Genomic DNA, 109,301 nt, shown 5'->3' on the forward strand with positions numbered 1-109,301 from the left:
TGGATCTGCTCGACGGGGTTGTTGCCGAGGGCGTTGCCGCCGAGGGCGACGACAATACGATCGGGCTTGCCAAGAGGCTTAGACATTGCTGGAATCCTTTCTGTAAAAGGCCTACAACCCATTAATAACCCGCGCCCGTGCGATACGCGAGTTTATTAAGGTTTATATTCTCTTTATCGCTCATTTTATTCATTTTGAAAATAGTTGAGCGGTGAACGGTCGTTTTTATCCGCTCAGCGTACAGAAACCCAGATCAGATATGTTTACGCCATTTACGTGCGACTTTATTTAAATGGAGCGAGGATTAAGCTGGATTATGCAAACTATATCTTTGCTAAACACAAAACAGATAGCGCAAAATCTTACTCGCACTATACGAGATTCTATGCAATTATTGGACGAGTATGCAGCCCTGCAATAACATGGCGTTTTTCATCCAACTTAGGGAATAATCAATCGCGTCTCACCCTTCGGCAAACGACTGTGAGTTCGCAGTATGGAACTTTACCGTCGGGTACTGCATGAACGCCGCTGACGCCCTTTCGCTCCTGCGCGCCTAGGCAACCGAGAACGTCAACGGCGACACTGTCGACTTGGCCACCCTCAGCAACAGCGCCGCACGCCTTTTCGTAAAGTACCGTGCCGGTTCGGCGGCTTTGAGACCGAAGCAAGCTTTGCTATCTGCCATTTTTTGTATGATTTGGGGCAAATCTATTCGCAAATTTTTGTATGATTAGGGGCAAATCTATTTGCCAATTTTTGTCATTTAGGGGTTTTAATGCTACGCCGTAAGGTCACTGACAGGCTTTTGAGCTGGAAAATAACTCTAATAAGGCCATGCTTGTTACTGGCGCACGTCAGATAGGCAAGAGCTATGCGATTCGCACGTTTGGAAAAGACAACTACGCATCGTATTATGAGGTCAATTTGCTGCTCGATACCGAGGCAAAGGATGTACTTGCTGGCGCCAAGAACGCCATTGACTTTATCAACCGTGTGGCCCTTCTTGCAGACGCACCGCTTGTTGAGGGAGATACCCTTATCTTTGTCGACGAGATTCAGGAGTATCCGCAGATTGTCACGCTTATGAAGGCATTGGTCGAGGACGGGCGCTTTAGCTATGTCTTCTCGGGGTCTATGCTTGGGACCGAGTTTAGGGGAATCTCTTCTTTTCCGGTAGGGTATGTCGAGCACATTGTTATGCGGCCGATGGATTTTGAAGAGTTTTGTTGGGCAAACAGCGTCAGCGAGAATGTGCTTGCAGGAATTCGCAGCCGCCTTGTCGAAAGGCGACCCGTCGAAAACTATATTCATGAGGCGATGCTCAAGAACTTTAGAGCCTATATCGTTTGCGGCGGCATGCCGGAGGTCGTTCAGAACTATATCGATTCGGGTTATTCGCTCGTGAGAACGCGTGAGCTTCAAATTCAGCTAGTCGATCAGTACAAAAGTGATATCTCTAAATATGCATCGACTCGAGCGTTTAACGTTCGCTCGATTTTCGAGCAAATTCCGGTTCAACTTGAGGCGGAGTCTCATCGCTTTGTTGTTTCGTCTCTGGGAGAGGGGGCTCGTCTTCAAAAATACGAGCGGGATTTCCTATGGCTGGTGAACGCGGGCGTTGGAGTGATGGTCGCCCAGGTGACGGAGGCCCGGAGTCCTCTTAAGAGGACAGAGAAGGCGACCGCCTTTAAACTATACGAGTCTGATACAGGCATGCTCGCATCACGGTATCCCGGCAGCACGGCACGCGCTGTCTATCTTGATATGAAAACCCCCAACCTCGGCGGCCTCTACGAGAACGTGGTCGCGCAGGAGCTTGTTGCTCTCGGGGCGGATGCGTGGTACTACCAGACACGCGAAGTCGGCGAAGTTGACTTTGTGGTCGAGGGCACCAGCGGGCATGTTGTCCCGATCGAGGTCAAATCGGGCAAGAAGGTTCGAGCGCATACGGCGCTCGACCGTCTGATGAGTGTGAGCGAGTACAAAATTCCCGAGGCCGTTGTGTTAAGCCGCGAGAACCTTAGCAAAGAGGGCAAGGTCCTGTACGTCCCAATTTATATGACATTCTGTCTCGATGAGTTTATGGAAAAGGACGACCCCAACAACGATTTCTCGTTTGCGCCCATATCTCTCTAGATCATCCAAATCCACAATCCAGTCCCTTCCACGCCCAAAGTAACGCGCCTTTCGCGGCAAAGTCGCGAAACAGCGACCGGGACGAAAGAACCCCCGCCGCACGTAGTGCGCAGCGGGGGTTCCTTCATGTCCAAGGACGTCCGCGAAGGCCAGCCCTCAGATCCTGCGGTGGGAGACCTAGGCCTCGTTGTACACCGTCTTGAGCTTCAGCAGGTGAGCGTAGCGGTCCATAGCGGCCTGCTCGTTCTCCTTGAAGAGCTCCTCGGCGCGCTCGGGGAAGGAACGCGTCAGCGAAGCGTAACGGGCCTCGTTCATCAGGAACTCCTGATAACCGCCCGCGGGCTCCTTGGAATCGAGCGAGAACTTCTTGCCGGCAGCAGCCTCGGGGTTGAAGCGGAAGAGGTTCCAGTAACCGCACTCGACAGCCTTCTTCATCTCGGCCTGGCAGTTCTGCATGCCACCCTTCTTGATGGAGTGCATCTCGCAGGGGCTGTAGCCGATGATGAGGGACGGGCCGTCGTAGGCCTCGGCCTCGTGAATGGCCTTGAGGGTCTGAGCCGGGTTGGCGCCCATGGCGACCTGCGCCACGTAGACGTAGCCGTAGCTCATGGCGATCTCGGCCAGGGACTTCTTCTTGGTCACCTTACCGGCAGCGGCGAACTGAGCAACCTGGCCCAGGTTCGAGGCCTTGGAGGCCTGACCGCCGGTGTTGGAGTAGACCTCGGTGTCGAAGACGAAGACGTTGACGTTGTGGCCGGAAGCCAGGACGTGGTCCAGGCCACCGAAGCCGATGTCGTAGGCCCAGCCGTCGCCGCCGAAGATCCAGAAGGACTTCTTGGTGAGGTAAGCCTTGTCGGCGAGAATTGCCTTGGAAGCCTCACAGCCGCACTTCTCGAGCTCGGCAACGTAGGCAGCGGCAGCGGCCTTGGAGGCCTCGACATCGTTGATGGAGTCGAGCCAAGCCTGGCCGGCAGCCTTGATCTCATCAGACGGACCATCGGCAGCGATGATGTCCTGGGTAGCGGCAATCAGCTTGTGCTGAACGGCCTCATAGCCGACGGCCATGCCCAGACCGTGCTCGGCATTGTCCTCGAACAAGGAGTTGTTCCACGCCGGGCCGTGACCGTCCTTGTCCTTGCAGTAAGGAGCGGTGGCAGCGGGGTTACCCCAAATGGAGGAGCAGCCGGTGGCGTTGGAAATGAACATGCGGTCGCCGGCGACCTGGGTCACCAGACGTGCATAGGCGGTCTCGGCACAGCCGGCGCAGGAGCCAGAGAACTCCAGGTAGGGCTGCTTAAACTGGCTGCCCTTGACGTTGGCCGCGATGAGCTCCTTCTTCTCGGAGACGTTCTCGACCATGTAGTCCCAAACGGGCTGCTGGTCCATCTCCTGCTCGGTGGGAACCATCTCGAGGGCACCCTTGGGGCAGACCTTGGCGCAGTTGGTGCAGCCCATGCAGTCGAGCGGGGACACGACGATAGCGAACTTCATGCCCTTGGCCTTGGGGCCCATAGCGTCGAGCATGCGGGTAGCCTCGGGCGCGGCGGCAGCCTCGTCCTCGGTCATCGCGAACGGACGGATGGTAGCATGCGGGCACACATAGGCGCACTGGTTGCACTGGATGCACTTGGTCTCGTCCCAGTGGGGAACGACGACGGCGACGCCGCGCTTCTCGTATGCGGAGGCGCCCAGCTCAAACTGGCCGTCGGCGCAACCGACAAAGGCGGAAACAGGCAGGCTGTCGCCATCCATGCGATCGATGGGCTCGAGCAGGTTCTTGACCTGCTGGGCGATGGCGGACTTGGTCTCGTCGGAGAGCTCGACGGGGGCAGCATCCTCGGCGGTTGCCCAGTCGGCCGGAACCTCGAACTTACGGAAGGCGGTAGCGCCGGCATCGATGGCCTTGTGGTTGGCGTCGACGATGGCCTGGCCCTTCTTCATGTAGGACTTGGTGGCCGCGTCCTTCATGTACTGCAGGGCGTCCTCGGCGGGCAGGACCTTGGCCAGTGCGAAGAAGGCGGACTGGAGCACCGTGTTGGTGCGCTTGCCCATGCCGACCTTGGCAGCCAAGTCGATAGCATCGATCAGGTAGACGTTGACGTTGTTGTTCGCGATGTAGCGCTTGGCCACGGCGGGCATGTGCTCGGCGAACTCCTCGTCGCTCCACTGGCAGTTGACCAGGAAGGTGCCGCCCGGCTTGACGTCGCGGACCATCTTGAAGCCCTTGACGATGTAGCTGGGATTGTGGCAGGCGACAAAGTCGGCCTTGGTCACGTAGTACGGCGAACGGATCGGGGAATCACCAAAGCGCAGGTGCGAAACGGTGACGCCGCCGGTCTTCTTGGAGTCGTACTGGAAGTAGGCCTGGACGTACTTGTCGGTGTGATCGCCGATGATCTTGATCGAGTTCTTGTTGGCGCCGACGGTACCATCGCCACCCAGACCCCAGAACTTGCACTCGATGGTGCCGGGGGCGGCGGTGTTGGGCGCATCCTCGGCCTCGGGCAGGCTCAGGTTGGTCACGTCATCGACAATGCCGATGGTGAACTCGCGCTTGGGCTCGTCCTTCTTGAGCTCCTCGAAGACAGCGAACGCGGACGCGGGAGGCGTGTCCTTGCTGCCCAGGCCGTAACGGCCGCCGACGACCTTGATGCCCGTCTTGCCGGCCTCGTAGAGAGCGGAGACGACGTCCTGGTAGAGCGGCTCGCCGATGGAACCTGGCTCCTTGGTGCGGTCCATGACGGCGATCTTCTGGACGGTCTCGGGGAGAACGTCGACAAAGTGCTTGATGGAGAACGGACGGAACAGGCGAACCTTGACCAGGCCGACCTTCTCGCCGTGAGCGTTGAGGTAGTCGATGACTTCCTCGAGCACGTCGCAGAAGGAGCCCATGCACACGACGACGCGGTCGGCATCGGGAGCGCCGTAGTAGTTGAACAGGCCGTAATCGGTGCCGAGCTTCTCGTTGATCTTCTTCATGTAGCCCTCGACGACGGCGGGAAGCTCGTCGTAGACCTTGTTGCAGGCCTCACGGTTCTGGAAGAAGATATCGCCGTTCTCATGGCTGCCGCGGGTGTGCGGGTGCTCAGGGTTGAGCGCGTGGTCGCGGAAAGCCTGGACGGCGTCCATGTCGCACATCTCGGCCAGATCCTTGTAGTCCCACATGGCGACCTTCTGGATCTCGTGGCTGGTGCGGAAGCCGTCGAAGAAGTTAAGGAACGGGGTCTTACCCTCGATGGCGGCAAGGTGAGCCACCGGCGAGAGGTCCATGACCTCCTGGACGTTGCCCTCGGCGAGCATGGCGAAACCGGTCTGGCGGCAGGCCATGACGTCGGAGTGATCGCCAAAGATGTTCAGGGCGTGGGAAGCGACGCAACGCGCGGAGACGTGGAAGACGCCCGGGAGCTGCTCGCCCGCGATCTTGTACATGTTCGGGATCATCAGGAGCAGACCCTGAGAAGCCGTGTAGGTGGTGGTCAGAGCACCGGCGCCCAGCGAACCGTGAACGGTACCGGCTGCACCTGCCTCGGACTCCATCTCGACGACCTTGACCGGGGTGCCGAAGATATTCTTGCGACCCTGGGCCGCCCACTGGTCGACATGGTCGGCCATCGGGCTGGACGGCGTAATGGGATAGATTCCCGCTACCTCGGTGTACGCATACGAAACATATGCGGCCGCCTCGTTGCCGTCCATAGACTTAAACTTACGCGCCATATACCCCTCTCCTCTCATATAGGTATACAGGCCCCGGCGATCGCCGGGATGTTGGCGTGATGGGATTTTCGCTGTTGCTTCCAATCATCTGGCAGGCAGGCTCAGCAGCAGGTACATGGCGTGGAGAGAAGGCATGCCGAGGCGAGGAGGGCTGCACGCGCTCCACAAGCCCAGCTACCCGTCTTGCACATGACCGAGCGCCGCAAAGGCCGCATGCCGGATGCTCCCGGGCACGCCCCGGCGATGGGAAGCGCCCGCAACGGAAATCCGCATGCGGGTTTATTGTACCCCGCCGTCAAGTGTAATTTCGGCAAATATAGGCGGGCGGTAAAGGTTTACCTTGGGTGACCATCAAGGGCAAAATTGATCCTTCCGTCACCGAGGGACCAAATGGCAGCTGCGGTGAAATAGGAACTGTTTTTGCCGGCCGTAGCCTTAAACAGCCCCTATTTCACCGCAACTTATTTAGGAGATGAGTCAGAGGGCGCCGAGGAGGATGGCGTAGGTTGTGGATTCTCCGAGCTTGAGCTCGTCACCGGGGTTGAGCTGGGCGGAGCGGCCGGGCTCGACCTGGGTGCAGACGTTCGTCGCGTCGTTTACCACCACGGTTCCGTTGGTGGACGACAGGTCCTCAACGTACCAGACATTTTGGTCATCGCACCACACGTGGGCATGGCGAGCCGAAACGTCATCGCCCACATCGGTGATGCCGCCCTCCCCCGTTGCCAGCGCGCCGATCTCGACGCCTTCCTCACTCGGCTGAATCCAGCGCGGGACGCTCACCGCGTAGCCGTTTTGCACGCGCAGCAGTCCCAGCGGATGCGCCGGCGCGACCTCGTGCTCGCCCGACTTGGAACCAAGGCGGGCGTGAGAGCAAACGGCATAGGGAACGAATCTTGCGGATGTACTCCTCGACGTCAGGCAGGTAAGCCCCACGAAGTCACCGGGGAGGCCCAAGCGGCCCGGCACCACTTCCAGATTCTGACCAGGGCGAGTCGTTCGCCGGTGGCTGAAGGCTCGCTCCCACCCAAAAGGGGAGATTCGCGTTGTTCCCCAATCGCTCTCGCATCTTTCATTTTGCTCGAGGTGGGCTATAAAAACTTTCCTGGTGAAAGGCGGCGATTGGTTTCCTTTCTTTCTAGAGGAGCGCGCCTGTAATCTGTTTTCATCCTAAATCAAGTTGAGATCGGACCTTCCAGAGGCAAGTCGACTCAAACTGCGAGGCTCCATGTTGGAATAAAGAGCGCTGTCGAAGTGCCAACAACACAAAGCTTGCCAGTCTCAAATAGAACCTTTTGGGAGTCCGATTGGGCCGCACACCGAATCCCCGCTGGTGGTTTTTTATAGCTGCGTAACAATAAACAAGGTTAGTGCCAGTCCAGCATGAAATTGAGGAACGTATGCATTTTTTCTCAGTAAGTGATCGTCGTTACTGCTTCGATGAGGTCACTCGCAATTGCTTTCAGGTTGACCAAGCATCAGAAGATGCGCTTCGCATATTTGAAGCATCGGGAAGAACGGTCAACTCGAAGTTGCTAACAAAGTCACTTGCTGCGAAAGGCTACGACCAAACGACCATAGCAGAACTTGAAGACGACATTGATGAGTATCAACGATTGTCTGAACGGACTTTCTTAACAAAAGACACGCCTCGAAAACTTAGATCCATCGAACTCCACGTTTCACATGCATGCAACCTTGGTTGTAGTTACTGTTTTGCCGGTAAAGGAGATTATGGAACGTCTCCTCTGCTGATGACAGACGAGATAGCCTTCAAGGCGGTCGACTACCTCGTCGCAAGTTCATCGGAAAACGAAACGCTTGCAATCGTCTTTTTTGGTGGGGAACCCATGATTAACGAGCCGCTGATATGGAAAACGGTCGACTATTCAAAAAGAATATACCCCAATAGAAACTTTACCTATTCTATTACGACCAACGGAACGCTTTTGAATGACACTGCTGTGAATTCTTTCAAGGAGCACGGGTTTTCTGTTCTGATTAGTCTCGATGGTACAGGATGCAAGCACGATGCATCGCGCCCGTACAAGACGGGAGGCGGCTCTTTCTCCGATATCGACAAAAACGTTCGTCGTTTTTCCGAGTCGTTCCCCTTCGGCGCAAGAGCGACCTTAACAAATAATAACTGTAACCTTGTTGAAGACTATCTTCAGTTTAAAGAGATGGGCTTCAGAAGGATTTACTTCTCGCCCGTGAGCTCATTCGATGAGAATATCAAACTCGACGAACACTCATTAAACAAAATCAGGGCGGGCCTAATAGATTTGGCGGATCAATATCTCAAACAGATTGATCAAGGGGAAAAGCCCTTGTTTAGAACATTGAAAACTGCAGTTGATTTGATTATGAGCAACAGGATCGCCTTTGTCGGATGCGGGGCTGGCAGGCGTTTTATTTCCGTGACTCCCGAAGGGGACGTATACCCCTGTCACAGGTTTGTCGGGATGATGCGATTCAAAATGGGCAACATCGTCACCGGAATTGACGAAACTAGGTATATTGAAAACTGGAGTCAGGGTGTCGAAAAAAGAATTGACTGTACGGACTGTTGGGCTCGGTCTTTCTGTGGTGGGGGCTGTAGCTGGGAGGCTGCAGACGAGCACGGCTACTTGCCCAAGAGTCTACACCCTGCATCATGTGAATATAGAAAAATGTGCTACGAGATGGCTTTTGACCTTATTTCCCGCCACTCATCTTCGCAGGAGAAAAATCAACGAGAAGCTACTGTATCGGAATAAGCGGTTCAGCGCATTGCTGTCACCATTGTGGAGGTGTTCGTTCTTCTGATTACCGTCTGCGAAGCTTATTGCTACGTTCGCCGAAACCATTCTAGAAATATGGTGAACTAGACATCTTGGTTTGTTATACACAATATTGAGGTTTTTCTGCACTCAAAGGGAGGTAGTCGTGAAGCATATTCATCCGATTAATCCAGGAAGTGGCGACGAGGCAGGCGTGAAGCCGATGTCTTTTGACTGCCTCTTGGGCATTACTGACATCTGTACTGTTTATGATAAAGCAGATGGCTGTGGTGCATACGATTACTGCGACTATGACATGGATGGCGGCAGCATCTGCGTTGTAGATCACTGTGGCATTGATCAAACGTAGTCTCTAATTGGATTAAGGTGAGGAGCTGTTATGAAGCATATCCATCCTGTTGGTTCAAATGAACATACTCCCGTTGAGCCTTGTTGTCTTGGAGTTGATATATGCAATTTTTACGACATCGCCGAGTGCCCTGTTGCGGATTGGTGCTATGTCGATAAAGAATCAAGCTGTGTTTTGCCAGCAGATTGGTGCGATCCAGTTGACGAGTAGTTTTTGTGTCTAGGAACTATTTGGTCCAATTCAAAATAAGATGGGGACAAATACCAAAATCTCGTGTCTGGGAGGAGTTATGCCATTATTGCAAGGTCTCGTTGGATTAACCTTTGTACTTGCTTTATATCTGGCACCTTTTTTATTGTTATTCTTCATTATCCGATTCTTTCTTCGGAAAAAATAGGAGTATCACGCAAACATTAGCGTAGCTTTCTTCCAATATGAGCCGAGCATTGGCAAGTGGAATAAGAAGCCCGACCGTTCGTCACATGAAAGTGATCGGACGGGCCTCTCAATTTAACCCGGGCCGCCACCCATAGCGGCTTTCCGGGCGTATTTTCGGTGCAAAGCAATCGTCAGTTTAATCCTATGCGTCGATACCGCATTTCATTTGTTCGGCTCGTATTCTACGGCCTTGTAACCCTCGCACTCTCCGGCAAACGGATTGAACACGAAGGCAGAGATGATGTGTGCGTGGACATCGAGGCTGCTGTAGGCAACATACTGGGGCATGGACCCCCGCTGCGCGTGGCATGCGGCCCGGCATATTCATTGCCGTCCAACCCCGTGTAGTTGCAGCAAAGGGTGGAACCTCAATGCTCAGCTCATGTTGTCCGTGGGACACGAGAATTGTAAGTACACTTTGGTGTGATTCTCACGATGATACTGAGCCACCTGGAATAAGATACGTCGCGACAACACTTCGCTTCACCTCTGTCTCGACAAGACAACGTAGACTAAAGTTTCCTTTAGTAAGAGAATGAGAACTATATCTGAAAGCGTTGCGATGGCGTGAAGGCACCGAGTCCGAACCGACTGAATGCTACGTGCATCTGCATCGCTTTTTTGTTATCTCTGTCAGTTGGGTAGCACTACACTTGTCAGCATTTACCCCGGTACATGCTGCCTAAATCCACTACCCCTTCTACCGCGCCGACCATCTCGTCATCGTGAGAGACAATGATGATCAGCTGGCTTTGCTTGTTGCGCTTAACATAGGCCGCAAGCTCGGCGCGGCTTACAGCGTCTAACCCAGTCGTGGGCTCGTCGAGTACCAAAACTGACGACTTGCGTGAAATCGCCGACCATAAGTACACTCGGCGCAGCTCACCGCCCGAAAGCGCGGAGCAACGTTTCCCGAGCAACTCCTTCACGCTGTTTTCCAGCGAAAGTAGGCCATCTACACCCCGGTGATAGGAAGAAAAGGGCGTGTCGAAATACTCTAACAGCTCTTTCACCGTTTCGTCCGGCGCGAAGCACGACTGTGGGCAGCACGATATCTCTCTCGCACGTATGTAATCCAAGTCGCATTCTTCGATTGGCACGCCGTTGTATTTTACTTTGCCTTTCGATGAGTATAGCCCGAGCATCAAGTAAAGAAGTGACGTCTTGCCTCTTCCGTTTTCCCCAACTATGCAATATGTACCAGGACCGGAAAACTTGAAAGAAAACCCGCCGAGGACCTCTCGGACAGATCCGTCTGGAAGGGCAACCGAGAATTCCAAATCAGATACCGAAATGTCATTTATTTCATCGAGTTTAGCTAAATCGGTCCGATTCCACCCCGATCTCTCCTTTTCTCTCGTCGCGATAGCCGTCCTATCCCATGATGCTTTGGCATCTTGATAGGATTTGAACAATGACATCATACTTTTCAAAGTCTTAAAGAGAACCGCGAAGTATGTACCGATGATAGTGTACTCGCCTATTGACATAGTTCCGTTAATGATTCGTACTCCGGAAACAACAAGTATCACCGCTTGAAACAACGCTGCGAAAAGACCATCGAGCGATGTCAGAGAATATGATAGCTTTCCGGAGCGCAAAACTTTGGGAAAATAGCTCTTAAACCCAGCGTCGAGCGCTTGTTCGCTCTTGCCGTACGAAGATGTCAGTTGAATGTTGAGAATCTGATTAAGCTGCGATGCAATTGCGGCGTAAAAGGCGCTGTCCGCCTCTTTCTTCTCATACGTGACCCTATACAAAAGTTTCCTCAACCCAGTAATTACACAGAAATACACGATGAGGAGAATGATGGAAAACACCGCGAGAGTTGAATCAATTGACCATATGATAAGCAATACGATGGGAATGGCTACAATGGACAGCGGCGCACTGATAAAATTCGCCAAAACGAAGGATGAGACCACGCTAGAGTCGGAAATAATCCGTTGCGTTGTATAGGCTGGATCGATGGTCCGACTCACCAAGTAATCGTCTCTTTCAAAACGCAAGACGGCCTCCCTGAGAAGATCAAAGGAAAGTCTCGTGGTTATGCGAATGGAAAGTGTTCCTGCAAAATAAGTAAAGAGGGTGGAGAAAACTCCTATTGACGCAACCAGGAGCGCGAAGAGTACGGCGTCTCTTTCGCTGCGGTTACCGAGAAGAAAATCTAAGAATTTCCCGTTCACGTATGGCATGGCATAGGAGAGAGCGGTTCCAATCACCGTGATAGCAATGAAGACGAAAGCCCCTTTTGCTCTGATGAACCTCGAGAGAACGCATCGAATCAAGGAAGGCCCCAATCTACCCGCCACAAAACATCAATCACTGATACCTTACACCTCAACACAACAGGAGCGAAGATTTGCCAATGAGACTGCTTTAAGATTGCCTTGGGCCAATACGATCTCAAGCTCTTCCTACAAGAGAGTCGGAATCGGACATCTCCTCCGACGAACCTGGCAATCGGGCGGTTGAAATATCTTTTTCAACCGCCCGATTGCCACAATAGATTTGAGCATCCGCCCACAAACGTCCGCGTTTTATACCCATCAAATCCTTTGCCTTTTGTCGTCTAGACTAGAAAAATCGCTCGAAATAACGCAACCGGCCTGCTCGCTTGAAGAAACCTAAGCCCGTAACGTAGATGTGCAAACTTCCGAAACGCCTTGCGCGGCATAGTGCGTATAAACTTCGTCAACCGCCTCAGAAATATCTGAGTATCGCGCCGGGTCAAAAGCATACGATGTCGCAGCTATACCCTGCACCCATTCGGAACGCGGATTAATTGAATAGCCACACAGCATCATCATACATGCATCTAGACCTGATTTCCCAAGTATCCGACGTATTGATGAGAGCATCGCGGGTCGCCCCCGCACCATCGTCGTCACCCCTATTAGCAGTATTTACCGTTTTTCTCTAAATGCGTATCGCCACCCTTAAGAATACGAAGTGTTTTATCCAGACCCGATTGTCCTCCATCTCAAACGAAGGGATAAGGAATCTCATCCGGAATCGGCAGTAACGGAGGATTCACAACGACAAGCGAAAAACATGAGTCATCTCTCAGAGGGGAGTAAAGGCTCCCCTCAAGCACCCTAGTTTCGTCATCCAAAGAGTTGATGGCAGTGTTTTTCTTACAAAGGTCGACAACAAAAGGGTTGATTTCTACAGATGTTACATCCATGCCACAGTTGGTAAGTATCAGGCCCTGTATTCTGGGGCCAGAACACAAATCGAGAGCCTTCCGTGCGCTCTGCGGTGTAAGGCGCCAATCTCAGCAAATCTGTCCCACAATACTGCGCTGAAGAACAACACGGAACCCCTGAGCCAAACTCCCCTATACCTTATTAAGGCTAAGACAGGCAAGTTCACGCACCCGGCATATTCCAGAATAACATCCTATTGTTTTAGATGCTCTACAAGCATGAACAGCCGCGAATCGGAAAGATCTTCTAGTTTCGCCCCGACTGACCGCCAAGGGCCAAAATGGCCTCTCCATCCCCAGGCGACCGGCTCTGGCGCGCCGAGGAGTGTCCCCAAGTGCCGGCAGAAAAGGAACGTCCTTAACTGCCGGCTAGAGGGCACCGAAGAGGATGGCATAGGTAGTGGATTCGCCGAGCTTGAGCTCGTCGCCGGGATTGAGCTGGGCGGAACGGCCGGGCTCGACCTGAATGCAAACGCGCGTGGCCCCGTTTACCACCACGGTTCCGTTGGTGGACGACAAGTCCTCGACGTGCCAGATATTTTGAGCATCGCACCAGATATGGGCATGGCGGGCCGAGACATCGTCGCCGACGTCGGTAATATCGCCCTCACCAGTGGCCAGCGCGCCAATCTCAACACCCTGCTCACTCGGCTGAATCCAGCGCGGGGCGCTCACGACAAAACTGTTTTGCACGCGCAGCAAGCCCAAAGGGTGCGCCGGGGCGGGTTCGCGTTCGCCCGCAGTCAGCGACATGCCAAGCGAACGCGGCGTGGATGTGCCTCCGCCGCAGGTCGCGTTCGCGTAGTCGATGGCATAGTTCACCGAGGACCGCACATCCGCCGAACAACCGACGGCGACAAACAGCACCAGCACGACCTCGGCGCGCTCGGCGGGCATGAGTTCCGCCGCCTGGGACAGGCGATCGAGCGCGTTGCGATAGAGATTCGTGTCCTGGTGGCACTCTTCGAGCGCGCGTACCATCGGTTCACCTGCAGGACCGCACACCATATTGATTACAGCCGTGGAGTCCATGGGATTGCGCTGGCGCAGGGCCAGTTGCGACATAATACGCGCAGCCGAGGTACCGTATTCGGCAAAGTAGCGCTGCTGAAGCGTGCCGACCGGCGCGCGAACGATAAAGCGGGAAACCCAAGAGCGATCGGCGGCTCGGCTCTGCGGGCTGCGGCCGTCGGCGAGCGGACGGGACGAAAGCACCAAGCCGCACAGCTCGATATGGCTCAGATGCGCTGCGCGCTTAAAGATGTCAAACATGGCCCCGCATGGGGTGAGCTCAACTTGAGATGCCATGACCTAGGCCTCCTTGGTCGTAGAAATAGAATCGGACGATACTTCGACAGGTCCGCCAAAAGTACGGACAGCTGCGGCTCCACCGGCAAGCGGAGTCGCCATCTGGGCTTTTGTGCGTCGCGGTGCCGAAACGGGAAGTTCAAAGGCAAAGCCCATCGCAAGCAAAAACCACGTAAGCGTATAGGTTGCAACCAGAGCGGCAACAAGGCCGCCCATCACGGCGCGTTGGGAAAATACGCTACATGCAGCCACAACCAGCACCGGAACCTCGCAGGCAGAAAGCGCAAGCACACCCTGCAGGAAGCCCGAGCGCCGATCGCGCGCAAGTGCCCCCGCGGCAACGCCGGCTATGCCTGGCAGCGCCAACGCCAGTGCGGCAATAATACCCGGTAGCGACCCAGACCACACGAGCGATCCCAAAGTCGCCGTCACGCGAGCGCCCGACGCCAGCAGCGCGGCCGAAACCACGACCACAGCCCAAACCACGCCACAGACGACCGTCGCGCCGACCATCAGCGCGCGACGAACCGCGCGGCCAGACGCATCCATGGGGCACGGCGTGAGCGGCTCGCCGCGGAGCGAACGACCGACATTTTGCGCATAGTGGTCACAAAACGCCGAGAGCGCCGCCTCGACCGCCGCCGGCTCGGGACGATCTTTTTGATGGCTGGACAGACAGGCCATCACCACGTCGAACAGCTGGGCATCGACAAACGCCAGCGCATCGCGTAGCTCCTCGGAATCCGGCTCAAGCCCCAGCTGCTGGGCCTGCTCGGCCGCAGCGAGCGCCACATCGGGCTCACGACGAAGCAGCTGAGTCAAATCGCAACCGGGCGCATGGGCACCAATGGGATAGTCGGGCAGCGTGTCCATCTTGAGACGGTAGGGGCTGGCGATGTCGCGCGTCTTTTTGCGCGAACCCGAGGTGCCCGAAGTGCTCGGCGCGGCTTCGTATGGCGCGGCGCCGGCAATGAGCTCGTAAACCGTGCTTGCTGCGGCATAGACGTCGATCGCCGGCGACATACGCAAAGCGCGCAGGTCGGGAATATCGTCGGTGAGCATCTCGGGCGGGGCATAGGCAACCGTCGCGCGACGCAGCGTGGCATAGCGCTCCGTAAACGACGCCTTGCCGCCGGTACCGGCCACGGCCGACGCAGGCTCAAGCGCCAGCGACGAGCCAAAGTCGATCAGGCACAGGTCAAAGGTGCCCTCGGCAAGCTGCCGGTCAAGCGGTAGACGCGCCGTACGCACCATAATATTAGCGGGCGAGATATCGCGATGGACAAAGCCCTCGCCCACCAGGCTCATACGGCAGAGCAGATCGAACAGGTCGCGACCCAGACGCGCCGCCACAAGCGGCGATAGGCGGCCGGCATCGTCCACGGCAAAGCGCGAGCGCAAGCGGGCGAGCGTCTCGCCCTCGACCCATTCCATGACAATTGCAGGCACACCGTCGACCTCGCCCCAGCCATAGAGACGGGGAAAGCCCTTAAGGCCCGAAAGGGCGCGATGGCATTCATATTCCTCGCGAAATGCCGCTTTGAACTTGGCGACCAGCGCCTCATGGGCGGCATCGTCAAACTCATCGCACGTTGGCAAGATGAGCTGTTTGAGTGCTACGGCCTCGCCTTGGGCGTTGACGGCACGCGTCACGCGGCCGATACCGCCACGGCGCATGGTGGCATCGTCGGCAAACAGCATCGTAAAACGACGCAGATAGGCAGGCAGTTCGTCCTGACCGAGCGCAATGGCCGGCTCAAACCCGTCGACACGCGCCAGGCGCAAGCCGACCATGGGATCGCGACCGAGCGATTGTGGTGTGGTGGATGCAAGATCGGTCATCATAGGGCAAGCGCCGCCACGTTATTGTTGAAGTTACCGAGCGCGACGTCATCATCGCCGTAATGGCCGACCCATTGACATAGGTTGGTGTAACAGCCCCACAGATTGGCATACTGCTGATACCACTTTGACCGGGGCGAGAATGTCTGACGACCAAACTCGGCTCGAATGACAAACATCTCCCCGACCAGGCTGTCGCACGGTCTGGGATCTCCCGTAGAGTTATAGGTCGAGACCACGTCATTGGCACGAGAAACATAGCCGTCGAGCATGTTGTACTTGGTCACAAGCCAACTGTGAATGCTCTCTTCCTCAGCAGCGGAAAGGCCACCGGAGTTTGCATCGTTGTCAGTGTTGCCGCCCGTCGAGCCGCCGTTTCCAGACCCTCCGGCAGAGGAACCCGACCCAGAGCCACCGCCCGAACTCGACGAATCCGAGCCGGAGCCAGAAGTATCCGAGCTACCGGGCTTTCCGGACTGCTGGGCGTCCTGCTCCTTCTGCTGCTCGACCTTATTCACCGTTGCCGCCACGCTATTGTTGGACAACCGATCGATGATCTTGGTGTTGGTGAGCACGATGGTTTTGCCATTGGCAAGCGTGACTTCGTTGTCCGGGGCCTCGGCGCCGTCCGCGTCGCCGGTGCCAAACACAATATGCGCGACCACACTTGCCCAAGCATATCCAGTCGTGGTCCCCAGGTCACTTTTGACCTCATGCCCCACGCGCGGTTCGCGTGCGGCATGTGCCTGCATCATGGACGGCACGGTCATGCCATAGGCAGAAACGCCAGCTATGACCAGCACCAGCGAGCAAGACAGCAGTGCGTACGCCCGCGGCGCCAAGCCCAGTCGGCGTCGCATGCGCACCGCGGCGCCGCGCTTTGTCTGAGTGCCACCGGGCCGCATGCGTTCTCCTCCAACAAAAACACGCCGCTCGGGAGCGGCGCATTCATTCGAATCCATATTTGAGTGTATCAGCGAACCCAAAAGGTTGCGCAACGAATGGGCAAATTAAGGATGCGAGTGGAAGCATCCATGCGATAAGCGGATACAAAGCATCTTTGTTGCACAACAAACTTACAGTCGCACGGGGAAATTATGGCTACCCCGTGCGTCGCGATGAAGACATACGGCAGGAGCAGGCTCGCCACCTAAATCGTGCGACGGGCCTCGATGGCGCGCCCAAGCGTAAGCTCGTCGGCATACTCCAGGTCGCCGCCCACGGGAAGGCCGCTCGCCAGACGCGATACCTCAACGCCCAGCGGCTTGATAGTGCGGGCCAGGTAGCTCGCCGTGGTCTCGCCCTCGATATTGGGGTTGGTGGCGATGATGACCTCGTGGATGTCCTCGTGGCCCAAGCGTGCCAGCAGCTCACGAATGTGCAACTGCTCGGGACCAATCTTGTCCATGGGACTGATCACGCCGCCCAATACGTGGTAGAGACCGTGGTAGCTGCCCGTGCGCTCAATCGCCTGGACATCGCGCGGCTCGCCCACCACGCAAATGCGAGTGGTATCGCGCATCGAATCCTGGCAGATGGAGCACTCGTCGGCCGTGGCGTAGTTAAAGCAGCGGCTGCAAAAGTGAACCTCCTGCTTAACCTCCAGGATAGCCTCGGCCAGGCGGCGCGCCTCCTCGGCATCGGCCTCGAGCAGGTAATAGGCGATGCGCTGGGCCGACTTGGGACCAATGCCCGGCAGACGGCCCAGCTCATCGAGCAATTTTTGCAGACTATGGTTGGCACTCATATATATGCGTGTCTTAGAACGGCATGCCCGGGATGTTGAGGCCGCCGGTGATGGCGCCCATCTGCTTGTTGGCGAGCTCGTTGACACCGCGGACGGCCTCGTTGACGGCAGCCATGATCATGTCCTGCAGCATATCGACGTCCTCGGGATCGAGGGCATCGGGGTCGATGGTGAGGTTGACGAGCTCCATCTCGCCGTTAACGGTCACCTTGACCATGCCGCCGCCGGCAGAGGCGTCGACGGTCTGGGACTTAAGGTTTTCCTGCGCGGCGGCAAGCTGCTCCTGCATCTTGCGAGCCTGCTTCATCATTTGCTGCATGTTCATACCGGCCATGATGGCTCCTTTACGTGCGGCCGCGCGACAAGCTGCAAGGGCAGCCGGAGCGCGACGGGACTTTCAAACTCAAAAATCGTACCACGGCGCGGGGCAAGCAAGCGGGGCGGACACGCTACCTCAGTCGATATACATGTCCTTGAGCGTGACGCACGCCCAAGATTATGCAAGGTCGAATTATGCAAGGTTGCATAATTATCTCAAGCTACATCTAGCAGAGCTGGAACCAGGCAGTTTATGCGTAGGGCTACAAGGCTACATGGCAAAATGCCGAGCCGCTGCTCGAGGCGGCACGCATGGCGGCTGGGTATAATTTGATTGTCATAGATGACGATTTGGAGGTGCCCTCGTGAATGTCCCAGCCGTACTCCAAAACATCCGCTCAAAACACCCCGTTGCATATGTGGTTCTCTATCTCTTTGTCGTCTGGGTATTACTGGTTATCATCACCCATGCCATAGCTTTTGGAGCAGAACTGCTGATAGCCAGCTCGGACCAGCCCGTCGTCAAATGGGAGACGACCGATGAATGCACCGACGGAACCCGAACCATTTACTACAACAGCCCGTCCCTCTACCAAGAGTTCAAGGTCAAGATAAAGGACTCCAAGATTGTCGATGCCGAACTGGGCTCTTTATTTACAATCGGAGCAACCGTCAACGCCGAGCAAGTCGAGTACACGGACAGCCATGCGACGTATCGTATCGACCTCAGCATCCTAGGCCGACCGTCACGCGCCTGTCTGCTCGAATGCGATATACGCGGCACCACGTTGCACATGTCCGAAATACAGATGCGCCCGGGCAAGGGGTTCTCTTCTTGAGCAGTATACCCGCCTGCGCAGCTACTCCACCGGCTTGAAGATGGTGGACTGGCCGAAGACGCTGCGGATGAGGGCTTTGGCCTCGTCCTCGGTCTGCGGGATGCTCGGGGCTGCACCCTGATGGCCGAAGGGGCCGCCCGCACCGGAGTTGGACTCCCAGGGAGCTGCAGGAGCGTCCTCCTCTTTGGGGGCAGTTGCAGCGGACTTGGGCGCGGACGCCGCACCCGGCACGTCGAACGGAGGCAGATCGTCCCCACCAGCATCGGCAACAAAACCGCCAACCATGGCATCGTCGTAGGGAACCTGCTCGGATTCCCATGGCGCAGACGGCGCGGCGGGCTGAGCCTTGGGAGCGGACGCGCGCTCGGGCGCTCGGGGCGCGGGCTCGGTCGGGAGCTTGCCCGTGGCAGGAGCGCCGGCGGGGTTGTCGGAGCGCAGCCAGGGGGCTTTGCCCAGGTCAGACGACTTGGGCGCGGGCGAGGCAGGCTTGGGCGCGGGTGTCGGAGCAGCCGGTTTGGCCATGACGGGCTTAGGCGCCGACGGGGTCGGCGCCGCTATCGGTGCTGCTTTTGGCTGCGTCGCGCTGGCGCTCGAGGATGCAGGGGCCGCCGAGGACACGGGTTGCGGGTCCGCAGATACCGCAGCCCGTGCAGATGGAGAATGCTCCTCATGTTGAGGAGCCGGCGTGCCACCCCCATCCAGGACATAGTCGACGGTACGACGACCGAAGACCGCACTGACTGTCGGCAGGACCACCGACTGCGTGTCGGCGCGTCCAAGCATCTTGATGGCAAAGGTCGAGCCCGCGGGGAACGAGACCGTGAGCCTGGAGCCGTCGTCAGCCGTGGCGCGGGCATTGAGCAAAAGCCCCGCGTAGGAAGCCTGACGCGCCTTGACACGCTCGACAACCTCGGCCCATTTGCGCTGCAGCTCTCCGGCATCCTCGACCGCGGGCGTCTCGGCAGTACCGGCGGCGGCAACCTGGGCGGCATTGTTGGACTGGGGCTTAGGTGCCGGAGCGGTGGCAGGCGCGGGAGCCGCAACGGGCTGAGGCGTCGGAGTCGGCGCAGGCTGAGGTGCAGGCGCTGCAGGCTTGGAAGCTGACACGGACGCAGAACGGGACGCAGGCTGGGCAGCCGGAACAGCAGCACCACGGTCCCAAGGCATACCGCCCTGGCGCGCGGACGTAGCAGCGGGGGCAGCGGATGCCGCCGGAGCGGCAGCACGAGCGCCCGAAATTAGCGTCGGCTGTTGGGCAGCAGCGGGTACGGATGCTGCAGGCGCGGCGGCCTGAGCAGCAGCCACGCTCGCCGGCACGGCGCCGTTGGCAACCATGGCCTCCAAGCGGGCCACGCGCTCGGCCAATGCCTCAATCGTTAAATCGGCCTCGGGACGTGCCAGGCGCGTGCAGGCGATCTCGAGCACCAGGCGCACGTCGCTCGCGCCCCTCATCTCCAGTGCGGCATCGTCGAGCACCGTCAGCACACGGGCCAGGCGGTCGGCAGGATGCTCGCCAAAGGCAGCGGCCTCGGCAGCAAGCGCCTCGGCCTGCTCGGAGCCGCCCTCAAACAGCTCGGCACGGGCACCGGCAACGCAGGCAACGTACACGTCACGCACATGCGCCACCAGGTCGCGCGTCAGCTCCAGCAGGTCGTTTCCTTCCTCGACCTGCGCACGGATCAGTCCATAGAGCTCGGCAACATCGCGATCGGCAATGGCGCGGGAAAACTCGCCCAGAATCTGGTCCGAAACCTCGCCTAAAAGCGAGCGGGCGTCGTCCGCATGCACAGAACCGTTGCCAAAGACGCTCAGCTGCTCCAGCGTGGACAGCGCGTCGCGCATACCGCCCTTGGCATGGCGCGCCACGATAGCCAGCGCCTCATCGTCGTAATCGAAGCCCTCCTGCTCGCACACGTATGCCAGGCGACGCTCGATATCCTCGTTGCCGATGCGATGGAAATCGAAACGCTGGCAGCGCGAGAGGATGGTCTCCAGAATCTTTTGCGGGTCGGTGGTGCACAGCACAAAGATCACGTGTGCCGGCGGCTCCTCGAGCGTCTTGAGCAGCGCGTTGAACGCCGCCGTCGTGAGCATGTGGACCTCGTCGATGATATAGATCTTGTACTTGCCGCGCACCGGGGCAAAGTTGACGGAGTTGATGATTTCCTCGCGCACATTGTCCACGCCCGTGCGGGAGGCGGCATCGAGCTCGTAGACATCGGGGTGGTTACCCTCGGCAATGAGCTCGCACTCCTCGCAAGTACCGTCGGGCATGCAGCCGCTTGCACCCTCGGCGCGCGCCGCCTCGGCATTGCGGCACAGCAGCGCCTTGGCCAGAATGCGCGCCATGGTGGTCTTGCCCGTGCCGCGCGGTCCGCAGAACAGGTAGGCGTGGGACAGGCGCCCCTCGGTGATGGCGTGCTCGAGCGTCGAGACGATATGCTGCTGGCCCACCACGGAGTCAAAGGTGAGCGGGCGATACTTTCGGTACAACGATTCCATGGGTGCTCCCCCGGGTATACTGAGTCTTGTTGCCGCGGCGGCCATGCGGTCGCACGGCATACTGCATTCCATAATAACCCGTACGGCGAGCCCGCCGCGATAGGAGTCCAAAGAGCATGGCAGACGCAGAGAGCAACCTCGTTCCCTCCGAAGCAGCCGACCAGGTCGAGGTCGCGCTCGAGGAGCAGGCCGCAGCCGACGACGGCATCCTGTACCTCAACGAGTACCAATACGAAAACGACCTCGTCACCGACTTCGCCCGCCTGGTCGCCTCGCCCAGGCGTCGCGGCTCGCTGTATGTCGCCGCGGCAATTGCCGCGCTCATCGGCATCGGCATGCTGGTGGCCGGCGGCAACTGGATCAAGTTTGGCGTCGTCTTGATCGTATTCGGCGCCTTTTTGGCCTGGTGGAGCAAAAACCTGCACCACACCCTCGCCCGCGACTTTATCGACGCCGTTGAGGCCGACGAGTCCATGGGTGGCCGCTATCGCCGCGTCGCCGCCAACGAGGACGGCCTGATGGTTTGGGGCACGAGCGGCAAGTCGCAGTTCTTCCCGTTTGAAAAGCTCGACCACGTGCTCGACGGCGAGCGCATCTTTGTGGCCATGTTCGCCGACCAGGGCGTGACGATCCCTAAGGACACCTTTGTCCGCGGCGATGCCGAGCAGTTCGGTCCCTTCCTTAAGGCGCGCATCAACAAAAAACTCCGCATCGAGACCAAACGCAAGAAGATGAAGGCAGAAAAGGCCGCTGCCGAAGCAAAACAGGGCGACAAGCCCCAGGAGACCAAGGGCAAGCAGCGCAAGCAGAAGAAGAGCAAGAAGAAGCGGTAGGCCGGCCGACACCGAAGGCGCCTCGTCCCGCGCCCGATTCCGGGCCGGGGCGCCTGGAATCGGGCGCGCGTACCGCCAATGGACCCGTTTTGCCTTGCTCTCGAGCTATTTCACTTCAAACCTTAAGAGCCTCCGCTCCGGCAGATCGGTCATCTTCATCGTGTAAGTCCCGGGAAATGCTTTCTCAAAACGGACGGTCTCGTAACCTTCGAAATAGTCGTTGGTGTTCTGCATCATAAATGGGACGAGCAACTCGTTTTCTGCCCCAACCTCCACGGCAAACGCAGCAGAGCCGCCAAGGACCGGCATGGCTTGCGTTATCAGATCGGTATTGACTACAAAATCATAGTTTGGCGCAGACTCCGGAACCAGATGCCAAACATACGCTTTGATTCCACCGTCGATATTATCCCTATTTCTGACACGCATCTTTACGGCGATAACGCACGTGATGTCGGCATCCTTCAGTCTCGTTTTCGTATCCACGGTGCCATATTTTGAATAATCGTCATGTGCTCGTTTGAGATACTCGCGCGGCGTGAGCAGCTCCGCCCCGTCTATGCAAAACGAATACCCGTCAGTCGCCACATCCTTCGACCCCAGAAACGCCCCATCCATCGAGAGCCATTCGCCCTCCGCATAGTATTTCTCAGGAATGACCGTCCGGTTCCCGTTAACGGCGCTCACCCTCATGCCCGCAAGGCCGGCAGCAGCACAGCCGAAAAGCGCGAGCGCCGACCTTCTTGTCCACAGGGTCTTCTTCATCGCGCTCACGACCTTTCCCGAACTTTCACAACGGCACCGTCGCGCATGCAGTAAACCCGATCGGCCAGCTCCTCGAGCACCTCTCCGTCATGGCTGGACAGAAGGACCTCGCGACCCGTTGATGCCGCCATCGCCACAACGCGCTTGAGCATTTCCACGCCCGCTTCGTCGAGGGCATTTGTTGGCTCATCGAGAACGAGTAGCTTCGGCTTTTCCATAATTGCCGCAGCTATCCCCAGACGTTGCTTCATCCCAAGCGAGTATGCTCGGAACTTCTTTTTTTCGTCTGCATCGAGCCCCACGAGCCGCAGGGCAGAGCGAATGTCCTCGGGGGTGGCAACGCCCTTGATCTGGGCGATGAGCTCCAGATTGTCGTAGCCAGACAGATATCCCAAAAAGGAAGGCGCCTCGATCAACATCCCCAGACTCGGCGGGAACGAGATGTCCGCCCCAAGCCTTTGGCCATCGATAGAGATTTCGCCTTCGGTAGGCTTGATCAATCCGCAGACCGCTCGCATGAGCATGGTCTTGCCCGAACCGTTTATCCCCTGAAGTCCGACCACGGTCCCAGGGTCAACCTCGATGGACACGTTGCGCAGGACATCGTTTTTGCCCATGCGCTTCGATACGTCCCTAACGATCACGCTCATATCTTGTCCCCCTTTTCTAAAAGGTCTGCCCTTCGAAACCACAGTCCGCCCAACGATAGGCATAACGACATAAGCCCAATTGATGACAAGACACTCGAGCCCGCCGCGATTCCCTCTTTGACAATTCCACCCCAGCGCAACAGCATCAAGGCGTTACCCAATAGCGCCCAATGTCGTGCATATGCCGAGCAGATCAGGTAGCTCATTAAAACCACAAACGAGACTGACGACCCAAGCACAAACCCAACCGCTGCCTGCGCAAACGCAAGCGCCTCAAAAGCAAATAAGAGACCTATGAAAAACGGCAGCGCATCTGCCTCGGCAGCTTTGAGAAACCACGGCGCCAAATTAGCCAGTTGAAGCGACTCACCATGAATGACCGCGCTGAACGAGGAGCTCACCACCAAGCTCCAAATCACAACAGAGCAAACCACCACGAGCAGTGAAAATGCCGTTACTGCCGCCACCAAGATAAAACGCGAGACCCACCAAAGGGTTCTTGCCCGGCATCGAACAAGCGCTTGCAAACCAAACCCGTGCAACGATTCGGTCGGATAGTCGAGTGTTGTATAGAGAATAAGCAGAATGAGAAATAGCCATCCTAGCGGAGGCACAAACATGACCCCGGGCCTAGGCTCAAACGGAGCAGATCCGGCAAACACGAGCGCAAGATTATCCGCAAACCCCAAGGTATCCGTTCTAACCCCATACACAGAAGACAATCCGTAGGCGTACACCAAGTTCGCAACGGTCACTGCCGCAATTGCAATAAAAGTGATGATGTTCTTCTTCAAAACGGTCCTCAGGTCCGCGGCGACCAGCCTAAACAGCATCAGACCACCTCGCGTCTTTTCCACGCCCCAGAAAAAGCCAACGAAGCAAGGGTCAATAATATGATTTCCGCAAAACCGGCTCGAATGTCTGGCCAGTTATTCAGCGATTCCGACCTGATGCTGTTGAGGATATTGCAGTTAAACCCCACACAAGCCATTACGCCGAAGATCCAGCCATTTGCAAAATGCCACGCAACCATTAGCAGATACGGGACAATTATCGCTTTGATTCTGCTACGAAACAAAATTGAGAAGCCAGTTACAGCCATGGATAAAGTCCCGAGCGTGACAGCATCGAACAGCGTGTATGCGAGCACATATGACAAAGGATGCGAATAAAATAGACCGGAGAAGTAGCTATGCAGGTAAAGTCCTACGTAAGTCGACTCATCGACCCGAGGAAGATACGCAGGAAAAAGCATCGAGACGATCAGGAAATTGACGAGCAGAGGAATGGCAGTCACTGTAAACGCGGAGAGGAAAGCAGACAGCATCTTTACGTTCACGTACGCCTTTCTGGAAACGCGCGTGCATATCTGCATGTCATAACCACTCAAACGCTCAAAGAGACACGACCAAGATCCAGCCAACATTGCAAGCAGGGGCAGTGCATAGAAAAACACCGACGCAGACAGTGGCGCGTTCGCGCTCACAACAATCCAGTTACCGAAGCTGCTTTCACGTGTTTGACCGAGATAATTTTCGGCTTGCACGCCAACGCCGTAACCAAAAGAAAGAAGGTTGTGGCGCTCTTTTTCCAAATTTGCCCACGGCTCCAGCGCGGCAGCTATTGCAACTGCGACCGCAATCAAGAGAGCAAGGATAAAAGCTGGACGTCTAATCGTTTTCGACAGTTCGTATCTTGCGAGCTTTTGGTTCATACGTCCTCCTCCCCCTTCCGACCCAGAAAGCCGGAAGGGAGCCATTTCAAACAACTATGCGGGAAGCTTGTGGAAATGCCCGACGCAGTCGGGGCTCCATACGCCAATAACAGTGCCGTAGCCAGACTCCGCCCATGCAGTCAGTCGCGCCGCAGATCGCCCGTTCTCACGGACGAGGTTATACATTTCCCACTGTCCCTTGTGATTCGAACGATACGTTCCCTGAGTACAATTCATGCTGCCGCTACCGCTTGTGTTATACGCACCGTCTGTATATAACCGAAGCGGATTTCCCGTATGGCCCTGGATATCCAGATAGAGCGATGAGGAATCATCCTTTTGACGGTAGCCAGTTGCACTCGTCCCGGCACATTGAAAACTAAATGCCTTATCGGCATTGTTCGTACAGGTCGTAATTCCCGTATCGGCGTTTTGAGTAATGCTGGAAACCTGAGAGGTGTCAAACTCCTCTTGTGCAAACGATGCAGCGGGAACCCCTAGGGACAGACCAGCTGCAATCACCAAGCCGACTCCGATTCGAGCAATAGCGCTCCTTGGCTTAATCATGGCCTTCTCCAATCAAAAGCGGTTAACAATGCGTCGACGCACGGCAACCTTCGCATGAATAGAGAAAGATGTCTGTAAACACCCGCTATTGAGTTGATTGCTCAGGCGTTTACACGTTATTTACCTGCGATAACAATAAAATTAGCTCCGCCTTATTCTTGATCTTCAACTGGCGGTAAGATGCAGACCGCAGCGCTTGCACCGTAGATGCAGCGTAACCGACATCCTCCGCAATGGCCTTTGTCGTTGCCCCCTCTGCCGTCATCAGCAAAATTTGCGACTGAACATCAGAAAGGGAGCGCGACGTAAGCAGGGCCAGCTGGCGCACGCGGGCCGTTTCGGTGGACCCGTTCGCCCGGTACTCCAAGACGGCCTTCTCGTCCTCAACCGAGCGGGCGAGCGCGATGTGCGTAACGAACATGGGCACAGACCAGCAAACAATCACCGTTGCCACGACGACATTGACAGCCGAACTTTGCCCCAACAACGACGCGAGGAACAACGGCTCGAAAACCGTCAGATCCTGCACCATATTGAGCAAGACAGCCCAAACAGGAGCCGTCGCCCCGAAGCAAAGCATCCATATCCCAAGCATTTTGCGCTGCGGACAGCTTCGCATCACTATATATGTGAGCAGCACCCCCGTCAGCACCGCAAGTCCATGGATTCGCCCCCTAGCGACCGCATAGATTAAGGCAACCATGCCCATTGACACCAACGGCACGATAGCCCGAGCATGGGCATGCACCTTAAACGGACGCAGCCCAACAGCGAGCGAAGCCGTAGACGCCACGCCGCAAAACAGGACCGGCACAGCCATCAACGGAACGCGTATGCACATCAATGCCGCGATATAGATAAAAGACCATTCCACAGCAGATAGCACCGCCCATACGTACGGGCTTCCGAGCCAAATCGCTTCACCCGCTCTATCCAGCGCAGCGCCACGATTCGCTTTTCCACCCGCGTAGCGTAGCGACAGAAGCAGTCCGAGACCCAATGCGTAGCTTAAGAGGGAAAAGGCGACAGCCCGCGAAACACCGGACCCCCAATCGCTATCCGCCATTACCAAGGGCCCCGCCGCAAGGAGGATAAAGAATAATGTGAGCAGGTATCGAAACAGCCGGCGCGTTCGAGCTGATGCCACTATATCGTCAGCATGCCGCTGCGGTAGCTCATGCCCTACAGTATCGCCCTCACCCGCAAACAGCGCCACGAGCTCGCGTGAGCCCGCAACCGACGCCTTCCCGTATGCTCGGTGAAGCGTTGTTCTCACCGTCGATGGCTTCGTATCCGTCTCCTTGGCAATTTCCGCCGGCGTTTTCCCTTTGAGCAGCAGTCGAACAAACTGCTCTTCTCTAGGCGACAGGGCAGGGGAAAACACCCCCGCATCGAATGTGTCGGACGCACAGGCGATATCCGAATTGTTGTCCCGTTTCCCCCTTAGCAACATGCATACGAAGGCAGCAGCGATAACGGACCCCATCGCCAGCAATGCAATGACCACGGCATCGCTTGCGAAGTATGCCGCCTCAACAGCCGGAATAAGACCAATAGGAACTGCTACGAGCACAGAACAGGCAAACACGTCGCGCCGCCCATGGCCAAAGGCACGAGGGCGGCAAAACGGCGGGGCCACAGTCAATGCGAGATAGACCAACGGAATTAAAAGCGCAAGGCCAATTGACGCGGCCGTTACAGGGGGCATCCCCCATGGCTCGGGAACGACTCTCCATGAAACTCGACAGCAAAACAGCAGGCAAGACATGACGGCTATTGTTTCTGTAAAAATCGCGTCCTGCGGGTGACGAGTTTCCCTTTCGTCAGTCCGTGTCGACCTCTGCGTCAAAGGAGAGTCCGCCGTGCCCCAAATAACATATGAGAGAAGCAGCGACCCAACAAAGCACGAGACACACGAAACGCCATGTAACAACCAAATCGGTGCAAACACGATTGGAATAGAGTCTCCGCGAGCATAGAAAGCCAGGTCGGCCCATTCGGGAACCGTTGCAATAACACCAAGGAAAACACCGATGGCACCGAGATGCCTCGGCCTTCTCATTCCCCCCTTGCATAGCGCAGCACCATGAACAAACGCCGCGAGGCATGCGCCCAGGATAACGAGCCAGGTCATTGCACCTGACGCTAGGCCGATTGAAGATGAAAACCGGTGATAAGGGGTGACCGCCATTACGACAAGCGCAATGGCGCAGGCAAATGTAGCAGAACGGCGGGAAAAGAGCATACGGCCTCCATAGCGTGTCATTATATCGCTCGAGCCGCTCGTTTATCTCTGTTCTCACACCAGCCAGCATCAATGATTCAGGCGAACTCCAATCCGCGCCAGATCACGGTCCGGCTTTTGTTCGCAGTCCCCACATCAAAGCGGGATGCGGTTTCCTTTTGGACGCCGGTTCGGAAAGCGCATCCCGTTCCAGGGCAATATTCTGGGATGCAGTTTCCGCAGCCCACCCCATTTGGAAAGCGCATCCCATAATTTGGCTGAAAACTGAGATGCGCTTTCCAAACGAGCCGAAACGGGCCGAATCGATCGGGCCACCTCGCATCCCGCTATCCTTGCCATCTGCCCGAGCGTGCTACACTAGCAGCATCTATGCCACCGCGAACGGCTCGGCCCCGCGCCCGCCGCTCGCAAACGAACTTTAAACGCACGAGGGTTGGCCATGCCGCTTTTCTCGCAACATACCGCCCGGTTCTCGCCGGACGTTCCTTTGGAGGGCACCAGCTCTCGCGAGCTGCTCAAGCGGTACCAGCCGCTCGAGACACTTGCGACCGGCGGTTTTGGCTCCATCGAGATCTGCCGCGACACGCACCTGCGCCGCCGCGTCGCCATTAAGCGCATCCCCCTTATCAACGGTGCCGGCATGCCCGCCAGCGACATCATGGATGTCCTGCGCGAGGCGCACACTGCCGCCATGCTTCAACATCCCAATATCGTGCAGGTCATCGACTTTACGCATGACACAGCCTATGCCTACCTGGTTATGGAATATGTCGATGGCATGTCGCTGGCCGAGTTTTTGCATCGCGTGGACGGCCACTCACTTACCTTTGACGAGGCCGCGGCCATTGCCGATGCCCTGGGCCAGGCGCTCACCTTCGCCCACAGTAATGGCGTACTCCACCTGGACATTAAGCCCGCCAACGTGCTCATCGACCACTCGGGCAATGTAAAGCTCACCGACTTTGGCATGGCGCGGCTGTCGTCCGCCGGTGGCTTTGGCGGCTCACGCGGCGGCACCATCGGCTACATGCCGCCCGAGCAGCTCGATATCGAGACCGGCACGGTCAACGAGCGCGCCGATGTCTTTGCCCTCGCCTGTGTGATCTACGAGGGCCTGTGCGGCAGCGCTCCTTTTATGGCGGCCACGCCCGCCGACTCGCTCGGCCGCATCATCGGCGGCGCCACCTATCCCAGCGAGCTGATACCACACTTTCCCCCGGGAGCCGAGGCCGCGCTCATGAGCGCGCTCTCCCCCATGCCGCAGGACCGCCCCAACAGCATCGAGGCATTTTGCGACCAACTCCTTGCCGGTCTGGGCAGCGTGCGCGAGGGCCGTCGCAGTCTGGAGCAAATGGTTGGCGAGCTTTCGGATGACGAGCAAGAGCTCGACGATATCGAGCCGTCGTACTACGAGGACGACGCCATCGAGGTCGACCCCGCGCTCGGCTGGGCGGGCACGCGCTGGAGCCATGCGCGCGACTACACCATGCACGCTATCTCGGCGCTAACGTGCGGCACCTTTAGCTTTTTGCTGATGCAAACGGCCGGGGTCGCGGCGCTTCCCGGCCTGGTCATTGCGGCAATCGCGATCGGAGCGGCGGCTGGCCTGGCCCCCCAGATTGGCTCGGCCATCTCGGCTGTTGGCTTTTTGGTGCTCATGGCCAACGCCACCATGCAGGCGCAGGGCATCCTGTCGATGTTGCCCGTCGCGGTGATCTTTGCCGCCGCCATGTCCGGTTGGTGGATCGCCTGGGGTCGCACCGAGGCTGCCGCGAGCGCCGCACTCACCTGCGCGCTTGCGCTTGGCTGTCTGACCGGCAATACCTTCCTGGCAGCTGGGGTCGCCGCCGGCGTCGCGTCATTTTGGCTCGGCCCGGCAAGCGCTGCCGCGGCAACGGGCATGGGCGCGCTTTTTGCCCGTCTGGCCACGGTCGCGCTTTCAGCCGGAGGCGTGCTGGGGCTCGGCAACGTTGCCGCAGCGCTGGAAGACCCGCTCCTTTGGGCTGCCTTTGCGCTGGTCGCGACAACTGCCGCGGCGTCATCTGCGCTGCTCAATGCCCATGCCAAGCGTGCCGATCAGGGCTCAAACCTTGCCGCAATCGCCGCCATCGCTGTCACCGGCATCGGCTGCGCAGCGGCATCCTGTCTTGCACACCATATGGAAATTGCCAGCCTTGCAGCCGCGGTCGCCGCCAAGGCGGCAGTTGCGGGAACCCTATCCTCTATAATCGTTGGGATATGCCTATATTTGCTCGGATACCAAAGAACCTATACGGAGAGTGATCTTTCGTGAACTTCCTGAACATCTTCGAGGACCACGTGGCCGGCATCTTCGGTGCCACCCGTGCCCCGTTCTCCTTTAAGAAGCTTGCCAAGCAGGCCGCTCGCGACATGGAGGATCAGACTCTGGTGATCAATGGCGTCAACACGGCGCCGGCACTCTATACCATCCTGATCGCCGCCGACGACGATCCCATGCTCGCCCCGTTCTACCCCGAGCTTTCGCGCGAGGTCCGCGAGTTTGTGAAGGCGCAGGCCGAAAAGCGCCGCTATGTCTTTGTCGGCGAGCCCCTCGTGCGCTTTATGATCGATCCGCAGCTGCGCGCCGGCAAGTTCTCGGTCTTTGCCGAGAACGTCGATGCCCCCACGCTCGGTCGCCTGTACGAGGAAGAGCGCGCCTATCAAAACGGCCTGGGCCAGAACAACTCCGCGGCAAGCCGTGCCGCCAGCGCCCCGCGCGCCGGCCAGCAGCAGTTTGCTGCCCCGCAGCAGCAGCGCCCCGCCGCCATGCCCCAGCAGCAGCCGACGCCTCGCGCCGCCGCTCCCGACCCGCTTGCCGTGGCAGATCCCTTCGCGCCTAGCGTCCCCGACCCCGCCGCTCCTATCCCGGTGCCGCAGACCGTCTCGCGCGACGCGCTTGCCGGCATGGGCGGAGCCGCCGCGACCGGTGCCGCCGTGGGCCTAGGCGCCGCAGCCGGTATCGCCTCCAACATGGCGAGCACTCGCGCCCCGCAGCGCCCGCTCGCCCAGCTCGTCGACGTCGTGAGCGGCGAGAGCCATAGCATCACCTCCGCACAGGTGACCATCGGTCGCGAGCGCTCAGTTTCCGACATTGCCCTGCGCGACCCCAACGTGTCGCGCCGCCACGCCCAGCTCACCTTTACGGGCTCGGATTGGTCGATCGAGGACCTCAATTCCACCAACGGCACGCTCGTCAACAACCGCCGCATTACGCGCTGCCCGCTGCGCAACGGCGATCTACTGACGTTTGGCCTGAGCACCTTTGAATTTAGGGGATAGTCGCTTATGAACATCGATATCGTCCTTTTTGCAGGCCGCATCGTCCTGGTCGCCCTGCTTTATATCTTCCTGTTCGCCGTCATGAAGACCGGCGTGGGACTTGTGCGCGGACAACGCCGCGACTCGGCTATCTGGACGATCGATGTGGACAAGGGCCCGCGCGGTATCCGCGGCATCCACGTAGACATGCTCGGCCCCGTCATCGTCGGTCGCTCGCCATCTTCGGACATCTGCATCAACGAACCGTTCGTCTCGGCCTCGCATGCGCGCTTTTCGCTGCAGGGCCCGGCGCTCATCATCGAGGACCTCAACTCGCTTAACGGCACGCTCGTCAACGGCCGCCAGCTCGTGGAGCCCGCGACGCTGCGTGAGGGCGACGAAGTCCAGATTGGCGACGTGGTCATGAAGGTGAACCGTCGATGATCGACGAGGAGAACAAGTCCGCAACCATGACCGAGGCACCGGCTGCCGCCACAGCTGCGCCGGCCCACGCCGCTCCGGCGGGCTCCGCACCCGTGGAACCCGAGGACACCGTGTTCTCCCTGCCTCTTTCGCATGTAACGCATGATATTTCGGATCTCGCCGATAACGAGGACGAAGAGAATGCCGTAGCGGCGCCCATCGGCGCACATGCTGCGGAACAGCCCACAGCGTCCGAAGCAACCCCGGCGCCGGCTCACTTTGCAGAGCCCGTCGCCGCGGCAATCAACGAGAGCGCTGCGGTGTTTGCGGCACCCGAGCCCGCCGCGCCGGCGTTTCCCATAGCCCCGGCATCCGAGGTTGCGCCCGTGTCTACGCCGGCGCCCGAGTCTATAGACGTCAGCCCGCAAGACGACGAGTCGACCGCCCGCGTGTCCGAGGAGCCCGACTCCCCGGACACCGGCGATTCCGAATCAAACGCCGAGACCGACACCGTCTCTCCCGGTGACACAGCCGAAATCGACGTTGCCGCCGTTGAGGCCAAGCTCAAAGACCCCGGGTCGACCATGAGCTTTGAGCCCCTGACCGAGGAGCGCATCGAGACCGACTCGACCTATGATGCCGGCACCACCACGCAACTCATGTGGGGCGCCCGCTCCGACGTTGGCTGCGTGCGCCCGCACAATGAGGATTCCTACCTGGTGCAGTCGCCGCTCTTTTGCGTATGCGACGGCATGGGCGGTCACGCTGCCGGCGAGGTAGCCTCTTCCATCGCCGTTGAGACTATTGCCAAGACGGCCCCGCAGTCCGCCGACGCCGCACGCCTGGCGGCAGCCGTCGAGGCCGCTAACGCCGCCGTAATCGAGGCCGCCTTGAATGGCCTGGGCAAGCCCGGCATGGGCTGCACAGCCACTTGCGCCTATATCGAAAACGACACGCTCGCCATCGCCCACGTGGGCGACTCGCGCGCCTACCTGCTCCACGAGGGCACGCTCATCCGCGTGACCCGCGACCACTCCTATGTGGAAGAACTCGTGGACGCCGGCGAGATCACGGCAGACGAGGCTCGCGTCCACCCCAACCGTTCGGTCATCACCCGTGCGCTGGGCTCGGACCCCGCCATGTATGCCGACCACTTCACTCTGCATATCGAGGAAGGCGACCGCCTGATCCTGTGCTCTGACGGCCTTTCGAGCATGATTCCCGATAGCGATATCGAGAACATCGCCACGCAGTCCTCAACCGCGCAAATCTGCGTCGACAACCTAGTGGACGCTGCGCTTGCCGCCGGCGGCCACGACAACGTGACCGTAGTAGTCGTTGACCTGGTTGACGATGGCGTTATGCGCGAGGCGCAGCGCGTGCGTCGCCGCAACATTACTATCGCCGCCATTCTGGCCCTCGTCTTTGTGCTGGCAGCTGGCATCTGGGCCTACACGGGTGTCACCGGCTCGTACTACCTGGGTACCTACCAGGGCAATGTCGCCGTCTGGCGCGGCCTGCCCGGCAAGCCGCTCGGACTCAAGCTCCACTGGCTCGAAAGCGAAACCAGCATCAAGCTATCCGACCTGCCCGAAGACACGCAAAACCGCCTCAAGGCGGGCATTCCGCAAACAAGTGTTGACGATGCGCAGGACACGATATCCAAGTACCGCCACCAGATCGACGAGGAGCAGACCCGCCAGGTGATCGACGCGCAAACGATTCGCGACAACACCGACCAGGGATCGACCTCCGAATCAGATTCCGAGAAAACCGCCGAACAGTCCGCCGAGGCCGAAGCCTCCGAAAAGAACTAGAAAGGGAGTGCCGCTTATGAGTCGCCGCAACACCGAGCTGCTCTTGCTCATCGCCTCGGCGTTCCCCGTCATCCTGCTGTATGCGATGTACGTCCTCACCGCGGGCGCTGCCATCTCCTTTGAGACGCTCGCCGTACCGATCGGCCTCTTTGCCGCCTTTGCCGCGGCCCACATTGCCGTGCGCATCTTGGCGCCCGGTGCCGACCCCGCCATCCTGCCCATTGTCTTTGTGCTTTCGGGCATCGGCATCACGTTCGTGACGCGTCTCGCCCCCGCTCTCGCCATCTCACAGCTCATCATCCTGTTTGTCTCGGTGGCCCTGATGGTGGGAACGCTCGCGTTGGTTAAGAACCTCGACGTAGTCATGCGCTACAAGTACACCTTTGGCATTATCGGCATCATTCTGTTGATGCTGCCCATCTTTATCGGCACCACGATCTCGGGCTCCAAGCTGTGGATTCGCATCGCGGGCTTTACCATCCAGCCCGGCGAGTTCGCCAAGGTCTTTATCGTGCTGTTCCTGGCCGGGTACCTGGCCGAGAACCGCGAGCTGCTCTCCATCTCCAACCGCAAGATCCTGGGCTTTAAGATCCCTCGCCTGCGACTGCTGCTGCCGCTGTTTGCCGTGTGGGGTGTGTGCCTGCTCGTCGTCGTCTTCGAACGCGATCTGGGTTCGGCCGTGCTGTTCTACACCATCTTCTTGCTGATGCTCTACGTTGCCACGGGACGATTCTCGTATGTCGTTATCGGCCTTGCGCTCTTAGCCGTTGGAGCTGTGGGCGCCTACAAGTTCCTGTCTCACGTTCAGGTGCGTTTCCAGGTTTGGGTCGATCCGTTTAAGGACGCCCAGGGCCAGGGCTACCAGATCGTCCAGTCGCTCTTCTCGCTTGCCGATGGCGGTCTGGTCGGTGTTGGCATCGGCAACGGCATGGCCAACAACATCCCTGTCGTCGAGTCCGACTTTATCTTCTCGGCCATCGGCGAGGAGATGGGCCTTTTGGGCGGCGGCGCCGTGCTCATCCTGTTTATGCTCTTTGCCGTGCGTGGCCTCACCACGGCTGCCCGCGCTAAATCCGACCTCGCCGCCTTTAGCGCCACGGGCCTTACGGCCGCCATCAGCTTCCAGGCCTTTTTAATCGTGGGCGGCGTTACCCGCCTGATCCCGCTGACCGGCGTCACCCTACCCTTTATGAGCCAGGGCGGTTCCTCGCTGCTGGCAAGCTTTATCATCGTCGCGCTCCTGCTGCGCGCCGGTGACGAAGCGACCGGACGCGAGGCCGAGCTTACCGGCACCGGCACTATGGCCGCCATCACCGATGATCAGGTCGCATCTGCCGCCGCCCCGACGGGCACGCGCTTTGCCACCTCGTCTTCCTACGGCAGCGGCAGCCATTCCGTCGGCTCGCGCATGCGCCGTCGCCTGCTCGACACGCCTGAATCCGGTGTGCTCGGCCGCGTTGCGCTCGCCAACCGTCTAACCCGTGCGGTGCTCGCCTTTACGGCGCTATTCGCCATCCTTATCGGCAACCTCACCTATGTCCAGGTCATCAAGGCCAAGGACTATCAGGACATGCCGACCAACAACCACACCATCGCCCGCTCCAAGTACATCCAGCGCGGTTCCATCATCACGTCCGACGGCGTGACGCTGGCCGAGTCGCTGCAGCAGGAGGACGGCACCTACGTACGCTCCTACCCCAACGGTAACCTGGCAGCGCACGTGGTTGGCTACGTGAGCCAGCAGTATGGCACCACCGCCATCGAGAGCGTCATGAACGACACGCTCACCGGTTCTAAGGACTACTCCAGCTGGAACAACGCCATCGCGTCGCTCGCGGGCCAGACCCAGCCGGGCAACACCGCCAAGCTCACCATCGACTCGCGCATCCAGACGGCGGCCGAGCAGGCACTCAAGGGCTTTAAGGGCGCTGTAGTGGTCATCGACCCGCGTACCGGCGCGGTGCTCGCATGTGCCAGCTCGCCCACCTACGACAACACCAACATCGACGCCCTACTGCAGGCTGGCGGCGGCGAGGACGGCTCTATGTACAATCGCGCCATGGACGCGCTGTACACGCCGGGCTCCACGTTTAAGGTCGTTACGCTTTCCGCGGCACTCGAGACCGGCACCGCCAGCCTTACCAGCACCTACCAGGCGCCCGGCTCCATGGACATCGGCAACGCACCGGTCACCAACTATGCCAACGAGAGCTACGGCACCATCAGCCTGCAGCAGGCCTTTGCCGTGTCCTCCAACGTCGTCTTTGGCCAGGTGGCAAACGAAGTTGGCGCAAACACGCTCGTGCAGTTTGCCAACGCCTTTGGCTACGGCCAAAAGCTCGGCCAGGACCTGACCTCCGCGGCCTCCATCATGGCAGACCCGTCGCTCATGACCGAGTGGGAGACCGCTTGGGCCGGCGCCGGCCAGCCTGTCGGCATGGACCACACGCCCGGCCCGCAGACCACCGTCATGCAAAACGCCGTGATTGCCGCCGCCATCGCTAACAGTGGCGTGGTCATGGACCCGTACTTTGTAGCCCAGGTACTCGCCCCGGACGGAACCGTGGTTAAGACCACGCAGTCCCGCTCGCTGGGTCAGGCCGTCAGCTCCGCCACGGCCGACCAGGTCAAGCAAGCCATGCTCGCCGTCGTCCAGTCCGGTACCGGCACCGATGCCCAGGTCCCCGGCGTCAAGGTCGCCGGCAAGACCGGCTCGGCCGAGACCGGCGGCACCAACGTCAACTCGATGTTCGTTGGCTTTGCACCTTACGATTCACCCACGGTCGCCATCTCGGTGGCCTTGGAGGATTACGACAAACACGACGTCAAGGCGGCCAAGATTGCCGGCATCGTCCTGACCGCGGCGCTCGCCGCACAGGGAGCGTGATGCCCATGATTGAATCGGACACCCGAGGCGCGCCGCGGCCGAAGAGTTAGCGGCAACGCGCCACACGGCCCCAGCGGCCACATCGTAGGTACTACACACATCGTTGAGCGAATAGTTATGTTAGGAGCAGGAATGGAACAGAGGGTCCTCGGGGGAAGATACCTCCTCAAGGATAAGGTGGGGACAGGCGGCATGGCGACCGTCTTCCGTGCGCAGGACCAGGTCCTCGACCGCACGGTAGCCGTCAAGATCATGCTGCCGCAGTATGCTGGCGACGCAACCTTCGCCGCACGCTTTAAGCAGGAGGCCCAGGCAGCAGCCGGTCTCTCCTCCCCCTATATCGTGGGCGTCTACGATTGGGGCAAGGACGGCGACACCTATTACATCGTCATGGAGTACCTGCGCGGCACCGACCTTAAGAGCGGCATCAAGAGCCACGGCGCCCTCGACCCCAAGAAGGTCGCCCAGATCGGCTCGCAGATCAGCTCCGCGCTTTCGGTCGCCCACAAGCACGAGATCATCCACCGCGACATCAAGCCGCAGAACATCATGGTGCTGCCCGACGGCAACATCAAGGTGATGGACTTTGGCATCGCGCGCGCCAAGAACAGCCACCTCACGCAAGACAACAACGTGCTGGGAACCGCCCACTACGTCAGTCCCGAGCAGACCCGTGGTCAGGACCTCGGCCCCACCTCGGATATCTACTCGCTGGGCGTCGTGATGTACGAGTGCGCCACCGGCCGCGTGCCCTTTGACGGTGATGACGCCATCTCAGTCGCACTCAAGCAGGTCAACGAGCTGCCTATTCCGCCGAGCCAGATCAACTCCGGTGTCGACGCCGACCTTGAGCGTATCATCCTCAAGTGCATGGAGAAGGACCCGGCAAACCGCTTCCAGACCGCCGACGAGCTGCGTCAGGTGCTCAACAGCTACCTGTCGGGCCGTGCCGTCAACATCTCGGAGCCCACGCGCATCATCGGTGCACCCGGTGAACTGGGCGCCACCAAGACTCGCGAGCTTTCCGATCAGACGCGCGCCATGGTACGTCCCGTCTCGGGCGTGAGCGGCCAGAATACCGCCCGTAGCTCGGTTTCGGGCTCCACCGGCTCCTACGAGGTCGAAAAGCCCAAATCCAACAAGAACAAGATCATCGCCGCCGTGGTGGCAGCCGTTGCCGTCATCGGTATCGTGGTGGCCTTTGCCACAGGACTCTTTGGCGGCGAGCAGGTCACCGTGCCCGATGTGCTGGGCAAGGACCAGCAGACTGCCGTCGAGCAGATCAAGGAAGCCGGCCTCGAGGTCGGCACCATCGACCAAAGCTACAACGACGATATCGACGAGGGCAAGGTCGCCGAGCAGACGCCCAACGGCAAAACCAAGAAGGCCAAGGGCACCAAGGTGAACCTGGTAATCTCCAAGGGCCCCAAGCCCTCCGAGAAGGTTGAGGTTCCCCGGCTTGTCGGCCTGACCAAGGACCAGGCAGAAGCCGCGCTGGCAAGCGTTGGCCTGAAGGGCAACGCCTCCGAGGAGGCCAACGAGGCCGATGAGGGCCAGGTCTTTGAGCAGGGCACCGAACCCGGTAAGGAAGTCGAGAAGGGCACGACCATCTCGTACAAGGTCTCCAGCGGTCCTGACACCACCTCCGTCCCCGATCTGACCGACATGACCGAGGCCCAGGCGCGCAACGCCCTCGATATGGCAGGCTTTGGCGTCGACGTGAGCTACCAGGAGAACGATTCGGTTACCGAGGGCACCGTGATTAGCTGGAACCCCAGCGGCAAGCAGAAGCCTGGCGCCACGATTACCGTCGTCATTGCCAAGAAGTCCGGCAAGGCCAGCGTTCCGGGCAACCTGTACGGCAAGAGCATCTCCGCGGCCGTCACCGCGCTCAACAACGCCGGGTTCTACAACATCGCATTCTGCGATCAGAACGGCAACCCCGTGAGCGGCAATGAAAACGCCACCGTTACGGGCGTCTCCCCCACCGGCAAACAGTCCACCGACAGCACGATTACGCTGACGGTTGCACTTTCTGGCTCGGGTTCGGGTTCAGGCACGAGCACGGGCGACGATTCCGGTACGACCAACTAGTCGCAACCCAACCGCTCATTACGGCTCTCGCCGCAAACATATTCGCTCACAGGCGCCCGCTTGCTCCCCCAGCAAGCGGGCGCTTCGTTTTTGACATGGCATGAACCAGAAGAGCCCGGTACCGTGACGGTGTACCGGGCTCGATCAATCTCTGGTGTCCCCGGGCTGATTCGAAAACTCCCCCCCCCGCGGGGAAATTGGTGACGCGGGTGTCGACGGTCCTAATCCGTCGGCAGCTCCCACAAACCAGAAACGGCGCCGCTCTCGCGACGCCGTTATAATCTTCTGGTGCCCCCGGGCGGATTCGAACCGTCGACACCCGCTTTAGGAGAGCGGTGCTCTATCCCCTGAGCTACGGAGGCATGTTGTACTAGTGTAGCAGATTTACACGTTGTGATGCAGCGTGTAGCCACTCTTCGAAGTTGCGGTGGAACAGCCCTCCGGAAAGTGCGTCCCACTATCCAGGCAAATTCTGGGTCAGACTTTCCCCATGGGACCTCGCTGGGAAACTGTGTCCCAGAATTTCGACTCGAAACGGGACACGGTTTCCCAAACGGGCCCGTTCCGGAAACTACATCCCGCAATCGGCACTCGAACCGGGATGCACTTTCCCGATCGAGCCTCATGGGAAACCGCGTCCCACTTTAGGGGGGCGCTCTTTAATGGCTAGTTGCCTTTGTGGAAAAGGTTCTTGATGACGGAGGGGATGCTCTTGGCGCCCTTGGCCGTCACATCGATAAAGTCGGGCGAACGAACGAGCTTGTCCTCGTCAATGTACTTACGCACCGCGCGAAGCGTTTCCTTGTCATTGCGCGTCGAAAACGTAAAGTGGCCATTCTCTTTGGTAAAGATGGCAAAACGCGTAATCTTCTTGGTGCCGCGCAAAACCTCGGCGGCAATATAGTCGACCTCGTCCCACGGGATTTGGATATAATCCTCGGGATTGCGCTCGTTATAGTACTCAAACGCCTTATTGCCCACCATCACGTTACCGTGACTGGTAAGCCCCATCAGGCAGGTTGCCGGCGTTGCCAGATCGACCGTGCTGTTCTGAGATTGCGCCATACGCGCCTCGCCCTCCAAATAAAACAATCGGACCGCATCCAGTGTACCCACCGGGTGCGGTCCGTTTCAATGGCTCAAAAGCCCTTGCCTAGCAACTCTCGGTCTTAAGCCGAAGCGTGCTTACATGAAGCCGCAGACGCGACCGATGATGCCGACGGCGAAGAGAGCCAGGATGATGACGATCGGGCTGACCTTCTTCTTGAGGAGCTTGCAGACCAGAAGGGTCAGGCACACGGCGGCAAGGCCGGGGATGAGCTGATCGAGGTTGGCCTGAAGCGTGGTGACCTTCACCGGGTCGAGTGCGTTGGCACCGACAGAGCTGTACATCGTCAATGCCTGCTTGATGCCCTCAGAACCGGCGGGCAGGTTGGCCCAGTCGATATAGGCGCCAGCGGACTGCGTGACCTTGGAGACGACCGGGGTGAAGGAGATGGACACCCAGCGCTCGACCAGGGCGCCGATGATGAACATACCCAGGATGGAAGCACCCTCGGTGACCTTGCCCATCAGACCGCCGGAGAGGTCCTTGGCGATGGAGGAGCCGACCTTATAGCCAAACTCCTGCGTGTACCACAGGAAGGCGTAACGGATGATGTTCCACGCGAAGAAGAACAGCAGCGGACCGGCGATGCTGCCGGACAGGGCCAGGGAAGCGCCCAGTGCACCCAGAATCGGGCGAAGGGTGAACCAGAAGGCGGGGTCGCCGACGCCGGCGAGCGGGCCCATCATACCGACCTTGACGCCCTGAATGGCGACGTCGTCAATCGGAGCACCGTTGGCGCGCTCCTCCTCGAGGGCGAGGGTAACGCCAATGACGGGGGCGGAAACATAGGGGTGGGTGTTATAGAACTCCAGGTGGCGCTTAAGAGCGGCAATCTGGTCATCCTTGCTGGTGTAGAGCTTCTTGATCGCAGGGATCATTGCGAAGCACCAGCCGCCGTTCTGCATACGCTCGTAGTTCCACGAGCCCTGAAGGAACTGATGACGGAAGCAAACCTTCTTACGGTCAGCCTTGGTGAGCTGAATCTTGTTCTCTGCCATATGTATCACTCCCCTCCTACTCGTAATCGTTCAGAATGTCGCCGAGCGGGTCACCGGAGCCACCGCCCATGCCGCCACCCTGCTTGGCCAGATCCTTAAGGCCAAGGTAGATGAGGGCAAGGGAGATGCCGATGAGGCCAAGGGCGATCAGCGTGAGCTGAGGGATGGCAGCAAGGACAAAGCCGAGGATGAAGAACGGCCAGGTCTCCTTGGTGGCCATCATGTTGATGACCATGGCGTAACCGACGGAAGCGACCATGCCGCCGCCGACAGCCATGCCGCCGGACAGCCAATCGGGCATAGCGTTAAGCGCGTTGGTAACGGCCTCGGCCGGGATGATGCACAGAAGTACTGCCGGGATGGCGATACGAACACCCTGCATGAGGATGCCGGCGTACTGCCAACGCTCGATGCCGGCGAAGTCGCCCTTCTCGGCGCAGGCGTCCATGGCGTGAACCATAGCGGTAGCCAGGGTACGGCAGATCATGGTCAGGAACAGACCAGCGACCGACAGCGGGACGGCGACGGCGATGGCGGCGGTAACGGCCTTGGCCGAATCGGTGGCGCCACCGTTGAGGGCGAGCACCATGATGATCGAAGAAGCGACCGAGGCCAGAGCGGCGTCAGGCGCGACGGCGGCGCCGACGTTAGCCCAGCCAAGGGCCATCATCTGGAGCGAACCGCCCAGGAGGATGCCCTCCTGAAGGTGACCGGTTACGAGACCGATAAGCGTGCATGCCACGAGCGGCTGATGGAACTGGAACTCATCCAGAATGCCTTCCATACCGGCAAGCAACGCGACAATCGCAACAAGCAGAATAGTGATTGCAGACATGTATCGGACCCTCCTTTACTATGCTTGAGCGGCCAGTTCGGCCTTAGCTTTCTTCAACATGGCGTCGAGATCCTCGGAGGAATCCGAAGGAACCTTGCGGACCTCGAACTTGACGCCCTTGGCCTTGAGAGCCTCGATGGTCTTGACATCGTCATCGCCCATAGCGACAGCGTTAGTGACGACGACCTTGCCCTTGGAGTGGGCCATGGAACCGATGTTGGCTTCCTTGATGTCGACGCCGGCCTCGATGGCCCTGAGCAGATCCTGCGGGTTCTCGAACAGCAGCATCGCCTTGGTGTCGCCAAAGCGCGTGTCCTTGACGACCTCGGCCATCTTCTTGATAGGCACGACGTTGGCGTGGACTCCCGGAGGGGCAGCCTGCTCGATCATGGTCTTGCGGAGCTCGTCGTGAGCAACGCCGTCGGAGACCACGATGATGCGGTTGGGGTTGATCTGCTTGGTCCACGTGGTGGCCACCTGACCATGCAGCAGGCGCGTGTCGATACGGACGTGGGCGATCTTGATGTGCCCGTCGCCGATCACCGTTCCCGGAGGAATGGCACCCGCAGGAGCAGCGGCGGCCGCAGCCGGCTTCTTCTCCTCGGGCTCCAGAGACTCGGGCTTGACGCGCACGCCAGCCTTAGCCTCAGTCACGAGATGTTTTGCGATCGCATGTGCAGTGTTCTTTGCGTCAAAGCGCTGCGAATATGCCTCGATGAGCATAGGCAGGTTGACACCGGTGACGATAGCCCAGGAATCGTGGCCCTCGATGAGCCCGCTGATCTGGTTGAACGGCGTGCCGCCCCACAGATCAACGAGGAAGAGCACCTGCTCCTGGTCCTCGAAGGAAGCGATTGCTTCCTCGACCTTGGCACGGAAGTCGTCGGGGCCCATGCTCGGCTCGAGCGAGACCACGGCAACAGACGGCTGATCGCCAAAGACCATCGAGCCCGTCTGCTTGATTCCAGCCGCCAAGTCACCATGGCTAGCAAGAACAATACTTACCATCACATAACCTCCTTTTTGTCTACGTATTTCCTACACGACAGTTATGGAGTATAGCTGCAAATACAGCAGAATTGTTTGAAAAACTGCAAAAGGTAGCATTATTTGTTTAAACGTCTTGTTTTGTTACAAGCTGATTACATTCCAGTATTTTGGCTGATTTGCTGCTGAGGATTGATAGCTGATCTATTTACATGACCGAATTGAGCACGCTGTTCATTATTGCCGGTTTTAAACAGACACAAATGTGCTCGCGTTGAGGCTATTTCGTTTAAACAGATGGTGCTTGACTAATGGTAAGAAATATGATCTAGCAAAGTAGTCGTTAGGGACGTTCTTTAATGACTAGTCGTTTAAGAACGTCCCCAACGACTAAGTTAGGCGATGTGGAGGGGGTTGGCGGCGTCGACGGCATCGGGGGCATCGGATAGGCCGTCGGGGGCAGCGTCTGTCGGGTCCTCGTCGGGGGTCTCGATCTGCTTGATCATGACCTCTTGGCCCTGGAGCAGATAGGTATCGCCGCTACCGCAATGGGGGCAGGTCTTGCCGTGCTCGACTGTCGCATAGTCGCGGCCGCACGCCTCGCAATGCGTCACGGCCTCGACGGGCTCCACGATAAGCTCCGCGCCCTGCGCGATAGGCTTTTTATCTGCCGCCCAGTGCCAAGCGTCGAGTAGTAGATCGGGAACGACGCCCGAGACCTCGCCCAGCAGCAACGTCACGCTCGAAACGTGGCGCACGCCATTGGCGCGCGCCACGTTCTCGACATCGCGAATGATGTGATACACGATTCCTAATTCATGCACTTTTTCCTCCGCCGTTCTACCGAACGGCGGTCGGCTTGACGCTGCGCGAGCCCCAGACGGGCGATCTGCCTTTCAATCGTCGGGCATGGGCAAAAGCCCTATGCCCTCCTCTTTCAAGGCACCTCGCCACGCCTGGGACCCGCTCGCTGTCCAACCGCCCTCTGCGCCGTTCACTTACTTGTTAGGTCTCTTACTTCTTGCCGAACTTGATCTTGATCGCGCGCTTGAGTGCGTACTTGCCCAGGCTCGGCAGCTTTTGCTCGTACTTGACCATCGTGGAGCACTCGGGGCGGTCGCGATCCAGGTGGATAGCGTCAAACGCGCACTTGGTGGTGCACAGGCCGCAGCCGATGCACTTGTTGGGGTCGACGATTGAGGCACCGCAGCCAAGGCAACGGGCGGTCTCGGCGCGCACCTGCTCTTCGGTAAAGGTCTCGACGTACTCGCTGAAGGGCGCGGCCTTCTCGCGCTCGCGGTCCATGTGGGCAACCTCGCGGCTCGCGTTGTCATAGCTCTCGATCACGACATCGTCGCGGTCGAGCGCGGTGTAGCGGCGCTGGTTGCGGCCGATGGTGAGCGTGGAGCCCGGCTGCACAAAGCGGTGGATGGACACCGCAGCCTCGTGACCGGCGGCGATGGCATCGATGGCAAAGCTCGGACCGGTATAGACGTCGCCGCCCACAAAGATGTCGGGCTCGGCGGTCTGGTAGGTCTGGGGATCGGCAAGGGCACCCTGACCACGGCCAAGCTCCACCTTGGAGCCAGCCAGCAGGTCGCCCCACACGATGGACTGGCCGATGGACATGACGACACGGTAAGCATCGACACGGCGTAGATCGTTCTCGTCGTACTCGGGCGCAAAACGGCCTTCGTCGTCAAAGACACGCGTGCAGCGCTTGAAGGTGATACCGCACACACGACCGGCCTCGTCCAGGTGGACCTCCTTGGGGCCCCAACCGCAGCTGATGTGCGCGCCGTCCTCGATGGCCTCGCGACGCTCTTCCTCGCTGGCGGGCATCTGTGCCTCGCTCTCCAGGCAAAACATCTCAACGTGCTCGGAACCCAGACGGCAGGCGTTGCGGGCAACGTCGATGGCCACGTTGCCGCCGCCCACCACGATGGTGCGGCCGGGCAGCGCGTCAATCTTGCCGCTGTTGACCTCGCGCAAAAAGTCGACGGCCACGGTCACACCCTCGGCGTCCTCGCCCGGAATACCGGCAAGGCGGCCACCCTGGCAGCCGATGGCAACATAAAAGGCCTTAAAGCCCTGCTCGCGCAGCTCGTCGAGCGTCACATCACGACCGACTTCCACGCCATAGCGGAACTCGGCACCCATCAGGCGAATGATCTCGACCTCGGCCTCGATAACGTCCTTCTGCAGCTTAAAGCTAGGAATGCCATAGGTGAGCATGCCACCCGGGCGCTCGTTTTTCTCGAACACGACGGGCTTGTAGCCCTTCTCGGCAAGATAAAAAGCGCAGGACAGACCGGCCGGGCCGGCACCGATGATGGCAATCTTCTGGTCGAAGCCGCCAGCGCGCGTCGGCGTCACCACGGGCGGGACGTAGCGGGTCGCAGCGTCCAGATCGCGCTGGGCGATAAACTTCTTGACCTCGTCGATGGCCACGGCCTCGTCCACGCGACCACGGGTACAGGCATCCTCGCAGCGGCGGTTGCACACACGGCCGCAGATAGCGGGCAGCGGGTTCTCGCGCTTAATGAGCGCCAGTGCCTCGTCATAGCGGCCCTGCGCCGCGAGCTTCAGATAGCCCTGAACGGCAACGTGCGCGGGGCAGGCCGTCTTGCAGGGAGCGGTGCCGGACTCATGCGTCTCGATGCGGTTGTCGTTGCGGTAGTTAGGCGACCACTTGGTGTGGTCCCACTTGGTGGCATCGGGCAGCTCCTGGCGCGGATACTCAGGCACCTGTCCGCCGGCCTTTTTGCTGCAGAGCTTCTGGCCCAGCTTGACGGCGCCGGCCGGACACACCTCAACGCAGCGACCGCAGGCCACGCACTTGTCCTTCTCGACCTTGGCGACATAGGCCGAGCGCGACAGGTTGGGCGTGTTGAACAGCTGCGAGGTGCGCAGGGCGTAGCACACGTTGACGTTGCAGTTGCAGATGGCGAAGATCTTGTTCTCGCCGTCAATGTTGGTGATCTGGTGTACAAAGCCGTTGTCCTCGGCCTGGTGCAAGATGTCGTAAACCTCGTCGCGGGTCACGTAATGACCGCGGTCGGTCTCGACCACGTAGTCGGCCATATCGCCCACGGCGATGCACCAATCGGCCGGGTCGTCGGCGCAGCCCTCACCCATCACGCGACGGCTCACGCGGCAGCTGCAGGTGCTGGCGGCATACTTACCCTCGTATTTGTCGAGCCAGTGCTCGATATGCTCAATAGGCACCGAGGTGCTCGCGGCGTCAATGGCCTTCTCGACCGGAATGACGTGCATGCCGATACCGGCGCCTCCGGGCGGCACCATCGGCGTGGCGCGGGACAGCGGGCCCTTGGATGCCTGTTCAAAGAACTTGGCATAGACCGGGTGCTCCTCGAGCTGGCTCACGCGCATGTTGAGGAACTCGGCGGAACCCGGCACCAGCATGGGCAGCACCCACTGCTTGGCGCGCTCGGGGTTTTCCCAGTTGTACTCGAGCAGACCCGTGTAGCTCATGTCGTCGAGCATCTTCTCGATATCGGCCTCGAGCATGCCGGTGAGCTTGACCATCTCGGGCAGCGTATAGGGACGGCGCATCTTCATCTTGCAGAGCACTTCGGCCTGCTCGTCGGTTGCGGCCTCGGCAAACGACCAGTACTCGTAGCCCAGCAGCTCGTCGCGATGCAGCAGACGGTTGGTGCAGTGCTCGCACAGCTTGACGATTGCCTCGCGCGGATGCTCCGGCAGCGGCGGCACGAACTCCGAACCGATGTCAGGCTCGGTGTAGCTAATTCCCGGTCCGTTGAGAATCATGGTTGTCCCTTCTCTTGCCGCAGCCCGACGAGGCCGCAGCGCCCCTCTTTTTTTGCAGGCCGGACATGCCCCCATGCCGTTCACCCGCCATTAGTTGACATTGTGTCAAAAATAGTATTGACGAACCGTCAACAATATTCAAGACTGTTAGGCGAACGGTCAGGCAAAAGAGGATGGAAGGCGGCAAAACATGGGCGGCAAAACAGCAGATACCTCTGTGGTCGATGCCGTCCCCGCATCCGATAGTGCGGCAAAGCGCCTGACGGGCGACGAACGCCGTCGCGAGATCCTCGATGCCGTGCGCACCGTAAGCTCCGAGCTGGGCGTGTCCCACCTATCGGTATCGGCCGTGACCAAGCGAGCCGGCTGCACGCGTTCATTGTTCTACCACTACTTTGCCGATATGGACGCCGCCGTCACCGCTGTTATGGACGAGGCGATCGACGGCTTCATCTCCGAGCTCGAGCAGTGGAACGCCGGCCGCACCGTCGGCGATATCGAGGGCGCGCTCGACACCGTCGCCCCGCTCTTTAAGCGTCTGGTCGCCAGCGGCCACGAACTGCCGAGTACGCTCACCTCAAGCAGTGGCGCGCTCTACGGCGGCTTTTTGCACAACGTGGTTCAGCGCGTGGCTCAGTACATCTGCGACACCACCGTGGTGGATTTTGTCGCCCATCATGAGCTGCGCATCGACCATGTCTACGAGACGTTCTACACCCTCATCATGGGACTGTTGATGTATATCCGCACGCACCCCGATGTGCCCGACGAGACGGTCAAGGAAATCATCGCCTCGACACTCCACATCGAGGGCTATACCGCCAAGTATCCGGAGCGCAAGCCCCAGAACTGACGACATTTGGCCAAACTGCCCGCGATCGGAAGAGGGGCCGCGGGCGTGTGAAAGGAGAGCAGCATGCTGCTCGATGTTTGGGGTAGCGATACCCTTATCCACTGGGCCGGCTGGGCCATGGTCTTTATTGGCCTGATCGTGCTCAACGAGGTCGGCCGCCGCACCAAGCTGGGCGCGGCCATCATCTTTGGCGTGGCTCCGCTGGCCATGACCATCTACTGCGTCGCCATCGCCATCGGCGTCTCGCAAGGTGCCGAGTGGGCGCTCACCAACCCCACCCATGTGTACCAGAACAGCTGGTTCCACTACGCCAAGGTGTACGCGGCGCTGGCCGGTTGCTGGGGCTTCATTGCCATTAAGTACCAGTGGGGCAAGATCGGCAAGGCGCATTGGTTCCGCGCGTGGCCGTTTGTGATCGTCGCCATCAACATCATGATCGCCGTCGTGTCCGACTTTGAGAGCGCCTATCACTTCTTTGTCCTGGGCGAGTCCACCTGGGTCACCTCCGAAGGTGCTACGCAGCTGGCCGGCTGGAACAACGTGTTCAACGGCATCGCCGGTATCATCAACATCTTCTGCATGACCGGTTGGTGGAGCGTCTACGCCTCCGAGGACAAGACCGACATGCTGTGGCCCGACATGACCTGGGTCTACATCATCGCCTACGATATCTGGAACTTCTGCTACACCTACAACTGCCTGCCCACCCACTCCTGGTTCTGCGGCTTTGCGCTGCTGCTGGCGCCCACCGTCGCCGCCTTTATCTGGAACAAGGGCGGCTGGATCCAGAACCGCGCCTTTACGCTTGCTATTTGGTGCATGTTTGCCCAGGTGTTCCCGTACTTCCAGGAGGAGTCCATCTTTGTGACCCACTCCACGCTCGACCCCGGCGCCGCTACCGCGGTCTCGATCGCCGCACTGGTCGCCAACGTCGCCGCGATCATCTACATCGCCTACCGCGCCAAGAAGCTCGGCCGCAATCCCTACAAGCAGGACGTCTTTGAGGGCACCAGCGATTGGGAGAAGGCTACCGCTCGCCGCGCCAAGGTTGATTACGCGCACGCCGAGTAACATGCCCGGCGCAAACGCCGCTTGAATGTGAAGCAGCATAGCCGGCTCCGCGCAACTCAACGCATTGCAGAGCCCCCGGAATGTGATTCGTCCGCGTTCCGGGGGCCTTTTGCTGCCGCGAGGATGCGGCCGAACGATGCGCTCAGGTTAAATCGGATCTTATATTTCGTATGCGCTTTATATGGCTCCATTTTTGGGTACAGTGTTGAGCCGATATTGCATTGGGGGATATATGAGCGATGAGACGTATGGCCGCGAGGATGCGGCCCAGGATGCGGAAGCATGTGCCGAAGCCCTGGAGAGCCTTGACCGGATCGCGCTAGACGAGCTCTCGTTTAGCGATTCGGTCGTCGACGCGCAAGACGAGGTGCACGAAGACACTGAGGACGAAGGCGGCGACGCCAAAGACGCTCCTGACGAAGCCGAAGAGGACGATAGCGAGGCCGACGACCAGCCCGAATCCGACACGGGCGAGGAAACCGTCTTGCTCGACAGCTTACCGGCCGAAGATTCGCTGACTCGCGAGCTTCCTGGCCTGGGTTCCGCACCAGCCGTGGATGAGACCATCGCCATGGGCGATATTCCCCTGCCGTCCGTTCCCTCGGCACACGAAGCCGAGGTCCGCCATCGCAAGATGTCGCCCAAGCGCCGCAATCTGATGGTCGCCGGTGTCGTGGCCGTCGCGCTCGTCGCCGGCGGTGCAGGCTATGCTGCCTGGAACGGATATCAGCAAGAGCAGGCTGCCGCTGTCGCCGCCAATGCCCACACGATGATGTCGGTGCAGATTGGCGTGCATGCCGCGGGCCTCGACTGTTCCGCCGGCTCCAAGATTCCCGTACAAGTGAGTGGCCAGGATTCTGACGGATCCTCCGTGAGCGAAACACTCTATGTTGACGAGCACGGCCGTGGCATCAAACTGCTACCCGGTGACTACACGCTCTCCATCGCTGCCTCCCCCATCGCGTCCGACGGCACCGTCTATACCGTGCCGACCACCAAGGCGCAGGTCACGATCAAGAGCGACGGACAGGACCTAAGCAGCCAGGCCGCCTTTAAGCTCAAGGTGCCTTCGGCCGACACGGTAACCGACGACCAGATCGATGCCGCCGCCAAATATGCCGAGGAGGGAGGCGCGAGCTCCGCCGCCACCGCCAAGGTGCTCCAGCAGGCGGCAACCGCGCGGCGCGACGCCGCCGTCAATGCCGTGAGCGCGCAAAAGGCACAGGCAGCCCGCGATGCTGACGCTCGCCACAAGGCAACCGACCTCTACCAGCTCGATATCCCCGTCGAGTGGTACGGCAAGGTCGAGACTTGGCAAAATGGCAGCACGCTATGCATCTATCTTGCCGGCGACAGCGATACGCCGATTGTGACGCTCGTCGCGGTGCGCGAGGGCGAGAGCTTTACGCCCGATGAGGGCGATACGGTTTTGGGTGCGGCCAATCTAGGCAACGGTTATACCGTCTACGCCAGCGGCCCCGTCTATCCGTACGTGGTGTCCCAGACCATCAACGGACGGACGCAGAATCCCGTGTCAACCTACCCCATGGACACGGCCATTGAGCTTGTCGAGCTCACGACCGGTAACCGCTACACCTATAGCCAGATCAAGAACGTACTGGTCAGCAAAGACGGCAAGGCAGACGCCGCGACCAAACTCGAGACCGACTACCTCGCCCAGATTCTCCTGCCGAGCATCAAGGCCCAGGACTAGCGGACCATGACACCTGAGTCCTGGCCTCGCAAATCCATAGACGATTAGGAAAGGAGCCACTTCCATGCGGGCACAGCATGTACCACGCCGTGTTTGCATGGAATATCGGCCTGCTCATCCATGGTAACGATTACCGACTCGCCAAGATCAAACTGGGCCATCGCGGCATCGAGCGCGGCAATTTCGCGCTCGCGCGTTTTCTCGCTTGTCATATCCACACTTACCTGAATCAGGCCGTAAGCCTGCATGAGCAGTGCATCCCCAGCCACAAAGTCCACCTCATGGCTTTTATTCTTATCTTTAATCAGCAGGCGGCAAACCGAACCGGGCCGCACGGCGGGGGTCCTTCTTCTGAGCGCATTGAACACCGCGGTCTCGAGCCTCTGACCATGATCCAATGCCGATGCGGGGGAGAACGCTCCGAACATCGCAGGATCGACGGCGTAGACCTTAGACGCAGACCGCGTATTATTTGCAAGCGAACGCGTGAACTCCGGCACCGAAAACAGCAGGTAGGCGTCCTCGTAATACTCAAGTAAGTCGCTGAGCGTATTTCGACTGACGGATATCTGTCTGCTCTTGAACTCGTTGTACACTTTGTTCACTGACAGCTCTCGTCCCGAAGATGCCATGCACCGCGCCAGAAACAGCGAGGCCAAACGGGGGTTCTTGACGTCGTAACGTTCAACGACGTCCATGGCGACCGTTCGCGACGCATATTCCTGTAGCAGCTGAATCGCGTCTGCGGGCGTCTGCTCAAGTGTCGCGATGAATCCCCCTCGCTCGAGATATCCGACCAGATGGTGTCGGAGCAACGCTGCAGCGCTTGAGGAGAAGGGCGCGTTCGACTCAGGAACGCCCCCCGTCTTATATCGGACGTATTCCGAAAAACTCAACGGAAAAAGCTCTCGCACAAGAGAACGGCCCCTGAACTCGCTCTTAAGTTCTGAGGACAGCATCTTAGAAGAAGATCCCGTCACGTAAACGGTCGCCTTCTCCGTATCGACCACGCGTCGCAGAAACGCACCCCATTCGGGTATTTCCTGGATCTCGTCAAAGAAAAGGTAGGCGCCCTCGCCTCGAGCAGCAGGATATAGTGCATAGAATGTATCGAGCACGTCCGCTAGTAGCGATGGCTCATACGGACGCAAGCGCTCATCCTCAAAATTGAAATATAGCATCCGGTCAAGCTCGACGCCTTGGCCCTGAAGCCGCCGTATCTCCTGATACAGGCGATACGTCTTTCCACAACGACGGGCGCCCACAATCACATATACGATGTTGTCGCGCTTTGGCTCCTGCGGGTTGCCCAGATCAAGGTCGCGCTCAAAGACCTGCGGAATCCCCTGTTGCTCAAAGTCCTTTATTTTTTGAGCCACCAAGTCGTTGAATGCCATAATTCTCCAATCTTGCTCTCCTGCTAATCAAGATTATAACGATTCTTGATTAGCAGGAGAGCAAGATTATGCGTATCTTGATTAATGGATAAGCAAGTTTTCTATTAGTGGCCCCTCCCGGAGGATATCGAGCGGCCGAGGGGGCAGGCATGAACGCCTCTAGCCGAAAACAAAGTAGCTAAAAAAGCCCCGTCCCAAATGAGCTACTTAACGCCAGGGGTCGGCTTCGAAGAGGGGCTCGCGCTCGGGGCGACGATCGCTATAAGGATCGTAGCCGTCGTCATCCTCGTTCTCGGCACGGATATAGGGGTCGCGCGGCTTGGGCGCCGGTTTAGGCGCAGGCTTAGGTGCGGCGGGTGCGGCATCGGTCGCCGGCGTGTTCGTCTTGTTCTTGTCTGTCATCTGCATAGCTCCTTGCCATGTACTCACGTTCAACACCATCGATTGTCGCACGAAAAAGGGCGGCGGACCCGATTGGATCCGCCGCCCTTGGCGTTTTGCGATGAGGGGCGGTTTAAAAGCCGGCCCAAAATCTACTCGGCGTCGGGGACTTCGTAGGTGGCCGCCGGCGTGTTGTCGCACACGACGGTAAAGCCGCCGTCCTTGTCGACATCGACCGTCACCTGATCGCCCTCGCGCACCGTACCGTCGATGATAGCGGCGGCAATGGCATCCACGACCTCGCGCTGCACGAGACGCTTGAGCGGACGGGCACCAAAGACCGGGTCCAGGCCGCCCACGGCGAGCATCTGCTTGGCCGCCGGGGTGATGGCCAGCGTCATGCGCTCCTTGGCCAGACGCGCGCGGACGTCGGCGAGCTGGATGTCGACGATCTTCTCGATCTGCGCCATGCCGAGCGGATGGAACACCACGATATCGTCGATACGGTTGAGGAACTCGGGGCGGAAGGTTTGAGCCATGGCCCCGTCAACCTGATGGCGCATCTCCTCCTCGTCCTTGCCGGACAGATCGGCGATAGCCTTGGAGCCCACGTTGGACGTCATGATGATAATCGTGTTCTTGAAGGACACCTGGCGACCCTGGCCATCGGTCAGGCGGCCGTCGTCGAGCACCTGCAGCAGCACGTTAAAGACATCCGGATGGGCCTTCTCCATCTCGTCGAGCAAGATTACGGAGTACGGACGACGGCGCACGGCCTCGGTGAGCTGGCCGCCCTCGTCGTAGCCCACGTATCCCGGGGGCGCACCGATCAGACGCTGGACGCTGAACTTCTCCATGTACTCGGACATGTCGATACGCACGAGCGCGCGCTCGTCATCGAACAGGCACTCGGCAAGCGCCTTGGCGAGCTCGGTCTTGCCTACGCCGGTGGGGCCCAGGAAGAAGAAGCTGCCGATGGGCTTGTCCGGATCGGAGAGGCCCGCACGGCTGCGGCGCACAGCTGCGGCGACAGCAGAGACGGCCTCGTCCTGGCCGATGACGCGCTTATGCAGCTCGCCCTCCAAGCCCTTCAGCTTGTCGAGCTCGCCCTGCATCATCTTGGACACGGGCACGCCGGTCCAGGCGCTCACGACCTCGGCGATCTCATCGGAGGTCACCTGTTCGTTGAGGCCCTCGCCATCCTGCTGCTTTTGCGCCTCGAGTGCAGCCTCGGACTCCTGAATCTGCTGCTGCAGACCCGGGATCACGGAATAGCGCAGCTCGGACGCGCGGCCCAGATCGCCGTTGCGCGTCGCGCGCTCCTCTTCGCTCTTGGCCTCGTCGAGCTGCCCCTTGAGCTCCTGCACGTGGTCGATGGCGTTCTTTTGGTTGAGCCAGCCAGCCTTTTGCACGTTGAGCTTTTCCTGCACCTCGGCAATCTCTTGGCGCAGGGCCTCCAGACGCTCCTTGGAGGCGTCGTCGGTCTCCTTCATAAGCGCCTGCTCCTCGATCTGCAGCTGGGTGAGCTGACGCGTGGTGGCGTCGATTTCGACCGGCATGCTGTCGAGTTCCATGCGCAGGCGGCTTGCCGCCTCATCGACCAGGTCGATGGCCTTGTCGGGCAGGAAGCGGTCGGCGATGTAGCGATCGGAGAGGTCGGCAGCTGCCACGAGCGCGCTATCGGTGATGTGCACGCCGTGGAAGATCTCGTACTTCTCCTTGAGGCCACGCAGAATCGAGATGGTGTCCTCGACGGTGGGCTCGCTGACCATTACGGTCTGGAAACGACGGGCGAGCGCCGCGTCCTTCTCGATGTACTTGCGGTATTCGTCAAGCGTAGTCGCGCCGATCGCATGCAAGTCGCCACGGGCAAGCGCCGGCTTCAGGATGTTGCCGGCGTCCATGGAGCCCTCGGTGGCACCCGCGCCCACGATGGTATGGAGCTCATCGATGAACAGGATGACCTTGCCCTCGGACTTCTGTACCTCCTTGAGCACGGCCTTCAAGCGGTCCTCGAACTCGCCGCGGTACTTGGCGCCGGCGACCAGCGCGCTCATGTCGAGCTCGATGAGATCACGGTCGCGCAGCGTGCTCGGCACGTCGCCGGCCACGATACGCTGGGCGATGCCCTCGACGATGGCCGTCTTGCCGACGCCCGGCTCACCGATGAGCACGGGGTTGTTCTTGGTGCGGCGGGACAGGACCTGAATGGTGCGGCGGATCTCGTCAGTACGGCCGATGACCGGGTCGAGCTTGCCGGCGCGAGCCAGATCGCAGATGTTGCGACCGTACTGCTCCAGCGCCTCAAACTGCGTCTTGTCCTCGGCAGACGTCACGCGGTCATCGCCGCGCAGCTCCTCATAGACCTGCTCGATGCGCTCCTTGGTCACGCCGGCGTCGCGCAGAACGCGGCCGGCCTCGCCCTTGTCCTCGGCGAGCGCCATCAGCAAATGCTCGGTCACCACAAAGCTGTCGCCCATCTTGGTGGCCTTCTTCTCGGCCTTCTCGATGACGCGGACGAGCTCATTGGACAGGCCCATCTGCTGGCCCTCGCCCGAAACCTTGGGCGCGCGGTCGATGGCATCTTGTGTGGAGCGTGCAAGCTGGGCCGGATCGGCGCCGATGCGCTCGATGATCACGGAGATATTGCGCTCGCCGGCACCAAGCAGGGCGGACAGCAGGTGAATCGGCTCCACCGCGCCGGCCTGCGCGTCGGCAGCCGTGCTCATGGCGGTCTGCAGCGCCTCGCGCGACGTCATTGCTAGCTTATCGATTCTCATGGAATCACCTCTCTTGGGGCGGCCGCCCTACGGGGCGGCTTCACGTTGTTCGAGAAGTATTGTTGCCAGCTTTGTGCGATCTTATACACAAATCTAAGTCTCTATATATAAGATTTTCTGAGTGAATTACGGATAGGGTACTGAGATGTCAGCCCGCCGCTGCCCAGGCGCGCTACCGTCTCGATCTGTAACATCTAGCAGCCATTTTTGATCCTAGATGTTACAGATCGAGACAGACCGAAAACCACCACAAAGAGGACAGGCACCTTTGTGGTGGTCGCGGTCTCTACTCCTTCGCCGAACCCGTACTTCCCGATTCGACGGTCCAGGGCATCTCATCCTCGAACAGCCATGTACGGGCAGACCCACTATCGCGTGCAGTCTGCGGGTCAGGCAAGCAGGTCTGTTTATAGGCATCTTGGATACACTGACCCATAAAATCGTTGAGCTCGCTCTGGTCGCCCTCCATGACATAGGCGACATCGCCGTCCATGATGTAGATGCCCGGACCCTCATTGCCCTCGTAGCCCGGATCGTACGAGACATCACATAACTTTGCGCCGTTTGCAGTGTCCAGCTCGATGGACGAGTGGCATCCGCCAACCATGTCGTTCGCTTTTGCCCGATAGGACGCATATCCGTACCAACGCTTAAATGTTTTGCCCTTGAGTAGCTCGGACGCCCTATCGATCAGGCTTGTATCCGTGGTATAGCGCATGGCCCCAAGCTGAATACGCGGATAATTACTAATACCCAGCACAGCCGGCTGCTCATCAAAATCAACGGTAATGGTCTCGGGCTTGTCGTCGCCGGTCAGAAGTTCGACAGATTGAGTCACAGGCTTGACCACCGGCTCCGTCACCGCAGCAGGTAGAAATGCCATACCGACAGCGCCCGCGCCAACCACAGCGATCGCAAGCGCCAAGACAATCAATCCAATACGGGCAGAACGGCTCACGGCAAAACACCCCACAATGCAAACCTTCGCCACCTGCACTAATGATACCGCCAGCTAACACTATTACCAAAAGAAGCCGCGCGCTCCTCACCACCACAAAGGGGACAGGCACCTTTGTGGTGGTTTTCGACGCTAACGGTCGACCATCTCGCGCAATGAGATTAAACTTGAATTGCTCTCTGAACATATCCATTTCTGCCTATCCTCAACAGATCTTTGTCTCGAGGAGCGCATATGAAGCCGCCTCATTCCACCGGTCGCAACGTCATCGCCATTCTCGCCATACCCATCGTGATGCTCTTCCTTATCGTCATCACGCCCTTTTCCCTTGGTATCACCTCGCCCTTCGATTTATGCGGAATGGTCGACGCCAGCTCGCGTGCCACCTCGCCCTCCTTTATCTGTCGCGGCGTGTTTTACGAAGATGGAATTCCCACCGGAAGTTGGCAGTCAAAGTTGCCACTGCTCGGTCAGATCGACGGATGCTCCCCCTATTTCTGCCTTGGACCTCAGACGCTAAACTATCTAATCGACGACCAGCCACTCGACTTCATCACCCTCGCCTACGACTACGCACCAAACACCGATGAGCGCCACATGAACCAAGTCCTCGACAAGATGCTTGGACAGTGCGGGCTCACCGAGGAGGCCGGTCGAACCATCTATAGCAACCAGAAATTAAAGCGAACAGAACTCCGCCGTGTCGGAAAAATCAAAGGGCGAAACGGGGCCGCCTACTGGGATGCCTGGGCAACACGCGACAAGGGCGAATTCGGACACAGCACCTATATGGTCACTGTCTACACCAAAGACGGAATTAAGGACAATGTTGACGATTTCGCGTCATCCAAACTCGGCATCCCCAAAACAACCAAACCCGCCAGCCCAGATGAAATTCTGTAGAGCCGCCCATTAACATGCCGCTCAACGATCACAACAGCATCGAGCTCGTCCCCACCACCACAAAGGTGCCTGTCCCCTTTGTGGTGGTTTTCAACAAAAAGAAGCCGCCCCGATAACAGGGACGGCATCAAGCAAGTCTATTTTTGGCGCCCCTCAAGACCCAACGAGAACGCAGAAATGTAGCCCGGGGCTTACCCTTTCCCGAACGCGACCCTCGCGAAGCGCGTGAGCGAGCGGGAAAGGGTAAGCCCCGGGCGGACAATTAAGTGCGTTACTCGGCAGCGGCCTTGAACTTGTTGTAGTTGATCAGGCAGCCGGCCTTGACGATGGCACGCTCCTCGGCCGTCATATCGGCAATGTAGAGCTCAATCTGCTCGACCGCACCATCGGCGCGCACCACGTAGGCGGCGATGTCCTTTAGGTCGCCATCGAGCGCGGCACGGATACCCGGCACAAAGACGTAGTCGCCCACCTCAAAGCTGGGCTCGGCCTCCATCTGGAAGGGAACCATGCCCCAGTTCATGACGTTGGAGCGATAGCGCTTGGTGGCGTACTCGTGGACGATGTTGGCCAGGCCGCCGATCACGCGCTGGCAGCTCGCAGCCTGCTCGCGGGCAGAACCGTCGCCCGGCTTCTTGGCGTAGAGCATGGAGCCGTACTCGGTCGCCTTGGCATCGGCCGCGACGCCCACGCCGGCCAGTGCCTCAAACACGCCGGCAAGCTCGGCATCGAGCGCCGCTAGGTCGCCCGCGGCCTCGCCGGCCACACGACGCTTCTCCACGGCGTCGACCTCCTTGGAACGACCCACGTAGGCCGGGTCGCGGCGGCTGAGCGTAAACTCAGCCAGGCCCAGCGGATTGGAGCGGAAGGAGCTCGTCTCGCCCGAGGGAATGAGCTCGTCGGTCGTGGTGACCGGGTCCATGATCTTGGAGCACACCTTGAGCAGGATGTCGTCGCCGAGGGGCTCCATCGCGGGCCACGGCTTGATGTTGGGGCCCTCGACCAGCTCATCTGCGGGCTCGGCCTTGCCAAAGCCCCAGTACACGCGCTTTTTGTACGGCGCGTCGTCAAAGGTGTACTCGCAGGCCTCGTCCCAAGTGTCCTCGGGCAGATCGGTCGCCGGGGTGAGCACGCCGCCGTTGGCCGCGGTCGCCGCAATGGAGCGGGCGTCCATCAGGGCCACGGCGCTCAGCTGGCCGTTGCCCGGCTTGGAACCCTCGCGGTTGGGGAAGTTGCGCGTGGTGTGGCGGATCGAAAGGCCGTTGTTGGCGGGCGTGTCGCCGGCACCGAAGCACGGGCCGCAGAACGCCGTGCGCACGATCGCGCCGGCCTCCATAAGGTCGTAGATATAGCCGCGGCGTGTAAGCTCGAGTGCCACGGGCTGGCTCGTGGGATAGACCGACAGCGAGAACTCGCCGCAGCCGGTGTTGGCGCCCTTGAGCACGCGGGCAGCCTGGACCACGGAGTCGTAGTTGCCGCCCGAGCAGCCGGCGATAACGCCCTGCTGCACGTGCAGCTTGCCGTCGACGATTTTGTCGAGCAGGCTAAAGTGCGTCTTGCCCTCGCCGATCTTGGCGGCCTCGAGCTCGACCTCGTGCAGGATGTCCTCGAGGTTCTCGTTGAGCTCGTCAATCTCAAAGCCGTTGGAAGGATGGAACGGCAGCGCGATCATGGGCTTGACGCTCGACAGGTCGACCTCGACGCAGCCGTCATAGTAGGCGACATCGGCGGGCTTGAGCTCGCGGTAGTCGTCACCGCGGCCGTGCATGGTCAAAAACGCGTGTGTGTCCTCGTCGGTAGCCCAGATGCTCGACAGACAGGTGGTCTCGGTGGTCATGACGTCGACGCCGTTGCGGTAGTCGGTCGTCATGCTCGCGATGCCGGGGCCCACAAACTCCATGACCTTATTCTTGACGTAGCCCTTGGCAAAGACGGCACGGATGATGGCGAGTGCCACATCGTGCGGGCCAACGCCGGGGCGCGGGGCGCCCGTGAGGTAGATGGCGACGACGCCGGGATAGGCGACATCGTAGGTGTCGCGCAGCAGCTGCTTTGCCAGCTCGCCGCCGCCCTCGCCCACGGCCATGGTGCCCAGAGCGCCGTAGCGGGTGTGCGAGTCGGAGCCCAGGATCATCTTGCCGCAGCCCGCGAAGTTCTCACGCATAAAGGAGTGGATAACGGCGATATGCGGTGGAACGAAGATGCCACCGTACTTCTTGGCAGCCGAGAGGCCAAAGACGTGGTCGTCCTCGTTGATGGTGCCGCCCACGGCGCACAGCGAATTATGGCAGTTGGTGAGCACGTAAGGCAGCGGGAACTGCTCCATGCCCGAGGCGCGCGCCGTCTGGATGATGCCGACAAAGGTGATGTCGTGGCTCGCCATGGCATCGAAGCGAATCTTGAGCGCCTCGGGGTCGCCGGACGTATTGTGTGCCTGAAGGATCGAATACGCGATGGTGCCGCGCTTGGCATCCTCGGGCGTCTGCGTAATACCACGCTCGGCAGCCTCAGCCGCAGGCACAACCTCGCTGCCACCGCGCAGGTAGATGCCGTCCTCGTACAGCTTGACCATACTGTCTCCCACTCTGCCCAAAAGATTTGGGCGCATAGCATACATTCGTTCAATATCGTGCCATAGAACGGTTGCGAGTGGGTTACGAATCTGCACGTTCACTTTATCTCAGTAAAGCATAGGACGAGTCCGGTGTGGGCCGGCAGATTTGGTGCAAGAGTGTCCCTTTCGACTAGTCATTTAAGAACGTCCCCAATGACTACCGCATCCGGAGCAAGGCAACGCCGCAGGTAGAGGACGGACAGCGAGCGACGTCCAGAGCGAACAAGTTGGCATGAAAAAGGCAAGGCATAGACCTTCTGGTCATGCCTTGCCTTTTGAATGACAAATTGTCGCTCTGGGCGGCGCGCAGCGTCGAGCCGTTACGCCGTTCGGTAGAACGGCGTAACCTACAAGTCCCCGCCGGCGCCCAGTAGTTTGCGCATGACTTGCTCGGGGTTGACCGAGCCGTCGCGCGGGGCCAGGGCGGTGATCTTCTTTTGCATCTTGTACTCGTGCAGCTCGTCCTCGAGCTGGCGTACGCGGGCGCGGAGCTTCTCGTTCTCGCGCTCGCGCTCCTCGGCACGCTCCTTCATATCGAGGATGCGCACCACGCCGGCAAGGTTGATGCCCTCGTCGGTCAGTTGGTTGATGAGCTCCAGGCGCTCGATATCGGCACGCGAATACAGACGCGTGTTGCCGCCCGAGCGCTGGGGGTTCACCAGGCCCTTGGACTCGTAGACGCGCAGAGTCTGCGGATGCATGCCGGTCAGCTCGGCCGCCACGCTGATCATGTACAGCGGTTTGTTCCTATTGTCCTCGGCCATGCTACCTGACCCCTTTCCGTCTCACTATCGTCCATCATAAGCCTGCGGCCAGCCCGTGGGCCACGCAACCGCCCTAGTACGTCGCCTTATAACGGTTGACCTTCTCGCGGTAGTCGCGCGTGTCGGCCTCGCGCAGCTTGGTCATGGCATCGCGCTCGTCGTCGGACAGGTTCGTGGGGACCTGCACCTTGATCTCGACGAGCAGCGCGCCTGTGCGGCCACGGTGCTTGACGTCGGGCGCACCCATCTCCTTAAAGCGGAACTTCTTGCCCGTCTGGGTGCCCGCAGGCACTTTCAAACGAACCGTCGCACCGCCGGGCGTGGGCACGTCCACCGTGCAGCCGAGCGCCGCCTCGTAGACCGAGACCGGTACCTCCATGGTCACGTCGGCGCCTTTGCGCTTAAACAGCGGGTGCTCCTCCACATGCGTAGTCACGACCAAGTCGCCGCGCTCGCCACCGGCAACGCCGTACTCGCCACGGCGCTTGTAGCGCAGCTTGCCGCCGTCGACCGCGCCCGCAGGCACCGAGACCGTAATGGTCTGCTGCTCGCCTGTCGAGGGAATGCGGTAGGTGACCTTGTGCGTCACGCCGCGAAACGCGTCCTCGGCCGTTACGTCGACAGTCAGCGACAGGTCGCCGCCCTTGCGCGCGCGGCTGCGACCCGCGCCGGCACCGGCAGCACCCGCAGCCCCGGCAAAGCCCGAGCCCCAATCGCTACCCCAAGCGCCGTTGCCGCTAAAGATGCTGTCGAAGATGTCGCCCCAGCCGCTGGCGCCCGCGCCGGCACCGTAGCCGCCACCATACGCGCCGCCTGCGCCCGGCATGCCGCCGAACATGAGCATCTGGTCGTACTCTTTGCGCTTCTTCTCGTCCGAAAGCGTCTCGTAGGCCTCGCTAATCTCCTTAAACTTGGCCTCGTCGCCGCCGGCATCGGGGTGATATTTTTGCGCGAGCTTGCGAAACGCGCTCTTGATCTCTTTGTCGGAGGCGCTCTTGGATACGCCCAGGATGTCATAGAAGGTTTTGCCTGCAGCCATCGTAGCTCCTCTCCTGTTTCATCCGCCGTCCAGCGGACGGCGGCTCATGCTTTCATATGGCACTAGGCCAGAAAGGGCCCCGGGTGTTGCCCCGGGGCCCTTCTCAATTACTCCTCGGTGCTCTCGGCCGTATCGGCCGCGGCATCCTCGGGCGCCGCTTCGGGCTCCGGTGCGGGGCGCTTCTCGCCACCGTAGGTCACCGTCACCATCGCGGAACGCAGGATGCGGTCCGCCATGCGGTAGCCCTTCTGGTACACGTCGTTGACAGTCTCGTCGTACTGCGATGCGTCCTCGACACGCCCCACGGCCTGGTGCTCGAGCGGATCGAACGCCTCGCCCTTGGGGTCGATGGGCTCAACGCCCTCGTGCGCAAACACATCGAGCAGCTTGGCATGCACCGCATCGACGCCATCGACGAACTGCTTAAAGTCGTCGGAAAGCTCCTGGCTGCGGGCATGGTCGATTGCACGCTCGATATCGTCAACCACCGGCAACAGCGCGGTGACAAGCTTCTCGGTCGCGCGCTCGCGCTCGGCGATACGCTCGCTGGCGGTGCGGCGACGGAAGTTCTCCCAGTCGGCCTGCAGACGGGCGGTACGCTCGGTGGCGTCCTTTGCCTTGTCCTCGGCGGCCTTCTGGGCCTCTGCCGCAGCATCGAGCTCGCTGCGCACGTCGGCAAGCTCCTTTTGGGCCTGCTCGAACTTGAGCTTAAAGTCGTTGTCGGCGGCTTCCTCACCGGCGCGGATAGCGGCTTCCACCATCTCGTCCTCGGTCATCGTCGCCTCCTTGTTGGAATCCTCTACCTGGTTCTCGGCAGCCTCGGCGGCCTCGGCCTCGTTGGCCTCGGTATCGTCGACGGCCTCTACGGGAATCTTCACGTCCTTCTCCTCAGAGTCAACGGGGGCGGCGCCAGCGGCGGCCGCCTCCGTGCGAGCTTTACGGGCGGACATGATTACTTGCCCTCGTCGTCCACAACCTCGTAGTCGGCGTCGACAACGTCATCGTCGGCAGGCTGGGCACCGGCGGCGCCGTCGGTCTGTTGCTGAGCGTCGGCGTAGACAACCTGAGCCAGCTCGTAGGCTACGGACTGCAGGGATTCGCCAGCGGCCTTGATGGCCTCGACGTCAGAGCCCTCGAGCGCCTTCTTGGCGTCGGCGATAGCGGACTCGGCCTTGGACTTCACGTCGGCGGAAACCTTGTCGCCCAGCTCGTTGAGGGTCTGCTCGGTGGAGTAGCACAGGCTGTCGGTCTGGTTGCGGACCTCGACCTCTTCCTTCTGCTTCTTGTCCTCCTCGGCATGAGCCTCGGCGTCCTTGACCATACGATCGACTTCGTCGTCGGACAGAGCGGTGGAGCCGGAAATGGTAATCTGCTGCTCCTTGCCGGTGCCCTTGTCCTTAGCGGAGACCTTGACGATGCCGTTGGCGTCGATGTCGAAGGTGACCTCGATCTGCGGCACACCGCGGCGGGCAGCCGGGATACCGGTCAGCTGGAACTTACCGAGCGACTTGTTATCGCGGGCAAGCTCGCGCTCGCCCTGGAGCACGTTGATCTCGACGCTGGTCTGGTTGTCGGCAGCGGTGGAGTAGACCTCGGTCTTGGAGGTCGGGATCGTGGTGTTGCGGTCGATCATCTTGGTCATGATGCCGCCCATGGTCTCGACGCCCAGCGACAGCGGGGTAACGTCGAGCAGCAGGATGCCCTCGACGTCGCCGGTGAGCACGCCGCCCTGGACGGCAGCGCCGTCGGCAACGACCTCGTCGGGGTTCACGGACATGTTGGGCTGCTTGCCGGTCATGGTCTTGACCAGATCCTGGACAGCGGGCATACGGGTGGAGCCGCCGACGAGGATGACCTCGGTCAGATCGGAGAGCTTAAGCTTGGCGTCGCGCAGGGCGTTGGTGACAGGCTGCTTGCAGCGCTCGAGCAGGTCGCGGGTGATCTTCTCGAACTCGGCGCGGGTCAGCGTGTAGTTGAGGTGCAGCGGGCCGGACTGGTTCATGGTGATGAACGGCAGGTTGATGGTGGACTGCTGGGCTGCGGAGAGCTCCTTCTTGGCGTTCTCGGCGGCCTCCTTCAGACGCTGCAGGGCCATGGGGTCCTGACGCAGGTCGACACCGTTCTCCTGCTGGAACTTGTCAGCCATCCAGTCGATGACGCGCTGATCCCAGTCGTCGCCGCCCAGGTGGTTGTCGCCCGAGGTGGACAGAACCTCAAACACGCCGTCGGCGAGGTCGAGGATGGAGACGTCGAAGGTGCCGCCGCCCAGGTCGAAGACCAGAATGCGCTGGTCGGTGCCCTGCTTGTCCAGGCCATAGGCCAGAGCAGCAGCGGTCGGCTCGTTGACGATACGCTTGACGTTGAGGCCGGCGATCTTACCGGCGTCCTTGGTGGCCTGACGCTGGGCGTCGTTGAAGTAGGCCGGGACGGTGATGACGGCGTCGGTGACGGTCTCGCCCAGATACTTCTCGGCGTCGGCCTTCATCTTTGCGAGCGTCATGGCGCTCACCTGCTCGGCGGTATAATCCTTGCCCTCGATATCGACGACGGCACGGCCACCCTGGCCCTCCTTGACCTCATACGGCACGGTCTTGATCTCGGAGGTGCACTCGGAGTACTTGCGGCCCATGAAGCGCTTGATGGAGAACACGGTGTTCTTGGGGTTGGTGACAGCCTGGTTCTTAGCGGCCTTACCCACGACGCGGTCGCCGTCGGCACGGAAGCCAACAACGGACGGGGTGGTGCGGTCGCCCTCGGCGTTCACGATAATGGTCGGAGAACCGCCCTCGAGGACGGCCATAGCGGAGTTAGTAGTACCAAGGTCGATACCAAGAATCTTACTCATTAGAAATTCCCTCTCTCTTTTGCGTTCGCGCCGCCTCGACGGTCTGTCGTGTGGCGCTTCGGCTTGTCTTTCAGGATGTAGTGTATCCCCTTATGGGCCGGAATATACAAAATCTAAGTCAATTCATATAAGATTTCTTATCTCTGAGAGTTTAGGTTCTCAAATGCGCAGGTAGATGCACTGTTTGAGTTCTCGGCAGATCTATTGAGATCTATGTAGAGATGGCTGAGGTTTGGGCTTGGGAGCGCACATGGCGGCCCCGAGCTTCCCTGGGGAAAGTTCGACCCGTTTTTCGGCCAAATAATGGGATGCGGTTTCCGCAAGCACGCTCAATCGCCCTTTATTTCAAGTCACCTGTAGCTAACATTTGCGCAGCTCAACGGCCTCACCTGCATGTTTTTTAGTAAGCCGTGGCATACTCGGCGAACGGTATGAAGATGCCGGCCAGAGGGTATTGCAAACGGTCGCTCCCGTGGTATGTTTTTGCCCGAATCAAACCGGCGCGCATCGCCTGTAGCGTCGGTCAACAGAGAGGAAACTACCATGGCTCATCCCGTAATTGATGCCGACGAGTGCATCGCTTGTGGCGTTTGCGTCGACTCCTGCCCCGCTGGTGTTCTGGAGCTCCAGGACGTCGCTACCGTCGCTGACGAGGATTCCTGCGTCGCCTGTGGCGCTTGCCAGGACGCTTGCCCCGCCGGCGCGATCACCGAGATCGTCGAGGAGTAACAACTCCCCCCACTTGCACACTCACAAGTACACCGTGCACAAAAAGGAGGCCTCCACATCGCCGCGGAGGCCTCCTTTTGTTTGTATAGGCAGCTAATTGGGGACAGGGCTACCTTGGCAGTTGCGGTGGAATAGTTCCCGATTCATTGCTTAGGTGCCGATTTTAGGAACTATTTCACCGCAACTTATAAAGACAGTATCGGGCTAGGACAAATCATCCTCGTAGGGCATCAGGTCTGCCAGATAGCCTTTCTCCTTGAGTATGGCCTCGATCTCGTCGAGGGTTTGCTCGTCATCTGCCGCAATGCGATGGAAGTGATAGCCACTCGTCACCGTTAATAGCGGAAAGCTCTTGCCACTCTCGATATCGTGTAGGTAGCGCTCGACGTCGCGACGATTGCGGATGTCCAGGTCGGCTGTGATCTTACCGTACACGCGGTGGTTGACGATCACGTTGAGCACGGCGCCGCCCGCGTCGACGATGCTCGTGAGCTCATCGCCCGCCTGCTCCACGCCGTGGCGTACCTTGACCAGACGCGTGGGCACAGCCGGGCTGCTCGCTGCCTCCTGTAGCACATAGCCGCGATTGGTGGCGACAATATCGTGCCCGTCGGCGCGCAGCAGGGCGATGTCCTGCACCACAACCTGACGGCTCACGCCCACCTCGCGGGCAAGCGCACTGCCCGAGACAGGATCTTTGACTTCCTCGAGCACGGCCATGATGGAACGGCGACGCTCGCGGGCGTCCATTATTTACCGTCCAGTAGACGCAGGTGCTTAAGCGAGAGGTCGAGGATCGGCGCAGAGTGCGTCAGAGCGCCCGAGCTAATATAGTCGACACCCAGATCGGCCAGGGCGCGAATGTTGTCGGCGTCTACGTTGCCCGAGCACTCGGTCTTGGCACGACCGGCGATAAGCTCAATCGCAGTAGCCATGTCATCGTGGGTCATGTTGTCGAACATGATGATGTCGGCACCGGCCTCCACGGCCTCGCGTACCATGTCCAGGTTCTCGCACTCAATCTCGACCGTCGTGGTAAACGACGCATGGGCGCGCGCCATCTCAATCGCGCGCGCCACGCCACCGGCGGCGTCGATGTGGTTGTCCTTGAGCATGACAGCCGTCGACAGGTTATAGCGGTGGTTGCTGCCACCGCCGATCTCGACTGCGGCCTTCTCAAAGACGCGCATGCCCGGCGTGGTCTTGCGCGTGTCGACAAGCACGGTCTTGGTGCCCTCGAGCGCAGCCGCCATCCGATGCGTGTAAGTAGCGATGCCGCTCATGCGCTGCAGGTAGTTGAGCGCCACGCGCTCGCCCGAAAGCAGTACGCGCGCATCGCCGCGCACCTGGCCCACGTGGTCGCCGGCGTGCACCTCGTCGCCGTCCGCGACATCTAACAACACAGAGCTCTGCGGATCCAGCAGCTCAAAGGTGCGAGCGAACACATCCAAGCCCGCGATGATGCCATCGGCCTTGGCGATAAGCTCCACCGTGGCGGGACGCGCCGTGGGACACACGCTCGCCGTGCTCACGTCCTCAAAGGTAATGTCCTCGCGCAGAGCCTGCAGAATCAGATCATCGACGACGAGCTTCATGGTAATGGGATTCATGGTCTACTCCTCCACGGCCTGCGTGCCGGCGGCACGGGCCAAATCATCGATTGCAAGGGTATCGGCACTCAGGGCGCGATGGCGTCCATCGAGCACGGGCTCGCCCGCCTGCTCCACGGCTAGCGACTCGCCGGTGCGCATACGCCACGCAGCGCGGCGACCCCAGACTAGGGACTCGAGCAGGCTGTTGGAAGCTAGACGATTCTTGCCGTGAACACCGTTGCAGGCCGTCTCGCCGGCGGCGTAGAGCTCGGGCATCGAGGTGCGGCCGTCCTTGTCGACCCACACGCCGCCCATAAAGTAGTGCTGCGTGGGTGTGACGGGAATGGGCTCGTCCAAGATGTCGCGGCCGTCCTCCAGACAGCGCGCACGAATATTGGCAAAGTGCCCGGTCACCACGTCGCGCTCGACGGGGGCAAAGCTCAGCCACTCGTGCTCGACGCCGTCCCGCTTCATCTGCTCGCGGATGGCGGCAGCGACCACATCGCGCGGCTGGAGCTCATCGGTAAAGCGCTCGCCGGCGGCGTTGAGCAAAATCGCGCCCTCGCCGCGGCAGCTCTCGCTGATCAGGAAGGTGCGGCCCGGTTGCGGCGAGAACAGTCCCGTGGGATGAATCTGCACGTAGTCCAGGTGCTCCATCGTGATGCCGTGCTCCTGCGCGATGTAGCAGGCGTCACCGGTGAGCTGCGGGTAGTTGGTCGAATGGTCGTACACGCCACCGATACCACCCGTTGCCCACAGCGTATGGCGGGCATGGATCTTAAACGGCTTGCCGGCATGTACGCCCTCAGCGGCATTTGCCAGCTCGTCGGCGGGACGAACCGAGTTATCCTCGTCCACGGGAACGGCGACGACGCCGGCGCACACCGTAGCGCCATCGCGCTCGGCGGTCAGGATGTCGGTCATGGCAACGTGTTCGAGAATCTGCACGTTGTCCAGCTTGCGGACAGCCTGGAGCAGCTTGGTCGTAATCTCCTTGCCCGTAATATCGGCATGGAAGGCGATGCGCGGGCGGCTGTGTGCGCCCTCGCGGGTAAAGTCGAGGCTGCCGTCGGCCTTGCGCTCAAAGTCCACGCCCATGGCCAGCAGGTCGTTGATGACCGAACGGCTCGAGCGAATCATGATGTCAACACTCTCGCGGCGGTTCTCGTAATGGCCGGCGTGCATGGTGTCCTCAAAGAAGGCATCGTAGTCAGAACCCTCGGGCAGTACGCAGATGCCGCCCTGCGCGAGCATCGAGTCGCACTCGTCGACAGCGCCCTTGGAGAGCATGATCACGCGCGTGCTCGTCGGCAGATTGAGAGCCGCATACAGGCCTGCCACGCCGCAACCGGCAATGACGACATCGCACTCCATATCGGGGTATTGTTTGGTTTCCACAGGAATCCTCTCCCTTGAATGTGACATAAGGGACCATCCCTCATGCCACATTGTTCTAGCGTGCTGCGTACTCGAGCATGCGGTCGAGCGTGAGCTTGGCCTGATCGGCGGCCTCGTCCGACACGCCAATCTGCACCTCGCCCTCGCCCGTCTCCAGGCAGTGCACGAGCTTTTCGAGCGTGATGAGATCCATGTTGACGCAGGTGGGCTGCACCGCAGGGAAGTAGAACTTCTTGCCGGTGCCCTGGCAGCGGCGCTCGAGTTCGTAGAGCACGCCACGGACCGTCACGATGATGAACTCGCTGGCGTCCGACTCCTCGGCATATTTGATGATGCCGGCAGTAGAGCCGATGTAGTCGGCCTCGGCCAGGACGTCGGCCTTGCACTCGGGGTGCGCCAGCACGAGCGCGTCGGGGTGCGCCTCCTGCGCGTCAACGATCTGCTCGACGGTAATAATGTGATGACGCGGGCAGTAGCCGTTGTTGAGAATGACGTGCTTTTGGGGTACCTGCTCGGCTACGAAGCGGCCCAGGTTTTGATCGGGGATAAACAGGATGTGCTGCTGTGGCAGCTCGGATACGATCTTGACGGCGTTGGAGCTGGTGACGCACACGTCGCTCCAGCTCTTGATCTCGACCGTCGAGTTGACGTAGCAGACCACGGCAAGGTCGTCGCCGTACTCGGCGCGCGCCGCGTCGACCGTCTCGCGCTTGACCATGTGAGCCATGGGGCAGTCCGCGCCCGGCTCGGGCAGCAGCACGGTCTTGGTGGGGTTGAGCAGCTTGGCGCTCTCGCCCATAAACTCCACGCCGCACAGCACGATAGTCTGCTGCGGCAGGCTCTTGGCGAGCTTTGCCAGGTAGAAGCTGTCGCCGACGTAATCGGCAACGGCTTGGACCTCGGGCGCCACATAGTAGTGCGCCAGGATCACCGCGTCACGTTGGGTTTTTAGTTGCTGAATGGCCTCGACGAGCTCTGCGGGCACCAGTGCCGCGCGCTCCGTTGCCGTCGTTGCCGATGCCAGGCCGGCCGCAATGTCGCGTGCAAGCTCCGATGCATCCATGTTCGCGCTCTGTGCCATCAAGGCCCCTCTCTTTTGGCGAATCTTGGGGCTTTAGTATGACACCTGACTTTACAGCTGACAAGACAGCTGTAAAGTCAGGTGTAAAGTTGGAATAAAGATTCAATCATGGGGCGGGTCCATTTTCGAACTGGCAAGCTGAGGATAGTTGAAAATGGACCCGCCCCAAGATTCGAGCAGCCCGTTTTGTCCTGGCCCGAGAGGCAGTGGTCAAAAAAGGCCAAATATGAGTACTGTCACCAAATTAGTAGCAGCGATTTTCCGGTCCAGATCAGCAAAATCGCCTTGTTTGGAGCCCGATCGTGACTCTGACGGACGAAAATCGATGCGCTTTTGGCCGCTGGCACCGATTTTGGAGGCCATTTTGCTGCCACTAAACTGGTAACAGTACTCATATTTGGCCTTTTTTGACCACCGGGCTTCCGGCAGACCCCAAAAGCGGGCCCGAATCGCTCGATCCGGACCCGCTGGGGACTGGCATGCGGTTAAGCGCTGCGCTTCATGGCCCACGCCAGCAACAGAGCTGCTACACCGGCTGCGAGTACGGCACCAGCCATGACATACGTGCTGTCGCCGGACTCAGGCAACGTCTCCTTGCCAGCCTTCTTCTTAGGCTTGGAAGTCGTAGCCGTGGTCGTAGTAGTCGTAGTGGTCTGGCCAGGAGCGGGCTTGGCAGCCTCGGCAACCGTAAAGGTCGTCTCGGCCGTGCCCGTGGTCGAGACCACGCTCAGCTTGTGTTCGCCCACGCCGAGTGTCTTTAGGAAGCTCGCCTTGAGCGTCACGATCGTAGAGCCCTCGGTGAGCACGTAGTTCTCGGCGGCGACCTCCTTGTCGTCGACCAGCACCTTCTGGAAGTACCTGATCGGCGCGCTCGAGCGGAAGGTCAGGTCCTTGGCGGCCTCGACCACCATCGTCTGGCCCTTACCATCGGTGATCTCGGGCGCCAAAATCGCGATCTCCTCGGTCTTGCCCTTCTCGCGGCAGACGGCGCACTCCTGATGCTTCTTGCCCTTGGCCTCGACCGTCGCCGGCTTGTCGACGACCCACTCAAAGGTGTGCTCCGCCTTGTCGATGACCTCACCGCAGCGGCAGACACGCCAGTGATTCTTAGCGTCGTGCGCCCAGCCCGTGCCGTCGGGCTCGTGCTTGAGGACACCCTCGACCGTCACATTCACGTCGCCCTCGACATCCTTGAGCTCATAGGTGCCCTTGTCGGAGAGCTCGATGGCCTTACCGTCGACCTTGACGGCGTAGCCCTTGCCCGCAAAGTACGCGCTGTCGATGCTCATGGTGAGCGTTGCTGTCCCATGCCAATCAAGCTCGGTTGCCGTCGCGGTAAGCGTGTAGCCCTGCTGGTTAGTCGGCAACGCCACGACCAGCTTGCGGCCGGCAGCCACGGTGATCTCGGTAGCAGAGGAGGCATCGTAGTTGGCCTTAGCCTGGTAGCGCACCTCGTACACGCCGGCGGCGAGATCCGTCAGCTCGGTCACGCCCTCGCCCACGGCCTGATACTTGGCGGCATCCTTGGCGCGCCACTCCATCGTCGCGTCGACGCCCACGATCTTACCGTCATGTTTGCCACTCACGGCCTCGGCCTCGGCCTGAACCTTCGGCGCGTCCTGATCGGCGTTCTTGATGGAGAACCCACACGTCAGACCCTCAGTCGGAAGCGCGTAGTTGCCCGCGGCCTTACCCGTCAGCGCTGTGAGGGTCGCCTGATACGAATCGCCAGCCTCGACCTGGGAGCCCACGACGGTCGCGCCAAGGTCATCCTTGCCGTTGACGTTGCCGAGCGTCGCCTCGGGGCAGTGCTCCTCGCCGTCGTAGACAAACTCACTGGTGCCCCACGTCACGGTGAGCAGCCGCTGGTTGATAGTGAACACGCCATCGACGAACGTGATGCTGTAGTTGGGGTTTGCACCCTCGGGCTGCGTCAGCTGCAGAGCATAGCCGCCGTCGCGCACGTTGTCGTTATTTTCGCGCTCGATCTCGAGGCCCTGAAGCGTTTCGCCCGCGACGAGTTTGCCAGAAGTGACATCCCACGTAAACACGGGATCAGCCTCGCCGTAGGTCTTGGAGGCGTCCTGGGCGGTGACCGTAATCGCGCACGGCTTGACCTCGAGCTCAACCTTGCCCTCGGCGGTCGCACCGTCAATCGTCACCTTGTAGGCGACGGTCAGTTTGCCGACGTCCTTAATCTTGGGGGCCTCGGGGGACCAATTCTTGCCGTCGGTGCTGTACTGAGCCGTTGCGCCCTCGGGTAGTCTCGTCGCATCGACCGTGTGATACGCACCGTCGTACTCGTCGGAGTAGCCAACGATGGCGGCAGCCGGGATCTTGACTGCAGGCAACGTATGCCCACAAACCGTACACCACTGATGCTTGGAGCCTTCCTCGGTTGCCGTGGGCACCCTGTCGACAACCCACTCAAAGGCGTGCGCAGTCTCATCGATCTTCTCGCCACAGGTGCACTGATGCCAGTGCGCGTTATTGTCGGAGAGCCACTCGTCGCTCACAGCCTCGTGCTTGCGCACGCCCTCGACGGTGATGGTAGTCTTCTCCTCGACATTGCTGAGAACGTACTTTCCGTCCTCACCCTTCTCGAGAACAACGCCGTTCGCCTTAACGGCAAAGTCGTCGCCCGCAAAGTAGCCATCGGAGATCTTTACCGAGAACTCCACGCTTTCATGCCACTGCAGTCTGTTCGGGCTATGCCAGTCTATCGAGTAAGCATCATTCTCACCAGAAAGGGTGACCCATAAGTACTTACCCTGACCGACATGCACTTCCACGGGCGTGGACGGCATGTAGTTATCGGTCTCGGCATACCAGACCTGGTAGTCGCCGGCGGCAAGGTTCTCAATCTTGCCGTCCTCGGAAACCATAGTCTTGCCATCGACGTCCCCGGCTTGGGTACGGAGCAGGCGATAGGCAACGTGGCCGCGTGCGCCCTCAATCTTGCCGTCGCACTTGCCACGGATAGTCTCGGCGGTGGCCTTCAACCCCTGGGGCTTCTCCTGCTCTGCCTTGTAGATCGTATAGCCCGTCTCCAGGAATTTGTCAGGAAGGACATAGTTCTTGATGACCTCAGGGTCGCCGGCGAGGCCCGTCACCTTCGCCTTATAGCTGCCCGCATCGACAGCCGTTGCGCCCTCGGTCGCATAGGAAACCTTGCCTTCGTCACCCTTGACAACATGGCTGATTACAATCTCGGGGCCCTGAGGCTTGCCGTTATAGGTATAGCTTCCAATCTTCCAGCCAATACCGAGTTGGCGCGGGGTGATCTCGAACGTACCAGTCTGGAGCGTCGGAGCATAGTTTGCCCGCTGGATCTTGTCCCACTTGTCGCCGACCTTGCTCTCCTCAATCGCCAGCGTATAGGTGTCCACGTTCTCGCCGGCCTCGCGGTGAATCTTAAGCCAAGAGAGCGGGTGGCCCTTGAGGATCGTGCCCTCAACAGCCTCGAGCTCAAAGTCCGGATCGTCATAACCGTACACCTTCGAAGTATCCTTGGGCCTCACCGTCACCGGACGGGGATCGACCTTAAGTACGACTTCGCCCTCGCAGATGTCACCAGACGTGAGGGTCGCCTTAAACTCAACGGTCTTGGAGCCGGCATCGCAGATGAACGGAGACTCGTCGCTCCACTTCTTCTCGCCCTTCTCGCGATACTGGATAGATGCGACCGTCTCGGCGTTAACCGTCACGCCATGCTTTTCGCCGTCGTAGATGTCCGAGTAACCGGTGATACCGAAAGCCGGAATCTCGATAGACTCGCGCTCGTAGCCGCACGTCTTGCAGCGCTCGTGCTTGGAACCGGGCTTATCGGCCGTGGCGTCCTGGTCGACGACCCACTCAAAGTCGTGCCGGGCGCGGTCAACGTCCTCTTTGCCACAGGTGCAGGTGTTCCAGTGTTCGGCGTCGTCGTGCTTCCAACCACTACCGTCGGCCTTCTTAGGGCCGTCCTTGACCTCAACCGTCAGGGCCTCGGAGGCGTTATGGTTACGGTCGGCCTTAAGGCGAACGCTGTATTTGCCAGCGGCGAGGCCCTTAACCGACGTCTCGCCTTCGGCAATCCGCTGATAGTCGCTGGCAACCTCGGCTTTCCACTCGTAGGCGTTATCAATCCCGTCGATGCTGCCATCCGCCAAGGCATGCCCGGTCGCGGCCGTCGTCTTGACGTCCTTGGGAGCGGCCTGTTCGGCGGGAGCGATCTTAATCTTAAGCTCGCCCTCCACCGGCACGTAGTCGGGTGCGGTAATACGGTACTTAATTGTCTCGGCACACACGTTGTCATAGACATCGCGCGTGACATTGGTATAGGAGGGGATTCGGTCTTCGTACAGCAAGCCACCATCGACGCTATATTCGATCTGCATGCCCTCGGGGGCGTTGTCGACCGTCACCGACGGCGAGTGAGCCTTACCATCATAGGTGCCGTCAAAGCCCTTGGCCTGAACATTCTCGAACTGCGTGCCGAAGATGCTCCAGTAGAAAAACTTGCCGTATGCAAAGTTTCCCAGGCCCCAAGCCTGGCTCCTATACGCACCGGGATCTTTCTCCGAAACCGATTCGTTCCAAGCGAAACGCTCGAAATCGACGCCCTCTTTAAGCTCGATCCATTCGTCGCCAAGCTTATACGTCACCTTAATTCGAGGCGTTATCTCCTCACCCGTCCACTTATAAGACGGTACGTCGTTGAGCACGTCACCGTTGCTGAACCTGACGTTATCCTTCAGCTTGTCGTAGCCAATGATTTCGACCTTGCAAAGATTCTTGCGGTTGGAGTCCTTCTCTGCAAGCGAGGCGGGGTTGATCTTGAACACGCGCTCGAGCGTAACATCGCTTTGCCCCTCGATGGCAACCGTCGCTACCACGCGATAGGTGCCCGCATCGCACGGCTGCGACCCTTCCATCTCGATGCCCTGGGGATTATTGTCATCCACGCCCCAATAGAACCGCGCGCTCACAATCTTTACCTTGCCCTGGGCTACAGCGTTGTCCTTTTGAGACGGCTTAGTCGTAGCAAGCACGGCGTCGCGCTGTTTGCCGTTGTAGGTAAAGCTCAGGTCGCCGCTCTTGGACGACATCAGCGAAATCGTCTCGCCGTCCCTGGAGTAGACACAGTGTGAGGCCTCATACTGTCCGTTGCACGTAGCCGCGATGCTGTACCCATCCTTGTTGGCGGAATAGGTCCACTCGTGCTCGTGCTTGCGATGGATAACCTTGACCTTGCCATCGGTAACGTCGTATGCAAGGTCGGCATTAGCAAACTTGAGCCTGCTCGCAAGATCCTCCTGCGAAAGATCGCTCGTGCCAAGGTTCACATACTCATAGTAGTAGTACTGCTTATTGGACTCGGGATCGAACTTGGTATCGTCGACAGACAGGACGGCTTCGCCCGTAAAAGACTTATCGACGTGAACCTTGCCGTAGCTACCGACATCGGATGCGTCGATGCCCTTCGCCTTAGTCGTGGTGACCTTCGTGTTGCCGGCGAGTGTCACAGAACCAAGAGCGTAAATCGCGCAGCGCTTCTCGTCCTGACCGCTTATGTCGCGACCGTTGAAATAATCAGAGGGGAACACGTACGAATCATTGATAACCGTATCGTTTATGGTGCACGACGCATCCTTTGCCACCGCAATGGCGCTCGTCATGTGCATCTGATATTGAATATCCCACACCTTGAACATATAAGAGCAGGGTCCATTCCATGACGTATCGCTCGTCGAACGAATGCTGCAGTTATTCAGGGTAACTTTGGCATTTTTGACGCCAATATTGCCCGCATGCACATGGCCGCTCTCGAACTTCATCTCGTCGCATGCAATCATTCCCTGACTGTTGTTTTCGAACGTGCAGCCGCTCAACGTGACCTTGGGGGACTTCGCTCGCCCGACCACGCTCAAGGCGCCGACGCAGTCATCACTATTATTCTTAAACGTGCAGTTGACAAACGTTGCATCCACCGCGACCTGGCTGCCTCTGATAGTCACAGGTGCCGGCGAGGCTTCGTAGATTTCATTATCCTGGTCAACCTTGAATGCGTTGTTCTTGCAGCATTTCCAACCGCTGACATTCACGTTCGTGAAGCTGGCCGTCTCCCCCGCACCCATGGTTCCATAGAGCGTGATTGCCCGAACGGTATCATCGTTATCGGTCCTTGAAACAAGCTTGAGGTTTTTCACGACAAGGTTGAGGCTCTTGCCTGTATTCGGCTTATCGACACCTCCACGCGCTTCGTAATCGTTGCTATCGCTCAAAAACGTTTTTCCATCACAGCGGACCTCGGTCGGGGTGCCCGAATCACCGATGAACTCGACATAACCGCCCTTAAGCACAAAGAGGGGATGCTGCGAATACGTGAGGTCACGTTTGACGGTCAGCGGACCGCCCAGAGACGAGCTGTTGGTGAAATACAGGCGAGTCGGATTCTCCTTGGTACCGCCCTCGACCTCATAGTGATCGATATCGACCGTACCGGCAAACCAGTAGTCTTTGCCGCCAGAAAGCTGGATTACGTCGCTTTCGCCATACGAAAGCTCACTTTTCAAGTGTTTAGGTTTGGTCGCGGTGTACGGATACGCCTCCGCTACCGTAGGCGTGGCAAGCGCCATCGCCGCACCTCCGAGCGCTAACGCTGCGGCCAACGCACAAGCAGCAAGTCTGCACATCCCCATCTTCTTCTCCATCATCGCCCAACTCCCCTTACCCCTATGCTTTCGCGATGATCGCCATCGCTTGGCGCCGGCGGTCGGTTTGATTCCCCGTCCGATCGCCGGCATCGATTGATATGTGTATCCATAGAGTATTGTGAGGTCACCAAAACTGACACCCCGTTGCTCGGCGCGAGTTGCGTACCGTGGGGCGCAAACGGAACGCACCCCCGCGGGTGGCGCGTGCACGATGTGGCAAAATCGAGGTACTAAGGGGGCCCAATATGCTCAAAATCATCGCCTGCGACGACGACGTCGCCTTTCTAGATAACCTGCACCGCATGGTCAACCGCTGGTCTGCCGAGACGGGTACGGCGGTCGATGTTGCGCTCGTTACGCGCGGCGAGGACCTGCTGGCACGCCATGCCGCATCGCGCGCCGACATTATCATGCTCGACATGATCATGCCGCTCGTCAACGGCATGGACACCGCCCGCGAGCTGCGCCAATCCGATACCGCCGTACGCTTGGTGTTTCTGACCTCATCGCCCGAATTCGCGCTTGAGTCCTACGAGGTCCGCGCCTTCGACTACCTGCTCAAACCCGTGACCTACGAGCGCTTGGCGCAACTGCTCGACGAGCTTTCGAGCCTGCGTCCGGCCGCGACCGAAGAGCTCGTCATCAAAACGTCCTTTGGCTACCATGCCCTGCGCCTATCCGATATCGAATATGCCGAGGCTCGCAACAAGCACGTGATCTTCCACCTGCGCGATGGCCGCGATATCGAGGCGCTCGAGCCGTTCCGCAGCATCGAGGACCGACTGGCCCAAAACGCGACCTTCTTTAAGTGCCACCGCAGCTACCAGGTCAATCTGCGCAACATCGACCACTTCAATCGCACGGAAATCGTCATGCGCTCGGGTGCGTGCATACCGCTCGCGCGCAGCTGCAAGCAGGGATTCCAAGACGCCTACTTTGCGGTGCGGTTCGAGGGCGGGAGACGCTGATGCTTTCCTCGGCAGAACTGGTACTTTGGGCAATCCACCATGCGACGACGTTGCTCTTTGGCGTCTTTGCCTCGGCGGCGCTGTGCGGCGTCGAGATCAACGGCCGCCATTCGCTCGAACTGGTGGGGGTCGGCGCCGTAACCGGATGCGCATTCGGCCTCGCCAATGCCGTCGGCGGCGAGCTTTTCGCCCGACAGGCCTATCCACTCGTCGTGCATCTGCCGCTTGTCGTCTACCTGTGCGTACGCTATCGCCTGAGTCCGCTGCTCGCCATCCTGGGCGTTACCAGTGCCTACCTGAGCTGCCAGTTTAGCAACTGGATGGGCATCGCCGCATTCGCCGCCACCGATTCGCAGGTCGCGTACTACGCGGCGCGCATCATCACCACGCTCGGCGTCTTTGCCGTCTTGTTGCATTGGGCAAGCGACATTGGCCCCCGCCTGGCGATCAAAAGCCCCACCGAGCTGGAAATTCTGCTCATCCTGCCGCTCGTCTACTACATCTTCGACTACGCCACCAACGTCTATACCACGCTCTTCCACTCGGGCTCGGTAGTAACCGTTGAGTTTTTGGCGTTCGCCCTCTGCGCGTTCTACCTTATGTTTCTTGCCGTCTACCTTCGCGAATACGAGGCAAAGGAAATCGCCGAGCGCGAGCGCTGGATGCTCGCGACCCGCGACAGCGCGGCCATCAAAGAGCTCGAAGCCTGGCGCCAGTCCGGACGCGAGCTCTCGGTTCTCCGTCACGACATGCGTCACTACCTGCGCGGTCTAGCGGCCCTGATCGAAGAGGGTCACGCCGATGAAGCGCTCGAGCGCATCGACGCGCTCTGCGAGACCAACGACCGCACCGCCGTGCGCCGCTACTGCGCCAACGAAACGGTCAACATTGCGCTCTCGTCGCTTTCCGCGGACATCAACGCGCACGGCATCACCGCCGACCTGCGAGCCGCCGTGCCCGAAACCGTCCACGTGGGCGATGCCGATCTGTTCAGTGTGGTATCGAACGCCCTGGACAATGCCATCGCCGCGGCGAGCGCCGCCCCCGAAGGCAAGCGGTTTGTCGACCTGGACCTTCGCTACGAAGACGGTCAGCTTCTATTGCTGGTTTCCAACACGTTTGGCCGTGCGCCGCACATGGTCGACGGCATGCCCGTGGCTCAGCACACTGGGCACGGCTTTGGCACCAAGAGCATTAAACTTGCCGTCGAGCGCATGAACGGCAACTGCCAGTTCCGCATTAACGGCGACCGGTTTGAGCTGCGCGCCGTGATGTAGAGCTGCCGCCAGCCTCGCTACAGCGGTGCAGCCGCCGGGGTCAGCTGCTTAATGTAGGCCCACATGCGCTGCTTGGCGGCCTTGTCGGTGAGCGCCGCCTCAAAACCGTCGAGTGCCAGCACGCGGCGCCCCTGCACATGGGCGACCAGGCCGGGCTTGAGCATGGCGGTGTCAAAGTCATCGATTGCCACAAGCATATCGGCATAGGTCTCGCGCATGACATCGGCCGCGCTGTTGTCCAGCAGCAGCACCGCCTCGGGGTCTAAGGTCTCCAGCGCCTCGCGGAACAGGTCGCACGTCAGGGCCTCGCCCACCGCGACCGCTCCGTCGCCCGCGCCGGCGACGCTTGCCAGCACGCAAAAATCCTCGGGGGCATATCCGATGGCGCCGAGCGCCTTGCGCAACGCGGCGCCATCCGCGCCGGCAGCCAGCTCGCCGCCCGAGCACTCGGCTTCATCCAAATCGCCTTTGACCAGCACAATCGGCGAGCACGCGTTGCCCGCGATGCGCACACCGCGATCTGCAAGCGACGCGAGCTCCTGCTCGGTCGCCTGAGCGATGGCTTCTTTTTTCTGGCTTTGTGACGTGGGCATGCGCTCTCCAATCGTTTGCGTGCCCACCATTATATAAAAGAGCCGCCCGCGAGTGGTTGCTTTGCGGGCCGCTGGGTATAAGCACGGTCGTACTGAGTTTTACGCGGCCGAGCCGCGTCGTATTATGGAGGTCACCATGGCTGACATTAAGCAGATTACCCCCGAGAACTTTGACGCTGTCGTCAACGATAGCCTGCCCGTACTGGTTGATTTTTGGGCCCCGTGGTGCGGCCCCTGCCGCTCGCTCTCGCCCATCGTAGACGAGGTTGCCGACGAGCTGGCCGGCAAGTTGGCTGTGGCCAAGTGCAACGTCGACGACAACCAGGACCTGGCCATGAAGTTTGGCGTCATGAGCATCCCCACGCTGATCGTCTTTAAGAACGGCGAGGAGGTCGACCGCTCGGTCGGCGCCTTACCCAAGGCAAGACTTCAGGCACTGCTGGAGAAACATCTGTAATACGCTTGTTACCTGTCTGCCGTCCATGAGCGGTTTCGCACCGCTCGCCGGAGTGCCAAACGCAAGGTATGCGACCACGGATAGTATGGTAGATACAAACAGCCCCCAGTGAACGGGTGCGGGTCAGACGGACTCGCACCCGTTTTCTTATGCGGCGGCGCTCAAGGCGGGCGTAGTAGAATCTGAACCACCATATCGCCCCGTACAAAAGGAGATTCCCATGCATGACGTCGGAATGAATATGAGCCAGCTTGCCATGAGCGTCAAGCAGGTCGACGACACCATTGAGCTCGCTCACGAGTGGAGCCATCAGCTGCTGCATGCGACCGAGAACTTTGATATGGAGCGCATTGGCGCCAAGCTCGAGGCCGCCATGTCTGCGCTGCACGAGGCGCACGATGCGCTCGAGGGCTACGAGGAGGCCATCGAGGCCGACCACAACTCCGTCGGCTCTGTGAAACTGGTGTAACGTGGCCGAGCACGAGCACGCGCACAATCACGGTGCGGACGACGATGCGAGCTGCCGCTGCAGCGGCGCCAACTCCGAGCTGGTCCGCTTTTCGGTCACCGCGCCCGACGACCTGCTGCGCCGCTTTGACGAGCAGATCGCGCGCCGCGGTGACGTGGCTAACCGATCCGAGGCCGTACGCGATCTGATTCGCGCCTCGATCGCCAAGGAGCAGATGCGCACGCCCGACGAGCAGGTCATCGGTTCGCTCACCATGATCTATGACCACCATACCGGCGATCTGACGCGCCGTCTGGACGAGGTGCAGCACGACTACACCGACGAGATCGTCTCGACCATGCACGTGCATCTGGACCACCACAACTGCTTGGAGATTCTGGCGCTCAAGGGTCGCGGCGAGCGTGTCTACGAGCTGGCCGACCGGTTGCTGGGACTGCGCGGCGTTAAGCACGGCGAGCTCACCTGCGCCGCCACCAAGCAAAGCCTGGGGCTGTAACGGGATTTCCCGCAGCGCACCTGCCAAAAAGGGACAGGTTTCAACGAAGGAGGGTCGCATGCGACATGTGCATATCCATGTAACGGGCATTGTGCAGGGCGTCGGCATGCGGCCATTTGTGTATCGCGAGGCTATGGCGCATGGCATCTGCGGCTGGGTGCTCAACGCGGGCGATGGCGTACACATCGAGGCGCATGCTTTGAGCGAGGCGCTCGACGAATTTGTCACCGCGCTGTCGGAGCACGCGCCGGCCGCAGCCCGCGTTGAGCATGTCGCTGTTGCAGACCTGGAGCCCGACGCTTGGGATGCCGACGATGAGCAGGTCTTTCGTATTGTAGCGTCGCAGGATCAGACCGTGCACACGACGCTCATCTCCCCCGATATCGCCACCTGTGACGACTGCCTGCGCGAACTGTTCGACCCCGCCGACCGTCGCTATCACTACCCCTTTATCAACTGCACCAACTGCGGGCCGCGCTTTACCATCATCCGGTCGCTGCCTTATGACCGAGCGGCCACGTCGATGGATTGCTTTCCTATGTGCCCCGAGTGCGCTGCAGAGTATGGCGACCCGCTTGACCGGCGCTTTCATGCGCAGCCCGATGCCTGCTTTGACTGCGGGCCACATATTACCTGGCGCGAGGCGGCGGGCGACATGGAGCTCGAGGGTCTGGGGGCGATGCCGGCCGTCGGCAGCACGCGCGAAACCAGCGATGCCATTATTGACCGCTGTGTCGAGCTGCTGGCCAGCGGCGGTATTGTCGCCATCAAGGGGCTGGGCGGATTCCATCTGGCCTGCAACGCCGCCAATGAGCAGGCGGTGGTCGAGCTGCGCCGTCGCAAGCGCCGCAGCAACAAGCCGCTTGCCGTTATGGTGCGCAGCCTTGCCGATACTGAACGCCTGTGCCATGTCGATGATGCCGAGCGCGACCTGCTAACCGGTAGCATCCGCCCCATTGTGCTGCTGCGCCGCCGTGTTGTTGGCGAGGGAGATTCCCCCGACGGCCTTACACTCGCGCCATCCGTCGCGCACGATCTACCCGAGCTCGGCATCATGCTCCCCTATACACCGCTTCAGCATCTGCTGCTTGCAGCTGCCTCGTCGCATGGCATGCACGCGCTGGTCATGACCAGCGGAAACCTGAGCGAGGAACCTATCGAGACCGACGATGCCCTTGCATGGGAACATCTTGTTGCCGCCGGCATCGCCGACGCGCTACTTGGCAACGACCGTGCGATTCTCTCACGCTACGACGACTCCGTGGTACGTGTGGTCGACGGCACCGTCATGCCTGTGCGTCGTGCACGCGGATATGCGCCGCAACCGTTGTCGCTGCCGGCGCTCGACGGCACTGCACCCTGCGTGCTCGCCTGCGGGCCGCAGCAAAAAGCCACGATCGCGCTCACGCGCGAGGACGCCGACGGCCATGTGGCCTGTTTTGTGTCGCAGCATATCGGCGATGTCGAAAACGGCGCGACCTTCGATGCCTGGAGCGCCGCCCGCGCACGTCTAGAAAACCTCTTTGACCTGACGCCTGCCGCCCTGGCATGCGACATGCACCCCAGCTATCTGCCGAGCCAGTGGGCACGCGAGCGGGCACGGGAGCGCAGTCTGCCGCTTATCGAAATCCAGCATCATCATGCTCACATCGCGAGCGTAATGGCAGAGGCGATTGCCGCTGGCCGGCTTGCGCCCGATGCGCGCGTCCTCGGTATTGCCTTCGATGGTACGGGTGCCGGCACCGACGGCACCATATGGGGCGGTGAGTTTCTTATCGCCGGCCTTGCCGATTTTGAACGCGCCGCGCACCTGCGCACCTGGGCGCTGCCAGGCGGAGCCGCATCCGTGCGCGATGCCCGGCGCAATGCCTTTGCCCTGCTGAGCGAGCTCGGCCTGCTCGAGCATCCGGGTGCCGCGGGGCTATTGGGCACCCTCGACGAGCAAACACGCAGCGTGACAGCCACCATGATCGAGCGCGGCATCAACAGCCCGCGTACCAGCAGCATGGGGCGTCTCTTTGATGCCGCGGCAGCGATTCTGGGCATCTGCGGCAAGGCAACCTACGAGGGCGAACCCGCCATAGAACTCGAAGCCGCCGCCTGGCGCGCGCTCGGCAGTAAGACCGTTCGTCTCGACGACAATCACACAGGCGTATTCACGTCTGCCGACGACTCCCCCATCTTGGACCCCCAACCGCTCATCGAAGCTCTTCTGAATGGAATCGAGGCAGGCGCGCCGGCCGACCGGCTCGCCCTCGGGTTTCACATCGCCATTACGCACGCTACGACCCACATCGCACGCGAAATCTGCGCGCGCGAAGGCATCGATACCGTCGCGCTCTCGGGCGGTGTGTTCATGAACCAGCTTTTGCTTCAGCCCCTTACCCACGAACTCAAAGACGCCGGTCTTGCCGTCTTGGTCCCCCACGCTGTACCCGCCAACGACGGCTGCATCGCCTACGGTCAGGCCGCCATCGCTCGCGCTCGCCTCGCGCAGACGGCGTTGCGATAGGCTGTTTTGCCAGCCTGCGCGCCGCCGTCTCACAGGTGTAACGCGTTTGCTCGTGACTCCCGCGAGCGCTACCATCAACTGATGGGTAATTAGGCGCCTATCCAGCGCAAAACGTATAAAAGGGGAACATTATGTGCCTTGCCGTTCCCGGTAAAGTGGTCAAACGCGACGACGACCTTAAGGCGACCGTCGACATGATGGGCATCGAGCGCCCCGTTTCGCTGCGCCTCGTGCCGACGGCACAGGTAGGCGACTATATTCTCGTGCACGCCGGCTTTGGCATTCAGATTGTCGACGAGCAGGAAGCCCAAGAGACACTCGAGCTCGTCAATACCATGACCGAGCTGGCCGAAGAGGACCAGCTCGCCACCAACCCGGCCGAGGCATACTAGTGGCGGCGGCGCAGCCGGTTCGCTCCGGTATCGACTTTTCGGCATTTCGCGACCCCAAGCTGGCTCGCGAGCTCATCGATCGTATTCATGAGCTTGTCGGCAACCGCAGCATCAACCTTATGGAAGTCTGCGGTACGCATACCGTGAGCATTGGCCGCTATGGCTTTCGCTCCATTATGCCGACGGGGCTCAAACTGCTAAGCGGCCCGGGGTGCCCCGTTTGCGTCACCGCCAACCGCGACATCGATCACGCAATCGCGCTTTCCAACATGGACGGCGCCATCATCACCACCTTTGGCGACATGATGCGCGTGCCCGGATCGTCCACCTCGCTTGCCGCGCAAAAGGCGGCGGGGCGCGACATCCGCATCGTCTATTCTCCGCTCGACGCACTCGACATTGCTGAGCAAAATCCCGAACGCCCGGTTATCTTTATGGGCGTCGGCTTTGAGACCACAACGCCCACCATTGCCGCTGCTGTTCTGGAGGCCGACGCGCGCGGACTCCAGAACTTCTCGGTCTACTGCGCCCATAAGACCACGCCGCCGGCTCTGCGTGCGATCTCCAACGACCCCGAGACCGCCATCGACGGCTTTATCCTGCCGGGTCACGTCGCTACCATCACAGGCCTGGCACCCTTTGGGTTTTTGGTCGACGAGTTCGAGACCCCCGGCGTGGTCACGGGATTTGAACCGGTCGATATCTTGCAGGGCATCTGTATGCTGGTCCAGATGGTTGTCGAGAACAGGCCCGCGATCGACAACGCCTACCGCCGTGGCGTCAATGCAGACGGCAACCCCGTGGCGCGCCAGCTGGTCGAGCAGGTGTTTGAGCCATGCGACACCACGTGGCGCGGGCTGGGGCCGATTGCCAACTCGGGCCTTTCCATCCGCCCCGAGTTCTCGCGCTTTGATGCCCGCACTCGCTTTGACGTGCCCGTTGAGGCGACGGTCGAGCCGCGTGGGTGCCGCTGCGGCGACGTGCTGCGCGGTGCCATCACGCCGAGCGACTGTCCGCTGTTCGGCCACGCATGTACGCCCGAACACCCCGTCGGCCCCTGCATGGTGAGCTCGGAGGGCAGCTGCGCGGCGTACTTTAGATACCGTAACTAGCCCGGACGCACCCGCACACTGGCACCACCCACGATTGGAGTTTTCGATATGTCCCATAGCGTTACCGATAGCACCGTCCTGCTGGGTCACGGCTCCGGCGGCCAGATGATGAAACGCATCATCGACGAGGTCTTTTTGGATGCCTTTGGGTCGCCCGAGCTGCTCGAGGGCAACGATGCCGGCGTCGCCGCGCTGCCCGCAAGCGGGCGTATTGCCATGTCGACTGACAGCTTTGTGGTGACACCGCAGTTCTTCCCCGGCGGCAACATCGGCCGACTCGCCGTGTGCGGAACCGTCAACGATGTCGCGACCTCGGGTGCCAATGTGCGCTACCTGTCGTGCGGCTTTATCCTCGAAGAGGGCTATCCCATGGACAAGCTGCGTCAGATCGCGCAGACCATGGCCGAGACGGCGCGCGAGGCGGGCGTGGCGATCATCACCGGCGACACCAAAGTGGTTGAGCGCGGCGGGGCCGACGGCGTCTACATCAATACCGCCGGCGTGGGCGAAGTGCCCGCGGGTGTGGCGCTCAGTGGCGCAAACTGCCAGCCTGGCGATGTCATCCTGGTGTCGGGCACACTCGGCGACCACGGCATCGCCATCATGAGTCAACGCGAGGGCTTGGCGTTTTCGAGCAACATCGAAAGCGATGCCGCACCGCTCAACCACCTGATAGCCGACGTTCTGGCCGCAGCCCCCGACACGCGCTGTTTCCGCGACCCCACGCGCGGCGGCCTTGCATCCACACTCAATGAGTTTGCGCAGGCCAGCGGCGTTACGATGGAGGTCGACGAGGACGCCGTGCCCGTGCGTCCCGATGTGCAGGCAGCTTGCGAGATGCTCGGCTATGACGTGCTGCAGGTGGCAAACGAGGGCAAGATGGTCGCCGTGGTGCCGGCCGAGCAGGCCGATGCGGCTCTAGCTGCCATGCGTTCCGCACGCTACGGCGAAAACGCCGCGATTATCGGTCGCGTGCTGCCGCTTGGATTGGACGCTCGACCCGCCGTGCGCGTACGCACCGGCTGGGGCTCGACCCGCATCCTCGACATGCTCGTGGGAGAGCAGCTGCCGAGAATTTGCTAGCGGGCGAGCGCTGGCCGGCGCGGCTTCGCTCCGCCACCAGGCCGTCGTCCCGCCCTGCCCGATCCGCTGCCACCCCAAGATTGAGCGAGCCAAATGTTCACCCTGGAAATGAGCGGGGCACACGTGCGGCAGAGAGCATGTAAATCGACGAATGCATTTCCCCCAAATATCAAATAGCCCCGCGACCGGGCTGAAATCGGTCGCGGGGCTTTGCATTTTCAAGCTTTGCTGTTGTCTACGCTCTGAACTTTGGATACGTCAGCAGCATGAGCGCGACGCTCACGCCCAGCTGCATGAGAATCTGGCGCACGTCGCCGGCACCTCCTAACGCCGCGGCGCGAACCAGATTGGCGACGCCGAGTGGCATGCCGCCGCCAAACCAGAGCGAAAGACCTAGCAGCACCTTGTCACCCATATCAGGCTCAAAGGGCACCGAGGCCACCACCGCCCGATACGCTCGCACCTCAAGGAAGATCAACGCCACGATGAGCAGCAAGGTAACGAGCATCGACGCGATCGATGCAGAGGACGCCGCAGAGCCCGTAAGCTCGCCCACAGTCGCATCCATAAGTAGAACGCCCACCGCATAAATCAGTGACATGACCCCCAGGGTCGTAAGCGCCGAACGCGCCCCAACGCGCCCCGCGCCCCTAGCGCCAACGTTTCTTGCCGTCATCGTTAACCTCCCTAAGCAAAGGGCCCGCCGGCGCGCACCGGCGGGCCAATCTTTCTGGAGCCAGCCCACCTTGGGTGGCCCAAAGCGCATCGGCGCGGCTTTTGCCCGCCTACTCCCCGCAGCCACTCTCGACAAGCGCCACGAGGGCATCGACGGCGGCCGCCTCGTCGGCGCCGTCGGCCGCAATCACAATCTCGCAACCGCAGATCATCCCCAGGCTCATGACCATCAAGATAGACTTGGCGTCCTTGGCGTCTCCGCCCACCTTGCCAACGGTGATCGAGCTCTCGTACTTGCTTGCCTCCTGCACAAACAGCGACGCAGGACGCGCGTGGATACCGCTCGGATTCTTGACGACCGTCGTCTTGGAAACCATCTCTGCTCCTTACTCCACCACGATGTTGTCGGTTGCGGTATCGGCACCATTGCTAGCGATAAGTTTCTTATAGTAGAAGAAGCTCTTCTTCTTACCGCGTTTGCCGGTGCCGTTGCCGTGGTCGTCCTGGTCGACCGAGATCTGGCCGTAGCGCTTGGTCATCTCGGAGGTGCCGGAGCTGATCAGGTCGATAGGGCCCCACCAGGCGTAACCAAAGACGTCGACACCGTCGAGAATCGCCTGGTGCATCTGCTCGACGTGCTCCTTCATATACTCGATGTGCGCGTCGTCGTCGCAGAAGCCGTTCTCATCGCGGTTCTCGGTCATGCCGTTACCATTCTCGGCGATGAAGATCGGTAGGTGGTAGCGATCGTAGATGTGGTTGAGCGTGATGCGGAATCCCACGGGATCGATCGGCCAGCCCCACTCGGTCATCTCGAGGTATTGGTTCTTGATCTCGGTAACCAGCTTGCCGCTCGGCTCGGGGGAAATTTTGCCCTTGTAGCGCATGATGTAGGTCATGTAGTAGCTGATGGAGATGTAGTCAACCACGCCGGCCTTGAGGGTTTCGAGGTCGCCGTCCTCCATCTTGATATCGACGCCGTAGTCGCGTAAGAAACGCTTCACGTAGTAGGGGTACTCGCCCTTGGCCTGGATATCGGTGAAGAACCAGTTGAAGTGGTCCTCAAAAAGCACCTGGAGCTGATCCTCGGGCTTGGAGGTCTCAGCGTAGTTCTCAAGACGGCAGAGCATGTTGCCGATGTGAGCCTCGGGGTCAATCTCGCGCAGTTTGATAACCGCCTTGGCGGAAGCCACGAGCTGGTTGTGAGCGACCTGGAACTTCTCGGGCCAACGGCCGGCATAGGGGTTGGAGCCGTCTTCTTTCTCGTCCCAAATCACGCCGCAGCAGGTGCAGGGGTTGGCGTAGACGTGGTTGATTTCGTTGAAGGTCATCCAATACTTGACCTTGCCCTTGTAGCGGCGGAAAAGCGTCTCAGCATAGTGCTCAAAGGCGTCGACCACGTGACGGCTCGCAAAGCCGTTGTACTCCTCGGCCAGGTGAAGCGGCATATCAAAGTGGTTGAGGGTGACCATGGGCTCGATCCCGTGCTTATGGCACTCGTCAAAGACTTTATCGTAGAAGGCCAGACCCTCCTCGTTGGGCAGGGCGTCGTCGCCGTTGGGGAAGATACGGCTCCAGGAAATGCTCATGCGAAAGACGCCGAAGCCCATCTCGCCCAAAAGCGCAATGTCCTCCTTGTAGGTGTGGTAGAAGTCGATGCCGCGTCGTTTGGGAAAATCATAGGCCATCTCGTCTGCCTTGCGAGCTGCGAGTGACTGTCGCGTAACGGAGTTGAGCGGGCCGCCCTCGACGATGCCCTCGCGGGCGCAGGTCTCGCGGTCGAGCAGAATCACATAGTCGGAGACCGCAGGGCCGCGACCGCCCTCGTCCCATGCGCCCTCGATCTGGTTGGCAGCGGTAGCGCCGCCCCACAGAAAACCCTCGGGAAAAGTCTCACCAAAGTCATAGGTAGAAAGGTCGATCATGGTATGTCCTCATCTCTCTTGGTTGGGTTGGGGATGCGAGCCGCAGGGCGCGACCCGCAATCGGGAGACGCGTTAGCGGGCGGTCAGCGCGCGCACTACGGGCATCATCTTCTTGGCCATGTGCAGCTCGGCGCTGATGGTCATAAGCGTATCCTGGGCGTGCACGAACAGCAGGGAGTACTCGACCTCCTCGCCGCCCGCCTGGCGCTGGATCATCTCGGTCTGCGCTTTGTGCGCCTCAAGGATCTTGGCATCAGCCTCGGCAAGATGCGCGTCTGCCGCATCGAAATCGAACTCCGCCAGGGCATCCATCGCCTTGTCGATGCAGGCGCGGCCGTCGCCAGCGTTGATGATGACGTTCATCGCGACCGCAGGAACGTTGATTGTCTCATCAGCCATCATGGCCTCCTATTCTTGGGTACCGGCCGCCTCCACGGCCGGTACTGAAACATCTGGTAGCAACTAGGCGACGAACTCTGAGTCGCCCGTAGAGGTTTACTCGACAGCAGCTGCGGCAGCGGCCTTGGCGGCTTCCTTGGCAGCCTTCTTGGCCGCTTTCTTTGCAGCCTTCTCGGCAGCCTGCTCTTCCTCGATCTTGCACTGGTAGTTATCGGCAGCCTTAAAGAACGGGAACCACAGAATCGCGGCGATCAGCAGGTTGACGCAGACAAGTGCGATATTGCGCACGTCTCCGCCCGACATAAAGAACGCCGAGACCGCATTGGGCAGGAAGTTCATATCGAAATTCTCGACGTGCAGGCTCGCCCAGCCCATGCTCATCCAGAGGTAGGCGTTGGCAGACAGCAGGATAGACTGCAGCACCATGGGGATGAACATAAAGGGGTTGGCGACGATCGTGGAGAAGACCAGCGGCTCGTTAATGTTGAACAGCGACGGGATAATCGTTGCACGGCCGAGCGTCTTGTTCTTCTTGGACTTGGCAAAGAGCATGTAGAAGGCCAACGGAAGCGTTGCGCCCTCGCCGCCGATCATGATGTAGCGAGTAATGCCGTACGCGTTAATGTTAGTGGGAGCGAGGCCTGCGGCATAGGCGGCCATGTTCTCGGCAAGAGCAGACTTTTGGATGGACTGCTGGATCGGCGAGAACACCCAGCCGGAGATGCCAAAGAAGTAGAAGGTGTCCATGACAAGCGGGATGGCGATGGTGCCGGGCAGCGTCTGGGCAAAGCCGGTAACGGGCGAAAGGATGATCGCGACCGCGCTAAAAACGTCGACCTGGAGCATGTTGGTAAAGAGCCAAGCCACAAAAAGCGACAGCAGCACCGCAATGATGTTATCGAACCAGTTCTTGACGAAGTCGGGCACGAGGCTGTCCTCGGAAAAGAACGTCATGCGCGCCATGCGCTTGTAGATAAAGCCAACGACAAATCCCACGACCATCGCGGTGAACATGCCACCCGCGCCAAACTTGGCCATCTGGAAGACATAGCCCTGATCGGTGATGGTGGGGTTCATGCACAGCATAAAAGCGCCTATACCGGTAAAACCGGCAATCATGCTGCGGTCTTTGCGATCTTCCTTGACCGCAACGTTATGCGGGATGATAAACGCCATGAACATGCCCACGAGGCCAAACGAGAACGTAGTGAGCGGCGACAGGTCGGGCAGGACCGGGACAAAGCGACGGATAATGTTCCACAGGCTCGGGATGGCCGAGACCATGGAGAAGGGGACGATGTAGAGAACTGCGTCGGAGATAACGCCAAACCAGTAGGTTGAGGTAAGCTTGTTCATCACGGGGACGACATGCTCGGTGATCCACGCCTGGATCGCTTCCATGAACTTTTGCAGCATGTTGTCCCCTCCTAGTCTTCGTCAAGCAGGTCGTAGGCATCCTCGAGGATGCTCTCGCCGTCGAGCGCCGCGTAATAGTCGGGGTCGATGGCCATGACCTTCACGCCGTGAGATGCCACTTGAGACTGGATCTCGGGCACCTCGGAGGCGAAGTGCGGACCGAGCAGGAGGACGTCGATCTTGTCGGCGTAGTCCATAATCTCAGACTTACTGACTGCCTTGATGGTGCAGTCAAGACCCTTGGACTTTGCGACCTTGCGCATGCCTGCCGCCATAAAGCCGGTCGAGGCACCGATGCCGCAAGCGAGGAGAATGCGAACGGTGCCGTTCTCATCTGCCATGGGGTACTCCTTTCCCAATAAGCGGGCTCGAGGCAGCTCCGATGCCGCTGCGATCCCCGCTGTGTTCTTGGGCGCCCGTGTCGACCCGGCCGCCCTTGACCGTGACTGCACTATACGCGGCGGAGGGCTCTTGCCGCCAACCGACTTTTTGCCGCATAGCGGCAAGGCAGCAGATTTTCCGCCCGCACGGCAAGCCGGGCGATTTTCCGCTTGGGCGGCAAATTAGAAAAGACACCCTTTCTTAACCTGAGATACCATGGGGCGGTACACCCTGTCTGCCGTTCATCTCTTGGAGGAAAGCCATGGCGAGCGCCAAGCAGAACCGCATCAACCGCATGATCGACGTGCTCGAAAACAGCAGCTCATGGGTGTCTTCCTCGATGCTTGCCGGCCTTTTGGGCGCGAGTGAGCGAAGCATCCGCAACTATGTTGCAGAGGTCAACGAGACCGGTACGCGACATATCGAATCGTCTAAAGAGGGCTATCGCCTTGCCACGGCGGCGCCGGCTGCCGCCAGCGCTTCCGCTAGTCCTTGCGAAGGTGTCAATACCCTCCCCGCGAACGCGGACTCCAGGCGCGACTTTACTATCTCCCGCCTTGTCAACGCATGCGATGGACTCTCCGTCTTTGATATCGCCGATGAGCTCTTTATCAGCGAGAGCACGTTTCAGAGCTCCGTGATGCCGCAGGTGCGCGCGCTCGTTCGGCAGTTCGACCTCAATGTCGAGACACACGACTACCGCATGAAACTCACGGGGCGAGAGGCCGACAAGCGCAAGCTTCTCGGCCACATAGCCACCCACAACTCCTATGGCTATTTCACCTCAACCAAAACGCTCGAAAACATGTTTCCCGACTTTGACGTGCAGGCAACCCTCTCGAGCTTGGTCGCGATCTGCCAGCGCTCGGATCTATTTATCAACGGCTACGCGCTCTCCAACCTGCTCGTGCACCTGTTAGTGATCATCATCAGGCTCACCTCGAACAACGAGCTCAGCGAGGTGGACGGCCCCATCGACGCAGACGGCCTAGTGACACAACTCGGGCAGCGCGAACAGATCGTACGCTGCGCCCAGCGCATTGCCGCCTACTTTGAGAAGGAGTTTGGTTGTGCCATCCCACGCGACGATTTTCAGCAGATTCTGCTGCTTTTGGCGCTTTCCGTCGAGCGTTGCGATTTTGACGAGCTCAGCCGCGAGAAGCTCTCAAGCATCATTGACCGCGAATTTGTAGACATGGTTCTGGGGATCCTCGACGAGTGCGGAAAGCGCTACGACCTGCCACGCTTTATCGACGAGCCCATGCGCCTACAACTCGTCCTGCATATGTTTAACGCCTACCAGCGCGCCGTCTACCGCGTAAGCTACCCCAACCCGCTCGCCGCGCAGATCAAAAGCGAGTACGCACCGGTCTACGACATGGCGGTCTATATCGCCCACCGCTTCTCCACCGCCATGGATATTGAGGTGGGCGAAAACGAAATCGCGTTTATCGCCTTTCATATCGGCGCTTACTTTGAGAAGTTCTCCGCACCCGACGGCGCCGTCACCTGCACAGTGATTATCGAGGAGTACCACGACTTTGCACGAAGGCTCGTCGACGACCTCAAGACCGAGTTTGGCGATGACATAAGCGTTGTCGCCGTGATGAGCTGCGATAGTTACCTGGCCAATCCGCCCGAAAGCGATGCGGTAATCACCACAATCGACGTGCCGGTTTGTGGAGGCACCACCAAAGTCTTGATCGGACCCATCCTCACTAAGCAAAACGTGCGAAAGATCCGCGACCGGCTTTGCGCCATCCAGGAGCGGCGGCGGCGCCTCTATGCCCAGGGCCTTTTGGGGCGTCTGCTGCAGCCGGGGCTGTTTATACGCAACATAGACGTAGTCGGCGCCACAAGCTGCATCGACCAAATGGGGAAGCTTTTGGCTGTTCAGGGGCTCGCAACGCCTGAGTTTATCGCTGACGTGCATCTGCGTGAGAGCGTCTCATCGACGGCGTTTACTGACAGCCTCGCCATACCCCACGCGATCTCGGTATATCCCAAGCGCTCGTTTATCGCTGTGGCCCACAATGACACCCCGATTCCCTGGGGACGCCACGACGTGCGGTTTGTGCTGCTCATAGGCATCGCACAGGAAGATATGGGGCTCTTTAGAGATGTGCTCGACCTGATTATCGAAGTGTTCTCCTCGGTAGAGACCACGATGAGGCTCATGCAGACCGACACGTTCGAAGAGTTTCTGGCTGCGTTTACGCACGATATCGGATAAAGGGCTCAACCCGCATCCTCGACATGATCGTGGGAGAGCAGCTGCCGAGGATCTGCTAGCGGGCGAGCGCTGGCTGGTGCGACGTGGCTCACTATCCCTGAAGATGTTTTGATTCCAAACGTGCCCGACGCGCAAGCCCAGTATTATGGGGTGCGTTTTGGAACCCAATGACGGGAGCTTTCATGGCAGCAGCTTTTTCCCATGTGATCTTTGACCTGGACGGCACCATTCTCAACACGCTCGAGGACCTGGCGGCCGCCGGCAACCACACCTGCGAGATGCACGGCTGGCCCCCGTTTGCCGTGGACGAGTACCGCTACAAAGTGGGAAACGGCATGCTTAAGCTGGTCGAGCGCTTTATGCCCGCCGAGTACGCAGGCGACAGCCGTATGTTTGAGCAGACGCTTGCCGAGTTTAGGGCTTACTACGGCGAGCACAAGGAGGACCACACCGCTCCCTACGCCGGCACGATTGAGATGCTCGACCGTCTGCGCGCAGCGGGCGTTCAGCTTGCCGTGCTCACCAACAAGGATCATATTTCGGCAGCCCCGCTTATCGAGAAATACTTTGGCCGCGATCGCTTTGCGTTGGTACAGGGCCGCGTGGACGCATTTCCGCCCAAGCCCGAGGCACCCGTCACGTTGCATGTGATGAAAGAGCTGGGCGCCGATCCGGCAACCACGCTCTATGTGGGCGATTCCAATGTCGATGTTCTGACCGGCCACAACGCCGGCCTTAAGAGCGCGGGCGTCAGCTGGGGCTTCCGCGGCCGCGCAGAGCTGGAAGCCGCCGGCGCCGACTACGTGGTAGATACGCAGGACGAACTCGCCGAGCTAATCTTGGGCGAGTAGCGAGCGACACCGCTTAACGCAGCTGCGACAATTCTTCCGCGCGGAAAGCGCATCCCGTTTTGGAGCTCCGGAATGGGACGCGCTTTCCGCTTGAGCCCCATCGGGGAAACGGCATCCCGTTGTGGAGCAATATTCCGGGTCGCACTTTCCGCAACCCACCCCATCCGGAAACCGCGACCCACTATTCGCCCAAATACCGGGTCGCATTTTCCCGAGCGCTCGATGCGGCATCGGCGCAAGGAGTGTCCCCAACTGCCGACAGAAAAGGAACGTCCCCAACTGCCACCTCAATGACTACCATGGCAACGCCGCAGGTAGAGGACGGGCAGCGAGCGGGCACCAGTGCGAACAAATTGGCATGAAAAGAGGACGGTATAGACCTTCTGGTCATGCCGTCCTCTTTGAATGACAAGTTGTCGCTCTGGTGCCCGCGCAGCGTCGGGCAGTTACGGCGTTTGGTAAAACGCCGTAACGAACTACCGCGTAACTCCCCTAGCTCATCATCGCATTCATCATCTCGGTGGTTGCGGAATCGTCAGCAGACCACTCGCCATCGTCATTGGCGGTGTACTTGAAGGTAACCTTGGTGTCCTTGGTCTTAGCGGCCTTGGTCACGTCGACCATGACCTGGCCGGCCATCTTGTACAGGTCGTCCTCGGAAGGCATCGTATCGAGCGCCGCGATCTTCTCCTGATACTGGGTGGCGAAATCTTCAACGATCTTGTTCATGGACTTGCAGGTAATGGTGACATCGGCAGTCGCGGTGCCCTTGTCCTCGTCGACCGTCACATCGCCGATCTTGTAGTCAAAACCCTCGAGATAGCTCTTGGCGTACTCCTTGGGATCGATGCCCAGCTGCTCGAACTCGTCGCCCGAGGCCTCTTCCAGGCCGGCGAGGAAGTCGTCGCCGCCGTTCTTGACCTCGTCAAACTGCGTCGTAAGATCCTCGGTGATGAGCTCCTCAACCGAAGGACCTCCGCAGCCGGAAAGCACAACCACGCACGCGACCAGAACAGCCATCAGGGGCGCAAGCAGCAGCTTCTTCTTCATGACATTCCTCCCAACAAGCGGCACCGCGCTTCCCGACGCGGTGCGCGTCGTAACAATAAGGCCATACTAGCCGATAACGAACACCCCCGGCAAAGCAAAGGCGCAGTCGGCTCGATTTAACGTCCGAACGGTTTACCGGTCCGCCCAACGCGCAATAAAACGTTCCGCCGCATTGCAATAAAAAAGGGCGGCCGGATAACCCGACCACCCCAAAACACCCTTATGTTGCCGCAGACTACTTGCGGACGACCTTGACGATGGCATCGCCAGCGGCGACAGCGGAGTCAGCCTCGACGGCGAGCTCGACGTCGGCGAACTCGGCGGTGTTGGACACAGCCACGACGACGCAGTCCTTGTAACCGGCGGCAGCGATCTTGGCGCGGTCAATCTTGAGCATGGGCTGGCCAGCCTTCACGACGTCGTCGGCCTTGACGAAGCCCTCGAAGCCATCGCCGTTCATGTTGACGGTATCGACGCCAACGTGCACCAGAACCTCGATGCCGCTATCGGACTGCAGGCCCACGGCGTGACCCATGGTGACGGTCACCTTGCCGTCGCAGGGAGCGTAGACCAGATCGTCCTCGGGCCACACGGCGCAGCCCTTGCCCAGAACCTCGCCGCCAAAGACGGGATCGGGCACGTCGGCCATCTTGATGACCTTGCCCTTGACGGGCGAGCACAGCACGTCGGCGCCGGCAGAAGCAGAGATGGAGGACGGAGCAGCGGCAGCCGCGGGCTCAGCCTTCTTCTTGAACATGTCAAACAGACCCATACGTTTTCTCCTCTTGATTAAGCGCAACGTTATGCGCATGCCTATGGTGATTATAGTGCCAAATGGTTCAAATGCTAAGGTGGGGACTCGAATCGCGAGCCCATCCCAACGCTTTTCCCCGGTGGCACTCATATTGTCGATTAATCCAGGCCCTCGGCACCGTTGGACTTGATGATCTTCTGGTAGGCGTAGAAGCTGTCCTTGCGGCGGCGCTCGTAGGTACCGGTGCCGTCGTCGTACTTATCGACGTGAATGAAACCGTAGCGCTTGCGCATCTCGCCGGTGCCGGCAGAAACCAGGTCGATGGGGCCCCACCAGGTATAGGCGATCAGGTCGACGCCGTCGGCAATGGCCTCGCCCATGGCCTTGATGTGGCTGCGCAAGTAGGCGATACGATACGGATCGTGGATGGAGCCGTCCTCCTCGACCTCATCGTAGGCGCCCATGCCGTTCTCGACCACCATCAGCGGAATCTCGTAGCGGGCGTAAATCTCGTTGAGGGCGATGCGCAGGCCCAGCGGATCGATCTGCCAGCCCCAGTCGGTGGACTCCAGATAGGGGTTCTTGCCGCCAAAGGTCATGTTGCCCTCGGTCATCTCGTGGTCCTTGTGGGTGCCCACGGTTCCGGACATGTAGTAGCTAAAGGTGTAGAAATCGACCTTGCCGTCGGCGATATCCTGCAGATCGCCGTCCTCCATCACGAGCTCGACGTCATTCTCGGCCCAGAAACGCTTGGCATAGAACGGATACTTGCCGCGCACCTGCACGTCGGAGCAGTACCAGTTCATGGTATTCATCTCCTGCTGCGTGGCGAACACGTCGGCCGGATCGCACGTGGCGGCATAGGAGAGGACGAAGCAGTCCATGTTGCCCATCTTAAACTGCGGATAGTGCTCGTGGGCATAGCGCACGACGCGGCCGCTGGCGACAAACTGGTGATGCAGGGCCTGCATACGGGCCTGCGGCGTGGTGTGGACCGCCGAAGCCGGGCCCTCAAAGCCCTGGATCATGCTGGTCCCAAAGAGATTGCCCATGTCCTGGGTGCCGCAGTTGATCTCGTTGAAGGTGAGCCAGAACTTGACCTTGTCCTGATAGCGGTCGAAGACGGTCTGGCAGTACTTCTCAAAGAAGCCGATGAGCTCGCGGCTCGCCCAGCCATTGTATTTCTCGACCAGGTGATAGGGCATCTCGTAGTGCGACAGGGTCACGAGCGGCTCGATATTGTGAGCGCGCAGGCAGTCGAAGACGCGATCGTAGAAGGCGAGGCCGGCCTCGTTGGGCTCGGCGTCGTCGCCGTTGGGGAAGATGCGGCTCCAAGAGATGGACATGCGGAACATGTTGAAGCCCATCTCGGCGAACAGTGCGATGTCCTCCTCGTAGTGATGGTAGAAGTCGATACCGTCATGATTGGGGTAGAAGCGGTCGGGGTCGATGTCGATCGTAATCTGACGCGGCTCCTTGTAGCTGCCGCCCAAAAAATGGTCATCGACGGAAGGACCGCGGCCGTCCACGTTCCAAGCGCCCTCAAACTGATTGGCGGCGGTAGCGCCACCCCAATAGAAACCCTCGGGGAATCCCATAAGTGCCTCCTCGCTCATGCGTGTTGCTGATGAAACGAGTATGCCGCCGAGTCGCTCCAGGCCAGGGCGAAGGCGCCGATTTGGACACTTCTTTTCGCAGACGCGCGCTGCAACAGCGCTGCAGCTGAAACTTTTTGACACCGAAGGAGCGAAGACGATCCGCCCCGCGCTTACCGGCGGTATGCCGCGGGGGTGCAGCCATACTTGTCGTGAAACTTACGGTAGAAGAAGCTCATGTTTTCATAGCCCACCGCATGCGCAGCCGCCCCGGCCGTGGCGCCACCGCGCAGAAGCTCGGCCGCACGCACCAGGCGTCGCTCCTGCACAAGCTGCCTAAAGGTCTTGCCCACATGCCGCTTGAGGAGCGCCGTCGCATAATTAGGGCTCAAGCCAAACTCCGCCGCCATCCCCTCGAGGGAGCATGCAGCGAATTCGCGATCGATATAGCCGAGCATTCCCGTCACCAGGGCAGTGGGCCCCGCCGCGCCGTCCGCCGCGCCGCGCACCAGCTTGCGCTCGTAGCAATCCATGAGCTCGGCCAAAAACAGCTGAAACAGACGCAGGACGATCTCGGGACCATTAGGGCTCGGGTCATACAGCTCACAGAGCATCTCCTGCATGTAGCGCCGAATCCGACGGCTCTCGCCGCAATGAAAACGGACATGGCCCCGATGGTCCGTCTCGCTGTTGAGCGCGTTGAACAAAAACCGCGAGACCGCGCTCTCGCGCGAGAGGCTCGACTCGAGGCTCCGGCGCAAAAAAGAGCGTGAAACGGTCATGCTTAGCATGATGTCGTCCTCACCAAGCGCCGCCACGGCATGCGGGCAGAGGGCGTCGAGCAAAAGCACCTCGTTGCGGCCCAGTTCGAGCCTCTCCCCCGCCACCGTCTGCGGGCAGCGTCCGCGATACACATAGCTCAGCTCCACGTAATCATGCACGTGCTCGGGAACTGCATTAAAGCGCGAGTTTTTCCTTATCGTCAGGCCACGCGGCATGCCGGGCTGGGCGTAGGCAAACCCTGGCTGCCCAATCTTGCGCACTGGGCATCCGTCGATTTCGACATGCTCGGTCATAATCGACCAATCAAATGCCATGCCGTCTTTATAAGCGATCTCACTGGCGCTCAGTTCGCTGAGCCTACGCTCGAGCTCGTCGATCTCCATGGCTTGCCAATCGTTGATTTGGTCATAGTTCGTCGTGATTCAGATATTAGCAGAACGCGCCGACGCGTCCATAATCTGTGCTATACAGCAGATCGATCGAGCCAAGGAGGATCCATGACCGCGTACTACCAGCAGGTGCTCGAGGGCACATACGACAACCACGTGCTTCCGTTTTTGTGGATGAAGGGCGAGAGCCATAAGACCATTGCCGAGTATCTGGAAAAGATCGCCGGCGCCGACATCCACGAGGTCTGTCTCGAAAGCCGCCCACACCCCGATTTTTGCGGCGAGGGCTGGTGGCGCGACTTGCGCTTTGTCATTGACGAGTGCAAGCAGCTGGGCCTTAAGCTCTGGATCTTGGACGACGCGCACTTCCCCACGGGCTTTGCCAACGGCGCCGTCAAGGAGGCCGTGCCCGAGCTCCGCAAGATCGTTCTCACGCACCGCACACTCAACATCGTGGGTCCCACGTCCGCCGCAAGCATCGCGCTCGCCAACATGTTCGACAAAACCGAGCACTTCTACGGCGTGACATTTATGCAGGACGGCAGCCCCGTCGACGTCGCTTACCGAGTAATCGACGATGCAGACGGCAACCCCAGCCGCCTGGTCTTCGATGCACCTGCGGGCCTCACGCAGGCATGCGTGATGTTCACGAGCGGCAAGACCTCCTACAACGAGGACTACATCAATATGGTCGACCGCGCCTCGGTGGCGCAGCTCATCGATGCTGTCTACGAGCCGCATTTTGAGCATCTGGGCGATGAGTTTGGCAAGACGATCCTGGGCTTTTTCTCCGATGAGCCCGGATTTGCCAACGAGAAGGGCACCACGGGCCCCGACGGCATCTCGGATACGCTCATCGGCAAGGCCACCGCGCCCCTGCCCTGGTCGGCCGAGCTTGAGCGTCGCCTGCGCACGGCGCTGGGCGAGCGCTACCTGGACGAGCTCCCGCACCTGTGGGACCGCGAGCCGGCCGGCGCGCATGTACGCCACGTCTATATGGACATCGCGAGTACCCTCTATAAGGAGTGCTTCTGCGACCAGCTCGGCGACTGGTGCCGCGCGCACGGCGTGCAATACATCGGTCACGTAATCGAAGACAAGGACTGCCACGCGCGCCTGGGCGTGGGCGCCGGGCACTACTTCCGCGCCGTGGGCGGTCAGGACATGGCGGGCGTCGACATCGTGATCAACCAGCTTGTGCCCGGCATGGACCGCGGCCTTCACAGCTACGGACGCGGCGTATGGGACCTCGAGTTCTATAACTACGTGCTGCCCAAGCTGGGCTCCTCGGCAGCACACCTCGACCCCAAAAAGCAGGGGCGCTGCATGGCCGAGGTCTTTGGCGCATTTGGATGGCACGAAGGCCTGCGCGAGATGAAGTGGATCGCCGATCATTTTTTGGTGCGCGGCGTCAATTGGTTTGTGCCGCATGCCTTTAGCATGGCCGCCTTCCCCGACTGGGACTGCCCGCCGCATTTCTATGCGCATGGCCAAAACCCCCAGTTTGCACACTTTGGGCAGCTCATGAGCTACATGAACCGTACGGCGAGTCTGCTGAGCGGCGGGCGTGCAACGACCCCGGCGGCGCTTCTCTACCATGCGGACGCCGAGTGGGCAGGCGAGGCGAACTTTATGCAGCATGCCGCCTCCGAGCTTATGCGCGCGCAGGTCGACTTTGACATCGTGCCAGCAGAGGCATTTGAGGACGCAGGGCGCTATGCCGTTGAAATTGCCGCAGACGGTAGCGGCTTTAGCGTGAACGGCCAGGCATACCGCTGCCTGGTGATGCCCGGAGCCGAGTTTGTCGGCGGAGCCGTGCTCGACTTTGCCGCGCGCGCCGCAGCCGCGGGCGTTGCCGTGTACGCGCTGGATAAGTTGCCGAACAAGCGCTACGACGGCGACACTGCAGGCCGCGAGGGCTTTGCCTCCCTGGATGCAACCGCGCTCGCCGGCATCAAACTCCTGGCGACCACCGGGCTCGCAGGCACACTTGCCAATACCGGCATGCAGACCGTGGTTTGCGCCGAGCCCCAGCCCTGGCTGCGCGCACTGCGCTACGAGCGGGCGGGCGAGAGCTATCTGATGCTCGTCAACGAGCATCCCAAGCAGGGTATCTCCACTCAGGTTGCGCTTGCCGACGGCACACCCGTTGCAGGCGCGCGCCTCGACCTGCTCAACGGCACCGAGCCCGCCGCCTTTGACGGCACGCTCGAGTTGGCTCCCTACGAGAGCTGCATCGTGGTCCTTGGGGCTACAGGTTCCGCCGGCGCGGCAACCGTTGGAGACGAAGCCGCATGCATCGACGGGCCCTGGGCGGTTGCCTTCTCTGCCCCTGGCACCGATGCCTTTGGCGAGCCTGTTGAGCTTGCAGACCTGCACGACCTTTCCTCGGCCGAGTTCCCCGGCAAGGCCGGCACATTCCGCTACCAGGCCTCCTTTGTCCTGGGCGAAGCGGTCACCAGCACCGTCATCGACCTTGGCGAGGTCTTTGAGACCGCAACCGTCGCCCTCGACGGCAAATCCCTCGGCACCCGTATCTGTCCGCCTTACCGCTTTGAGGTCGGCGCGCTTTTGGCCGGTGAGCACGCGCTTACGATCGACATCATCAACACCCTCGATCACGCCGTCCCCGACATATTCGGCATGACCGAGCCCTCCGAGCCCAGCGGCCTCTTGGGGCCCGTACGTGTGCTCGGGTAACGCCCCGGGCGCAAACGGCCCAACAAGGACAGTGCCCCCATGTTGAGCCCGCACGGCGTCGAGCGGTCCGTCGTTCATAGACCGGCGGACCAAAACTCCCAGCCAAGCCGAACGTTTTATTTATCGTTATGATTGGTTTATCGCGACGCAAACGCATAGGAGCCATATGGATATCAGGCGAAAGATCACGCAGGGCAAAAGCCTCACCCCCACCGAGCAACAACTTGGGCAAACGGCCCTCGCCATGGGCGAGGATGTGCGCGGGCTTTCCATTAAGGAATTTGCCGCGTGCGCCAACGTTTCGGTCGCGAGCGTGCACCGCTTTTGCAAAAAGCTCGGCCTCGAGGGATTCAAAGACCTCAAGGTCGAGCTCATCCGCCAGGCGACCGAGGCGGGCAATCGGCGCGACGTGGACATCAACTTTCCCTTCGATGCCACCTCCACCCCCGCACAGGTAATGGAGCGCATGGAGGGGCTCTACCAGACCACCTTGGCCGAAACGCAGGAACTGCTCGACCCCGCACAGCTCGACTACGCCGCCAAGCTCGTCATGCGCGCCGACACCGTGGACATCTACACGGGCTCGCATAACCTGTATCCAGCGGGAATGTTCCGCGATCGCTTGCTTTCCGCCGGTAAAAGCGCGACGTGCTACGGCAGCGTCGAGGCGCAGGTGCGTACGGCGCTCGCCTCGGGCCCCGACCATGTGGCGATTGTCATCTCCTACAGCGGCCTTGCCCCCAACCTCAGGGAGATCTTGCCGATCCTCAGCAGTCGACGCGTCCCGGTCATCGTCATCGGCACACCGTACTGCGCCCGCATTCACCCCGGCTTTGCCGCCTATCTCATGGTGAGCGACCACGAGAGTATGACGCACCGCATCACGCAGTTCGCCAGCCACATCGCCGTGCAATACGTGCTCGATTCGCTCTACAGCAGCTACTTTGCCAAAGATTACGCCCGCTGTTCCGAGTTCCTCGAGCGGTCGTTTCCCTACACCCGCCTGCCCGGGCTCAAGTAACGACGAGCGTGGATTTTTGGACACTCAGATAACGAGCGTGGATAATCTCCCACTTTGAGCCCGCACACAGGCCAAAACCGGGAGATTATCCACGCTCATTTTGGGTCCCCTGGGAAACGCATGAGGAGGGCGGATAGACAGCCGTTATTTGCGAGGCGTCAGCGACGTAAAGAGCCCGTGTTGGTTGCAGTAAAGATATATCCTGCCGCGCCCGGTAATATGGAAGCGCGGCTGCACCGATTGCTCTGGATAGAGCTTCTTAAAGCAGACGCCGTCCATAGTCGCATATGCCACAAAGCTAATGTAGTGATCCTTGGTCATGGGATGATCGAGCGTGACGTACCAATCGTCCTCGATGCGCTCGATGGAAAAGGCGTGGTCCGCGTCCGGCTCTTCGGCCTCCTGGGGAAACATCGTGGAGCCACAGCAGCTAAAGCTGCCTTCTCCGAGCGCGTGCACAACGTTTCCGCAGATAGGGCAAACGTAAAAGACGCCTTTGAGCATATTGCCTGCACGGTTGGCGTTGGCCCGAATGTCACCAGCCAAAAGCTCAGCCACGCTTATGCCGAGTCTCTGGGCCAAAGGCTCAACGAGGGAAATGTCGGGAAGGCCGCGGCCGGATTCCCACTTGCTGACGGCTTTATCGGTCACACCAAGGCTTTCCGCCAGGGCGCGCTGGGTGAGGCCGCGCTCTTCGCGCAGCTGCTTAATGGCATGCGCTGCCAAAAAAGTATGGGAGGCATTGGTTTGCCGTGTCTGGTTCATGGGCTGTCCAATCAAATTGAAGAAATGGAGTGAACCGGTTCGACAGTCAGTATCCATTTGAAGGCCAGGCTCGACAACCTACGCTGCGTAGACATGCGCCAATCGAACGAGCGCGGATTTTGGACGCTCATCCTAAGTAGTCATTTAAGAACGTCCCCAATGACTACATCAGGAGTGTCCCCAGATGCCGCATCGCCAGCAACGGGAGTGCCGATGTCTTGGCAACGACAGCGAGCGGGCCGCATTTGAGACAAGGTGACGTGAAACGAAAGGGCGCTGACCTTCTGGTCGCGCCCTTGAAGTTGAACGTCAGATTGTCCAAATGCGGCCCGCGCAGCGTCGGCCGGTTACGGCGTTTGGTAAAACGCCGTAACCTACTTAACTCCGTACTGCTCGTAGTAGGCGTCGATAGCGGCCTTGAGCTCGTCATCGATGACGACCTTGCCGTCGATCTCGTGGTTGTAGAGGGTCTCGACGACCTCGGCCATGGAGACGATGCTCGCGACGGGGAAACCGTACTTGGCCTCGATCTCCTTCTGCGCGGTGGTCACGCCACCCTTGCCGACCTCCATGCGGTTGAGGGAAACGATAAGGCCCTTGATCTCGACATCGGCAGCAGCCTTGACCTTGGGGTAGGTCTCGTCGATGGACTTGCCGGAGGTGGTGACATCCTCGACCATAATCACGCGGTCGCCGTCCTGGGGCTCATAGCCCAAAAGGTTGCCCTTGTCGGCACCGTGGTCCTTGGCCTCCTTGCGGTCACAGCAGTACTTGACCTCCTTGCCGTACAGCTCGTGGTAGGCAATGGCGGTCACGACGGCCAGCGGAATGCCCTTGTAGGCCGGTCCAAACAGCACGTCGAAGTCGTCGCCAAAGTTATCGTGAATGGCCTGGGCGTAATACTCGCCCAGCTTCTTGAGCTGATAGCCCGTCACGTAAGCGCCGGCGTTCATAAAGAACGGGGACTGACGGCCGCTCTTGAGCGTAAAGCTGCCGAACTTAAGAACATCGGACTCGACCATAAACTTGATGAACTCTTGCTTGTAAGCCTCCATGCGGGCTCCTCTCGTAATCGCGTACGTGTCTTCCAGTTTAGCGCAGGCAAGGCGCGTTGCGGGCGCGCTTTGGGGCCTCAGCATTCTGTAAAGGCTTTGTCAGGGGCAATGGTTTTCCAAACAAAGGGGTTGACACGGCAAACCCCCTCATCAAAAATACGGGCGGATTAAAACGGGTACGAGATACCCAAAGCGCGCCGCGCCCGGCCTTAAGGGGGTGTGCCATGGAAGGCAGCCATAGTCGAAAAACCTGCATGTCGCCCTCGGCACGCCGCGAGGATTCCGCGCACGCATAAGCGCCACTAACCGATCGTCAAAACCACCACAAAGGTGCCTGTCCCTTTGTGGTGGTTTGAAAGCATGACGTGAGCGACATCTAGGTTTTTTGAAGCAAATACGACACGTACGCTAACTCCCTTCAACAAGGAGGACCCTATGCTGATGCTCAAAACCGCCACGGTACTCGAAGCCATCTCCAAGCGCCGCCGCACGGCGCGCCCCGCCGCTCGCGCCGGCATGTCCAAGAACATCATATTCGCCGCCACCCATAGCGCCGAGGACGCCCTCGTGCTGCTCGACGCCACGGCCGACGGACTCACTGCCGAGCATGCCGCCGAGCGCCTGAACGCCGTCGGCCCCAACACCATCGAGGCGCCGACCAAGACGCTTGTGCGCCGCATCGCCGACGCATTCGTTGACCCCTTCGCCGGCATCCTCGCCGCGCTCGCGCTGGTCTCGCTCTACATCGACGTGCTCGCCGTGCCCGAGCCGCAGCGCGACCCCTCCACGGTCATCGTCATCGGCATCATGTTGCTGGTATCGGGCGGCATGAAGTTTATCCAGGAAGCCCGCAGCGGCAATGCGGCCGAGGCCCTCAAGGACCTGGTCTCTAACACCTGCTGCGCCCTGCGCGACGACGAGCGCCTCGAAATCCCCTTCGACGAGCTCGTCCCCGGCGATGTGATCCGTCTCTCTGCCGGCGATATGGTGCCGGCCGATGCCCGCATCATCACCGCGCGCGACCTGTTTGTGATCGAGTCCGCGCTCACGGGCGAGAGCGAGGCCGTCGAGAAGACCTCTGCCGCAGCTGTCATTGAGGGCGCCGACAGCTCCGCGTTGCCGCTGTCTGCCTGCAAGAACATCGTCTTTACCGGCACCTCCGTGCAAAACGGCACCGCCATGGCACTCGTCGTTGCCACCGGCTCGGACACATACCTGGGCGGCATCGCCAAGATGCTCAACGGGCGCGGCGAGAAGAGCGCGTTTGACCGCGGCGTCTCGAGCGTCTCCATGCTGCTCGTGCGCCTCATGCTCGTTATGGCGCCGGCGGTCTTTGCCATCAACGCCGCCACCAAGGGCAACGTCATCGATGCGCTGTTGTTCGCCACGAGCGTGGCCGTGGGCATCACGCCGCAGATGCTTCCCGTCATCGTGACCACGAGCCTGTCGCAGGGCGCCAAGGACCTCGCCCGTCGCCAGGTTATCGTCAAGGAACTGCCGGCGATCCAAAACCTCGGCGCGATGGACGTCCTGTGCTGCGACAAGACCGGCACCCTCACCGAGGACCGCATCGTGCTCGAGCGCTACCTCAACACCGACGGCAACGAGGATGCACGCGTGCTGCGCCATGCGTTTTTGAACAGCTTCTTCCAGACCGGCCTCAAAAACCTTATCGACCTGGCCGTCATCGACCGTGCCGATGTGACGCCCTCGACCGTCGTGCCCGATTCCATGCTGGGCCAGAGCCTGCGCGACCGCTATACCAAGGTCGACGAGGTGCCCTTCGATTTCTCGCGCCGTCGCCTGAGCGTAGTTGTCGCCGACGCCCAAGGCAAAACCCAGATGGTTACCAAGGGCGCTGCCGAGGAAATGCTCGAGATCTGCTCCTTTGTCGAGGTCGATGGCATCGCTCAGCCGCTCACCGACGAGAGGCTCGCCCAGATTCGAAAGCAGGTCGCCGGACTTAACGCCGAGGGCCTGCGCGTGATTGCCGTGGCGCAGAAGACCAATCCGCGCTGCGTGGGCGAGTTTGGCATCGCCGACGAGTGCGACATGGTGCTGATGGGCTTTTTGGCCTTCCTCGATCCGCCCAAGGCGAGTGCCGCGGGCGCCGTCGCCACCCTCGAGGCCAAGGGCGTGGCGGTCAAGGTCCTGACCGGCGACAACGATCGCGTCGCCGCCACCGTCTGCGAGCAGATCGGTATCGACGCGAGCAATGTCTTGCTGGGCTCCGAGATCGATGCGCTCGATGACGCCGAGCTTGCCGAGCGCGCCGAGCACACCCACCTCTTCGCCAAGCTCTCGCCGCTGCAGAAGGCGCGTCTGGTGCGCGTCATGCGCGAGCTGCTCGGCCACACCGTGGGCTTTATGGGCGACGGCATCAACGACGCCGCCGCCATGCGCGCGAGCGACTGCGGCATCTCGGTCGATTCGGCCGTCGACATCGCCAAGGAATCCGCCGATATCATCTTGCTTCAGAAGGACCTGGGCGTGCTCGAGCGCGGCATCATCGAAGGCCGCCGCACCTACGGCAACCTGCTCAAGTACCTCAAGACCACGGTGAGCTCCAACTTTGGCAACGTACTGTCCGTGACCGTCGCGAGCCTGTTCCTGCCGTTTTTGCCCATGAGCGCCCTGCAGCTGGTGTTGCTGTCGCTGGTCTACGAGATCGTGTGTATCGCGCTGCCGTGGGACACCGTCGATGACGCCTGGACCGCCCGTCCGCGCGCCTGGGACGCCGCGTCCATTAAGGGCTTTATGCTCGAGTTGGGTCCCGTGAGCTCGCTGTTTGACATCGTAACCTTCGCCGCGCTCTTCTTTGTGGTGTGCCCTGCCACCGTAGGCGCAAGCTGGTCCGAGCTCGCCGGGACGGGCAACGCCGCAGGCATGGCGGCCTTTGTGGCGCTCTTCCAGAGCGGCTGGTTTGTCGAGTCCATGTGGTCGCAGACGCTCGTGATCCACATGCTGCGCTCCCCGCGCCTGCCGAGCCCGCGCGACCACGCCGCGCCCGCGCTGTGCGTTCTCACCGTGCTGGGCCTGGCGCTCGTCACCTGGCTGCCGGCAAGCCCCATCGCCGATGCGCTCGGCCTCTTGCCGCTGCCGGCGAGCTTCTTCGCGCTGCTCATCGGCATCGTCACCGCCTACATCGCGCTCACTCAGCTGGCAAAGCGCCGCTACATTGCCCGCCACGGCGAGCTGCTGTAACTCCACAGGCGCTCCCGTCAAAACCACCACAAAGGTGCCTGTCCCCTTTGTGGTGGTTCGCGCTGGCAGTGGCTGCCCAAAACAGCTAAAAAAGCCCCGTCCCAAATGGGCTAGTCCTTGGGCGCCCAGGACCAGAAAAAGTTGATGAGGGCCACACGTGAGGAGGCGCCGGTCTTTTTGTTGATCGAGGCGATATGACGGTAAAGCGTGGAGCGCGAAAGGAAGAGCGTTGCGGCGATGTCTTGAACACTCTCGCGCGATGCGACCAAGGCCTCCAAAATATCGCGCTCGCGCTGCGTAAGCTCAAAGGCGACGGCGAAGGTATCGAGACGCTCGTCGAGTGTGGACTCCGGCACCTCTGCGGGGGCGGGCTCGCTCTGGGCGGATACGGGATCCGTGCCAAGGTCGCTAGCAGCAAACGCCAGGTCGCCGCGCACTTCAACGTCATAGACCTGATGCCCAGACTGTCCCAGCAGCGAGATCGCAATGCCCACAAGCAGTACAAGCCCCACGCCCACTGCCAACAGCACGTTCTGGCTCGAGACAATCGCCACCGCCGGTGCCGTCACGAGCATCGCGCAAACGTTATTGATGACGCGGCCCATACACGGCCACAGATACGACCAATGCGCATACACCGAAATGGCGGCAAACTTCGCCGTGAAAAACACCACGAAGAAGCCCGCACCCAGATAGAAGATGACGGTGGCGGCAAGTATGTTGGCGCCGTTGGCATCGGTGATAAGCACAGCGAATGAGAGCGTGGACAACATGGCGGCGCAGGTCATGATGATGTTCATACACGAGCGCCCGCGCAGGTCAAATAGGGCGCCGGCGAGCAGAGCGCTCACGCCCATCAGCAAGCGCGACCAATCGCCCAAGTCAACGGACCCGGCGGCGTGCGAGATCGTGAGCCCCGCATTGAGGGCGGCAAACACCCCGGTAAGGCAGGCGGTTGCAATCGTCAGACGCACCACGGCGCGCCGAAAAGCCGCCGTTGACTCGGGATCGTTTCGCCATTTGGCGCCAAACTCCGATGCATCCACCGAAAGCTCGGAGATATCGGGTTCAGGCCCAAACTCAGATTCGCCGCGCAGCTTGGCACGGCGGACGCCGTGGAGGAGCGCCACCTGCGCGACCGCACAGGCAACAAAAACAAACTGCTGCGGAATCCCCGCGGGTATCACCATGTGGCTGAACACCTGAAGCAGGACGCCCAGAGCATATGAAAGCGCCGCCGCGCGCGCCAAGTACGGCGTCCGCGCAAAGCGCCGCGCAAAGTTGGCGTGAGCGGTCGATCCGCAGTAGCCCAGCGTGCAACACGCCATCAAACCGCCGGCAATTACCACCTCAAACCGAACCGCCATAATCATCAGCAGCAATGCCGACACCAGCAGCACGCCCGTGATGTCGCTCGTCGTATCGATCGCGCGGGGGCGGCGATAGTACAGAATAGGACGCACAAAAAAGCCGATTACGCTCGCACCGACGATGAGGGTCTCGTAGGTAGCAACCTCGCTCGGCGGCACAAACTCGGCCACGCGCATGTCGAAGAGGTACTCGCCAGCCAAAAACGTAAAATAGAACAGCGCCAGGCATATAATCTCCCGAATGCCCCAACGCAAATACGCTGTTGTGTCTCCCATACCTTTCATGAATACCCCCCCCCGCAGTCGCTTAATGGCCTGCAAACTCATTCTATTAGAGAACCAGTCCTAATATCGAACCTATCCTCAAAATGTCGCTAATTTGACCCCAACAGCCCACGGCGTAAACCGATTTTGAGCCGCAAGACCCAGAAGGGGCGCGCACGGCTTGCAGCTCGGCAAGGAGTGTCCCCAACTGCCACTCATTTAAGTACGTCCCCAATGAGTGCAAGTGACGCAAGTGCCAATCAAATGACGAGAGCGGATAATCTCCCACTTTGAGCCTGTATGCAGGCCAAAAACGGGAGATTATCCACTCTCATTCTGTGGGTAGCCATTGGGGACGTTCTTAAACGACTAGTCAAACAAGAACGTCCCCAATGATTATGTCCAATGCGCTACACCAGGCGCATGGCCTCCTGGACAGCACCGTAAAGGTTGGCGTCGTTGCCGAGCTCGGCCGCCTTTATCTGCGGCACAGGAATGCCGGCAAGGGTCCCTTCGTAACTCGAGAGGGCCAGCGGCATCTGCGCACGCAGGGCATCGACGAGCTCGGGATGGCACGAGATGCCGCCTGCGATCACAAAGACCTCGGGGTCGAGCACGGCCTGCAGGTTGATGAGCTGTCCGTCAAATGCGCGAGCGTAGCGGTCGAGCGCGCGCTGCCCCGCCATGTCGCCATCCGCGATCCACTCAAAGACGCGGCGGCCGTCCACCGGAGAATCCGCAGGCAGGCCCTTCTCGGCAACGGCGGCATCGCGGAGCGCACGCCAACCGCCCGAACCCGCAAAGGAGTTTTCCATGCTCGCAGCAGTCGTGACATCGTTGCGCAAGAAGCTAAACTCGCCTGCAAAGCAGTGCGCGCCGCGCAGGACCTTGCCGTCGATGACGATACCGCCGCCGATGCCCGTGCCGATAGCGAGCACCACGCCAAAACGCGTCCCGCGCAGAGCGCCAGCCGCATACTCACCGAGTGCACAGCACCTACCGTCGTTATTGACGGCAATCGGCACCCCCAGAGCCTCGCGCATGAGCTTTCCGAGCGGACAGCCATCCATAAACGTGAGCGCACCACCGCGATGGATCGTTCCTGTGACATCTCCCTCGTAGATGCCGCCGGGCGCACTCACGCCCACGGCGCTCACGCGCTCGCGATACGGCTCGACGAGCGAGATCAGCGCCGCGACCGTCTCATCAGCCGTGGTAAAGCCCGTCGGCAGGCTTCCGCGCTCGCGGATGGAAAAATCCTCGCCCAGCACAGCCCATTTAACGGCCGTACCGCCCACATCGATTCCAAAAAACTCCTGCATGTTCACTCCTTACAAGCGTAGCCCCGGACGCGCATCGCCGCGACCATCACAGGGGCCACCCCCCTGCGATGGTCGTGCAGCAAGTCACACCCGGAGCCGATTATCTCTGTTTTACGCCTCTAATTTGGTCAGGCGAAGCATCATATACTGCTTACTTGGGAGATCGATGCGGAACTTGCCCTCAAAGGTTCCGGGAAGCTCCTCCTCCGTCATGCCTCATGTGTCCACGACACGCACCTTGTATCGAGCGCCCGCCTCGCCCACAGACTCACGAGACCACTCATTTAAGAACGTCCATTACAGTCGAAATTGTCAGCCCGGGCCCGTCTCGGGCTACGATTGAGGCGCGCCCAGAACGGGCCGCCGACCGGGCGCCCGCGCACGGCCGAACGTCCCTGCCCCCGAGAGGGCCCGTTGGGTGCTGCCGGCGCGGGACGCGCCGCCCCCGACGGCTGATAGGAAAGTGCCGGGCAGGCGCCGCGGCTGGTAATGTGAGTGCCGAGGGGGAGGCCATCCGGTCGAACGACTACCGGAAGGATACCACCGTGAAAGCGCCATCCACCAGGCCCGCGGCCGTGCTCGGCCTGGACGTCGGCAAGTCCTCCCACTGGGCCTGCCTTATCGACCGCGGCGGGGAGGTGCTGGCCAGCGCCCCCGTCCGCAACAGGGAGGCCGAGCTCGACGCGCTGTTCGCCTCCGCGCCCGCCGGCACGCTCGTCGTGGTCGACCAGTTCCGCAACATAGGGTCCCTCGCCGTGCGGCGCGCCCGCGCCGCGGGGCTGGCGGTCG

The 109,301-nt window shown here is 60.1% G+C and carries 83 protein-coding genes, 1 tRNA gene and 1 pseudogene; 31 read left to right on the forward strand and 54 right to left on the reverse strand.

The window, feature by feature from the left end:
- The first annotated feature begins 837 nt into the window (after positions 1 to 837).
- Positions 838 to 2,139, forward strand: coding sequence for an ATP-binding protein (locus tag DW112_RS05910; RefSeq protein ID WP_118328553.1), 1,302 nt, complete (start codon positions 838 to 840; stop codon positions 2,137 to 2,139).
- A gap of 177 nt (positions 2,140 to 2,316) precedes the next feature.
- Here the strand turns inward: DW112_RS05910 and nifJ are convergent, their stop codons facing one another.
- Both nifJ and DW112_RS05920 read right to left on the reverse strand, forming a co-directional pair.
- Positions 2,317 to 5,856, reverse strand: a complete 3,540-nt coding sequence (gene nifJ / locus DW112_RS05915) for a pyruvate:ferredoxin (flavodoxin) oxidoreductase (RefSeq protein ID WP_118328554.1) — start codon at positions 5,854 to 5,856, stop codon at positions 2,317 to 2,319.
- A 477-nt stretch (positions 5,857 to 6,333) separates the two neighbouring features.
- On the reverse strand, positions 6,334 to 6,813 hold the full coding sequence (locus DW112_RS05920; protein ID WP_187361855.1) for an FHA domain-containing protein: 480 nt from the start codon (positions 6,811 to 6,813) through the stop codon (positions 6,334 to 6,336).
- 443 nt (positions 6,814 to 7,256) lie between these two features.
- Here DW112_RS05920 and DW112_RS05925 point away from each other — a divergent pair, with 443 nt between their 5' ends.
- Positions 7,257 to 8,615, forward strand: coding sequence for a radical SAM protein (locus tag DW112_RS05925; protein WP_082421808.1), 1,359 nt, complete (start codon positions 7,257 to 7,259; stop codon positions 8,613 to 8,615).
- A gap of 169 nt (positions 8,616 to 8,784) precedes the next feature.
- The gene (locus DW112_RS09885) at positions 8,785 to 8,988 is read left to right on the forward strand and encodes a hypothetical protein (RefSeq protein ID WP_124785779.1); all 204 of its coding nucleotides are present in this window, start codon (positions 8,785 to 8,787) and stop codon (positions 8,986 to 8,988) included.
- A 600-nt stretch (positions 8,989 to 9,588) separates the two neighbouring features.
- On the opposite strand, the gene DW112_RS10130 is transcribed toward DW112_RS09885, so the two are convergent.
- From DW112_RS10130 to DW112_RS05960, 8 genes and pseudogenes are all read right to left on the reverse strand, one after another.
- Positions 9,589 to 9,714 (reverse strand): hypothetical protein, encoded by a 126-nt coding sequence (locus DW112_RS10130; protein WP_255413194.1) that lies wholly within the window; start codon positions 9,712 to 9,714, stop codon positions 9,589 to 9,591.
- A gap of 368 nt (positions 9,715 to 10,082) precedes the next feature.
- Positions 10,083 to 11,714 (reverse strand): ABC transporter ATP-binding protein, encoded by a 1,632-nt coding sequence (locus DW112_RS05930; RefSeq protein ID WP_055310069.1) that lies wholly within the window; start codon positions 11,712 to 11,714, stop codon positions 10,083 to 10,085.
- A gap of 695 nt (positions 11,715 to 12,409) precedes the next feature.
- Positions 12,410 to 12,676, reverse strand: a pseudogene (locus DW112_RS10190) (methyltransferase); the annotation flags it as partial.
- A 327-nt stretch (positions 12,677 to 13,003) separates the two neighbouring features.
- The gene (locus DW112_RS05940) at positions 13,004 to 13,942 is read right to left on the reverse strand and encodes an FHA domain-containing protein (RefSeq protein WP_117584186.1); all 939 of its coding nucleotides are present in this window, start codon (positions 13,940 to 13,942) and stop codon (positions 13,004 to 13,006) included.
- A gap of 3 nt (positions 13,943 to 13,945) precedes the next feature.
- On the reverse strand, positions 13,946 to 15,787 hold the full coding sequence (locus tag DW112_RS05945) for a hypothetical protein (protein WP_118328555.1): 1,842 nt from the start codon (positions 15,785 to 15,787) through the stop codon (positions 13,946 to 13,948).
- Positions 15,784 to 16,689: a hypothetical protein gene (locus tag DW112_RS05950; protein ID WP_117564927.1), complete on the reverse strand. Its 906-nt coding sequence runs from the start codon at positions 16,687 to 16,689 to the stop codon at positions 15,784 to 15,786. Before DW112_RS05950 ends, DW112_RS05945 begins: the two co-directional genes overlap by 4 nt.
- A gap of 245 nt (positions 16,690 to 16,934) precedes the next feature.
- On the reverse strand, positions 16,935 to 17,531 hold the full coding sequence (gene recR / locus DW112_RS05955) for a recombination mediator RecR (RefSeq protein WP_089573257.1): 597 nt from the start codon (positions 17,529 to 17,531) through the stop codon (positions 16,935 to 16,937).
- Between the two features lie 13 nt (positions 17,532 to 17,544).
- Positions 17,545 to 17,865, reverse strand: a complete 321-nt coding sequence (locus DW112_RS05960) for a YbaB/EbfC family nucleoid-associated protein (protein ID WP_006235174.1) — start codon at positions 17,863 to 17,865, stop codon at positions 17,545 to 17,547.
- A 349-nt stretch (positions 17,866 to 18,214) separates the two neighbouring features.
- On the opposite strand from DW112_RS05960, the gene DW112_RS05965 reads away from it, so the two are divergent.
- Positions 18,215 to 18,688: a hypothetical protein gene (locus DW112_RS05965; RefSeq protein WP_117648547.1), complete on the forward strand. Its 474-nt coding sequence runs from the start codon at positions 18,215 to 18,217 to the stop codon at positions 18,686 to 18,688.
- A gap of 21 nt (positions 18,689 to 18,709) precedes the next feature.
- Here the strand turns inward: DW112_RS05965 and dnaX are convergent, their stop codons facing one another.
- Positions 18,710 to 21,190, reverse strand: coding sequence for a DNA polymerase III subunit gamma/tau (gene dnaX / locus DW112_RS05970; RefSeq protein WP_158551940.1), 2,481 nt, complete (start codon positions 21,188 to 21,190; stop codon positions 18,710 to 18,712).
- A 116-nt stretch (positions 21,191 to 21,306) separates the two neighbouring features.
- Here dnaX and DW112_RS05975 point away from each other — a divergent pair, with 116 nt between their 5' ends.
- Positions 21,307 to 22,023: a hypothetical protein gene (locus DW112_RS05975; protein WP_089573261.1), complete on the forward strand. Its 717-nt coding sequence runs from the start codon at positions 21,307 to 21,309 to the stop codon at positions 22,021 to 22,023.
- Positions 22,024 to 22,128: 105 nt separating this feature from the next.
- Here the strand turns inward: DW112_RS05975 and DW112_RS05980 are convergent, their stop codons facing one another.
- From DW112_RS05980 to DW112_RS06000, 6 genes are all read right to left on the reverse strand, one after another.
- The gene (locus DW112_RS05980; RefSeq protein ID WP_118328556.1) at positions 22,129 to 22,788 is read right to left on the reverse strand and encodes a DUF5028 domain-containing protein; all 660 of its coding nucleotides are present in this window, start codon (positions 22,786 to 22,788) and stop codon (positions 22,129 to 22,131) included.
- A 5-nt stretch (positions 22,789 to 22,793) separates the two neighbouring features.
- Complete coding sequence (locus DW112_RS05985; RefSeq protein ID WP_118328557.1) at positions 22,794 to 23,438, reverse strand: ATP-binding cassette domain-containing protein; 645 nt, start codon at positions 23,436 to 23,438, stop codon at positions 22,794 to 22,796.
- Complete coding sequence (locus tag DW112_RS05990; RefSeq protein ID WP_147351831.1) at positions 23,435 to 24,232, reverse strand: hypothetical protein; 798 nt, start codon at positions 24,230 to 24,232, stop codon at positions 23,435 to 23,437. Before DW112_RS05990 ends, DW112_RS05985 begins: the two co-directional genes overlap by 4 nt.
- Before the next feature lie 38 nt (positions 24,233 to 24,270).
- On the reverse strand, positions 24,271 to 25,152 hold the full coding sequence (locus DW112_RS05995) for a hypothetical protein (RefSeq protein ID WP_089573265.1): 882 nt from the start codon (positions 25,150 to 25,152) through the stop codon (positions 24,271 to 24,273).
- A gap of 54 nt (positions 25,153 to 25,206) precedes the next feature.
- Positions 25,207 to 25,719, reverse strand: coding sequence for a hypothetical protein (locus tag DW112_RS09895; protein ID WP_124785772.1), 513 nt, complete (start codon positions 25,717 to 25,719; stop codon positions 25,207 to 25,209).
- A 109-nt stretch (positions 25,720 to 25,828) separates the two neighbouring features.
- Positions 25,829 to 27,307: a helix-turn-helix transcriptional regulator gene (locus DW112_RS06000; RefSeq protein ID WP_158566607.1), complete on the reverse strand. Its 1,479-nt coding sequence runs from the start codon at positions 27,305 to 27,307 to the stop codon at positions 25,829 to 25,831.
- Positions 27,308 to 28,403: 1,096 nt separating this feature from the next.
- Between DW112_RS06000 and DW112_RS06005 the strand changes: the two genes are divergently transcribed.
- The 6 genes from DW112_RS06005 (at position 28,404) to pknB (ending at position 38,464) form a co-directional block, all read left to right on the forward strand.
- A complete protein-coding gene (locus tag DW112_RS06005; RefSeq protein WP_118328559.1) occupies positions 28,404 to 30,257 on the forward strand; it encodes a serine/threonine-protein kinase in 1,854 nt (617 codons plus the stop codon).
- Positions 30,254 to 31,264 (forward strand): FhaA domain-containing protein, encoded by a 1,011-nt coding sequence (locus tag DW112_RS06010; RefSeq protein WP_070097545.1) that lies wholly within the window; start codon positions 30,254 to 30,256, stop codon positions 31,262 to 31,264. The genes DW112_RS06005 and DW112_RS06010 overlap by 4 nt, the downstream gene beginning before the upstream one ends.
- A 6-nt stretch (positions 31,265 to 31,270) precedes the next feature.
- Positions 31,271 to 31,687 (forward strand): FHA domain-containing protein, encoded by a 417-nt coding sequence (locus DW112_RS06015; RefSeq protein ID WP_006235180.1) that lies wholly within the window; start codon positions 31,271 to 31,273, stop codon positions 31,685 to 31,687.
- A complete protein-coding gene (locus DW112_RS06020) occupies positions 31,684 to 33,483 on the forward strand; it encodes a Stp1/IreP family PP2C-type Ser/Thr phosphatase (RefSeq protein ID WP_118328560.1) in 1,800 nt (599 codons plus the stop codon). The genes DW112_RS06015 and DW112_RS06020 overlap by 4 nt, the downstream gene beginning before the upstream one ends.
- Positions 33,484 to 33,499: 16 nt before the next feature.
- Positions 33,500 to 36,370, forward strand: a complete 2,871-nt coding sequence (locus tag DW112_RS06025; protein WP_117773735.1) for an FtsW/RodA/SpoVE family cell cycle protein — start codon at positions 33,500 to 33,502, stop codon at positions 36,368 to 36,370.
- A gap of 132 nt (positions 36,371 to 36,502) precedes the next feature.
- The gene (pknB, locus tag DW112_RS06030; protein WP_117797276.1) at positions 36,503 to 38,464 is read left to right on the forward strand and encodes a Stk1 family PASTA domain-containing Ser/Thr kinase; all 1,962 of its coding nucleotides are present in this window, start codon (positions 36,503 to 36,505) and stop codon (positions 38,462 to 38,464) included.
- 286 nt (positions 38,465 to 38,750) lie between these two features.
- Here pknB and DW112_RS06035 read toward each other — a convergent pair.
- From DW112_RS06035 to DW112_RS06065, 7 genes are all read right to left on the reverse strand, one after another.
- Positions 38,751 to 38,826, reverse strand: a tRNA-Arg gene (locus DW112_RS06035).
- A 304-nt stretch (positions 38,827 to 39,130) separates the two neighbouring features.
- The gene (locus DW112_RS06040; RefSeq protein ID WP_117564941.1) at positions 39,131 to 39,529 is read right to left on the reverse strand and encodes a DUF956 family protein; all 399 of its coding nucleotides are present in this window, start codon (positions 39,527 to 39,529) and stop codon (positions 39,131 to 39,133) included.
- A 120-nt stretch (positions 39,530 to 39,649) separates the two neighbouring features.
- Entirely contained in the window at positions 39,650 to 40,570 is a 921-nt protein-coding gene (locus DW112_RS06045; protein ID WP_117564942.1) for a PTS system mannose/fructose/sorbose family transporter subunit IID, read from the reverse strand.
- A 16-nt stretch (positions 40,571 to 40,586) separates the two neighbouring features.
- Positions 40,587 to 41,405, reverse strand: coding sequence for a PTS mannose/fructose/sorbose transporter subunit IIC (locus tag DW112_RS06050; RefSeq protein ID WP_117564943.1), 819 nt, complete (start codon positions 41,403 to 41,405; stop codon positions 40,587 to 40,589).
- Positions 41,406 to 41,423: 18 nt separating this feature from the next.
- Positions 41,424 to 42,413 (reverse strand): PTS sugar transporter subunit IIB, encoded by a 990-nt coding sequence (locus tag DW112_RS06055; protein ID WP_089573275.1) that lies wholly within the window; start codon positions 42,411 to 42,413, stop codon positions 41,424 to 41,426.
- 374 nt (positions 42,414 to 42,787) lie between these two features.
- Positions 42,788 to 43,216, reverse strand: a complete 429-nt coding sequence (locus tag DW112_RS06060; protein WP_118093968.1) for a hydrogenase maturation nickel metallochaperone HypA — start codon at positions 43,214 to 43,216, stop codon at positions 42,788 to 42,790.
- A gap of 190 nt (positions 43,217 to 43,406) precedes the next feature.
- Positions 43,407 to 46,184, reverse strand: coding sequence for an FAD-dependent oxidoreductase (locus DW112_RS06065; protein WP_199585332.1), 2,778 nt, complete (start codon positions 46,182 to 46,184; stop codon positions 43,407 to 43,409).
- A gap of 190 nt (positions 46,185 to 46,374) precedes the next feature.
- Here DW112_RS06065 and DW112_RS06070 point away from each other — a divergent pair, with 190 nt between their 5' ends.
- From DW112_RS06070 to DW112_RS06080, 3 genes are all read left to right on the forward strand, one after another.
- Positions 46,375 to 47,037 (forward strand): TetR/AcrR family transcriptional regulator, encoded by a 663-nt coding sequence (locus tag DW112_RS06070; protein ID WP_118093969.1) that lies wholly within the window; start codon positions 46,375 to 46,377, stop codon positions 47,035 to 47,037.
- 63 nt (positions 47,038 to 47,100) lie between these two features.
- Entirely contained in the window at positions 47,101 to 48,108 is a 1,008-nt protein-coding gene (locus DW112_RS06075; RefSeq protein ID WP_118093970.1) for a DUF5692 family protein, read from the forward strand.
- 232 nt (positions 48,109 to 48,340) lie between these two features.
- Complete coding sequence (locus DW112_RS06080; protein WP_118328561.1) at positions 48,341 to 49,822, forward strand: hypothetical protein; 1,482 nt, start codon at positions 48,341 to 48,343, stop codon at positions 49,820 to 49,822.
- Positions 49,823 to 49,866: 44 nt separating this feature from the next.
- Here DW112_RS06080 and DW112_RS06085 read toward each other — a convergent pair whose 3' ends face one another.
- The 4 genes from DW112_RS06085 to DW112_RS06100 form a co-directional block, all read right to left on the reverse strand.
- Complete coding sequence (locus DW112_RS06085; RefSeq protein WP_117767166.1) at positions 49,867 to 51,219, reverse strand: ATP-binding protein; 1,353 nt, start codon at positions 51,217 to 51,219, stop codon at positions 49,867 to 49,869.
- A 207-nt stretch (positions 51,220 to 51,426) separates the two neighbouring features.
- Positions 51,427 to 51,621 carry a hypothetical protein gene (locus DW112_RS06090; protein ID WP_232049598.1) on the reverse strand — a complete coding sequence of 65 codons (195 nt, stop codon included), beginning with the start codon at positions 51,619 to 51,621 and terminating at the stop codon, positions 51,427 to 51,429.
- Positions 51,622 to 51,752: 131 nt separating this feature from the next.
- Entirely contained in the window at positions 51,753 to 54,380 is a 2,628-nt protein-coding gene (clpB, locus tag DW112_RS06095) for an ATP-dependent chaperone ClpB (protein WP_118328562.1), read from the reverse strand.
- 286 nt (positions 54,381 to 54,666) lie between these two features.
- Entirely contained in the window at positions 54,667 to 55,338 is a 672-nt protein-coding gene (locus DW112_RS06100; RefSeq protein WP_124785760.1) for a hypothetical protein, read from the reverse strand.
- 234 nt (positions 55,339 to 55,572) lie between these two features.
- Here DW112_RS06100 and DW112_RS06105 point away from each other — a divergent pair, with 234 nt between their 5' ends.
- Positions 55,573 to 56,241, forward strand: coding sequence for a hypothetical protein (locus tag DW112_RS06105; protein WP_118328564.1), 669 nt, complete (start codon positions 55,573 to 55,575; stop codon positions 56,239 to 56,241).
- A gap of 271 nt (positions 56,242 to 56,512) precedes the next feature.
- On the opposite strand, the gene DW112_RS06110 is transcribed toward DW112_RS06105, so the two are convergent.
- The 5 genes from DW112_RS06110 to dnaK all read right to left on the reverse strand — a co-directional run bounded on the left by DW112_RS06110 (position 56,513) and on the right by dnaK (position 63,503).
- Complete coding sequence (locus DW112_RS06110; protein WP_118328565.1) at positions 56,513 to 58,813, reverse strand: hydratase; 2,301 nt, start codon at positions 58,811 to 58,813, stop codon at positions 56,513 to 56,515.
- 389 nt (positions 58,814 to 59,202) lie between these two features.
- Positions 59,203 to 59,619 carry a heat shock protein transcriptional repressor HspR gene (locus tag DW112_RS06115; RefSeq protein ID WP_006235210.1) on the reverse strand — a complete coding sequence of 139 codons (417 nt, stop codon included), beginning with the start codon at positions 59,617 to 59,619 and terminating at the stop codon, positions 59,203 to 59,205.
- Positions 59,620 to 59,692: 73 nt separating this feature from the next.
- Positions 59,693 to 60,658: a DnaJ C-terminal domain-containing protein gene (locus DW112_RS06120; RefSeq protein WP_055285310.1), complete on the reverse strand. Its 966-nt coding sequence runs from the start codon at positions 60,656 to 60,658 to the stop codon at positions 59,693 to 59,695.
- Positions 60,659 to 60,765: 107 nt separating this feature from the next.
- Positions 60,766 to 61,608 (reverse strand): nucleotide exchange factor GrpE, encoded by an 843-nt coding sequence (locus tag DW112_RS06125; RefSeq protein ID WP_117583638.1) that lies wholly within the window; start codon positions 61,606 to 61,608, stop codon positions 60,766 to 60,768.
- 2 nt (positions 61,609 to 61,610) lie between these two features.
- Complete coding sequence (gene dnaK / locus DW112_RS06130; protein ID WP_118328566.1) at positions 61,611 to 63,503, reverse strand: molecular chaperone DnaK; 1,893 nt, start codon at positions 63,501 to 63,503, stop codon at positions 61,611 to 61,613.
- Positions 63,504 to 64,046: 543 nt separating this feature from the next.
- Between dnaK and DW112_RS06135 the strand changes: the two genes are divergently transcribed.
- Entirely contained in the window at positions 64,047 to 64,232 is a 186-nt protein-coding gene (locus DW112_RS06135; protein WP_006235216.1) for a DUF362 domain-containing protein, read from the forward strand.
- Positions 64,233 to 64,436: 204 nt separating this feature from the next.
- Here DW112_RS06135 and DW112_RS06140 read toward each other — a convergent pair whose 3' ends face one another.
- The 5 genes from DW112_RS06140 to DW112_RS06160 form a co-directional block, all read right to left on the reverse strand.
- On the reverse strand, positions 64,437 to 64,982 hold the full coding sequence (locus DW112_RS06140) for a transcription repressor NadR (protein ID WP_118328567.1): 546 nt from the start codon (positions 64,980 to 64,982) through the stop codon (positions 64,437 to 64,439).
- Entirely contained in the window at positions 64,982 to 65,842 is an 861-nt protein-coding gene (gene nadC, locus DW112_RS06145) for a carboxylating nicotinate-nucleotide diphosphorylase (protein WP_118328568.1), read from the reverse strand. Before nadC ends, DW112_RS06140 begins: the two co-directional genes overlap by 1 nt.
- A 3-nt stretch (positions 65,843 to 65,845) precedes the next feature.
- Entirely contained in the window at positions 65,846 to 67,249 is a 1,404-nt protein-coding gene (locus tag DW112_RS06150) for an L-aspartate oxidase (RefSeq protein WP_118328569.1), read from the reverse strand.
- A 28-nt stretch (positions 67,250 to 67,277) separates the two neighbouring features.
- Positions 67,278 to 68,303, reverse strand: a complete 1,026-nt coding sequence (gene nadA / locus DW112_RS06155) for a quinolinate synthase NadA (RefSeq protein WP_118328570.1) — start codon at positions 68,301 to 68,303, stop codon at positions 67,278 to 67,280.
- 485 nt (positions 68,304 to 68,788) lie between these two features.
- Positions 68,789 to 75,001: an MBG domain-containing protein gene (locus tag DW112_RS06160; RefSeq protein ID WP_147351832.1), complete on the reverse strand. Its 6,213-nt coding sequence runs from the start codon at positions 74,999 to 75,001 to the stop codon at positions 68,789 to 68,791.
- Between the two features lie 245 nt (positions 75,002 to 75,246).
- On the opposite strand from DW112_RS06160, the gene DW112_RS06165 reads away from it, so the two are divergent.
- Entirely contained in the window at positions 75,247 to 75,969 is a 723-nt protein-coding gene (locus DW112_RS06165) for a LytTR family DNA-binding domain-containing protein (RefSeq protein WP_118328572.1), read from the forward strand.
- Complete coding sequence (locus DW112_RS06170; RefSeq protein ID WP_118328573.1) at positions 75,969 to 77,246, forward strand: sensor histidine kinase; 1,278 nt, start codon at positions 75,969 to 75,971, stop codon at positions 77,244 to 77,246. The genes DW112_RS06165 and DW112_RS06170 overlap by 1 nt, the downstream gene beginning before the upstream one ends.
- Before the next feature lie 17 nt (positions 77,247 to 77,263).
- Here the strand turns inward: DW112_RS06170 and DW112_RS06175 are convergent, their stop codons facing one another.
- On the reverse strand, positions 77,264 to 77,839 hold the full coding sequence (locus tag DW112_RS06175; RefSeq protein ID WP_118328574.1) for a hypothetical protein: 576 nt from the start codon (positions 77,837 to 77,839) through the stop codon (positions 77,264 to 77,266).
- A 136-nt stretch (positions 77,840 to 77,975) separates the two neighbouring features.
- Between DW112_RS06175 and trxA the strand changes: the two genes are divergently transcribed.
- The 7 genes from trxA to hypE all read left to right on the forward strand — a co-directional run bounded on the left by trxA (position 77,976) and on the right by hypE (position 84,360).
- The gene (gene trxA / locus DW112_RS06180) at positions 77,976 to 78,296 is read left to right on the forward strand and encodes a thioredoxin (protein WP_117793968.1); all 321 of its coding nucleotides are present in this window, start codon (positions 77,976 to 77,978) and stop codon (positions 78,294 to 78,296) included.
- A gap of 220 nt (positions 78,297 to 78,516) precedes the next feature.
- Positions 78,517 to 78,765 (forward strand): hypothetical protein, encoded by a 249-nt coding sequence (locus DW112_RS06185; protein ID WP_117564540.1) that lies wholly within the window; start codon positions 78,517 to 78,519, stop codon positions 78,763 to 78,765.
- A gap of 1 nt (position 78,766) precedes the next feature.
- Positions 78,767 to 79,261 carry a nickel-responsive transcriptional regulator NikR gene (nikR, locus tag DW112_RS06190; protein WP_118328575.1) on the forward strand — a complete coding sequence of 165 codons (495 nt, stop codon included), beginning with the start codon at positions 78,767 to 78,769 and terminating at the stop codon, positions 79,259 to 79,261.
- A 58-nt stretch (positions 79,262 to 79,319) separates the two neighbouring features.
- Positions 79,320 to 81,773, forward strand: a complete 2,454-nt coding sequence (hypF, locus tag DW112_RS06195; protein ID WP_118328576.1) for a carbamoyltransferase HypF — start codon at positions 79,320 to 79,322, stop codon at positions 81,771 to 81,773.
- A gap of 131 nt (positions 81,774 to 81,904) precedes the next feature.
- Positions 81,905 to 82,165, forward strand: coding sequence for a HypC/HybG/HupF family hydrogenase formation chaperone (locus tag DW112_RS06200; protein WP_055250830.1), 261 nt, complete (start codon positions 81,905 to 81,907; stop codon positions 82,163 to 82,165).
- On the forward strand, positions 82,165 to 83,277 hold the full coding sequence (hypD, locus tag DW112_RS06205) for a hydrogenase formation protein HypD (RefSeq protein ID WP_118328577.1): 1,113 nt from the start codon (positions 82,165 to 82,167) through the stop codon (positions 83,275 to 83,277). Before DW112_RS06200 ends, hypD begins: the two co-directional genes overlap by 1 nt.
- A 48-nt stretch (positions 83,278 to 83,325) precedes the next feature.
- Positions 83,326 to 84,360, forward strand: coding sequence for a hydrogenase expression/formation protein HypE (hypE, locus tag DW112_RS06210; protein WP_118328578.1), 1,035 nt, complete (start codon positions 83,326 to 83,328; stop codon positions 84,358 to 84,360).
- A gap of 235 nt (positions 84,361 to 84,595) precedes the next feature.
- Here hypE and DW112_RS06215 read toward each other — a convergent pair whose 3' ends face one another.
- The 6 genes from DW112_RS06215 to DW112_RS06240 form a co-directional block, all read right to left on the reverse strand.
- A complete protein-coding gene (locus DW112_RS06215) occupies positions 84,596 to 85,036 on the reverse strand; it encodes a hypothetical protein (RefSeq protein WP_117803553.1) in 441 nt (146 codons plus the stop codon).
- 109 nt (positions 85,037 to 85,145) lie between these two features.
- Positions 85,146 to 85,412: an HPr family phosphocarrier protein gene (locus tag DW112_RS06220; protein WP_118238422.1), complete on the reverse strand. Its 267-nt coding sequence runs from the start codon at positions 85,410 to 85,412 to the stop codon at positions 85,146 to 85,148.
- A gap of 9 nt (positions 85,413 to 85,421) precedes the next feature.
- Positions 85,422 to 86,960, reverse strand: coding sequence for a glycoside hydrolase family 1 protein (locus tag DW112_RS06225; RefSeq protein ID WP_117803551.1), 1,539 nt, complete (start codon positions 86,958 to 86,960; stop codon positions 85,422 to 85,424).
- Between the two features lie 72 nt (positions 86,961 to 87,032).
- Entirely contained in the window at positions 87,033 to 87,359 is a 327-nt protein-coding gene (locus DW112_RS06230; protein ID WP_199569964.1) for a PTS lactose/cellobiose transporter subunit IIA, read from the reverse strand.
- A 96-nt stretch (positions 87,360 to 87,455) separates the two neighbouring features.
- The gene (locus DW112_RS06235; protein WP_118328579.1) at positions 87,456 to 88,775 is read right to left on the reverse strand and encodes a PTS sugar transporter subunit IIC; all 1,320 of its coding nucleotides are present in this window, start codon (positions 88,773 to 88,775) and stop codon (positions 87,456 to 87,458) included.
- An 11-nt stretch (positions 88,776 to 88,786) separates the two neighbouring features.
- Positions 88,787 to 89,116: a PTS sugar transporter subunit IIB gene (locus DW112_RS06240; RefSeq protein WP_117803548.1), complete on the reverse strand. Its 330-nt coding sequence runs from the start codon at positions 89,114 to 89,116 to the stop codon at positions 88,787 to 88,789.
- 302 nt (positions 89,117 to 89,418) lie between these two features.
- Between DW112_RS06240 and DW112_RS06245 the strand changes: the two genes are divergently transcribed.
- The gene (locus DW112_RS06245) at positions 89,419 to 91,389 is read left to right on the forward strand and encodes a PTS sugar transporter subunit IIA (RefSeq protein WP_118328580.1); all 1,971 of its coding nucleotides are present in this window, start codon (positions 89,419 to 89,421) and stop codon (positions 91,387 to 91,389) included.
- A 182-nt stretch (positions 91,390 to 91,571) separates the two neighbouring features.
- Positions 91,572 to 92,240, forward strand: a complete 669-nt coding sequence (locus tag DW112_RS06250) for an HAD family hydrolase (protein WP_233545875.1) — start codon at positions 91,572 to 91,574, stop codon at positions 92,238 to 92,240.
- Between the two features lie 492 nt (positions 92,241 to 92,732).
- Here DW112_RS06250 and DW112_RS06255 read toward each other — a convergent pair whose 3' ends face one another.
- The 4 genes from DW112_RS06255 to DW112_RS06270 all read right to left on the reverse strand — a co-directional run bounded on the left by DW112_RS06255 (position 92,733) and on the right by DW112_RS06270 (position 96,805).
- The gene (locus tag DW112_RS06255) at positions 92,733 to 93,290 is read right to left on the reverse strand and encodes a hypothetical protein (protein ID WP_117757704.1); all 558 of its coding nucleotides are present in this window, start codon (positions 93,288 to 93,290) and stop codon (positions 92,733 to 92,735) included.
- A 235-nt stretch (positions 93,291 to 93,525) separates the two neighbouring features.
- Complete coding sequence (locus tag DW112_RS06260) at positions 93,526 to 94,062, reverse strand: PTS glucose transporter subunit IIA (protein WP_117634515.1); 537 nt, start codon at positions 94,060 to 94,062, stop codon at positions 93,526 to 93,528.
- A 140-nt stretch (positions 94,063 to 94,202) separates the two neighbouring features.
- A complete protein-coding gene (locus DW112_RS06265; RefSeq protein WP_118328582.1) occupies positions 94,203 to 95,642 on the reverse strand; it encodes a glycoside hydrolase family 1 protein in 1,440 nt (479 codons plus the stop codon).
- Positions 95,643 to 95,812: 170 nt separating this feature from the next.
- The gene (locus DW112_RS06270) at positions 95,813 to 96,805 is read right to left on the reverse strand and encodes a helix-turn-helix domain-containing protein (protein WP_118328583.1); all 993 of its coding nucleotides are present in this window, start codon (positions 96,803 to 96,805) and stop codon (positions 95,813 to 95,815) included.
- Between the two features lie 114 nt (positions 96,806 to 96,919).
- On the opposite strand from DW112_RS06270, the gene DW112_RS06275 reads away from it, so the two are divergent.
- Both DW112_RS06275 and DW112_RS06280 read left to right on the forward strand, forming a co-directional pair.
- Positions 96,920 to 99,511, forward strand: coding sequence for a glycoside hydrolase family 2 (locus tag DW112_RS06275; RefSeq protein WP_118328584.1), 2,592 nt, complete (start codon positions 96,920 to 96,922; stop codon positions 99,509 to 99,511).
- Positions 99,512 to 99,677: 166 nt separating this feature from the next.
- Positions 99,678 to 100,532: a MurR/RpiR family transcriptional regulator gene (locus tag DW112_RS06280; RefSeq protein WP_117839942.1), complete on the forward strand. Its 855-nt coding sequence runs from the start codon at positions 99,678 to 99,680 to the stop codon at positions 100,530 to 100,532.
- Positions 100,533 to 100,676: 144 nt separating this feature from the next.
- On the opposite strand, the gene DW112_RS06285 is transcribed toward DW112_RS06280, so the two are convergent.
- On the reverse strand, positions 100,677 to 101,297 hold the full coding sequence (locus DW112_RS06285; RefSeq protein WP_117839941.1) for a helix-turn-helix domain-containing protein: 621 nt from the start codon (positions 101,295 to 101,297) through the stop codon (positions 100,677 to 100,679).
- A 374-nt stretch (positions 101,298 to 101,671) separates the two neighbouring features.
- Complete coding sequence (gene pyrE, locus DW112_RS06290) at positions 101,672 to 102,352, reverse strand: orotate phosphoribosyltransferase (RefSeq protein WP_117839940.1); 681 nt, start codon at positions 102,350 to 102,352, stop codon at positions 101,672 to 101,674.
- 435 nt (positions 102,353 to 102,787) lie between these two features.
- Here pyrE and mgtA point away from each other — a divergent pair, with 435 nt between their 5' ends.
- The gene (gene mgtA, locus DW112_RS06295) at positions 102,788 to 105,556 is read left to right on the forward strand and encodes a magnesium-translocating P-type ATPase (RefSeq protein WP_118328585.1); all 2,769 of its coding nucleotides are present in this window, start codon (positions 102,788 to 102,790) and stop codon (positions 105,554 to 105,556) included.
- A gap of 110 nt (positions 105,557 to 105,666) precedes the next feature.
- Here mgtA and DW112_RS06300 read toward each other — a convergent pair whose 3' ends face one another.
- From DW112_RS06300 to DW112_RS10135, 3 genes are all read right to left on the reverse strand, one after another.
- Positions 105,667 to 107,211: a helix-turn-helix transcriptional regulator gene (locus tag DW112_RS06300; protein ID WP_118258730.1), complete on the reverse strand. Its 1,545-nt coding sequence runs from the start codon at positions 107,209 to 107,211 to the stop codon at positions 105,667 to 105,669.
- A 389-nt stretch (positions 107,212 to 107,600) separates the two neighbouring features.
- The gene (locus tag DW112_RS06305; protein WP_118066435.1) at positions 107,601 to 108,512 is read right to left on the reverse strand and encodes an ROK family protein; all 912 of its coding nucleotides are present in this window, start codon (positions 108,510 to 108,512) and stop codon (positions 107,601 to 107,603) included.
- A gap of 111 nt (positions 108,513 to 108,623) precedes the next feature.
- On the reverse strand, positions 108,624 to 108,725 hold the full coding sequence (locus tag DW112_RS10135; protein WP_158567560.1) for a DUF5605 domain-containing protein: 102 nt from the start codon (positions 108,723 to 108,725) through the stop codon (positions 108,624 to 108,626).
- Between the two features lie 332 nt (positions 108,726 to 109,057).
- Between DW112_RS10135 and DW112_RS10080 the strand changes: the two genes are divergently transcribed.
- A partial coding sequence (locus tag DW112_RS10080) for an IS110 family transposase (RefSeq protein ID WP_233545876.1) occupies positions 109,058 to 109,301 on the forward strand: 244 nt, incomplete at its 3' end.

Source organism: Collinsella sp. AM09-41 (assembly GCF_003473245.1).
GTDB lineage: Bacteria > Actinomycetota > Coriobacteriia > Coriobacteriales > Coriobacteriaceae > Collinsella.

What these genes read in the sequence shown, in the direction of transcription:
- DW112_RS05975 (WP_089573261.1), top strand. Translation starts at nt 21,307, where the DNA reads ATGGCAGACGCAGAGAGCAACCTCGTTCCCTCCGAAGCAGCCGACCAG.
- hypF (WP_118328576.1), top strand. Translation starts at nt 79,320, where the DNA reads ATGCGACATGTGCATATCCATGTAACGGGCATTGTGCAGGGCGTCGGC.
- DW112_RS06085 (WP_117767166.1), bottom strand. Translation starts at nt 51,219, where the DNA reads ATGGCATTCAACGACTTGGTGGCTCAAAAAATAAAGGACTTTGAGCAA.
- DW112_RS06050 (WP_117564943.1), bottom strand. Translation starts at nt 41,405, where the DNA reads ATGTCTGCAATCACTATTCTGCTTGTTGCGATTGTCGCGTTGCTTGCC.
- DW112_RS06240 (WP_117803548.1), bottom strand. Translation starts at nt 89,116, where the DNA reads ATGGCAGATGAGAACGGCACCGTTCGCATTCTCCTCGCTTGCGGCATC.
- DW112_RS06110 (WP_118328565.1), bottom strand. Translation starts at nt 58,813, where the DNA reads ATGGTCAAGCTGTACGAGGACGGCATCTACCTGCGCGGTGGCAGCGAG.
- DW112_RS06140 (WP_118328567.1), bottom strand. Translation starts at nt 64,982, where the DNA reads ATGGACGCCCGCGAGCGTCGCCGTTCCATCATGGCCGTGCTCGAGGAA.
- dnaK (WP_118328566.1), bottom strand. Translation starts at nt 63,503, where the DNA reads ATGAGTAAGATTCTTGGTATCGACCTTGGTACTACTAACTCCGCTATG.
- DW112_RS05985 (WP_118328557.1), bottom strand. Translation starts at nt 23,438, where the DNA reads ATGAGCGTGATCGTTAGGGACGTATCGAAGCGCATGGGCAAAAACGAT.
- DW112_RS06300 (WP_118258730.1), bottom strand. Translation starts at nt 107,211, where the DNA reads ATGAAAGGTATGGGAGACACAACAGCGTATTTGCGTTGGGGCATTCGG.
- DW112_RS05910 (WP_118328553.1), top strand. Translation starts at nt 838, where the DNA reads ATGCTTGTTACTGGCGCACGTCAGATAGGCAAGAGCTATGCGATTCGC.
- DW112_RS06075 (WP_118093970.1), top strand. Translation starts at nt 47,101, where the DNA reads ATGCTGCTCGATGTTTGGGGTAGCGATACCCTTATCCACTGGGCCGGC.
- DW112_RS10135 (WP_158567560.1), bottom strand. Translation starts at nt 108,725, where the DNA reads ATGACGGAGGAGGAGCTTCCCGGAACCTTTGAGGGCAAGTTCCGCATC.
- mgtA (WP_118328585.1), top strand. Translation starts at nt 102,788, where the DNA reads ATGCTGATGCTCAAAACCGCCACGGTACTCGAAGCCATCTCCAAGCGC.
- DW112_RS10130 (WP_255413194.1), bottom strand. Translation starts at nt 9,714, where the DNA reads ATGCCCCAGTATGTTGCCTACAGCAGCCTCGATGTCCACGCACACATC.
- nifJ (WP_118328554.1), bottom strand. Translation starts at nt 5,856, where the DNA reads ATGGCGCGTAAGTTTAAGTCTATGGACGGCAACGAGGCGGCCGCATAT.
- DW112_RS05925 (WP_082421808.1), top strand. Translation starts at nt 7,257, where the DNA reads ATGCATTTTTTCTCAGTAAGTGATCGTCGTTACTGCTTCGATGAGGTC.
- DW112_RS06135 (WP_006235216.1), top strand. Translation starts at nt 64,047, where the DNA reads ATGGCTCATCCCGTAATTGATGCCGACGAGTGCATCGCTTGTGGCGTT.
- DW112_RS06200 (WP_055250830.1), top strand. Translation starts at nt 81,905, where the DNA reads ATGTGCCTTGCCGTTCCCGGTAAAGTGGTCAAACGCGACGACGACCTT.
- DW112_RS05945 (WP_118328555.1), bottom strand. Translation starts at nt 15,787, where the DNA reads ATGATGACCGATCTTGCATCCACCACACCACAATCGCTCGGTCGCGAT.
- DW112_RS06105 (WP_118328564.1), top strand. Translation starts at nt 55,573, where the DNA reads ATGAAGCCGCCTCATTCCACCGGTCGCAACGTCATCGCCATTCTCGCC.
- DW112_RS06020 (WP_118328560.1), top strand. Translation starts at nt 31,684, where the DNA reads ATGATCGACGAGGAGAACAAGTCCGCAACCATGACCGAGGCACCGGCT.
- pknB (WP_117797276.1), top strand. Translation starts at nt 36,503, where the DNA reads ATGGAACAGAGGGTCCTCGGGGGAAGATACCTCCTCAAGGATAAGGTG.
- DW112_RS06255 (WP_117757704.1), bottom strand. Translation starts at nt 93,290, where the DNA reads ATGAAGAAGAAGCTGCTGCTTGCGCCCCTGATGGCTGTTCTGGTCGCG.
- DW112_RS06260 (WP_117634515.1), bottom strand. Translation starts at nt 94,062, where the DNA reads ATGGGTCTGTTTGACATGTTCAAGAAGAAGGCTGAGCCCGCGGCTGCC.
- DW112_RS06275 (WP_118328584.1), top strand. Translation starts at nt 96,920, where the DNA reads ATGACCGCGTACTACCAGCAGGTGCTCGAGGGCACATACGACAACCAC.
- DW112_RS06040 (WP_117564941.1), bottom strand. Translation starts at nt 39,529, where the DNA reads ATGGCGCAATCTCAGAACAGCACGGTCGATCTGGCAACGCCGGCAACC.
- nadA (WP_118328570.1), bottom strand. Translation starts at nt 68,303, where the DNA reads ATGGCACAGAGCGCGAACATGGATGCATCGGAGCTTGCACGCGACATT.
- DW112_RS06170 (WP_118328573.1), top strand. Translation starts at nt 75,969, where the DNA reads ATGCTTTCCTCGGCAGAACTGGTACTTTGGGCAATCCACCATGCGACG.
- nadC (WP_118328568.1), bottom strand. Translation starts at nt 65,842, where the DNA reads ATGAATCCCATTACCATGAAGCTCGTCGTCGATGATCTGATTCTGCAG.
- DW112_RS06120 (WP_055285310.1), bottom strand. Translation starts at nt 60,658, where the DNA reads ATGGCTGCAGGCAAAACCTTCTATGACATCCTGGGCGTATCCAAGAGC.
- DW112_RS06215 (WP_117803553.1), bottom strand. Translation starts at nt 85,036, where the DNA reads ATGACGGCAAGAAACGTTGGCGCTAGGGGCGCGGGGCGCGTTGGGGCG.
- DW112_RS05940 (WP_117584186.1), bottom strand. Translation starts at nt 13,942, where the DNA reads ATGGCATCTCAAGTTGAGCTCACCCCATGCGGGGCCATGTTTGACATC.
- DW112_RS06015 (WP_006235180.1), top strand. Translation starts at nt 31,271, where the DNA reads ATGAACATCGATATCGTCCTTTTTGCAGGCCGCATCGTCCTGGTCGCC.
- DW112_RS09895 (WP_124785772.1), bottom strand. Translation starts at nt 25,719, where the DNA reads ATGATTAAGCCAAGGAGCGCTATTGCTCGAATCGGAGTCGGCTTGGTG.
- recR (WP_089573257.1), bottom strand. Translation starts at nt 17,531, where the DNA reads ATGAGTGCCAACCATAGTCTGCAAAAATTGCTCGATGAGCTGGGCCGT.
- DW112_RS06230 (WP_199569964.1), bottom strand. Translation starts at nt 87,359, where the DNA reads ATGGCTGATGAGACAATCAACGTTCCTGCGGTCGCGATGAACGTCATC.
- DW112_RS06080 (WP_118328561.1), top strand. Translation starts at nt 48,341, where the DNA reads ATGAGCGATGAGACGTATGGCCGCGAGGATGCGGCCCAGGATGCGGAA.
- DW112_RS06150 (WP_118328569.1), bottom strand. Translation starts at nt 67,249, where the DNA reads ATGTCACATTCAAGGGAGAGGATTCCTGTGGAAACCAAACAATACCCC.
- DW112_RS06250 (WP_233545875.1), top strand. Translation starts at nt 91,572, where the DNA reads ATGGCAGCAGCTTTTTCCCATGTGATCTTTGACCTGGACGGCACCATT.
- DW112_RS06265 (WP_118328582.1), bottom strand. Translation starts at nt 95,642, where the DNA reads ATGGGATTCCCCGAGGGTTTCTATTGGGGTGGCGCTACCGCCGCCAAT.
- DW112_RS06220 (WP_118238422.1), bottom strand. Translation starts at nt 85,412, where the DNA reads ATGGTTTCCAAGACGACGGTCGTCAAGAATCCGAGCGGTATCCACGCG.
- clpB (WP_118328562.1), bottom strand. Translation starts at nt 54,380, where the DNA reads ATGAGAATCGATAAGCTAGCAATGACGTCGCGCGAGGCGCTGCAGACC.
- DW112_RS05960 (WP_006235174.1), bottom strand. Translation starts at nt 17,865, where the DNA reads ATGGCCGGTATGAACATGCAGCAAATGATGAAGCAGGCTCGCAAGATG.
- DW112_RS06160 (WP_147351832.1), bottom strand. Translation starts at nt 75,001, where the DNA reads ATGATGGAGAAGAAGATGGGGATGTGCAGACTTGCTGCTTGTGCGTTG.
- DW112_RS06025 (WP_117773735.1), top strand. Translation starts at nt 33,500, where the DNA reads ATGAGTCGCCGCAACACCGAGCTGCTCTTGCTCATCGCCTCGGCGTTC.
- DW112_RS06175 (WP_118328574.1), bottom strand. Translation starts at nt 77,839, where the DNA reads ATGCCCACGTCACAAAGCCAGAAAAAAGAAGCCATCGCTCAGGCGACC.
- DW112_RS06305 (WP_118066435.1), bottom strand. Translation starts at nt 108,512, where the DNA reads ATGCAGGAGTTTTTTGGAATCGATGTGGGCGGTACGGCCGTTAAATGG.
- pyrE (WP_117839940.1), bottom strand. Translation starts at nt 102,352, where the DNA reads ATGGAGGCTTACAAGCAAGAGTTCATCAAGTTTATGGTCGAGTCCGAT.
- DW112_RS05950 (WP_117564927.1), bottom strand. Translation starts at nt 16,689, where the DNA reads ATGCGGCCCGGTGGCACTCAGACAAAGCGCGGCGCCGCGGTGCGCATG.
- trxA (WP_117793968.1), top strand. Translation starts at nt 77,976, where the DNA reads ATGGCTGACATTAAGCAGATTACCCCCGAGAACTTTGACGCTGTCGTC.
- DW112_RS06235 (WP_118328579.1), bottom strand. Translation starts at nt 88,775, where the DNA reads ATGCTGCAAAAGTTCATGGAAGCGATCCAGGCGTGGATCACCGAGCAT.
- DW112_RS05995 (WP_089573265.1), bottom strand. Translation starts at nt 25,152, where the DNA reads ATGAACCAAAAGCTCGCAAGATACGAACTGTCGAAAACGATTAGACGT.
- DW112_RS06070 (WP_118093969.1), top strand. Translation starts at nt 46,375, where the DNA reads ATGGGCGGCAAAACAGCAGATACCTCTGTGGTCGATGCCGTCCCCGCA.
- DW112_RS06280 (WP_117839942.1), top strand. Translation starts at nt 99,678, where the DNA reads ATGGATATCAGGCGAAAGATCACGCAGGGCAAAAGCCTCACCCCCACC.
- hypE (WP_118328578.1), top strand. Translation starts at nt 83,326, where the DNA reads ATGTCCCATAGCGTTACCGATAGCACCGTCCTGCTGGGTCACGGCTCC.
- DW112_RS06090 (WP_232049598.1), bottom strand. Translation starts at nt 51,621, where the DNA reads ATGACAGACAAGAACAAGACGAACACGCCGGCGACCGATGCCGCACCC.
- DW112_RS06045 (WP_117564942.1), bottom strand. Translation starts at nt 40,570, where the DNA reads ATGGCAGAGAACAAGATTCAGCTCACCAAGGCTGACCGTAAGAAGGTT.
- DW112_RS06055 (WP_089573275.1), bottom strand. Translation starts at nt 42,413, where the DNA reads ATGGTAAGTATTGTTCTTGCTAGCCATGGTGACTTGGCGGCTGGAATC.
- DW112_RS06165 (WP_118328572.1), top strand. Translation starts at nt 75,247, where the DNA reads ATGCTCAAAATCATCGCCTGCGACGACGACGTCGCCTTTCTAGATAAC.
- DW112_RS06065 (WP_199585332.1), bottom strand. Translation starts at nt 46,184, where the DNA reads ATGATTCTCAACGGACCGGGAATTAGCTACACCGAGCCTGACATCGGT.
- DW112_RS06005 (WP_118328559.1), top strand. Translation starts at nt 28,404, where the DNA reads ATGCCGCTTTTCTCGCAACATACCGCCCGGTTCTCGCCGGACGTTCCT.
- DW112_RS06125 (WP_117583638.1), bottom strand. Translation starts at nt 61,608, where the DNA reads ATGTCCGCCCGTAAAGCTCGCACGGAGGCGGCCGCCGCTGGCGCCGCC.
- DW112_RS06245 (WP_118328580.1), top strand. Translation starts at nt 89,419, where the DNA reads ATGGCGAGCGCCAAGCAGAACCGCATCAACCGCATGATCGACGTGCTC.
- DW112_RS06270 (WP_118328583.1), bottom strand. Translation starts at nt 96,805, where the DNA reads ATGGAGATCGACGAGCTCGAGCGTAGGCTCAGCGAACTGAGCGCCAGT.
- DW112_RS06115 (WP_006235210.1), bottom strand. Translation starts at nt 59,619, where the DNA reads ATGGCCGAGGACAATAGGAACAAACCGCTGTACATGATCAGCGTGGCG.
- DW112_RS06285 (WP_117839941.1), bottom strand. Translation starts at nt 101,297, where the DNA reads ATGAACCAGACACGGCAAACCAATGCCTCCCATACTTTTTTGGCAGCG.
- DW112_RS06185 (WP_117564540.1), top strand. Translation starts at nt 78,517, where the DNA reads ATGCATGACGTCGGAATGAATATGAGCCAGCTTGCCATGAGCGTCAAG.
- dnaX (WP_158551940.1), bottom strand. Translation starts at nt 21,190, where the DNA reads ATGGAATCGTTGTACCGAAAGTATCGCCCGCTCACCTTTGACTCCGTG.
- DW112_RS06225 (WP_117803551.1), bottom strand. Translation starts at nt 86,960, where the DNA reads ATGATCGACCTTTCTACCTATGACTTTGGTGAGACTTTTCCCGAGGGT.
- DW112_RS05980 (WP_118328556.1), bottom strand. Translation starts at nt 22,788, where the DNA reads ATGAAGAAGACCCTGTGGACAAGAAGGTCGGCGCTCGCGCTTTTCGGC.